We start from the raw sequence: 115,343 nt of genomic DNA, 5'->3' as shown, positions 1-115,343 counted from the left end.
GACTCGAGCAGGCTGCCGCATGAGTCGGCCGTCGGGCCGCTGATCGTGCCCGAACCCATCAGATCGCCAACCCGCGTATTGCAGCCCGATACCGTGTGATGCGCGAGCTGTTGCGCCATCGTCCAGTACATGTACTTGAAGTTGGTCCGCGAGATCGTGGTTGCCTGCTTTGCCGTCTTCGGCCGCAGCGTCACTTCCAGCGAGATGTCGAACGCGTGCTTACCGTCGTGGCGCAAGTAGGCCAGCGGTTGCGGCTCCTGCGTCGGCTGCTCGACGCGGAACGGTTCAAGCGCGTCGAGCGTCACGATCCACGGCGAGATCGTCGTCGAGAATGTCTTCGCATTGAACGGGCCGAGCGGCACGTATTCCCATTGCTGAATATCGCGCGCGCTCCAGTCGTTGAGCAGCACCATGCCGAAGATGTGCGCTTCGGCATCGGCACAGGCAATCGGCTCGCCCAGTGCATTGCCGCCGCCGATCACGAAACCCGTCTCCAGTTCGATATCGAGCTTGCGGCATGCGCCGAACACCGGACGTTCCTGATCCGGCAGTTTCAACTGGCCGTTGGGCCGCCGCACCGGCGTCCCGCTCACCACCACCGACGATGCGCGCCCGTTGTAGCCGATCGGCATCTCCGACCAGTTCGGCAACAGCGCATTCTTCGGATCGCGAAACATCGAGCCGACATTCGTCGCATGCTCCTTCGACGAGTAGAAATCGGTGTAGCCTGGAATCTGCACGGGCAGATGCAGTTGCGCGCCGGCCTGACGCACGAGTGCTTTCGAACGCAAGGCGGCGTCGTCGCGCAAGGTCGCGGTGTCGCGCGCCAGCAGATTGCTCAACTGGATGCGCACGCTGCGCCATGCATCGCGGCCAAGCGAGATGAAATCATTGAGGGTGTCCTGCTCGAACGCCTGGTCCTTCGTCGCGATCAATTGATCGGCCGAGGTGATCGGGAGCTTGAGCAGGCCGGCGGACTTGAGGACAGACAGATCGACGATCTCGTCGCCAATCGCCACGCCCACGCGGCGCGCCGCGTTGGTCTTGTCGCTGAAGATGCCGAATGGCAGGTTCTGGATCGAAAAATCGTTGGTCGAGTCGTTAGCCGACTCGACCCAGCTCTTGCGCGACGGATCGAGCGTCGCCTGAAGATCGCTCAATGCGCTCATCGTTGCTCCGGGTTGAAGTGTTTCTTGAGACCTTGCCAGCACTCGTAGTAATCCGCCTGCAGTTGCGCCGTTTCGAGTGCGAAGCGGGTCGGTTTGATCAGCGTGCGCGTTTCGAACATGAAGGCCATCGTGTCGCCGACTTTCTTCGGCGTGGACGTATCGCTATGCGATGCTTTCTCGAAGGTGTCCGCGTCCGGCCCATGACCGGACATGCAGTTGTGCAGACTCGCGCCGCCCGGCACGAAGCCCTCGGCCTTCGCGTCGTACACGCCGTGCACGAGGCCCATGAATTCGCTCGCGACGTTGCGATGGAACCAGGGCGGACGGAACGTATCTTCCGCCGCGAGCCAGCGCGGCGGGAAAATCACGAAATCGATCGTATCGACACCCGGCGTGTCGCTCTGCGATTGCAGCACCAGAAAGATCGACGGGTCCGGATGGTCGAAGCTGATCGAGCCGATCGCATTGAAGCGGCGCAGATCGTATTTGTACGGCGCGTAGTTGCCGTGCCACGCCACCACGTCGAGCGGTGAATGGCGGATATCCGCGCGCCACAGGTTGCCGTTCATCTTGGCGACGAGTTCGAAGTCGCCTTCGCGGTCTTCGTAAGCAGCATGCGGCGTGAGGAAATCGCGCGGATTGGCGAGCCCGTTCGAGCCGATCGGGCCGAGATCCGGCAGACGCAGCAGCGCGCCGAAGTTCTCGCAGATATAGCCGCGCGCGGCGCCGTCCGGCAGGCTCACCGCGAAGCGCACGCCGCGCGGGATCACCGCGATCTCGAACGGTTCGACGTCGAGTTGGCCCATTTCGGTGGCGATATGCAGGCGGCCTTCCTGCGGCACGATCAGCAATTCGCCGTCGGCGCTGTAGAAGAAGCGATCCTTCATCGAGCGATTCGCTGCGTACAGGTGGATCGCGCAGCCGTTCATCGCTTCGGCTGATCCGTTGCCGGCCATCGTCACCCAGCCATCGACGAAATCAGTCGGCTCAGTGGGCATCGGCAATGCGTCCCAGCGCAACTGGTTGGGCGGCGTAGGTGGCACCTCGGCGAAGTTGGCGACGAGCCGGTCCGACGGTAGCTGCGTGAACGGCTTGTGGACCGCCGCCGGGCGAATCCGGTACAGCCACGAACGGCGGTTGTGTCCACGCGGCGCAGTGAATGCGGTGCCCGACAATTGCTCGGCGTACAAGCCATAGGCCGCGCGTTGCGGCGAATTGCGGCCTTCGGGCAGCGCGCCCGGCAAGGCCTCCGTGGCGAATTCGTTCGCGAAGCCCGACTGATAACCCGGCTCGATTTCGAGCCGCGAGCCAGCGGTATTCGGTGTGCGGGTTTGGGTATCCATGCAAGGTTCTCCGTTAATACTTGATCTGGCGGCGTGCGCTGTCTGCCTCAGGCCGCCCGCGGCCCGGATGGGCCGCCGTGTCGCCGTGTCGCCGCGGCCAGCGCGATCGCCAGCAAGGCGGCGCACAGAATCGGCACCACAGTCGCGCTGCAATTTACGTATAGTAAAATGAATTACGAATAGTGAAATTAACGTATACCCTGGAAGCTAGCGGCGAAAACCCCGGCAGCCCGCTGTGACAAGCGTTCGGCCGATAACGTTATGAGCATTTTGTTCAAGTGCGCGCGACGCGGACTGCTACCATCAGTGCATGCGGCGACCGAGTCGCGTTGCCGAGCGCCGAGTTCGCACCTATCGCCATCCATTCGCCTACATGATTCCGCCGACCATCCCCAGCCTGATTGCCCGCGCCGCCGATCACCCGTTTCTTGGCGAACACCTGGTAATGGGAACAGGTGTGCATAGCGAGGTCGCGCTGGCGCAGTGCGACGGCTTCGAACTCGCCAGTGCCTATGAGCCGATCTTCGACATCAGCGTGCATGCGTTGGCGCAGTCGTTGTCGTCGGGCGCCGAAGGCGTGGATCGTTTCGGCGATGAACTCGGGTTTCAGGCGGTCACGCGGCGTCTCGACGGCGAGCCCTTTGATGTCTTCGATCCCTTCGACCGTATCGCCGACGATCAGGAACTGGTCGCGCTAGACCGCATGTCACGCGCACTGCACGCAATCAATTTCTTCGGCGCGCAGCGTCACGGGCTGCTGTTTCTGCGGGTGCACGAACGCCTGCTCAAGAGCGTCAAGTACGATCACGGACGGCATTTCTCGAGCGTGCTGTTGTCGTTCGGACTGAACCCGTCGCGCGTGGTCATCGAGTTGCCGGCGGCTGCGGTCGCGCATAAGACATTCCTCGGCTATCTGACCAAGAGTTATCAGCGCTACGGCTTCAAGGTGGCGGGGAATCTTTCGAACGCGGGGCAGATTCTGTCGGTGTCGGAAACGGCGCGGCTCGACTTCATCAAGATGGATGCGGCGATCGCGTTGCGCGATGCGATGGTAAAGCCGCTAGTCGGCTATGCGAGCCGGCTGCGGATTCCGCTGATCTTCAATCGGGTGGTGGATGAGCCGCAATTCCTCGCGCTGCAGCAGTACGATGTGCGCTTCGTGCAAGGGCCTTTGTTCACCGCGCATTATCATGATCGGGCGGCGTGATTGAATTAGCCTGGGGTTAGCTGCCAACGCTTCAGCCGGTATCCCCCAAACGGCGCGCTAGCGCCTTCAGGCGCGGCGCCACGTTTTCCCGAAACACCTCCTCCCCCATCGACGACGCCGGCCCGCTGCAACTCAGCACCAGCCAGCGGCCCTCGCGCGGCTCGCGAAACGGCACCGCGACCGCGTTCACGTCGTCGTGCCACGCGCGGAACGAATAGCAGCAGCGTTCCTGCGCGAAGGCTTCGATTTCCTTTTCGGCATCCGCCAGCAAGGCAGCGCCCTCTTTGCCGGCGGCCTTCTTAAGCTCGACCAGCAACGCGGCGCGCACGTCCAATGGCTGCACCGCCAGATACGCGCGCCCCATCGAACTCGTCAGCATCGACAGTTTTGAACCGGAGGCGAGTCCGAGCGTCAGCGCGGTTTCGCTGCGGATCGTCTCCAGATAGATCATGTCGAGGCCGTCGCGGCACCCGAGCGACACCGCCGCGCCCACCTCGCGAGCGAAGGCGCGCATATGTGGACGCGCGAGTTCGAGCGTGTCGGTGCCCGAGAGCAGCGCGAAACCTAGCGACAGCACGCCGGCGTCGAGCGCATATTTACCCAGAGTTTCGTCGAGCCGCAGATAGCCGAGCACGGTCAGCGTGTAGGCCAAACGGTTGACGGTCGCCTTCGGCAAACCCGTGCGTTCGACGAAATCGCGATTGCCGAGCATCGTTTCGCCCGGCTTGAACGCGCGCAGCAAGTCCAGCCCACGTGCGAGGGCGACGACGAATTTGCGCTCGTCGAGCGGGTCGGAGAGAGTAGATGTAGGCGTCATGGGGTGGTACACTCGGACGTGGTTTGCAAAACATTGTTCCGCATAGCGGAACTTAAGTCAAGCTCAAATCCGTTTTAGCCAAGCTAAGGAATCAGGAGATACGTCATGGCAGAGGCCGCGCAGTTTCACTGGGAAGACCCGCTGCTGCTGGATCAGCAGCTCACCGAAGACGAACGCATGGTGCGCGACGCCGCCGCCGCTTACTCGCAGGACAAGCTGCAGCCGCGCGTGCTCGAAGCGTTCCGTCACGAGAAGACCGACATCGAGATCTTCCGCGAAATGGGCGAACTGGGCCTGCTCGGCCCGACGATTCCCGAGCAGTACGGCGGCCCCGGTCTGAACTACGTGGCATACGGTCTGATCGCGCGGGAAGTGGAGCGCGTCGATTCCGGCTACCGGTCGATGATGTCGGTGCAGTCGTCGCTCGTGATGGTGCCTATCTACGAATTCGGCTCGGAAGCGCAAAAGCAGAAGTACCTGCCGAAGCTCGTTACCGGCGAATGGATCGGCTGCTTCGGCCTGACCGAGCCGAACCACGGCTCCGATCCGGGCAGCATGATCACGCGGGCGAAAAAGGTTGACGGCGGCTATTTGCTGTCGGGCTCGAAGATGTGGATCACCAATTCGCCGATCGCCGACGTGTTCGTCGTGTGGGCGAAGCTCGAGGAAGACGGCAAGGATTCGATCCGCGGCTTCATTCTCGAGAAGGGCTGGAAGGGACTGTCGGCGCCGACCATCCATAGCAAGGTGGGTTTGCGCGCTTCGATCACCGGCGAAATCGTGCTCGACGACGTGTTCGTGCCGGAAGAGAACCGCTTCCCCGAAGTCAGCGGCTTGCGCGGTCCCTTCACGTGCCTGAACTCGGCGCGTTACGGTATTGCGTGGGGCGCGCTCGGCGCGGCTGAAGCATGCTGGCATACCGCGCGTCAATATGTGCTGGATCGCAAGCAGTTCGGCCGGCCGCTCGCCGCAAACCAGTTGATCCAGAAAAAGCTCGCCGACATGCAAACCGAAATCACGCTCGGCCTGCAAGGCGTGCTGCGCCTCGGCCGCATGAAAGACGAAGGCACTGCCGCCGTCGAAATTACGTCGATCATGAAACGCAATTCGTGCGGCAAGGCATTGGACATTGCACGGCTCGCGCGCGACATGCTCGGCGGCAACGGTATCTCCGACGAATTCGGCATTGCACGGCATCTGGTCAATCTGGAAGTCGTGAACACGTACGAAGGGACGCACGACATTCACGCGCTGATCCTCGGGCGCGCGCAAACGGGGATTCAGGCGTTTTTCTGATGCGCTGATTGCCTTGATCGCGGCGTTTCGTTCTGGCCGCTGAATGGAAAATCGGAAAGTAGATAACGTAGAAATGAAAAAAGGCCGGTTCTTTTGAACTGGCCTTTTTTCGTTGCGGCGCCGCGCTGAAGCTAACGGCGCGCTTCGTCACGCATCAGCCGCTTGCTTGTTGGGCTGCGGCGTCATGCGCAGGTACGGGCGCAGCGCCTTGTAGCCCTTCGGGAATTTCTGCCTGATGACTTCCTCATCCTTCAACGACGGCACGATCACGACGTCGTCGCCCTGCTTCCAGTTGCCGGGCGTGGCGACTGAGTGGTTATCGGTGAGTTGCAGCGAGTCGATCACGCGCAGCACTTCATCGAAGTTGCGCCCGGTGCTGGCCGGGTATGTAATGATCAAACGCACCTTCTTCTTCGGATCGATCACGAACAGCGACCTGACCGTGAGGGTTTCATTGGCGTTCGGGTGGATCATGTCGTACAGCTCGGAGACCTTGCGATCGCCGTCAGCGAGAATCGGGAAGCCGACATTGGCGGCCTGCGTCTCGTTGATGTCCTTGATCCATTCCTTGTGCGACTCGGTGCTGTCGACCGACAACGCAATCGTCTTCACATGGCGCTTCTCGAATTCGCCGGCCAGCTTCGCCGTCAAGCCCAGCTCGGTCGTGCAGACCGGCGTGAAATCAGCGGGGTGCGAGAACAGCACGCCCCAACTATCACCCAGCCATTCGTGGAACCTGATGCGGCCGACACTCGACTCCTGTTCGAAATCCGGTGCGATATCGCCAAGACGTAGACTCATAAGGCAGCTCCTTGTTTGTATTCGGACATTCCGCGCGAGCATTCGCCCGCGACGCCGCGCTAAAGCGCGCCAGGCAAAAGTACAGCATACGGGAGTGAAGGTACACAACGAACCAACATCGCATCACTACTTTATGCGTTTTTGTAATTTTCACCGATTTAGTGGAAACTTTGCGGGACAGATCAACTCCATCTTAGGCAAACTTTGCTGCACGGTGCCGCAAAGGTGGACTTTTTAAGGCTTTGCTTCAACCGGGAACGGTTCATGCGTTCGTTTTCGTGAATCTGGCGCCACGCTCGCCAGCGGTCGTTTCTTTGGTTACGATTCACGCGTGGCGTGAGACGAAAGGGAGCTGTCAATGTCGGAAGTCAACAAGGAGAGATTGATGTCGGATATCAAAACCGTCCTCGCGGACGCTGAAGATTTGCTGAAACAGGCCGCGAGCGCCACCGGCGAGCGCGCTTCGGAACTGCGTGAAACGGCGCTTACGCGCCTGAAGCAGGCTAAGGAAAAGGCGGCTGACGTGCAGGTCGTGGTGGTCGAGAAAGGTAAGAAGGCCGCACGCGCCACCGACGATTACGTGCATGAGCATCCGTGGGCATCCATCGGCATCGCCGCGGGTGCCGGCGTACTGCTGGGGCTGTTGATCAACCGCAAGTAACACTGCCGACACTGCTGACACTGGTGAGGCTGCCGGGGCGAATCGCCTCCGGCGCACCAGCGAATCAAGTTGACCGGCGCACGCCTGGCCGGTCCGCTTTTCTTGGCGCGCTCGTTTTCACGCGCCCGTTAGGCCACCACGCGCAACGCCCATAGCCATGACGATCGAAACACCATCGCAGCACGGCGAACATAGTCCGTTGCGCCGTATCATCGGATCCGTGTTTGCCATTTTGCAAACGCGGCTTGAACTGGTCGGCATCGAACTCGCCGAAGAAAAAGATCGTCTGATCGGCGTGCTGTTCCTCGGCCTCGCCGCCATGATGCTCGCGACAATGGCCTTGATCGCATTGACGGCCCTGATCGCCATCGCGTTCTGGGACACCTACCGGTGGCAGGCGCTCGCCAGCATCACGGCGGTTTATGCCATTGCGGGAATAGCCTGTGCACTGAAAGCGCGCAGCGGTTTGCGCAATGCCCCGATGGTGTTCGAAGCCACCCTTGCCGAGTTCGAAAAAGACCGCGACGTGTTCCGCAAACCGTGATATGGCAGGCGTAATGGGCTCATGGGCATACCTCAAACGCCCTGCGCCTTTGGAGACACTTCGCAAACACATCGAGCGATTTGCAGCACTGTTTGACCGCTCCACTTCCACTGCCGCCGACACGCCATGAGCCAAAGCCATTCCGATACCGCATTTCGCAACAAACGCTACCAGGCCAAAGATCTGAGTGCGCCGCATCTGCGAGCGCTGCGCAAGGAATTGCTGCTGGTGCGCGCGGATGTCGAGCGCATGGAACTCGTGCAGGCGACCATCGAATTGCGGAAGGCTGTCACCCACTTCAGCTGGCTCAAATTCATTTTGCCGGGCTTCGGTGGCATGCGCGTGGGTCGCGGATCGAATACGAGCTTCCTCAACGCAGCGAGCATCGGCGCACTCCTCAAACAGTATCCGCTCATCAGTTCGATCGCTTCGCTGCTGTTGGCCAAGCCATTACGCGCGACTATTACAGCGGGTGCAAAACCCGCGCTCAAATGGGGCAGCCTTGCGCTTGCCGGCTGGGAAGCGTATCGAATCTGGAAGCAGATGAAGAGCGAATCCGCCACGTCGACCGACGACAAGAAAGAGGCTGCTGATAGCGGGTACTGAAACGCGGCCCAAGAACGGTCTATTGGCGTGCCATTGCGTTTTGATTCCCTGGTCGGCTCGTTTCCCGGTAGTGCTCCCTAGCGCGCATTCCAGCACTCACCGCTTGCCGGCGCTGTACCGTTTGCAGCGCTTCTATTGCCCCGCAACCCTGTCGCATCCAGAGTGAAGGTGCCGCACGCATCGTCGCGCATTGGGCCGATTTCGGCCGGCGCTGCCTCGACCGAGTAGCCACCGTTTGCGTCATCCGCCGGCAGCACGTGCAACCGGTAGATTGGCGTGCCGAATTGCGGCGCCTGGTCCAGACCCGGCGGCAATGTCGCGGTGCCATCGCCTGCCGCTCCCTCGACAAACTGTGCTGCCCGATAAAGGGCGGACGCCGCGTCGATCCTGTGTGTTCGCGCGACATGGCTCCGGTACGAGGGCACGGCAAACACGACGAGTGTGGCAGCAATCGCCAGCGCGACCATCAGTTCCAGTAGCGTAAATGCGGATGCCTGCGGCCTTGTCATGAACTTCCCGTCAAAATGGGCGCGCGGCGACGCGGCGCCAATGGTGCTCGATTTGTTCACCTGCGATCACGAGCTCCATTTGCAACCACACCTGCGACTCTTTGGTCCGGCCGAAGCCACGCGAAGTCAGTAAATAGGCTCGGGCATCGGCGCGAGTGCCGAGACGCCACGCTTCGATCAAGCATTGCGGCGCACGCAGCGATCCGGGCCATTGCGCGACAGGCGCGACGGCGCCGGCTTCAAAGGCGGCTTCGTGCTTCCATTGCGTCGGCTCGCCGGGTGAGAGTGGCACCGCGGGCCGCGGCTCGAAAGCTGCCGCGGCCACCACGCTCCGGGCGCAGAGGGTCAGCGCCGAATCCGCGGCATGAAATGCCTGCAAATAGTCGCGCACGTTGCTCGAGCCGCGTGCCGCCGCAAGCGTTGTTTCGAACCAGGCCGCGGAGGTGGTCAACATCATCGCGGAAATCAGCAGGACGATCGGCAGCACGGTACCGCGATTGCAAACGCGTGATCTGCGACCGGTACAGATAAGACATGCCAAATATTTCGACGACGCACGGTGCATTGAATCGCGCAGTCCTCGTGTCACAGTGGATCCTCCGCGTGATTGCGTATCGCCACCCGCCGCCAGAAAGCCTGCCGTGCCCGCATGTCGGCGCCAAGAGCGCTCGCGCCGTCGCAATCGACATAGCGCACACGCCGTCCTTGTGGCGCTCCGCGGACGAGCACGCAGAGATCGACGGCGACGATCTTTGCCCATTGACCGGCCGTCACCCCCGACGCGTCTATTGCAGTCAGGCCGCCGGCCAGCCAGTACTTGAGCCGCACTCGCTCGACGCCTTCAACCAGCGGCTGCGCGGACCCTGCCTTGCCATTGCCTTCGCAGTAAAGTTCCGGCTCGCCCGTCGACCCGCTGACCCTGGCGAAGTATCGGTTGACCACCAGCACGCCCTGCCCCTCGAGTGCCGCATGGTTGTTCGTTACAGCCTGGCCGAGGCAGTCGGTCGATTGGCCGGTCGTTGACGGCCACGTCGAAACGTTGTCCCCGACATAGCGAATCGCGATGCCGTCCGAGCGGCTCGGCAACGCCTCGCAGGCAACGCTGTCGTCCGCGCCGGTCGGGCGCCCTTCCGAACAGCCGAATAAGGGTGAGGGACTATTGAACCTCATGACATCCGCGGGCACGAAACCGGCCATTTGAAGTTGCTGGCCCATCAGCGTAAGCGCGGTCAGGCCAGCATCGCGGATCCGCATCGCATCGCCCGCGCGTTCGAACACGTTACGCTGGGTTGTATAGAGCGAGACCGTGCCGGCGGTTACCACCAGTCCGAGCGCAATTGCGATCACAAACTCGACGAGCGTATGACCACGCGCGATATCTATACGCTGCGTCATTTCGCGAACGCCAGCGCAACGCATGAGGAGCCTCCGGGAACATCTGCGCCGCCGCACGACTCGGGCTTGTCGATGACAGCGTCGGCGCGCGGCGTGTCACGCAGGGCCGTCCACGTGACACGTGCGGCAGACACGCCGCTGCTTTCCCCGACCGACGCTTCGCCATGCGGCAACCGGGCCGCTGCACGGGCGCTCCATTGCCTGATCGCAGAATCGCCTGCCGAGGCCTCGCGCATCGCTTCGGCGACGGAATCGGCTATCCATGCCGCGTGCTCGCGCATTGCCATCGCACGGGCTTCGCGCGCGGTCCACAATTGACCGGCGATCAACCCGAGCGCCGTCACTGCCATCAGGGCAACGGCCAGCATCACTTCGATCAGCGAACTGCCTCTATGCCTTGTTGAGCACCTTGCTGGGCAGCTGCGCGACCATGGGTTCGACAGATATCGGCTCACGATGCCGCTCCACACGCGCCCTCGACGATTCGCGCGCGCCCGCCCGCCGCGATGCGGATGCAGCGCCGCCATTTGTTGCCCTGAGTCGCTTTCGACGGTACGCGCGGCGCAATATCAAAGCTGCGAAAAGTGCCGATCAACTGCCCAGCCGGTGGTGTAAACGTGAGGTTTGTCTGCGTCCCGGTAATGCTGACCGCTGCGAGCAAAGGATGCGCGCGCAGTAGCGAGAGCGTGCCACCGCGCTCGGCCAATACGGCCCAGCCGCACGACCAGTCCGTGACGCCGTTGCCACAAGTTTGCCCTGCGGCAAGACAATGCCGCGCCGCGTCGATTCGGCACACCGTGACACGAGTACCGCGGCGCAACGCTTCGCTGCGCGCATAGGCGAGCGTTGCGGCCAGCGCTTTCGCGCGTGCGTCGACCTGGTCCCGCAGGTGCCATGCAACGAACGACGGCGTCGCCATCACCGCGAATACCGCCAGCAGCGCGACAACAGCCAGTGTTTCGACAAGCGTAAAGCCGCGGTGCGGCCTCAAACAGACTGCATGCCATTTCATCTGCATCCCTGATCGTTTCAAAGAATGCCGCCAATGTAGCGACTCGCAAACGGGTCAACAATCGGCCGAATGGCCAGCTGGCACTCAGACGCTATCCCGCGCAAAAATGCACGCGTGACGAACCATAACGGGAGCGGAGATGCAGATGCGCAAACCTACGCAGCGGAAAACGGAACCTGGCGCGCCACTTCAGGCGCGACAGCAATCAGCGCTTGCGGGACGGCTTGGGAGGAGAAGAGGCGCGGCGAAATTCTTCGATCACGTCCTCGAATTCGGAAACGTCTTCGAAGCGCCGGTAGACAGAGGCGAAACGAACATAGGCAATCGTATCGAGCGCACGCAGCTCGTTCATCACGAGTTCGCCGAGGCGCTCGCTGCGCACCTCACGCTCGCCGCTGCCGAGCAGTTGATACTCGATGCGGGCGACTGCCGCGTCGATCGCGTCCGCTGCCACCGGGCGCTTGCGCAGCGCCAGCTGCATGCTTGCGACGATCTTGCGGCGATCGAATTCCGTGCGGCTGCCATCCTTCTTGACGACCGACGGCAACGCCAGCTCGACCCGCTCATACGTCGTGAAACGTTTGTCGCAGGCCGGGCAGCGGCGGCGCCGGCGAATCGTCGCGCCGTCTTCGGATACGCGGGAATCCACAACCTGCGTATCGGCGTGACGGCAGAAGGGGCAGTGCATGGCGGCTTAGCGGTAAACCGGGAAGCGCTGGGTCAGCTCGGCGACTTGCGCGCGCACACGTTCAATCGTGGCAGTGTCTTCCGGGTTGTCCAGCACGTCGGCGATCAGGTTACCTACCTGCTCCGCTTCCTTGACCCCAAAGCCACGCGTGGTCATGGCCGGCGAGCCGAGACGCACACCGCTCGTGACGAACGGTTTTTCCGGGTCGTTCGGAATCGCGTTCTTGTTGACCGTGATGTGCGCCGCGCCGAGCGCAGCTTCCGCTGCCTTGCCGGTGATTTTCTTCGCGCGAAGGTCGACCAGCATCACGTGGCTTTCGGTGCGGCCCGAGACGATGCGCAGACCACGCTTGACCAGCGTTTCAGCCAGCACGCGCGCGTTCTCGACGACTTGCTGCTGATACGTCTTGAACTCCGGCGACAGGGCTTCCTTGAACGCGACGGCCTTGCCGGCGATCACGTGCATCAGCGGACCACCCTGAATGCCCGGGAATATTGCCGAATTGATCTGCTTTTCGAACTCGGCTTTCATCAGGATCACGCCGCCGCGCGGGCCGCGCAGGCTCTTGTGCGTGGTGGTGGTGACGAAGTCGGCATGCGGCACCGGGTTCGGATAGACGCCCGCGGCGATCAGACCCGCGTAGTGCGCCATGTCGACCATGAAGTACGCGCCAACCGACTTGGCGATCTTCGACATGCGTTCGAAATCGATACGCAGCGCGAATGCGGAGGCGCCAGCCACGATCAGCTTCGGCTTGTGCTCTTGTGCGAGCTTTTCAGCCGCGTCGTAGTCGATGTCTTCGGCTTCGTTCAGGCCGTAGCTCACCACGTTGAACCACTTGCCCGACATGTTGACCGGCGAACCGTGCGTCAGGTGGCCGCCGTGCGCGAGGCTCATGCCCATGATCGTGTCGCCCGGCTTGAGCATGGCGAAGAACACGCCCTGGTTCGCCTGCGAGCCGGAGTTCGGCTGCACGTTGGCGGCTTCGGCGCCGAACAGTTGCTTGACGCGGTCGATCGCCAGCTGCTCGGCGACGTCGACGTATTCGCAGCCGCCGTAGTAGCGCTTGCCCGGATACCCTTCGGCGTACTTGTTGGTGAGTTGCGAGCCTTGCGCAGCCATCACGGCCGGGCTCGTGTAGTTTTCCGACGCGATCAGTTCGATGTGCTCTTCCTGACGGCGGTTTTCCTGCTCGATGACCTTCCAGAGTTCAGGATCGACGTTGGCGATGGTGCTTTGGGCTCTGTCAAACATACGGATTCCGTTGAATGTGTTCAGGTTGACCGGATCGTGCGCCGAATCTTGCGTAGAGGGTACGCAGCGCTGCTGGCGGCTGGGCCAGCCCTGACGTGGCGGATGGAGAGTCGCCGCACACGCGAGGCAGGACAGCCACCGACAGCGCAGATCAATGCGCGCGGATCACGGCTGCCCAGGCGAACGGCAAAACGGCACCCTGCGCTTCACGGTGGGTTGTTCCACCTTGAACCCGATTGCTTGAACCGGTTCTATCGCCAGTCACGCAGGGATGAGCGCGTTAGTTTATTGGAAGCGGATCGAATAGGCAACCGGCTTCCTGCCGGCACGGCGGGCGCTCGCGCAGGCGGTTGTGACGCCGCCGCAACCGGCGCACAAACATCCGATGAAAGCGCGCCTGGAATCCGCTCTGCGCCCCTGCCACAGCCGCTTGTACGGCTGGTTCATCCTTGCCGCAGCGCCGCATTGGAAGTAGGCTTGGGACCTTTCTCTTTTACCAACCAGGGAACTGCAATGATCGTGTTCGTTACCGGAGCGTCCGCGGGATTCGGCGCCGCTATCGCTCGTGCTTTCGTCAAGGGCGGCCATCGTGTCGTCGCTACCGCGCGCCGTAAGGACCGCCTGCAGGCACTCGCCGACGAACTCGGCGACGCCCTTCTGCCATATGAGCTCGACGTGCGCGACCGCGCCGCTGTCGAAGCCGTGCCGGCCTCGCTGCCCGCCGATTTCGCCGCGCTCGATGTGCTCGTCAACAACGCCGGCTTGGCGCTCGGCGTCGAGCCGGCGCAAAAGGCAAGCCTGGATGAATGGAGCACCATGATCGACACCAACTGCACGGGCCTCGTGCAGGTCACGCACGCGCTCCTGCCCGGCATGGTGGAACGTAACCGCGGCCACATTTTCAATCTGGGTTCGGTGGCCGGCCGCTGGCCGTACGCGGGTGGCAATGTCTATGGCGCCACCAAGGCGTTCGTGCGTCAGTTCAGCCTGAACCTGCGCGCCGATCTGGCCGGCACCGCACTGCGCGTGACCGACATCGAGCCGGGCCTGTGCGGCGGCACGGAGTTCTCGAACGTGCGTTTCCGCGGGGACGACGAAAAAGCGGCCAACGTCTATCAGAATGTGCAACCGCTGACGGCGGAAGATATCGCCGACTCGATTTACTGGATTGCCACGCGTCCGGCGCACGTCAATATCAACACGATCGAGCTGATGCCGGTGGCCCAATCTTTCGGCGGCTTGACCATCCAGCGCGGTTAAGCGCGGCCGAAATCGCCGCCGAGGCCCGCCGGGCGGGGCGCACATCTTGAAACAGACCTCCGGGCGTGCGTTCCGGTAAAATGCGCCGCATGAATATGTCGACCAGCCAGCCCGGCACGGAAATCGGCTTCACGTGGCCGATCCGCGTGTACTACGAAGATACCGACGCCGGCGGCATCGTGTTTTACGCGAATTACCTTAAATTTTTCGAGCGGGCGCGCACCGAATGGCTGCGCGCGTGCGGCGTCGATCAGAACAGGCTCGCAGGCGAAACGGGCGCAATCTTCATCGTGCGCAGCACCGCAATCGACTATCGAGCGCCGGCCCGGCTCGACGATGTCGTCAATGTGGTAAGCCGAATCGAGCGTCTTGGCCGCGCATCCGTCGATTTTGCGCAGGAAGCGTGGCGTGACGGCACGCTGCTTGCCGCCGGGTCCATCCGGGTCGGCTGCGTCGAGCGCATCGCGCTGCGGCCAGCCGCGATTCCTCCGCCGGTGCTCGCTGCTTTGCGGCGCGGGCCGGGCGTGAACGGCGGCGGGATGTCAACGAACAACGACTGAACCCCGTTGTTACGGGGCCAATGAACTCATATCGATCAAGCAACACAAAGCATGGTTCGGCTTGCAATCTCGCCGATGCTTCCGTTTTGCTCACGGCAAGCTTCGAGTGACCTTGCAGCCGGACGCCCCCTTCCGGGACGTTAAAACGAACCTTTATGAACACTACACAAGATCTTTCGATCGTTTCTCTCGTACTCAATGCGAGCCTGCTGGCGCAGGCCGTCATGGCGCTGCTGCTTCTGCTGTCGCTGTTGTCGTGGACCTTCATTTTCCGCAAGTGGTTTGCGATCCGCCGGGCACGCGCGCAAACTGAACGCTTCGAACGCGATTTCTGGTCGGGCGGCGACCTGCAGGCGCTCTATCAGAGCGCCGCCAACAACCGTCACACGATCGGCGCACTGGAACGGATTTTCGAGTCCGGCATGCGCGAATTCCTGAAGGGCAAGGAAAAGCGCCTGAACGATTCAGGTGCGATTCTCGACGGCGCACGCCGTGCCATGCGCGCCGCGTTCCAGCGTGAAATGGACGTGCTCGAGGCCAATCTGGCGTTTCTCGCGTCGGTTGGCTCGGTCAGCCCGTATATCGGTCTGTTCGGCACGGTGTGGGGGATCATGAATGCATTCCGCGGCCTCGCCAACGTGCAGCAGGCTACGCTTGCGAACGTCGCGCCGGGCATTGCCGAAGCGCTGACCGCCACCGCAATCGGCCTGTTCGCGGCAATTCCGGCCGTGGTCGCCTACAACCGCTACGCGCACGACATCGACCGTCTGGCGATCCGCTTCGAGACCTTCATCGAAGAGTTCTCGAACATTTTGCAGCGTCAGGCACAGTAAGGAGTCCACGATGGCAGGCTCTTCCTCCAGCATGCGCGGCTCCCGTCAGCGCCGCGCGATGGCCGACATCAACGTCGTGCCGTACATCGACGTGATGCTCGTGTTGCTCGTGATCTTCATGGTGACCGCGCCGCTCGTCGCCCCGTCGATCGTCAATCTGCCGACCGTCGGCGGCGCCGCGCCGCAGCAGCAAACCCCGCCGGTGATCGTCAATATTCGCGCGGACGGCAATATGAGCGTCAAATACAAGGACGACGCGGGCGCGCAGCAGCAGGAAAGCATGACCAAGGCCGATCTGCAGGGCTTTATCGCCGAGCGCGCGCAATCGCACCCTGACCAGCCTGTCGTGATCGCGGCCGACAAGACCGTGAAGTACGAAGTCGTGATGAACGTGATGTCCGAGTTGAAAGCTCAGGGCGTCAAGCGCGTTGGATTGCTCGTCAAATCGCAATGATCCGCAAGAATTCCGAATACCCGCTCCAGCCACCGCGTGAACGCGGCACCGGGCGAGCCTTTGCGTTCGCGCTGGTGATGCATGCGCTGCTCGGATTCTTCCTGTACCACGGCATTCAATGGCAGAACAGCACGCCGGCCGGCGCGGAAGCCGAACTGTGGACCGAGGTGCCCGATACGGCCATCCCGCGCCAACCTCCGCCGCCGCCCGTGCCGGTAGCCCCTGCCCCGCCACTGCCGAACGAGCAAGCCGACATCGCGCTGCAGGAAAAGAAACGCCAGCAACAGGAAGCGGCCCGCCAGGCGCAACTGGCCGAGCAGCAGCGTCAACAGAAGCTGCAAGCCCAGCAGGAAGCCGAGGCGAAGCGTCAGCAGCAACTGGCGGCCGACCAGGCAGCGCAACTCGCCGCCCAAAAGGCAGCGGCAGCCAAGCAGAAACAGTTGCAACAACAGCAGCAGGCTGAGAAACAGAAGCAGCAGCAATTGGCCGAGCAGCAAAAGCAGCAGCAGTTGAAAGAACAGCAGCAGGAGCAGCAGAAACAGGCCGAAGCCGACGCGCAGAAGAAGGCTGATGCGCAGAAAGCGGCGAAGGCCAAGGCTCAGGCCGATGCTGCAGCGCAAACCAAAAAGCTGGACGCGGAACGTCGTGCACGGCTTGCCCAGATGCAAGGTTCAGCGGGCGGTGAAGGCTCGACCGGCAATGGGCTTGCGAAGAGCGGCACGGGTAGCGGCTCGGGTGGCACGGCGACATCGCCGGGTTACGCGGACAAGGTGCGCCGTGTGGTGCGCCCGAACATCTCGTGGGGTGGCGAAACGGAAGGTCTGGAGACTGTCATCTCCGTACGCTGCTCGCCGACAGGCACGCTGCTGGACGCGCAGATCGCGCGCAGCAGCGGCAACTCGGCTTGGGACGATGCGGCACTGCGGGCCGTCCAGCGCTCCAATCCGATGCCTCAGGACATCGACGGGAAGACGCCGACCAGCTTCAAGATTACGTTGCGCCCGGCAGGTTGATTGCAACAGGTTGACAGTCAGTTGACAGCAGATGCAGTGCCCCGCCCAGCGGGGCGCGCCCGGGAACGAATTAAATGTTTGCGGGTCTGTCTTGCTGCCATGAAGTGTTAGTAAAACCGTTTTTGGGGAAACCATTCAGCATGAGTTTGATGACCAAGCTAGGCCTGCGGACACTTGTAGCGTCGTGCCTGATCGCCGTTGGGGGCGCCGCCAACGCACAACTCAACGTTCTCGTGACGGGCGTCGGGTCCACCCAGTTTCCAATCGCAACGGCGAATTTCGCCAATGAAGCGAACTCGCCGCAGCAGGTCAGCACAATCGTGCGTCAGGATCTGCAACGCAGCGGGAAATTCACGAATATCGACGCGGGCAGCACGCCGGTCGCGGAAACCGATTCCGTCGACCTCGGCAGCTGGAAGGCCAAGGGCGCCAACGCGTTCGTATCGGGCAGCGTGAACCGCCTGCCGAACGGCCAGTACGAAGTGCGCTTCAAGCTGTACGACACCGTCAAGGGCGAAAGCCTCGGCGGCCTCGTGCTGGTGAGCCCGGAAAGCGGCTTGCGCATGAGCGCACACAAGGTCGCGGATTACATTTACGCGAAGCTGATGGGTGGCCGCGGCGTGTTCGCCACGCGCCTGTCGTACGTCATCAAGACCGGCGGCCGTTATCAATTGCAGATTTCCGATTCGGACGGCCAGGACGCGCACATCGCGCTGTCGAGCCCCGAGCCGATCATCTCGCCGGCATGGTCGCCTGACGGCACCAAGGTCGCTTACGTTTCGTTCGAAAAGAAGAAGCCGATCGTCTATATCCACGATCTGCCTACGGGCCGTCGCGTGGTCGTGTCGGACCAGAAGGGTAATAACAGTGCGCCGGCGTGGTCGCCGGATGGCCGCACGCTGGCCGTCGCGCTCTCGCGCACCGGCAACACCCAGATTTTCGCCGTCAATGCGGACGGCAGCGGCCTGCGGCGCCTGACGCAAGGCGGTTCGATCGACACTGAACCGTGCTTCTCTCCTGACGGCCAGTCGATCTATTTCACCAGCGACCGTGGCGGCCAACCGCAGATCTACAAGATGTCGGCCCAAGGCGAGAACGCCGGCGCCGCGCAACGCGTGACCTTCACGGGCAGCTACAACACCAGCCCGCGCGTAAGCCCGGACGGCAAGCAGCTCGCCTATATCTCGCGCGTCGGCGGCGGATTCAAGCTCTATATCCAGGACCTGCAAGGCAATACGGCCACAGGCCTGACGGACACCACACATGACGAATCGCCGAGCTTCGCGGCGAACGGTCAGTACATTCTTTACGCCACAGAGGTGAACGGCCGTGGCGTGTTGGCCGCAGTATCGACCGACGGTCGCACTCGGCAGGTCCTGTCCGTTCAGGGTGGCAGCGTACGCGAGCCATCCTGGGGCCCGTTTATGCAGTAATGTTGATGCAATAACACAAGGAGAGTAACAAAATGATGTCAAAACTTCGTTTCGCATTTGCCGTATTGATGGTCGGTGCGCTGGCCGCATGTCACTCGGGCGTCAAGCTCGACGAAAACGCTAACAAGGGTGGTGCAGTTTCGACGCAACCGAATCCGACCGATGTCGCTCAGGTCAACGTCGATCCGCTGAACGACCCGAACAGCCCGCTCGCCAAGCGCAGCATCTACTTCGACTTCGACAGCTACTCGGTCAAGGACGACTATCAATCGCTGCTGCAACAACATGCGCAATACCTGAAGAGCCATCCGCAGCGTCACGTCCTGATCCAGGGCAACACCGACGAACGCGGCACCAGCGAGTACAACCTGGCACTCGGCCAGAAGCGTGCTGAAGCTGTGCGCCGCTCGCTGTCGCTGATGGGTGTGACGGACTCGCAAATGGAAGCCGTGAGCCTGGGCAAGGAAAAGCCGCAAGCGACCGGTCATGACGAATCGTCGTGGGCACAAAACCGCCGCGCCGACCTCGTGTACCAACAGTAAGTAACGGGTGATGAGCCGAATGACGCATCGTTTCTCCTGGCTGCGGTTTGCCGCAGCGGCCTGCGTCGCGGGCACGGCCTTCGCGGCTGTGCCCGCGCATGCGGGCATGTTCGACGACGATCAGGCCCGTCAGGCCATTCTCGATCTGCGTTCGAAGACCGATAGCCTGTCGAGCCAACTGTCGGCCGCGCAGCGCACGATCCTCGATCAGTCCAACCGTCTCGATCAGCTGAATCAGCAGGTCGCGACGTTGCGTGGGCAGAACGAAGATATGGGCAACCAACTCACCACGCTGCAAAAACAGCAGAAGGACTACTACACCGATCTGGACACGCGGCTGAAGAAATTCGAGCCACAGCAACAGACGGTGGACGGGGTCCCGGGCGAGGTGCAGCCGGGTGAAACGGATTCGTTCAATGCGGCTTCACAGCAGTTCCGCAACGGCGACTTCAAGAATGCGGCGGCGTCGTTCCGCAGCTTCATCTCCAAGTATCCGAACAGCCCTTACCAGCCGACCGCGCAGTACTGGCTCGGCAACGCGTTGTATGCACTGCGTGACTACAAGGGCTCGACGGCGACGTGGCAAGGTGTGGTGAAGAACTACCCGCAACATCCGCGCGCACCGGAAGCGCTGCTCGCGATTGCGAACAATCAGCTAGAGCAAGGCCAGAAGGCTGCGGCTAAAAAGACGCTGGAGCAGATCGTCGCGCAGTACAGCGGCTCGGACGTCGCGCAATCGGCTCAGAGCAAGCTGTCGCAGATCAAGTAGTCGTATACGGTTTAGCAGTTGCCGTAACGCGCAGTGGCTGCGCAGCTTCCAAATCAACGGCCGCGCGCGGCCTCTCGCTGAAAAGCCCGAGTAGTGTGAACTCGGGCTTTTTCACTATTCGAAGTGCGGACAACTCGACGAACCGCCATGGGTTGACAGCCCATAGAGCCTATCGCTATAATTTCGCTTCTCTTTTGGGTCGTTAGCTCAGCTGGTAGAGCAGCGGACTTTTAATCCGTTGGTCACAGGTTCGAATCCCGTACGGCCTACCAAAAGATTCAAGGGCTTGCACGCGTCAGCGTCGCAAGCCCTTTCCTTTTTGTGTAATTCCTGTGGAAGCGTGACAGCAAAACAGTCGCCTACGCGCGCTTCATTCGTTGTTCAAGCCGGTCCGATCACCGCCTGTATGTGTTCGCCGTTCTGATGCGAATACCGTTCGACCATCGATTGTGTTTTGTGCCCGCTGATGCGCTTGACGGTAGGCAGGTTCCCCGGCCTGTACCAAATGCGTTACCGCCGTGTGGCGCATCGTGTGCCAAACCACTAGCGTAGGGTCAAGGCCTTCGACAACGCACCGACGCTGCACGATCAGCTCATGAAGAGTGTCGTTTGCAACTGCCGCGCTGCCTCGCAAACGTTTTCCATAGAACAACTTCCCGCGTCGAGAATCGACCGCCCGGCTTTCTCCAAGGATCCCTCCGAGTAATGCCGACGGCTCTTGTCGCTCGCTCCCACGCGGGGCACCTGCGATATCGTGCCGGGTCCTGACCACCTGTTGCAATAGATCCCATGACGGTCAGGTCAGGACGAGTACTGCTGATCAGTGTGTAGCCAGTTCCGCGGGTACTCAGCGTCGCCCCTCATTTCCGTTGCACCGGCGTCAAGGTTTTCTGCTTGGGACGACTCCTTTACTAGCGGTGTCGACCATGCATACCAGTCTTCGAAAAGACGACGCCAAATTTTTTCGAAATAGTTTTTCGCCAAAAGCGATTTACCAGTTACATTTCGACGCACCTTTAGTTACATTCAGCCACACCTTGATCCACACACACCCTCTTTACATCTTCCCGTAAAGGACCGCCCGCATGAGCCTCGGCGCGAACCCAACTCAAGTCCATTCGCCGCTCAAGCCCGGCATTGCCCATAGTCACTTCGATGTGCAAACGGAACCGCCTCAGCGGCGGCTGCTAGCCTGGCGGGATCGGGTCGGCCATGTGATCGATGTACTGCCCTCTCTATCGGAGCTCGACAAGCCGTTCCAGGCTTCGATTGATCGCTATCAGGTTGGCCAACTGGTGTTCACCGATTGCCGCTCCGACACGATGGTGCTCGAACGCTCCCAGGCCCGGATTTCGACTGACAAGGTGCGCGACGTCGCCTTTCACGTGTTTCTGGAGGGCGGCGTCGAGAACATCACGCTGCGCGCCACGCCCCGCAAAAGCGCGCCTGCGGCGGCAACCATGCTTGCGCTCGATTTGAACCAACCAATCAGGATGCAGCGCAACGCATGCAGGGTGCTCACGCTTTTCGTGCCGGGCGAGATGGTGCAGGCAGAATTTCCTGATGCGGAGGCCATCCACGGCCGCACGATCCACGGGACGACACCGCTCACGCGGTTAATCGTCAACCATTTGACCGCGCTCAGTCAGAACATCACGCAAATGAGCCCCGACGCAGCGGACGAAGCCATCCGCTCGGGTGCGCAGATGCTGATCGCACTGTTTGGCAAACAGGCGCTCCTGAGCGGGAATGCGCGCGCAGCCGGCCGCGCGGCCATGTTCGGTCAAGCGAGGCGCTATATACAGGCCAACCGGCGCAACGCGGCACTTTCTCCCGAAAGCGTGGTGAACGCGTTGAGGCTTCCGCGCCTGACCCTGTATCGCCTGTTTCAGCATGAGGGCGGTGTGGGCACCTACATCCGCCACCTCAGGCTACGTCATGCAGCCGATGACCTGGCCCGCGAGCCACACACGGCGGTGGCAAGCATTGCCTACGAACTCGGCTTTAAAAGCCCCACCGATTTCACGCGCGCCTTCCGCCGGGCCTATGGGATGACGCCGCTGGATTTCCGCAGGCTCACCGCGCAAGACGGGCGAGGCGCGGTCAAGCCGTTTCACCGGACGTAAAGTCGGACCGGTTCGAGCGAGCACCGCGACGGGCGTGTCGCTGCGCCCGCTTGACGCGGACTAGCGCTCGCCCATCGATTCGGTCACGGTCTTGGTGATCGGCTTGGTCAGGTATTTCAGCACGGTGTTCGAGCCGGTCTTGATTTCCACGGTGGCCGTCATACCCGGCTGCACGTCGATCCGATGCCCGCCCGCGCGCACAAAATCATTCTCGTTTGTCTTCACCTGCACGCGATAGGAGGGCTGCTCATTGGCGGGATGAGTGTCGTCGTTGAGCGTATCCGCGCTGATGTACGTTACGGTGCCCGACAGCGTGCCGTAAATCGTGTAGTCGTAGGCATCCAGCTTGATCTTCGCCGGCAGCCCCGGCTTGATGAAGGCGATGTCCTTCGGCTTGACCTTAGCCTCGATGATTAACTGGTCGTCGACCGGCACGATCTGCATGATTTCATCGCCCGCGCGCGCCACGCCACCGGGCGTGGTGATGCGGACGTTGCGCACAATGCCGTCGACCGGCGAAACGATCACCGTATGGTCGAGCTGGTCCTTGCGCTGCGCGACGACCTGGTCAACGCCCGCGAGATCCTCGAGCGCCTTGGACAGATCGGTCTGCGAATCCTGCAAGTACTTGTTGCGCCGGTTGGTAATCTGCCCCTGAAGGTCGGCCACCTGCCGCTCGAGCTTGAGCACGTCGGCCTTGCTGACATCGCCCGAAGCCAGCAGCGGAAGGTTGATGTTGAGTTCGTCCTGCACGTATTGCAGCGACTTGCGCATCGCCGCTACCTCGTCGTCGACCGCCGCTTGCCGTTTGCGGAACAGCAGCTCCTCGTTCGAGCGGATCTCAGGATAGGCGTCGAGTGACTTGGGAAACTGCGGCGTGCCGCCGTAAACTTCCGCGTGCAGACGTGCCACCTCCGCCTCGAGCGACATCGCCTTGCTCTGCGATTCGAGATAGGCTGCCTCGGTGCGAGTGCGCTCGAAGCGCACCAGCGGCTCCCCGCGCTTGACGTTCGCGCCTTCCTTGACCAGAACGGCGTCGATGGTCATCAGCTCCTGGGACTGGATGATCTGGTCACGCGAACTGGCGATCACCTGCCCTTGTGCTCGCGTAATCTGATCGAGCGAAGCCCAGCTCGCCCACGCGACGAAACCGACAATCGCCAGCCCGCAGCATGCGGTCAGCGCCCACCGTGCACGCGGAATTTCTTGTGTAATGTCCGACATAAAGCGAATCAAACCTCAGAGGTAGAAGCAGCCGGCGACGTGCCGAACAGTTTGTCGATGACCTGATCGCGCGGGCCGTCCATCACAATGCGCCCTTCGCGCATCACCAGCAGCCGCCGGGTAACCGGCAGCAGCGCCGTCTTGTGGGTGGCGACCAGCACGGTTGTGCCGCGGGCGGCGATCGCGTCGATCACGGCGACGATACGTTTTTCGGTGACCGCGTCCATCGACGCGGTCGGCTCGTCGAGCACCAGCACTTTGGGCCGGGTCAGCAACAGCCGCGTGAGCCCGATCAACTGCCGCTGTCCGCCGGAAATGCCGCGCCCGCCTTCGGTGATCGGCAGTGCGAGTCCCTTCGGATGCCGGGTAATCAGGTCCATCAGTCCGGTCAGCCTGGCGACTTCGAGCAGACGTTCGTCGCCGGGATCGGGCAGGCCCTGGACCAGGTTGCCGCGCAAGGTGCCGCTGATCAGGCGGATCTCCTGCGGCAGATAGGCGATCTTTTCATGCAGGACCTCAGGCAGAATCAGCGCCATGTCGATGCCATTGATCGAGATCCGGCCAGCGGCGGGCCGGAACAGGCCCGACATCAGTTTCAGCAGCGTGCTCTTGCCTGAGCCGATCGTGCCGATGATGCCGATCCGCTCGCCGGTCTTGATGTCGAGCTGCGCGATGTCGACGGCCGCGTCGCCGCCGTGGCCATAACCGAACTTGACACCGTCGATGCGCATCGCGCCGTCGACGATTTCCGGGACCAGCGCATGGCCGCGCTCGTCGTTGTCGTTCGGCAGGGAGATCAGCTTGTCGAGACCGTTCGCCGCGGCGCGCGCATTGGACCACTGCACCAGCGTCGAAGGCAATTGCGCGATCGGCGACATGGCCCGCCCGCTGATAATGGTGCAGGCAATCAGCGCGCCCATGGTCAACTTGTTATCGGCGACCAGATACGCGCCGAACGCAACCAGCCCGACATAGCCGAGCTGCTGCAGCGACACGGTCATGTGCTGCGACAGCGAGGAATAGTTCTTCACCTTGTAGTCAGACGCGCCGGCATCGTCGACGAGTCCCGACCAGCGGCGCTGCAGCGACCAGTCGGCGCCGTTGGCCTTGAACGATTCCGCACCGTCGATCGACTCCACCAGCAAGCCGGCCTTGCGGTGGCTCTGCCCCTGGTTCTGCCGCGAATGGTGGGCGATCTGTTTCTGGAACATCAAACCCGCGCCGAGCGAGATCGGGAACATCAGCAGCGGCACCACCACGAGCCGGCCGCCGATCATCGCGATGACCAGGATGAACAGCAGTGCGAACGGGATATCGACCAGCACGAACAGCGAAGTCGAGCTCAGGATCGCGCGCACCGACTCGAAGCCCTTGACCTGTGAGGCAAGCGAGCCGATCGACGAAGGCCGGTGCTCAAGCCGTATGTTGATCAGGCGGTTGTAAAACCATACCGACAGGCTCTCGTCGATGCGCTTGGCGGTACGCTCGATCGACAGGCCGCGCACATGTTTGAGCAGCAACTCGAGCAGGATCGCCGCGCTGACGCCGACCGACAGCACCACGAGCGTGGCGAAGCCGCGGTTCGGGATCACGCGGTCATACACCTGCATGCTGAAGAGCGAGGTCGTGATCGCGAGGATATTGGTCAGCACCGTCGCCAGAATCGCTTCGATGTAGTGCGACTTGTTGCGCCACAACGCGTCCAGCACGAGACGGCTGGCGCTCGTCCGGCCGCCGGCGGGGTCGGAAGGGTCGGACGCGCCGAACGCCTCGTCGCGCTCGACGGGCAGGCCGATGCAGATGGCGCCCTCGATGCCCTCAAACCGCGCAACATGGCCGTCCGCCGCCCGGGCGGTCCAGCTGCCGTCGGCGTTGCGGGCCAGCACGACCCACCATTCTCCCGACGCGGCGCGCGCGAGAAACGGACCTTGCCCGGCGCCCGGCGCGGCGAGTTCGTAGACCTCGCCGGTGAGACTGCCCGCCTGCCAGGCCGCCCTGACCCGCTCGAGCACCGGCGCGTCGGCGCCCACGTCGAGCACAGCCTGGACATCTTGCAGCAGCGCTTGCGGGATGGTTTGGCCGACTGCCTTGGCAGCCAGCGTGATTGCGGAGAGGAGCGGGTTCATGGGGTCGAATTGTTTTGAGCGGAGGGGACGTTGCTGGCTTCGTCGAGGAACTGCGTGTCGCCGGTCCTGACTTCGAGCCGCAACGCCGCGGCGGTCATCTGCGCCTTGGCGTCCGCCGTCGTCATCTCGGACTGGGACGCTTCCCGCACGGTATTCATTACGTCGAGCCACGACTTCTTGCCGATCGTGTACTGGCGCACATACGATTCGTACACCGCCTTAGAGCTGGCGGTGGACAGGGTCGCGCTCTGGAAGCGCTCGTGGGCGCCCATATACTCGTCCCAGTCGGTCGACACCTCCAGGCGCAGGTCGCGCAGCGCGGCGGTGCGTGCTTCGATTGCGGCGTTCTTTGCGGCGACCGCTGCGCCGACGCCTGCTGCGGCCGACAGGCCCGCGCCCGGTTCCGCCTGGATGACCAGCATGACGCGGCTGCCACGCGTCGTGTTTTGCGGCGTGATCAGATCCTGCCCGTAGAATTTGTCGAAGCGCACCGAAACCTGCGGCAGGTAGGCCGCCTTTTTCACGGTGATATCGGCTTCGGCGGCCTTTTCCTGATAATCGTACCGCCTGAGGGTCGGCGACACGCCGGTGGCCTGGTCGACCGCGGTATCGACGGAATCGGGCATCGGCTGGTTGATGCTGTAGTCATCGACGGCCGGCACGCGCTGCCCGACGAGCTGCGAGAGCTGCGAGAGCGCCGTGGCAAGCGCCTGCTTTGCCGCCGACAAATCGTTGTCCGCCTGGTACAGACGGGACTGCGCCAGATCCCGGTCCACTCTGGCGCTCGCCTGGGCGTCTACGCGCCGGCTGATCATGTCGAACAGTTGCTGATGCTGCTCCACTTCCTTTTCGGCGATCGTCTTGCGCGCCTGCTGCCGCATTGCCTCGACGTAAGCCGTCGCCACGCGCAGCAGGATATCCTCGCGCGCCTCGTCGACGCTCGCCGAGGCCGCGTCCTTTTGCGCCTCGGCGGACGCGATACCCCCCGTGATGCGGCCGCCTGCCCAGATCGGCTGCGTCAGGCTGACGTCGGTAAAGCGTGGGTTGCCGTCGTTGGCCTTGCCGCCTTCGACGGCCAGGGTCGGAAAGCGTTGCCACGACGCGGCCTTCACATTCGATTCCGCAGCGTTGAGCGAATATTGCTTGCCGACAATTTCCGGATGCGTTGCCAGCGCCTGCCGCGCCATCTGGCCTAGCGACCAGTCGGCGGCCGAGGCCCCGAGGCTCGCCGTAACAAGCGCGGTGGCTACCGCGCCTGCCATGTAATTCTTCAAGAACATTTTGTACGCCAACTTCTGGTTTTCTTACGGCCGTTCGACCCCCGTGATCTGTCGAACGTTTTTCTAGCTCGATCGAGAAACGGCCCCATCGGACATCGATGGGGCCATTCGGTATTAGTCAGGTTTTACCGGCACTGCTTTGACACGACTTGTCGAAGCGCACCGAAACCTGCGACAGATAGACCGCCTTCTTCACTGTGATATCGGCTTGCGCGGCCTTTTCTTGATAGTCGTAGCGCCTGAGCGTCGGCGACACGCCGGTAGCCATGTCCACCGCGGTATCGATGGAATCGGGCATTGGCTGATTGATGCTGTATTCGTCGACGGCCGGCACGCGCTCCCCGATGAGCTGGGAGAGCTGCGAGAGCTTGAGAAACGGCCCCATCGGACTTCGATGGGGCCGTTTGGTGTTACTCAGGTTTTACTGGAGATGCTTCGCTGCGGTCAGATCACCGTGAACGTGTGCGTGTTACTCGGCTCCAGCGTTACGCTCGTCACGTTGGCCAGCACGACCGAATGAACATGCGAGTTCGAGTCGTCCCAAGTCAGCGTCTTCGCGTTGCTGTCGAAGAAGTACTCGCCGGCCTGGTTGACTGCCTGCGCACTCCCCACCGCCGACGTCAGGTTGCTGGTGCCAACATTCAGCGTGTCGTTGTGCTGCAGGCCCGCGATGGTCACCGTCGCGTTCGTCCCTACCTCGTCGTTCAGGTTGAGGTTGAGGGTCGTATTCGAGTGCGTAACCAGCGAAAGCGTGTCGCCGTTGTTCAGCGCATGCGTATCGAGTTCCGTCACCGAGCCTCCGCCCAGCGTATCGGTCACGAAGTTGATCTGGCCGAGTTGCGTATCGGTCAAGGTCACCGAGTTGCCGTTCAGATCGAGTCCGTGCACGAGGATGTTGAGTGAGCTCGACGTCAGGTTGCCGCCAGTAGTGAACTGCTCCACCACCGACCCGGTGTGGCCCGAGGACGAATCCATGAGACCGTGGGCCAGCCCGGTGGCCAGTTCCGCGTCTGTCAGCTTGACCGTGTAGCCGGCGAGATCGATCTCCTGAACGTGGCTGTTGAGGCCGGTCGTCAGGTTGGTCGAACCCTGCAACTGCTCGATCACGTAGCCGCCGCCAACCGAATCGCTCAACGACAGCGTGCTCAACTCAGCGGCGGTCAACGTAACCATATGGCCGGCCATGTCGACGTTGGACACGTGGCTGTTCACACCGTCGGTCAGGTTGGTATCGGCAACCAGCTTCTCGGTGACCGTACCGCCACCAACCGAGTCGGCCAGCGTCAGAGTGGAAATCTCGGACGCCGTGAGCTTCACGGTATGGCCGGCCAGATCCAGGGAGTGCACGTAGGAACCCACGCCAGCCGACAGGTCGAGGTTAGACGTCGCCACCTCCTTCACCGAGGCGCCCCCGGCGGGGTCGATAATGTTCAGGCTCAGCTCACTGTTGGTGAGCGTGGCCGCCTGACCATTCAGGTCGATGGTACCGACACCGTTATCGAGCGTTACCAAGGTCAGATCGCGGTGCGAGCTGTCCAGGTAAGCGGTGACCGTGGCCGCTGCCAGCAGCAGAGCGTAATGCGCGTTGCTGGTGGACAGGTTGGCTACCGAATCGTAGATGCTGTAGGCCACCGCCCCAGTGGTGTAGCCGGTAATCGTCGAGACCTGCGCCACCGTAGCGTTTCCAGTTACCGTGTAAGCCGCATTGCCCGAGATACTGATGTTAGACGTGCCGTGTGCGGTAATGATCGCGCTCGCGCTACCGGTTACCGTGGTCGCCGCAGCATGCACCGTGCCAACCGTGTGCCCGGCGATCGCGGAGAGGTCCAACGCTGCCACCGAGGCGTCAGATACCGTGATGCTTTCGGTACCGGAGGTGACAATCTTGGAGGAGGTCAGCGCGGCGTTGAGCGCCGCAGCCGAACCGGTAATCGTCGTAGCCGCGCTGGCAGTCACCGTACCGCTGGTGCGCGCCGCGATCGTGTTCAGATCGGCCGCCGCCTGCGACGCATCCGACGTGGTCACCGCTTCGGTGCCCGAAAGCGTGATGTCGGCTGCGATCACCGCCGCCGCCACCGCCGCTGCAGTGCCCGTCACCAGAGTAGCCGCCGTTGCATTCACCGTTCCGGTGGTTTCGCTGGCGAGTGTGCTCAACACGGACACCGCTACCGAGGTGTCGCTCAGCGTCAGATTTTCGCTGCCGGAGAGGGTAATTCTGCTCGACGCCAGCAGTGTCTCGATGGCCGCCACCGAACCCGCGATCGTGCCGACACCCGATGCGTCCACCGTGCCGCTGGTGTGCCCCGCGATCGTGTTCAGATCGGTCGCCGCTGCCGTGGTGCCGCTGATCGTCACGCTCTCGGTACCGCTCAGCGTGATGTCGTTGGCGGTCACCGCAGCCACCACATCCGAGGCCAAACCGCTCAGCGTGGTCACCGACGTTGCTGCCACCTGACCGATGGTGCGCGTAGCGATTGCGTTCAAATCAGCCGCCACCACTGTGGTGTCGCTGATCACGATGATTTCGGAACCGCTCAGCTCAATGTCGAATGTGCTCAGCGCTGCCGATACATCGGCAGCCGAACCGGAAATCGTCGTGGCCGCCGTTGCGTTCACCATCCCGCTGGTATCGCCAGCGAGGCTGATCAGATCGGACGCCGCCACCGAGCTGTCGCTCAGCGTCAGATTTTCGGTGCCCGACAGTGTGATGCTGTTCGCGCCCACCACCGCCGCCACATCGGCGAGCGAACCGGTAATTGTCGTGGCCGCCGACGCATCGATCCTGCCGCTGGTCTGTCCGGCGATCGTGCCCAGATCGGACGCCGCCACCGTGGTATCCAGTACCGTGAGCGCTTCGTTGCCGGACAGCGTGATGTTGCTCGACGTCAAGACCGATCCGAGGTCTGCCAGCGACCCCGTGATCGTTCCCACCACCGTCGTATCCACCGTGCCGCTGGTGTGCCCGGCGATCGTGATCAGATCGGCAGCCGCTGCCGTCCCGCTGGAGATCGTCACGTACTCGGTACCGCTCAACGCGATGTGGTTCGAGGTCACCACAGCCAGTACATCGGCAACCAGACCGTTCAGCGCGATCACCGACGTTGCTGTTACCTGACCGGTGGTGTGCGTAGCGATCGCGTTCAGATCAGCCGCCCCTGCCACGGCATCGCTGATCGCTACGGTCTCGGAGCCGCTCAGCATGATGTCACTCGCGGTCAGCGCTGCCGATACATCGGCAGCCAAACCGTTAATCGTCGTAGCCGCGACGGCGATCAACGTACCGCTAGTGTGCCCGGCGATCGCATTCAGATCGACCGCCGCCACCGAGGTGTCCAGAACCGTGAACGATTCGGCGCCGCTGAACGTGATGGAGCTCAACGTCAAGGCCGTCTCGATGTCCCCCACCGTCCCTGTGACCGAGATCGCCGCGCTTGCATCGACCGAGCCGCCGGTATGCCCGGCGAGCGAATTCAGATCGCTCGCCGCCACCACGGAGTCCAGAGCCACGAGCGTTTCGGTGCCCGAGAATGTGATGCTGCTCGACGCCAAGGCCGTCTCGAGGTCTGTTACAAACCCCGTAACCGAGGTCAGCGAATTCGCATCGACTATGCCGCTGGTCTGCCCGGTGATCGCATTCAGATCGGTCGCTGCCGCGGTGACACCGCCGATCGTCACGCTCTCGTTACCGCTTAGCGTGATGTCGGTCGCGATCACCGCTGCCGCCACCTCCGCGGCCGAACCGGTAATCGTCGTGGCCGCCGTTGCATCGATCGCGCCGGTGGTGTTCGCCGCGATCGTGTTCAGATCAGACGCCGCTTGCGATGCATCCGTCGTGGTCACCGCCTCGCTGCCCAACAGCGCAATGGTGCTCGTGGTCAACGCTGCCGCCACTGCCGCTGCATCGCCCGTGATCGTCGTAGCCGCCGTTGCGTTCACCGTACCGGTGGTGTGCAAAGCGATCGTGTTCAGATCGGACGCCGCTTGCGACGCATCCGACGTGCTCACCGCTTCGTTGCCCGACAGCGTAATGTCCGTCGCCGTCACCACGGCGGCCACGTCCGCCGCCGTGCCGGTCACCGAAGTGGCCGCGCCGGCGTTCACCGTACCGCTGGTGTGCGCAGAGATCGCGTTCAGATCGGCCGCCGTCACTGCGGCATCCGATACCGTGATCGCTTCGTTGCCCGAGAAGGCGGTGTGATTCGACGCCAAGGCTGTCTCGAGCTCTGCCACCGACCCCGTGATCGTGGTCGCCGCCGTCGCGTCCACCGTGCCGCTGGTGTTCAGGGCGATCGTGTTCAGATCGACCGCGGCCACCGAGGTGTCGCTGATCGTCACGTTCTCGCCACCGCTCAGCGTGATGCCGGTGGTGGTGACCGCTGCCGTTACATCGGCGGCCGAGCCGCTCAGCGTGATTACCGACGTTGCCGACACCGGACCGGTGTGATCAATGATCGTGTTCAGCGCACTTGCCGAAGCCGTAGTACCCGTAATGGTTACCGCTTCGCTGCCTGACAGCGAGATGTCGCCCGCCATGACTGCGGTCAACACATCCACGTCCGAACCGGTAATCGTCGTTGCCGCCGTCGCGTCGACCGTGCCCCTGGTGTGTCCGGCGAGCGTATTCAGATCAGCCGCCGCCAACGTGCTATCCAGTACCGTGAGCGCTTCGTTGCCGGAGAGCGTGATGCTGCTCGTCGTCAACGCCGTCTCGAGGGCCGTGATGAACCCCGTGATCGTGCTCGCCGCGATCGCGTCCACCGCGCCGCTGGTGTGCGCTGCGATCGTGTTCAGAGCGCCCGCCGCTTGCGAGGCGTCCGACGTGGTTACCGCCTCATTGCCCGACAGCGTGATGTCGGTCGTGGTCAACGCTGCTGCTACCGCCGCCGCCGTGCCGGTAATCGTCGCAGCCGCCGTTGCGTCCACCGCGCCGTTGGTGTTCGCCGCGATCGTGTTCAGATCAGCCGCCGCTTGCGAAGCACCCGACGTGGTTACCGCTTCATTGCCTGACAGCGTAATGTCGCTCGTGGTCAGCGCCGCTGCCACCGCCGCTGCATCGCCGGTAATCGTCGTTGCCGCCGTTGCGTTCACTGGACCATTGGTGTGCAGAGCGATCGTGTTCAGATCGGCCGCCGATTGCGAAGCATCCAACGTGGTTACCGCTTCGTTGCCTGACAAAGTAATGTCGCTCGTGGTCAGCGCTGCCACCACCGCCGCTGCATCGCCCGTGATCGTCGTAGCCGCCGTTGCATTCACCGTACCCGTGGTGTGCAGAGCGATCGTGTTCAGATCGGCCGCCGCTTGCGAAGCATCCAACGTGGTTACCGCTTCGTTGCCCGACAGCGTGATATCGGTCGCCGTCACCGCAGCTGCCACATCCGCGGCCAAACCGGTAATCGTCGTGGCCGCCGTTGCGTTCACCGTACCGCTGGTGTGCGCAGCGATCGTGGTCAGATCGGACGCCGCAACTGAGGTATTCGATACCGTGATCGCTTCGTTGCCCGAGAAGGTGACGTGGTTCGACGTCAACACCGCCTCGAGATCGGTCACCGACCCCGTGACCGTATTCGCCGCTGCCGCGTCCACCGTGCCGCTTGTGTTGGTGGCGATGATGTACAGATCGAGCGCCGCTATCGACAGATCCGACGTGATCACCGCTTCGCTGCCCGACAGCGTGACAGCGCCCATCGACAACGCGGTTGCCACCGCTACGGCCGAACCGGTAATCGTCGTTGCCGCCGTTGCATCGATCGTGCCGCTGGTATGCATAGAGATCGTGTTCAGATCGGTCGCTGCTTGCGACGCATCCGAAGTGATCACCGCTTCGTTGCCCGACAGCGTGATGTGCGCCGTCGTCAACGCTGCCGCCACTGCCGCTGCATCGCCAGTGATCGTCGCAGCCGCCATTGCGTTCACCGTACCGGTGGTGTGCAGAGCGATCGTGTTCAGATCAGCCGCCGCTTGCGACGCATCCGTCGTGATCACCGCTTCGTTGCCCGACAGCGTGATGTCGGTTGCCGTCACCGCTGCTGCCACCGCCGCTGCATTGCCGGTGATCGTCGTAGCCGCCGTTGCATCGACCGTGCCGCTGGTGTGCGTTGCGATCGTGTTCAGATCAGCCGCCGCTTGCGACGCATCCGTCGTGGTCACCGCTTCGCTGTCCGACAGCGTGATATCGGTTGCCGTCACCGCTGCTGCTACCGCCGCTGCATCGCCCGTGATCGTCGTGGCCGCCGTTGCATCGACCGTACCGCTGGTGTGCGCTGCGATCGTGTTCAGATCAGCCGCCGCTTGCCACACATCCGTCGTGATCACCGCTTCGTTGCCCGACAGCGTGATGTCGGTTGCGCTCACCGCTGCTGCCACCGCCGCTGCATCGCCCGTGATCGTCGTGGCCGCCGTTGCATCGACCGTACCGCTGGTGTGCGCTGCGATCGTGTTCAGATCAGCTGCCGCTTGCGACGCATCCGTCGTGATCACCGCTTCGGTGCCCGACAGCGTGATATCGGTTGCCGTCACCGCTGCTGCCACCGCCGCTGCATCGCCCGTGATCGTCGTAGCCGCCGTCGCATTGATCGTGCCGATGGTGTGTGCTGCGATCGTGTTCAGATCAGTTGCCGCCTGCTGCGCATCCGTCGTGATCACCGCTTCGCTGCCCGACAGCGTGATGTCGGACGCAGTTACCGCTGCCGCCACCGCCGCCGCCGTGCCGGCCAACGTCGTAGCCAGGGTTGCGTTCACCATCCCGGTCGTTTCGCCCGTCAGGGTGTCCAGATCGCCCACCGCCAGCCAGCCATTCAGCACCGTGAGTGCTTCGCTGCCGGAGAAAGTGATGCTGCTCGACGCCAACGCCGTCTCGAGGTCTATCGTCGACCCCACCACCGTGCTCGCCGCCGTCGCATCCACCGCGCCGCTGGTGTTCAGGGCGATCGTGTTCAGATCAGCCGCCGCTTGCGACGCGTCCAGCGTGATCACCGCTTCGTTGCCCGACAGCGTGATGTCGGTCGTGGTCAGCGCTGCTGCCACCGCCGCTGCATCGCCCATGATCGTCGTAGCTGCCGTTGCATCGATCGTACCGCTGGTGTGCGCTGCGATCGTGTTCAGATCAGCCGCCGCCTGCGACACATCCGACGTGATCACCGCTTCGCTGCCCGACAGCGTGATGTCGGTTGCGCTCACCGCTGCTGCCACCGCCGCTGCATCGCCCGTGATCGTCGTGGCCGCCGTTGCATCGACCGTACCGCTGGTGTGCAGAGCGATCGTGTTCAGATCAGCTGCCGCTTGCGACGCATCCGTCGTGATCACCGCTTCGTTGCCCGACAGCGTGATGTCGGTTGCCGTCACCGCTGCTGCCACCGCCGCTGCATCGCCCGTAATCGTCGTGGCCGCCGTAGCATCGACCGTGCCGCTGGTGTGCGTTGCGATCGTGTTCAGGTCAGCTGCCGCTTGCGACGCATCCGTCGTGGTCACCGCTTCGCTGCCCGACAATGTGATGTCGGTCGTGGTCAGTGCTGCCGCCACTGCCGCTGCATCGCCCGTGATCGTCGTAGCCGCCGTTGCATCGATCGCGCCGCTGGTGTGCGCTGCGATCGTGTTCAGATCAGCCGCTGCCTGCGACACATCCGACGTGATCACCGCTTCGCTGCCCGACAGCGTGATGTCGGTTGCGCTCACCGCTGCTGCCACCGCCGCTGCATCGCCCGTGATCGTCGTGGTCGCCGTTGCATCGACCGTACCGCTGGTGTGCGCTGCGATCGTGTTCAGATCAGCTGCCGCTTGCGACGCATCCAGCGTGATCACCGCTTCGCTGCCCGACAGCGTGATATCGGTTGCCGTCACCGCTGCTGCCACCGCCGCTGCGTTGCCGGTGATCGTCGTGGCCGCCGTTGCATCGATCGTACCGCTGGTGTGCGTTGCGATCGTGTTCAGATCAGCCGCCGCCTGCGACACATCCGACGTGATCACCGCTTCGCTGCCCGACAGCGTGATGTCGGTTGCGCTCACCGCTGCTGCCACCGCCGCTGCATCGCCCGTGATCGTCGTGGCCGCCGTTGCATCGACCGTACCGCTGGTGTGCGCTGCGATCGTGTTCAGGTCAGCCGCTGCCTGCGACGCATCCGACGTAATCACCGCTTCGGTGCCCGACAGCGTGATGTCGGTTGCCGTCAGCGCTGCTGCCACCGCCGCTGCATCGCCCGTAATCGTCGTGGCCCCCGTTGCATCGATCGCGCCGCTGGTGTGCGCTGCGATCGTGTTCAGATCAGCCGCCGCTTGCGACACATCCGTCGTGATCACCGCTTCGCTGCCCGACAATGTGATATCGGTTGCCGTCACCGCTGCTGCCACCGCCGCTGCATCGCCCGTGATCGTCGTGGCCGCCGTTGCGTCGATCACGCCGCTGGTGTGCGCTGCGATCGTGTTCAGATCAGCCGCCGCCTGCGACTCATCCAGCGTGGTTACCGCTTCGCTGCCCGACAGCGTGATGTCGGTTGCCGTCACCGCTGCTGCCACCGCCGCTGCATCGCCCGTGATCGTCGTAGCCGCCGTTGCATCGACCGTACCGCTGGTGTGTGCTGCGATCGTGTTCAGATCAGTTGCCGCCTGCTGCGCATCCGTCGTGATCACCGCTTCGCTGCCCGACAGCGTGATGTCGGACGCAGTTACCGCTGCCGCCACCGCCGCCGCCGTGCCGGCCAACGTCGTAGCCAGGGTTGCGTTCACCATCCCGGTCGTTTCGCCCGTCAGGGTGTCCAGATCGCCCACCGCCAGCCAGCCATTCAGCACCGTGAGTGCTTCGCTGCCGGAGAAAGTGATGCTGCTCGACGCCAACGCCGTCTCGAGGTCTATCGTCGACCCCACCACCGTGCTCGCCGCCGTCGCATCCACCGCGCCGCTGGTGTTCAGGGCGATCGTGTTCAGATCAGCCGCCGCTTGCGACGCGTCCAGCGTGATCACCGCTTCGTTGCCCGACAGCGTGATGTCGCTTGCCGTCACCGCTGCTGCCACCGCCGCTGCGTTGCCGGTGATCGTCGTGGCCGCCGTTGCATCGATCGTACCGCTGGTGTGCGCTGCGATCGTGTTCAGATCAGCCGCCGCCTGCGACACATCCGACGTGATCACCGCTTCGCTGCCCGACAGCGTGATGTCGGTTGCGCTCACCGCTGCTGCCACCGCCGCTGCATCGCCCGTGATCGTCGTGGCCGCCGTTGCATCGACCGTACCGCTGGTGTGCGCTGCGATCGTGTTCAGGTCAGCCGCTGCCTGCGACGCATCCGACGTAATCACCGCTTCGGTGCCCGACAGCGTGATGTCGGTTGCCGTCAGCGCTGCTGCCACCGCCGCTGCATCGCCCGTAATCGTCGTGGCCCCCGTTGCATCGATCGCGCCGCTGGTGTGCGCTGCGATCGTGTTCAGATCAGCCGCCGCTTGCGACACATCCGTCGTGATCACCGCTTCGCTGCCCGACAATGTGATATCGGTTGCCGTCACCGCTGCTGCCACCGCCGCTGCATCGCCCGTGATCGTCGTGGCCGCCGTTGCGTCGATCACGCCGCTGGTGTGCGCTGCGATCGTGTTCAGATCAGCCGCCGCCTGCGACTCATCCAGCGTGGTTACCGCTTCGCTGCCCGACAGCGTGATGTCGGTTGCCGTCACCGCTGCTGCCACTGCCGCTGCATCGCCCGTAATCGTCGTGGCCGCCGTCGCATTGATCGTGCCGATGGTGTGTGCTGCGATCGTGTTCAGATCAGTTGCCGCCTGCTGCGCATCCGTCGTGATCACCGCTTCGCTGCCCGACAGCGTGATGTCGGACGCAGTTACCGCTGCCGCCACCGCCGCCGCCGTGCCGGCCAACGTCGTAGCCAGGGTTGCGTTCACCATCCCGGTCGTTTCGCCCGTCAGGGTGTCCAGATCGCCCACCGCCAGCCAGCCATTCAGCACCGTGAGTGCTTCGCTGCCGGAGAAAGTGATGCTGCTCGACGCCAACGCCGTCTCGAGGTCTATCGTCGACCCCACCACCGTGCTCGCCGCCGTCGCATCCACCGCGCCGCTGGTGTTCAGGGCGATCGTGTTCAGATCAGCCGCCGCTTGCGACGCGTCCAGCGTGATCACCGCTTCGTTGCCCGACAGCGTGATGTCGGTCGTGGTCAGCGCTGCTGCCACCGCCGCTGCATCGCCCATGATCGTCGTAGCTGCCGTTGCATCGATCGTACCGCTGGTGTGCGCTGCGATCGTGTTCAGATCAGCCGCCGCCTGCGACACATCCGACGTGATCACCGCTTCGCTGCCCGACAGCGTGATGTCGGTTGCGCTCACCGCTGCTGCCACCGCCGCTGCATCGCCCGTGATCGTCGTGGCCGCCGTTGCATCGACCGTACCGCTGGTGTGCAGAGCGATCGTGTTCAGATCAGCTGCCGCTTGCGACGCATCCGTCGTGATCACCGCTTCGTTGCCCGACAGCGTGATGTCGGTTGCCGTCACCGCTGCTGCCACCGCCGCTGCATCGCCCGTAATCGTCGTGGCCGCCGTAGCATCGACCGTGCCGCTGGTGTGCGTTGCGATCGTGTTCAGGTCAGCTGCCGCTTGCGACGCATCCGTCGTGGTCACCGCTTCGCTGCCCGACAATGTGATGTCGGTCGTGGTCAGTGCTGCCGCCACTGCCGCTGCATCGCCCGTGATCGTCGTAGCCGCCGTTGCATCGATCGCGCCGCTGGTGTGCGCTGCGATCGTGTTCAGATCAGCCGCTGCCTGCGACACATCCGACGTGATCACCGCTTCGCTGCCCGACAGCGTGATGTCGGTTGCGCTCACCGCTGCTGCCACCGCCGCTGCATCGCCCGTGATCGTCGTGGTCGCCGTTGCATCGACCGTACCGCTGGTGTGCGCTGCGATCGTGTTCAGATCAGCTGCCGCTTGCGACGCATCCGTCGTGATCACCGCTTCGCTGCCCGACAGCGTGATATCGGTTGCCGTCACCGCTGCTGCCACCGCCGCTGCATCGCCCATGATCGTCGTAGCTGCCGTTGCATCGATCGTACCGCTGGTGTGCGTTGCGATCGTGTTCAGATCAGCCGCCGCCTGCGACACATCCGACGTGATCACCGCTTCGGTGCCCGACAGCGTGATATCGGTCGCGGTCACCGCTGCCACCACATCCGCCGCCGTGCCGGTAATCGTCGTGGCCGCCGTTGCGTCGATCATGCCGATGGTGTGCGCTGCGATCGTGCCCAGATCGGCCGCCGCCACCGTGGCGTCCAGTACCGTGAACGCTTCGCTACCCGAGAACGTGATGCTGCTCGACGCCAACGCCGTCTCAAGGTCCGCCACCAGCCCCGTGACCGTGCTCGCCGCCGTCGCGTCCACCGTGCCGCTGGTGTGCGCTGCGATCGTGTTCAGATCAGTTGCCGCTTGCGACTCATCCGTCGTGATCACCGCTTCGTTGCCCGACAGCGTGATGTCGCTTGCCGTCACCGCTGCTGCCACCGCCGCTGCGTTGCCGGTGATCGTCGTGGCCGCCGTTGCATCGATCGTGCCGCTGGTGTGCGTTGCGATCGTGTTCAGATCAGCCGCTGCTTGCGACACATCCGTCGTGATCACCGCTTCGCTGCCCGACAGCGTGATGTCGGTTGCCGTCACCGCTGCTGCCACCGCCGCTGCATCGCCCGTGATCGTCGTAGCCGCCGTTGCATCGACCGTACCGCTGGTGTGCGCTGCGATCGTGTTCAGATCAGCCGCCGCTTGCGACACATCCGTCGTGATCACCGCTTCGTTGCCCGACAGCGTGATGTCGGTTGCCGTCACCGCTGCTGCCACTGCCGCTGCATCGCCCGTGATCGTCGTGGCCGCCGTTGCATCGATCGCGCCGATGGTGTGCGCTGCAATCGTGCTCAGGTCAGCCGCTGCCTGCGACACATCCGTCGTGATCACCGCTTCGTTGCCCGACAGCGTGATGTCGGTTGCCGTCAGCGCTGCTGCCACCGCCGCTGCATCGCCCGTGATCGTCATAGCCGCCGTTGCATCGATCGTGCCGCTGGTGTGCGCTGCGATCGTGTTCAGATCAGCCGCCGCTTGCGACACATCCGTCGTGATCACCGCTTCGTTGCCCGACAGCGTGATATCGGTTGCGCTCACCGCTGCTGCTACCGCCGCTGCATCACCCGTGATCGTCGTAGCCGCCGTTGCATCGATCGCGCCATTGGTGCGCGCTGCGATCGTGTTCAGATCAGTTGCCGCTTGCGACGCATCCGTCGTGATCACCGCTTCCGTGCCCGACAGCGTGATATCGGTCGCGGTCACCACTGCCACCACATCCGCCGTCGTGCCGGTAATCGTCGTGGCCGCCGTTGCATCGATCGCGCCATTGGTGCGCGCTGCGATCGTGTTCAGATCAGCCGCCGCCTGCGACTCATCTAGCGTGGTTACCGCTTCGGTGCCCGACAGCGTGATGTCGGTTGCCGTCAGCGCTGCTGCCACCGCCGCTGCATCGCCGGTAATCGTCGTGGCCGCCGTTGCATCGATCATGCCGCTGGTGTGCGCTGCGATCGTGCCCAGATCAGCCGCCGCCACGGTGGTGTCCAGTACCGTGAACGCTTCGCTACCCGAGAACGTGATGCTGCTCGACGCCAACGCCGTCTCAAGGTCTGCCACCAGCCCCGTGACCGTGCTCGCCGCCGTCGCGTCCACCGTGCCGCTGGTGTGCGCTGCGATCGTGTTCAGATCAGTTGCCGCTTGCGACGCATCCGTCGTGATCACCGCTTCGCTGCCCGACAATGTGATGTCGGTCGTGGTCAGTGCTGCCGCCACTGCCGCTGCATCGCCCGTGATCGTCGTAGCCGCCGTTGCATCGATCGCGCCGCTGGTGTGCGCTGCGATCGTGTTCAGATCAGCCGCTGCCTGCGACACATCCGACGTGATCACCGCTTCGCTGCCCGACAGCGTGATGTCGGTTGCGCTCACCGCTGCTGCCACCGCCGCTGCATCGCCCGTGATCGTCGTAGCCACCGTTGCATCGATCGTGCCGCTGGTGTGCGCTGCGATCGTGTTCAGATCAGCCGCCGCTTGCGACACATCCGTCGTGATCACCGCTTCGGTGCCCGACAGCGTGATGTCGGTTGCGCTCACCGCTGCTGCCACCGCCGCTGCATCGCCCGTAATCGTCGTGGCGGCCGTTGCATCGACCGTGCCGCTGGTGTGCGCTGCAATCGTGCTCAGGTCAGCCGCTGCCTGCGACGCATCCGACGTAATCACCGCTTCGGTGCCTGACAGCGTGATGTCGGTTGCGCTCACCGCTGCTGCCACCGCCGCTGCATTGCCGGTAATCGTCGTAGCCACCGTTGCATCGATCGTACCGCTGGCGTGAGCTGCGATCGTGTTCAGATCGGTGGCCGCCACGGAGGCATCGGTGGTCGACACGTTACCCGTAAATTCGGAGTTGGTCGTCGATACGTCGGAGCTGGTGAATGCCCTCGCCAGGACTGCCGCCGTATCCGACAGACTGTAGCCGTTGCTGATATGCACGCCGTGGTTCAACAGCAAATCGGCATCGGCCACGCTCAGCGTGACGGCCGTTGCATTGGTGGTGCTCGCCGTGCCGTTGAACTGCGAGTTGGTCACCGATTGATCGGGATCGAGCGCCGCCAGCAGATTGGCCGCCGTGTCGGCCAAGCCGTAGCCATTCGTGATCCTCACATGATGGGTCAGCAGCGTATCGGCATTGGCCACGCTCAGCGTGACCGCCGTCGCATCCGTCGTCGCCAGACTAGTCACACCCGTCAAGCCAGCATCAGCGTGCCCGATCGCCGCGAGCAGCGCCGCAGCCGTATCATGCACCGCCCCAATCACCGTCGCCGCATTCAACGCATGCAGCGCATCCGCATTAGCCACCGACACAAAGCTGTCAGTCACCGTCACCGCCGACGCCGAAGCAACCGCACTATGATTGGCCGAAAGCAGCAAATTAGCCGCCGTATCGTGAATCGCCGTGATCGTCGTGTGCACGTTCAGTGCATACAAGGCCGTCGCGCTACCCGCCGATACGAAAGCATCGGTCGTGACGACCGAGCCCGCCGCCGTAACCGCCGCGCCACCCGCCAGGATATGCGCCGCAGTATCGCTAATCGTATAGGCCTGCGTGCCGCTATTGGCGAACGCATGAATCGCCGTGGCTTGCGCCACCGTCGCCGCTGTCGTCGCGGCGACATTGACCACATTGCCGGCCAGGCCCGCCGGCGCCCCTGCCAGGTTGGCCGCCGTGTCCGACAGATTGTATTTCGCAGTCGGGTCTTTCGCGACCAGCGCCTGCGCGCCCGCCACCGTTTCCGTCAACGTCGTCAGCGTGGCGCTCTGCGCCCCCGCAACCGAGTGCGCCGAATTCGGGTTCAGCGTCGTTGCCTGCCCGATCGCCGTGTTGCTGGTCGTCGTAGTGGTCAGTTCAGCCGTATTCAGCGGATTGCCGGCGTTGCTATTGATCGTGCTCAGTACCGTGCCGCTGGCCAGGTCGATCGGGGTCTGCCCCGCGTTCGCGACCGCGTTGGTAAGCGCAGTCACCATTGAAGCCTGCACCGTCGGCGAAGTACTGCCCGCCGCGGAGTTCACCGTGACGGTCAGGAGCGTGGCAATCTGCGCCGCGATTTTCTGTACCGCCAGCGCGGTCGGATCGTTGGCGGCCGCCGTCAACGGGTCGTAGGTCGTCAGCGAGACACCGGCCGGAATGCCGAGCCCTTTCGCGATCACCGCCTCGGCTTGTGCGACCGACACGCTGTGCTGAGCCGCATACGCCTGAACCAGCGTCGTCAGCGGATTGACGACCGTCGATCCTTGCGGGGCCGTCAGCGTGATCGTGTTCGGCAGACCCGTATCGATGTTGACACCGCCCACCGCGATGATCGCGCCCTTCAGGGTGGTGGTCAGACTGAAATTGCCGTTCGCATCCGTCACCACACCGGTATCGCCGGCGGCGACCGGAATACCGTCGCCGTTCACGTCGATATAGATGTGCGCGCCCTTGATCAGACCATCCGCCACCTCACCGGCAACCTTGGTGCCAGGCGTGGCGGCGGGAGAGCTGCTGCCGCTACTGCTACCGCCGCCACCGCCACCGCCAGCAGCGGCGGCCGCCACGCCGCCGACCAGCGCAGCACCGAGCAAGCCCAACCACACGCTGGTCGGCACGCCACTCGAAGCAGCCGGCGCCGTTGCCGCGCCCGCCTCCGAACTGCCGTCCGTTGTGCCGCCGACATCCGTGCTCCCGCTCACGTCGCCGGCCGAACTGCTGGCATCGCTCACGCCACCCGTCGAGGTGTCAGTCGTCGCGGTGCCGGTGTTGGCCGCTTGAACCGAGCCACCATCCGTGTCGTGCGACGTCACCCCTTCGCCCTTGTGGGCACTCGCGTCGTGTTCGACTTTGTCGCCCGTCTCGTGGCCCCGCGCCTTATTCGCATGCTTATGCTGCGGGTCCAGCGGATTCAAATGGTTAGCAATGACAGCGTCATTCGATGCAACTGCAACAGTATGATTCGCGTCAGTTTTCTTTACGCCCTGATTGCCACCAAGCTTCTTGACCGGCTGTACCGTTGAATTCTTAATGCTCACTGTCTTGCTCTCCGAAGAAATCGTAATAGCTCATGCCGCTACAGGCCGGATATTCGCTTCCGGTGCGGCCTACCACATTGAAGTTGATATGGGTTCAGGTATCGCGTCGATGACAACCCGAGGGGGGTGAACGACCGTACCAGTGGGTCCGCCAATGAAACTCGCAACGCTTTAGGAGATGTCCCTGCGGCAAGACAACACCTGATATCCGGCTTTGTTTCGACAGCCATTGACGCCACGATTTCAGGCGCGCAAACGTTGCCGAACAGTCCACTTTGCATGAGTTGGTGCCGGAGATCGGGAATGAACACAGGGCACTCATTGCGCGCGCATCTCTCAGAGCAATCCTGCGAGCGGTCCCGACATGCAGGCGCGAAAGTATGTTCTGGTGCGGCGACGCGGCGAGCCCGAGCAGGCCAGCCCCGATATGAAATGAATCAGTTCCACCATCTTCACGATGGGAACCTCCCCGTATTTTTGATTGGCATGTTTTTTTTCGCGCTTAGGTTTTAGGTCCGCGCTGACAGGTCGAGAGGATACCAGAGCTTTTCTCATAAAACTTTACCGTGCGTATCAGTTTTTCTAAGAACGATGAACTTCACAAAACAGCCTGACGTACCCCGCGAAGTTGATTTTGGTCCTATTTCACTCACACCATGACACCGAATCTAATCTGTCGAGAATGGCCTCCATGCGGGGAAATTTTCTCTACTCTTTTATTGGCAAACGTTTGCTATTCGAAATAACGACACACCTACTCTTTTATTAGCAAACGTTTGCCGTTCGAAATAACGGCGCACCTACTCTTTCATTGGAAAACGTTTGCTATTCGCCGTGAGTGCCCATTCAATCGGGGCACGTCTCAACAGCGTACGGGACACAACTTCTGCGTCATTCCGAGAAGAACATCAAAGGTCCCGCACACTGCGCCGATAGCCCCGTACGTCATGCAACGCAAACCGTTCGGTTGGCTTCATGCGAGCTGGCGTGAGCGGTCGAGGCTCGAAGTTCGTCACAAATTCGATCGTGGTAGCAGCGCCGTTGTGCAGACGCAACGGCTCGTCAGCGTCGTCTCAGTCTTTCACAAGAGCACAAAACATTCTGACAGCGCAACTCGTAATACCTCACTCAACCATGAGGTCCCTCTTACATCACGCCTCTTCGCTAATGAACAGATACAACGGACTCCGAACATTGATATTTATTGAGACGGAAAGACGTGCAATGATCGCCGCCGGTTCTGCGAATCACGCTGCAACGTTGCGTGAGCAGACGCTTTGGCAACACTGCAGATTCCCGCACTTTCATCCCGTCAACATGACCAATTTTCTGTTCGGCCTCGTCTCGAACCTTGCTTTGCTGGCTATCGTGCTGATCGTGTGTCATCTGTGCAACCGGCTTGCACCCGGCGCGGCGCTCAACGGTGCGCACATTTTCGTCGCGCTGGCTTTAGCCGCCTTGCTGTTCGATGCCGCGCTGACCTTTCTCGTGTTCGCCGATGCGCAGACCCGCTATGGCACATTCAGCACACCGACCGCGTTCTTCGAACGCGCCAGCGCGTATGTGCTGGCCGCCATTGCCGCGTTGGCGTGGCAGTACGTGGCAGGTCGCGCACGCGCCACCAAAACGAACAAGAACACATTGGTCATTCGCACGTCCCCGTATTCCGAGTCACGTCTGCCGATGTAGCCCCACGCGGCCCAGGCACGAGATTTCGCCTGCGACAAATGCACGACACGAGCAGCATGTGCTACCAGGCGCCTACGCCCCTGGTATAAGGCACATTACGGCCCTCCTGAGCGCCGCAGCACACCATCCGTTTTCTCCCGTCACGCAATCCGCATCAACAGGAACGGACCTTGCGTATGCGCGTGCCGTCGCGTATAACTTCCGAAGATTGAGGGTTATCGCTTACGCCCGTCGTCGGGCATTTGCCGCTGTATTGCACTCCCGCCGTTCAATCAGTCGAAGGCAGCTTAACCAGCGAGGAATATCTTGGATCTCGAAACCGTCCGCGTGTTCATCATGACCCGAGGCATCGACCTCGGCACCAAGGTACTCGGCGCAATCGTATTGTGGGTCGTCGGCCGCTGGGTCATTGGCCTGATCACCGGCCTGCTTCGCAAACTGCTGGCGAAAAACGGCCGAGTCGATCCAACACTCGCTCACTACCTCGGTTCGATTCTCGGCGCGCTGCTGAACCTGCTGCTGATCCTCGCGATCTTGCAAGTGTTCGGCGTTCAGACTACCTCATTCGCCGCGTTGCTCGCCGGCCTCGGTCTTGCAATCGGCACTGCATGGGGCGGCTTGCTAGCCCACTTCGCGGCGGGCATCTTCATGCAGGTGCTGCGGCCGTTCAAGGTGGGCGATTTTGTCATGGCGGGCGGCGTCACGGGCACGGTCTCGGAACTGGGGCTGTTCGGCACAACCATCGTGACGCCCGACAATGTGACGACCATCGTCGGTAACAACAAGATCTTTTCGGACACAATCTCGAACTACAGCGCTTTGCCCGTGCGGCGCGTCGAGTTGACCGCGAAGATTGCGAACGGCGTCGATCCTACGGATGCGATGAACCGGTTGAAGGCGGCCGTTACGCAGATTCCGAACGTGGTCGAGAGTCCCTCACCGGATATCGAAGTGCTGAGCTTCACGCCCGAAGGACCGTTGCTGTGCGTGCGGCCCTACACGCACACCGACCATTATTGGCAGGTCTACTTCGACACCAACCGCGCAATCATCCAGACCTTCAAGGACGCAGGCTATCCAACACCGGAAACACCGCTTGCGCCGCGTATAGTCAGCAGTTGATCAAGAGCATGGCTTAGCAGGTCTGAACTGAGGCTGACGCTTGGCAAGATAAAGCGTCTTTGCGCTGCGCCAGCGGTACAAGCTACCCGTAACCAAGCCGCACCAAACGAAAACGGCGTCGCGAGATTCGCGACGCCGTTTGTTCATCCAGCTTCGTACTACGTGAAGCGTTAGCGGCTACCCTACTTTGCCGCAGCGTTCTTACGCATCACTTTCCACAGCGCGCCAAGCACCACCGGCACCACGGCCGCGCCGATACCCACCAGCACGATCACATTCAGATATTGACGGATGAACGGAATGTTGCCGAAGAAGTAGCCGAGCAATACCAGCAGCAACACCCAAAACAGCGCACCGAGGATGTTAAACAACTGGAACCGGCTCACCGTCATCTCCGAGGCACCGGCAACGAACGGCGCGAAGGTGCGCACCACCGGAATGAAACGCGCCAGCACGATTGTCTTGCCGCCATGCTTTTCATAGAAGTTATGAGTCTTCTGCAACGCGGCGCGATCGAGGAAGCGCTCAAGGAAAGGAATGTGCGAATTGAACACCCGTGGCCCGATGGCCCGTCCAATCATATAGTTAACCGTATTGCCGGCGACCGCCGCAACAAGCAGCAGCACGATCAGCAGGCCGAGATTCATTTCGCCGCTCGCGCAGAAGGCACCGCCGATGAACAGCAGGGAATCGCCCGGCAGAAAGGGCAGAACGACCAGCCCGGTTTCGCAGAACACGATAAGAAACAGCACCGCGTAGACCCAGGTGCCATACACGTGAATGAAGTCGCCCAGAAACTTGTCGATATGCAAGACAAGGTTGACGAAGTGTAGCAACGTGTCCAAAAAGCGTCCTTTATTAAGCGAATGTGAACGTAGCGGGAACGGCCGCGTCAGCGGCCTTGCAAGCGATGCGTAGCGAGCGCGTGCTCGCCGCCGGAAATTGACCGCGTCATGATACCGAAAGTGCCCCGTTACGATTAAAAATCTGCTCGCGCCGAATCGCTATAATTTCGCCATGTCAGAATTCTCCGAAACGCCTGCCGGCACCGCCGACGCGGCCGCAATTTCCGCCGCCGCGCCCGTCCTACGCCCGTTACGGGCGATCCAGCCCCTTCCCGATCAGCTGATCAGCCAGATTGCCGCCGGCGAAGTGGTCGAGCGGCCGGCCTCAGTGGTCAAGGAATTGCTGGAAAATGCGCTCGACGCCGGCGCGCAGACGCTGCGCATCCTGCTCGACGAAGGCGGCGTCAAACGCATCTCGATCACCGACGACGGCTGCGGCATCCCCGAAAACGAACTCGCGCTCGCGCTGATGCGTCACGCGACCAGCAAGATCCGCTCGCTCGCCGAACTGGAAGCGGTCGCCACGCTAGGGTTTCGCGGCGAGGCGCTGGCGTCGATTGCGTCGGTTGCGCAGATGGCCATCACGAGCCGCACCGCTGACGCGCCGCATGCCGTTCGCGTCGACGCGCATACCGGCGTATTGAGTCCCGCCGCCGGCACCCAAGGCACCACGATCGAAGTCCGCGAGCTGTACTTCAACACACCCGCGCGCCGCAAATTCCTGAAAAGCGAGCAGACCGAACTCGGCCACTGCCTCGAGCAAATTCGCCGCGCTGCGCTGGCGCGGCCGGATGTCGCGATTTCGGTCCTGCACAACGGTAAGGCGGTCGAACACTGGAACGCCAGCGAGCCGCCCGCGCGGGTCGCGAAGATTCTTGGCGAGACCTTTGCGACTGCACATTTGCCGCTCGACGAATCCGCCGGACCGCTTGCCGTCTACGGCTGCGCCGGTCTGCCGACCGCGAGCCGCGGACGCGCGGATCAGCAGTATTTCTTCGTCAATGGCCGGTTCGTGCGCGACAAGCTGCTCACGCACGCCGTGCGCGCCGCCTACGAAGACGTGCTGCACGGCGACCGCTATCCGTCCTACGTGCTGTTTCTCGACCTGCCGCCGGAAGCGGTCGACGTGAACGTGCATCCGTCCAAAATCGAAGTACGGTTTCGCGATTCCCGCTCGATTCACCAGTTCGTGTTTCATGCCGTGCAGCGCGCGTTGGCGCGGCACGCGGGCGCGTCGCCGGAAACGACCGCTGGTGGGCATGCCGCGCATCTGGAAGCGTCGCCGCCGGGCGGCCCCGCTTCACTCGGCGCTACGCAGCTGGGCGGTGCGGGCGCTGGAAGCGGTGGTGGCTTCGGGAGTGGCGCAGGCGGCCTCGGTGGTGGAATAGGAAGCGGAATGGGCAGCGGATTCGGCTCCTCGCAGCCCGGCAATACCTGGATGCGTCAGGCCCGCATGACGCAGGGCACGCTGCCGGTTGCGCAACCGCTGGCGTTCTACGACGCGCTGTTCGGCCGTAGAGACACGACCACCGGCACAACGGAAGGCGCGACGTTGTTCGAAGCGCGCGACTCGGCGGCAGAAGCGCCGCCCCCGTACAACACTTCAGGGCCCTACGCAGCGCCTGGGTTCAATGCCTCAGACGAGCAACCGCTCGGCTTCGCGCTCGGCCAGATCCATGGCATCTATGTGCTTGCGCAGAACGCGCACGGACTCGTGATCGTCGACATGCACGCCGCGCACGAGCGCATCCTGTACGAGCAGTTCAAGAATGCTCTCGCCGATCGCACGATTGCGGTGCAGCCGCTGCTGATCCCGCAAACGATGCAGGCCGATCCGATCGAAATCGGCACGGTCGAAGAAGAGCGCGACACACTGGACGCGCTCGGTTTCGATCTTGCTGTGCTGTCGCCGACTACGCTCGCGATCCGCGCCGTGCCCGCGTTGCTGAAAGACGCCGATCTGCAGGCGCTGGCACGCGCGGTCCTCTCCGACCTGCATGCGTTCGGCGGTTCTCGCGTGTTGACTGAGCGTCAGCACGAGCTGCTCGGCACGCTCGCATGCCATCACGCGGTGCGCGCGAACCGGCGTTTGACGCTCGATGAAATGAACGCGCTGCTGCGTCAGATGGAGGCGACCGAACGCGCCGACCAATGCAACCACGGGCGCCCGACGTGGTACCAATTGACGCTGTCCGATCTCGATCGGCTGTTCATGCGTGGGCAATGACGGTGCGCCTGAATAAGCTTTTTCGGCGCGCGGCGTCTTGCCTATGACCTCAAGCACTTCAAGCATTCCCGCGCCGATCCCTTGCCTGCTCGGCCCGACCGCATCGGGCAAAACCGCTGCCGCGCTGGCGCTGGCCGCACGGCGGCCGGTGGAAATCATCAGTGTCGATTCAGCGCTGGTCTATCGCGAGATGGATATTGGCACCGCCAAGCCGACGGAGGAGGAACGCGCGGTGGCGCCGCACCATCTGATCGATATCGTCGATCCGGCCAACGCGTATTCGGCGGCGGAATTTCGTAGCGACGCGTTGCGCCTGATCGGCGAGATCAGCGCGCGCGGGCGGCTGCCGTTATTGGTCGGCGGGACCATGCTGTACTACAAGGCGCTCACGCAGGGGCTAAACGACCTGCCCGCCGCCGATGCCGACGTGCGTGCGACGCTCGATGCCGACGCCGCACGTGACGGCTGGCCGGCGCTGCATGCGCGGCTTGTCGCCGTCGATCCCGTGACGGCCGCGCGCCTCGCGCCGAACGATTCGCAGCGAATTCAGCGGGCGCTCGAAGTTTTCATGCTGACGGGGCAAGCAATGTCCACTTTACTGGCCGCGCCCGCTCGAACGGATGACGCCGCTTTGGCGTGGCGCTTCGTGCCTATCGCGCTGGAGCCATCCGAGCGGAGCGTGCTGCATGCGCGCATCGAAAAGCGCTTCGACGCCATGCTGGCCAACGGCTTTATCGACGAAGTCGTGAAATTGCGCGAACGCGGCGATTTGCTGCCGGAGATGCCGTCCATGCGCTGCGTGGGATACCGGCAAGTCTGGGAATATCTCGACGGGGCGGTCGATTATTCGACCATGCGGGACAAGGGAGTCTTTGCGACCCGGCAATTGTGCAAGCGGCAGCTCACGTGGCTGCGCAGCATGACGGAGCGGGTTGTTGTTGATTGCTGCGATCCCAGCGCGACTGCGCAGGTCGTCAGCTTGATTGAAGAAATGATTTGAGGTTTTTACCCGCGCGGCGCTTTCTTTCCGTGCGCCGCGCGCAGGCAAACCAGCCCTAGGTCAAGCTGGTTAGAGGACCACCGTCTGAGCTTCACCGGCCGCGCTCTCGCGAATCACGCCGATCTTCCAGACCTGCTCGCCAGCCGCCGACAAAGATGCGATCGCAGCGTCGGCATCAGCAGCAGAAACAACCACCGCCATCCCGATGCCACAGTTGAACACGCGGTGCATTTCCGCATCCGCCACGCCGCCGTGCTTCTGCAGCCACGAGAACAGCGGCGGCATCGGCCAGCCGCGATGATCCAGCTCAGCCGTCAGACCTTCACGCAGAACGCGCGGAATATTCTCGACCAGCCCACCGCCGGTGATGTGCGCCATACCCTTGACAGCGATCTGCTGCATCAAGGCCAGCAAAGGCTTCACATAAATATGCGTAGGCGCCATCAGCGCGTCGGCCAACGAACGGCCGTCAAAATCCGCGTTCAGGTCAGGCTGCGCACGCTCGATGATCTTGCGCACCAGCGAAAAACCGTTCGAATGGATGCCGCTGGAAGCCAAACCCAGCACCACGTCACCTGGGGCGATCGTGCTGCCGTCGATAATCTTGCTCTTTTCCACCGCACCGACTGCAAAACCGGCCAGATCGTATTCGCCGTCCGGATACATACCAGGCATTTCAGCCGTCTCGCCGCCGATCAGCGCGCAGCCGGACAGTTCGCAGCCATGCGCGATACCCTTCACGACCGTCGCCGCGGTACCGACGTCCAGCTTGCCGCAAGCGAAATAATCGAGAAAGAACAGCGGCTCGGCGCCCTGAACCAGAATGTCGTTGACGCTCATCGCTACCAGATCCTGGCCGACGGTGTCGTGTTTGTTCAGTTGAAACGCGAGGCGCAGCTTGGTGCCGACACCGTCCGTGCCCGAAACCAGCACCGGTTCCTTGTACTTCTTCGGCACTTCGAACAGCGCACCAAACCCGCCGATGCCGCCCAGCACGCCGTCGCGCATCGTCTTTTTGGCAAAGGGCTTGATCGCGTCGACAAGGGCGTCGCCCGCGTCGATGTCCACGCCGGCGTCACGATACGACAAACCTTGGGCCGAATCGGTTGAATGCTGGGCGGATTTCGGTTGATTCATGGGGAAGAGCTCGAAGGTCGGTAAAATGCGATTTTACCCGATGCCGACCAGAGTTGGCGCTTCAGCGCTTACTCTGGTCCCATACAGAGTTGCCGGCCGGCTGGCTGGAATTTGAATCATCCTGAATCTTCCGGTCGCGACGACACCTGGGAACAATTTTGCAAGAGAACTCCTCGATCCTGACGCCTGTACAGCGCCGCGCCTTCATCTGGCTGGCGATTGCGTTGGTTGTCGGCATTCTGCTCTGGCTCCTGAGTCCGGTCCTCACGCCGTTCCTGCTCGGCGCCATTCTCGCGTACATTCTGCAACCGGGCGTCGCGTGGATGGTGCGCCGGCGTGTGCCGCGCGGACTCGCCGCCTTGCTGATGATGCTGCTGTTTTCGTTGCTGATGACGATGCTCGTGCTGCTGGTGCTGGCCGTCATCCAGAAAGAAGTTCCGCAGTTGAAGCAACAGGTACCCGTGCTGTTCGCGCACGTGAGCGCCTGGCTGCAACCCAAGCTTGCGATGCTGGGCCTCGCCGACTCGCTCGATTTCGCCAGTATCCGCGATCTGGTGATGGGGCAGCTCGAAGGCAGCGCGCAGCAGGTCGCGCTTTATGCATGGACCTCGATCCGCACCAGCGGCAATGTGATGATGACGGTGGTCGGCAACCTCGTGATGGTGCCGCTCGTGCTGTTTTATCTGTTGTACGACTGGAATCGCATGCTCGCTCGCATGCAGATCGTGGTGCCGCGGCGCTGGCTCGAGAAGACGCTGCAACTCGCGCGCGACATGGACCAGATGCTGTCGCAATACCTGCGCGGCCAGTTGCTCGTGATGGCGGTGCTCGCGATCTACTACGCGATTGCGCTGACCGTCGCGCGCTTCGAAATCGCGCTGCCGGTCGGTATTTTCACGGGCCTCGCTGTGTTCATCCCGTACATCGGTTTTGCAACCGGGCTCGCACTGGCGCTGCTCGCGGCACTGCTGCAGTTCGGCGACTGGTACGGCTTCGGCGCGGTCGCATTGATTTACGGTGTCGGCCAGATCGTGGAGAGCTTTTATCTCACGCCGCGCCTGGTTGGCGAACGGATCGGCCTGCACCCACTCGCGGTCATCTTCGCGTTGCTCGCGTTCGGCCAGTTGTTCGGCTTTTTCGGCGTGTTGCTGGCGCTGCCGGTCAGCGCCATTCTGTCGGTGGCGATGCGCGAGTTGCGGCAAAGCTATCTGGCGAGCACGCTTTACAACAACTGAGTCACTGACTGCTCATTGACTGTTTATTGATGTTTTAGGGCCCGCGGTTCGGGCCATTTGCGGCCTAAGCCCCATTTTCGGCATTAACCTACTGTGCTTCGTCAACTGACGCTCGATCTCGGCACACCGCCGCCATCGACATTCGACAATTTCTTCGCCGGCGCCAACGCCGAGCTGGTCACGCGGCTGCGCGAGCTCGACAACGCGCTCGCGGCCGGGCCAGTGGCCGATCGCACCTTCTACATCTGGGGCGAAGCCGGCAGCGGCCGCACGCATCTGCTGCAGGCGCTCGTCCACGAAGCGCCGCCGGGCCATGCGCGCTTTGCCGGTCCGCAGAGCAGCCTCGCCGCCTTCACGTTCGACCCGCGCGTCGCGCTGTATGCGATCGACGATTGCGACGGCCTGTCCGCGGCGCAGCAGATTGCCGTGTTCAATCTGTTCAACGAAGTGCGCGCGCACCCCACCAGCGCGCTTGTCGCCGCGGGCAATGCGCCGCCGATCGGCATGACGGTGCGCGAAGATCTGCGCACGCGCCTCGGCTGGGGCCTCGTGTTTCACCTCGCGCCGCTGCCGGACGAAGGCAAGGCCGCGGTTCTCAAACACGCGGCGCGCGAGCGCGGCATCATGCTTGCCGACGACGTGCCCGCCTACCTGCTTACGCATTTTCGCCGCGACATGCCGAGCCTGATGGCGTTGCTCGACGCGCTCGACCGCTTCTCGCTCGAACAGAAACGCGCGGTCACGCTACCGCTTCTACGCACCATGCTGGCCTCGCCCGAAGCCGATGACCGGCGCACAGCGCCCGCCTCATCTGCGTCACCCGCTGCGTCTCCCGCCGCTTCAAGTAAAATAGGCCCCCATGGCTAACCTCGCACTCTTCGACCTCGACCACACCCTCATTCCCACCGACAGCGACCATGAATGGGGCCGCTTCATGGTGAAACAAGGCATGGTCGACGCTGAAAACTTCGCCCGTGAAAACGACCGCTTTTTCGCCGACTACAAAGCCGGCAAGCTCGACATCCACGCTTATCTGATCGCCATGCTCACGCCGCTCGCGAAATATACGCGCGCTCAGCTTGCCGACCTTCACGCGCAGTACATGCGTGAAGTGATCAAGCCGGCGATCTTCCCGGTCGCGCTGGAGCTGGTCAGGGAGCACCGTGAAGCCGGCGATCTCTGCTGCGTGGTCACCGCGACCAACGAATTCATCACCCGCCCGATCGCTCAGGCGTTCGGCGTCGATGCACTGATCGCCTGCGAAGCGGAAACCGTCGACGGCCAGCCGCATTCGCCGTACACCGGCCGCCCCACCGGCACGCCGAGCTACAAGGAAGGCAAGATCGTCCGTACCGAGGCGTGGCTGGCTTCGCTCGGCAAAACCTGGAGCGACTTCGAGCACAGCTATTTCTATAGCGACTCGCACAACGACATCCCGCTGCTCGACAAGGTCACCGATCCGATCGCGACCAATCCCGACGACACATTGCGCGCCCATGCGCAGGCCAAAGGCTGGCGCATCCTCGAACTCTTTCAACCCTCGTGATCAAAAAACTTATCCGCAAGCTATTCGGCCAGGACCCGGCGCCCGCTGACGACACCCCGCCCGCCGAAGCCGAAACAGACGAAGCCGGCGAGGCACCGGCACGCAACGCGTCCGGCGCCAGCAAAGCGCGTCGCAAACCGGCACGCCCAGCCGCCAAAGCCGTGCGGGACCCCGACGTGCCGGTCATCATTCCGCACGACGTGCATGGCATCGATCAGTCGCTGATCTCGAGGAACGCGATTCGCGTCACCGAGGGTCTGCAGGAAGCGGGACATCGCGCGTTTATCGTCGGCGGTGCGGTGCGCGATCTGCTGCTCGGCATCAAGCCGAAAGACTTCGACGTCGCGACCGACGCCACGCCCGAACAGGTGCAGAAGCTGTTCCGCCGCGCCCGCATCATCGGCCGCCGGTTTCAGATCGTGCACGTGCAGTTCGGCCAGGAAATCATCGAAACCTCGACGTTCCGCGCGCTGGTCGATCCACCCGCGGTCGACGCAGCGCCGCCGCGCCGCCTGAAGCGCGACGAGCTCGACCGCCGCACCCATGCGGTGGACGCCAGCGGCCGCGTGCTGCGCGACAACGTCTGGGGCGAGCAGCACGAAGACGCCACGCGCCGCGACTTCACGATCAACGCGATGTACTACGATCCGGCCACGCAAACCGTGCTGGACTACCACAACGGCATGGCCGACATGCGCGCGCGTCTGTTGCGCATGATCGGCGACCCGGCCACGCGCTATCGCGAGGATCCGGTGCGCATGCTGCGCGTGGTGCGTTTTGCCGCCAAACTCGAGTTCGAGATCGAAGACCAGACCCGTGCACCGATCGCCAAAATGGCCGATCTGATCAACAACGTGCCTGCCGCGCGTCTGTTCGACGAGATGCTCAAGCTGATGCTGTCGGGCCACGCGCTCGCCTGTTTGAAACGTCTGCGCCAGGAAGGCCTGCATCACGGTCTGCTGCCGTTGCTCGACGTGGTGCTGGAGCAGCCAATCGGCGAGAAATTCATCACGCTTGCGCTGACCAACACGGACGCCCGCGTACGCGCCGGCAAGCCGGTTTCGCCGGGCTTCCTGTTCGCCACGCTGCTGTGGCACGACGTCCAGACGCGCTGGCAACAATTTGAAGCGAATGGCGAATATCCGGTGCCGGCCCTGCATCGCGCGATGGACGAAGTCCTCGACATGCAAACCGAGAAGCTCGCGATCCACAAGCGCTTTTCGTCGGATATGCGCGAGATCTGGGGCCTGCAGTTGCGCCTCGAGAAACGCTCGGGCAGAAGCGCGCTGAAGCTGCTGGAACACCAAAGATTTAGAGCGGGGTATGATTTCCTCCTGTTGCGCTGCGAATCGGGCGAACTCGATGAGTCGGTCGGTGCGTGGTGGACGGAGTTCATTGAAGGAGACGTCGCTGCACGTGAGACTTTGCTCACGCAAGGCGGGAAGGACCGGAGCCCCAGAAAACGACGGCGGCGCAGCAGTGGCGCCAGAACCCGCAAAGCGGGCGAGGGAATGGAGGGCGGTTCGCCAGAACGCGCAGCCAACGACGCGGGCCACGACGGCTCGCACGATGACTGACACAGCGTCGGCGGTTGCCGTCGAACGATAGTCGCAGGAAGTTATGCCATGACGGTTGCTTATCTCGGCCTCGGCGCGAATCTCGGGGACGCGCGCCAGACCCTGAAAGACGCGGTGGTGTGCCTGGCCCAACAGCACACCATCACCGTGCTCGCCAAGTCGAGCCTGTATCGCACCGCCCCGATCGACGCGGGCGGCGACGATTATTTCAACTGCGTCGTGAAGGTCGATACGACGCTCCCCGTGCGTCATCTGCTCGCGCTGTGCCACAAGATCGAGCATCAGTTCGGCCGCGAGCGGCCGTTTCGCAACGCCCCGCGCACCCTCGATCTGGACATACTGCTGTTCGGCGATCAATCGATCGACGAAACCGATCTGATCGTGCCGCATCCACGTTTGATCGAACGCGCCTTTGTACTCGTGCCGCTCGTCGAGATCGACGCAGCGCTGATCATCCCGCGGCACGGCCGCGCCGAGGCGCTGCTTGACGGCGTGAGCAATCAACGCATCGAAAGGGTAAAGGGGGCCTGCCAGTGTTCAATGCTTAATGCATTGACTGCGGACGAGTCTGATTTGGACAAGGGCCGTTGCGAATGAATTCGCCGCCGCTCACCGTCACCGCGCCGCAACTACGGCCGCCCTTCGGCTATCTCGCGATCGAAGGGCCGATCGGCGTCGGCAAGACCTCGCTCGCGCGGCGGCTCGCACAGCGCTGGTCGATGCAGGAGCTGTTCGAGCGGCCACAAGACAATCCCTTTCTCGAACGTTTTTATCGCGACACCGCGCGTTATGCGCTGCCCGCGCAATTGCACTTCGCCTTGCAGCGCGCGCAGCAGGCCCAGAACGTGGTGGCCGCGCATGGGGCGGGCACACCGCTTATCGCCGATTTCATGACGCAGAAGAACGACATCTTCGCGCGTCTGACCCTGCAGGAAGACGAGTGGCAGCTTTATCGCGCCCTCGCCGCGCGACTCGACGTGAGCGCGCCGGCACCGGATTTCGTGGTCTATCTGCAAGCCAGTCCTGAAGTGCTGTTCGCGCGCATCCAGAAACGGGCCGTGCCAATGGAACTGCAGATTTCCGATGCCTATCTGCACGCGCTCTGCGACGCCTACAACGAGTTTTTTTATCACTACGACCAGACGCCCGTGCTGACGGTCAACGCTGAACATCTGAATCCGCTCGACTCGGACGCGGACCTTGCGCTACTCGCCGAACGCATCGAAACCATGCGTGGCCGCAAGGAATTCTTTGTCAAAGGCACGTCGCTTTAAGCGGCGCGCGCCTCTCTTTTTTCCAACGGATTTCCCCATGACCTATTTGCAGGAAGCGAGCCGGAACGCTATCACCGTGCCGAAACTGCAGGCGATGCGCGATGCAGGCGAAAGGATCGCCATGCTCACCTGTTACGACGCGAGCTTCGCCGCGCTGCTGGATCGCGCGGGCGTCGACGTTCTGTTGATCGGCGACTCGCTCGGCAATGTGCTGCAAGGCCAGACGACCACGCTGCCGGTCACGCTCAGCGAAATCGCGTATCACACGGCGAGCGTCGCGCGGGCGCGGCCCTCGGCGCTGGTGGTAGCCGACCTCCCGTTCGGCACATACGGCACGCCGGAGGACGCCTTCAGGAGTTCGGTGGAACTCATGCGCGCCGGCGCGCAGATGGTGAAGCTCGAGGGTGGTGAGTGGCTCGCGGACACGGTGCGCTTTCTGGTCGAACGGTCGATTCCGGTGTGCGCGCACGTCGGCCTCACGCCGCAATCGGTACATGCGTTCGGCGGCTTCAAGGTGCAGGGCAAGACCGACGCCGCCGCAAGCCAGGTACTGCGCGACTCGCTCGCCGTGCAGAACGCGGGTGCCCAGCTAATCGTGCTAGAAGCGATCCCGACGCTGCTCGGTAGTGAAGTCACGAAGCAATTGCGGATTCCGACGATCGGCATTGGCGCGGGCCTGGACTGTTCGGGTCAGGTGCTGGTACTACACGACATGCTGGGAATTTTCCCCGGCAAGCGGCCGCGCTTTGTGAAAGATTTCATGCAGGGGCAGCCGAACATCCAGGCTGCCGTAGAGGCGTATGTGCGTGCCGTGAAGGATGGCTCGTTCCCGGGGCCTGAGCACACGTTCTGAACACGCAGTCTGATATCGGATCGCGCCGTGCGGGCGCGGTCAGGCGTGTTTGTCCTGTTTTGCCCTCTTTTGCGTCCTATTTGGGACCCGTCTGATATCGCCCGAAAAACGGGGCATCTATCTTCGTCTACCTTGCTGACGCGGCTCTGCCGCTTGCCGAAGAGAGATGACCATGAGCCCCTTTTGCCTGATCGACGTAGCGGGAATCCGCAACCACGCCTCCGCACCGCATGACGTGCGGGAATCCACATGGCTCGCAAGCCTGTCAGGATGGATGACCCGCGTGCTGCACGTTCGCCACAGTTAAGCCGGCGGGTGGCTCGCGGCGCTCAAAGCCGGCAGCGCGGATGCCTTGGCTTTTAAGCCCTTCAACTGCCTAGCCCCTTATCCTTCTTAGCCTAGGACGTACGCCTGAACCGCGCCTCGCAGCGCGTTGCACACGAGAAGCGCTTCGGCATTCTGCACATCGACTCGAGTCAGCACGCGTTCAGCCGCGTGAAGGTTGATATCCTCCAGCAGCACGCCCCGCATGATCCCGGGCAGTAGGCCCGACGTTAATGGCGGCGTCCACCACCGGCCCCCCAGCTTCACAAACACATTCGACCGGCCGCCTTCGGTCAATTCGCCGCGCTCGTTAAAGAACAGCGTGTCGAAAGCACCCTTTGCTTCCGCTTCGCGCCAAGCGCGATCATAGTCCGCGCGACGTGTGGTTTTGTGCTGCAGCAGCGGATCATTGGCATCCGTCGCGGGGAACGCGTGGTCCGGCCCGAGCAGCACGCCGACGGTCGAGCCGGCCAGCGGCGTCAGCACCATCGCCGTTATTTGCACCGCGCCGTTTTTGCTCAACGCGAGGCGGATACGGTGCGGCGTTTGCGCTGGCAACGCCGCACATTTCTCCGCGATTTGCGCGCGAATATCGTTTTCATCGTCGAATTTGAAGCCTAGCGTCGCAGCACTCGCCGAGAGTCGTGCAAGATGGCGCGACAGATGGCGCACGCCCTCTTCCCGCGTCGCATACATCGTCTCGAAGAGCTCGAAACCCGGCTCCGCGCCGGTCAGAAAGCTGGCCTTCAATTGGCACTCCGCATATTCGTCGGCGGCGACGCTATCGAGCACGATACCGGCGCCAACGCCCATCTTGCCTTGCAGCTCACCCGGCTGCCCGGTCGGGGTTAAGATCAATGTGCGAATCGCGACGGACAGGCAGAAGTCGCCGCAGGCGGTGTCGCTTAGGGCCGTTGAAGGTGCATCGAGCCAGCCGATCGCACCAGTGTAAAGACCGCGCGGCGTGCTTTCGAGCTCGTCGATCAATTGCATCGTGCGATGCTTCGGCGCACCGGTGATCGAGCCGCATGGAAACAGCGCGCGCATGATCTCGGCGAAAGACGTGCCGGCGTGCAACGTCGAATGCACCGTCGACGTCATCTGCCAGACCGACGCATACGGCTCGACCGAAAACAGCGCCGGCACATTGACCGAGCCCGTCTGCGCCACGCGTGACAGATCGTTGCGCAACAGATCGACAATCATCACGTTCTCGGCGCGATTCTTCGGGTCGTTTGCAAGGAACTCGGCGGCACGACGATCGGCTACGGGGTCGGCTGATCGCGGCGCCGTGCCTTTCATTGGCCGGGCGCGCAACATGGCGCCTTCCTTCTCGATGAACAATTCCGGCGAGCACGATAGCACCCACTTGTCGCCCGGCAACGCGATCAGCGCGCCGTACGGCACCGGCTGACGAGCCCGCAGCCGCCGATAAAGCGCGGTCGGCGAGCCGAATACGTCGAAACCAAGCCGATACGTGTAGTTGACCTGGTAAGAATCGCCTGCGCGCAGGGCGGCATGGATCGCGTCGATCGCTTCGTTGAATTGCTGTGGATCGACGCTCGCGCGCACGTTCGCCGTGCCCGCCACAGACGCCTCGGCTGCGCCGCCGTCGCGTTCCGCGAGCCACGCATCTACGTCGTCACGCGACAGTTTCTCGCAATGTTCAAACAATAAAAAACGCAGCGTGGCATCGCCACGCTGCGTTTCTTTCACTGCCCGGTGAGTTTGGCTGCCGTCGAGAAGGTGCCGGCCAAACTCGTAGTCGGCGAGCACGACGGCATGCAAACCACGCCGGGTGTCCGCGGCCACGGTCTTGCACACGGCTTCGAGTTGCGCGGCGTCCGCGCAACTCCGTTCATGCACAAAACCCGTGTACAGACGACTCGAACGGCGCGCCGCCGTCGCGCCGCAATCGTCGAGCAACGCGAAAACTGCGTCGCGCTCATCTGCCGTCATGCTTACCGCCAAATCAAACCGCTATTAATCGAAGAAGCTCTTCACCCGATCGAACCAGCTCTTGCTCTGCGGGCTATGTCGCGCGCCGCCTTCCACGAGCGCCTTTTCGAATTGCTGAAGCAATTCGCGCTGCGGCTCGGTGAGCTTGACCGGCGTTTCGACTTGCACGTGCACGTACAGATCGCCGGCAATGCTCGAACGCAGCCCCTTGATACCCTTGCCACGCAGACGGAAGGTCTTGCCCGACTGCGTGCCTTCCGGCACCGTGAAGCTCGCGCGGCCCGCCAGGGTCGGCACTTCGATTTCGCCGCCGAGCGCCGCCGTGGTGAACGGAATCGGCATCTGGCAGTGCAGGTCGTCGCCGTCGCGTTCGAACACCGAGTGTTGCTTGATGTGAATCTCGACGTACAGATCGCCCGACGGACCGCCGTTGATACCCGGCTCACCGTTGCCGGCCGAGCGGATGCGCATGCCGTCGTCGATACCTGCCGGGATCTTCACTTCCAGCGTCTTGGTTTCCTTCACCTTGCCCGCGCCGTGGCAGTGGCCGCACGGGTCAGGGATATGGGTGCCCGAGCCGTGGCACTTCGGGCAGGTCTGCTGGATGCTGAAAAAGCCTTGCGACATCCGCACCGAACCCGAACCGCTACAGGTCGGGCAGGTTTCCGGCTTGGTGCCGGGCTTGGCGCCCGAACCGTGACAGATTTCGCACGACACCCAGCTCGGCACGCGAATTTGCGTGTCGTAGCCGTGCGCGGCCTGTTCCAGCGTGATTTCCATGCTGTAGCGCAAATCGGCGCCGCGATACACCTGCGGGCCCGCACGGCCGCCGCCGCCGCGGGCGGCACCGCCGGCCGCCTGACCGAAGATGTCGCCGAAGATATCGCCGAACGCATCGGCAAAACCGCCGAAGCCTTGCGCACCGGCTCCGCCCATGTTCGGATCGACGCCCGCGTGGCCGTACTGATCGTACGCGGCACGCTTTTGCGAGTCCGACAGCATTTCATAGGCTTCCTTCACCTCTTTGAAATGCTCTTCCGCATCCTTGTTGCCGGGATTGCGGTCGGGGTGGTGCTTCATCGCAAGCTTGCGATAAGCCTTCTTGATTTCGTCGTCGCTCGCGTTCTTTGCGACGCCCAGAACCTCGTAGTAATCCCGTTTCGCCATATCGGTTCAACGCCACTCGCGCAATGCGACGCGGTGGCTCCTCTTGAATGCTGGAGTCTTGCGACTCGTCCGGCCGCTGTTTCCCGCCGCTTTCACGCGACTCAAAACAACGCCCTCCATAAAACAAATGTGCCCGGAGAGCCCAAAAAGGCTCACCAGGCGCGATAACCGCTTTGCAGGTTCATGCACCCGGACGGGAGCAAACCGTTTTGCAGCCAGGCCGCACACATCGCTGTGTGCGGCTTTACGGTCAAATTGCGACCTGGCTTTAGTCTTTCTTCACTTCCTTGAACTCGGCGTCGACCACGTCGTCCTGCTGCTGGCTCGCGCCACCAGTCGAAGCACCCGCGTCTGCCGCGCCCGCAGCCGCTGCTTCCGCACCTTGCGCAGCCTGCATGTCGGCGTACATCTTCTCGCCCATCTTCTGCGAGGCCGTGGCCACCACTTCGATCTTGGCTTCGATGGCAGCCTTGTCGCTCGAACCGCTCTTCAGCGTTTCTTCGAGGTCCTTCAGCGCGGTTTCGATCGCTTCCTTCTCGCCCGCTTCCAGCTTGTCGCCGTATTCGGTGAGCGCCTTCTTCGTGCTGTGGACCAGCGCGTCGCCCTGGTTGCGGGCATCGGCCAACTCACGCAGCTTGTGATCTTCTTCCGCGTTCGCTTCGGCGTCCTTCACCATCTTCTCGATTTCGGCTTCGGACAGACCCGAGTTCGCCTTGATCGTGATGCGGTTTTCCTTGCCGGTCGCCTTGTCTTTCGCGCCGACGTGCAGAATGCCGTTCGCGTCGATGTCGAAGCTCACTTCGATCTGCGGCGTGCCGCGCGGTGCCGGCGGAATGCCTTCGAGGTTGAACTCGCCCAGCAGCTTGTTGCCCGCTGCCATTTCGCGTTCGCCCTGGAACACCTTGATCGTCACGGCGCCCTGATTGTCATCAGCCGTCGAGTAGACCTGTGCGTGCTTGGTCGGGATCGTGGTGTTCTTGTTGATCATCTTCGTCATCACGCCGCCGAGCGTTTCGATGCCGAGCGACAACGGGGTCACGTCGAGCAGCAGAACGTCCGTGCGGTCACCCGACAGAACCTGGCCTTGAATCGCGGCGCCAACGGCCACGGCTTCGTCCGGGTTCACGTCACGGCGCGGATCCTTGCCGAAGAACTCCTTAACCTTTTCCTGCACCTTCGGCATACGGGTCATACCGCCGACCAGAATCACGTCGTCGATTTCGCCGACCTTCACGCCCGCGTCCTTGATCGCCGTGCGGCACGGTTCGATGGTGCGCTCGATCAGTTCTTCAACCAGCGCTTCCAGCTTCGCACGCGTGATTTTCAGGTTCAAGTGCTTCGGACCCGACGCGTCGGCCGTGATGTACGGCAGGTTGATTTCGGTTTGCTGGCTCGACGACAGCTCGATCTTCGCCTTTTCAGCCGATTCCTTCAGGCGTTGCAGCGCGAGCACGTCTTTCGACAGGTCGACGCCTTGTTCCTTCTTGAACTCGCCGATGATGTAATCGATGATGCGTTGGTCGAAGTCTTCACCGCCAAGGAACGTATCGCCGTTCGTGGACAGCACTTCGAACTGCATTTCACCGTCGACGTCAGCGATTTCGATGATCGACACGTCGAACGTACCGCCGCCCAGGTCATACACCGCAATCTTGCGGTCGCCCTTTTCGGCCTTGTCCAGACCGAATGCCAGAGCAGCTGCGGTCGGTTCGTTGATGATCCGCTTCACTTCCAGACCGGCGATGCGGCCTGCGTCTTTGGTCGCCTGGCGCTGGCTGTCGTTGAAGTACGCGGGAACCGTAATCACCGCTTCGGTGACCGGCTCGCCGAGGTAGTCTTCAGCGGTCTTCTTCATCTTGCGCAGCACTTCCGCCGAGATTTGCGGCGGGGCCAGCTTGTCGTCGCGCACCTGAACCCATGCGTCGCCGTTGTCGGCCTTCATGATCTTGTACGGCATCAGACCGATGTCTTTCTGCACTTCTTTTTCTTCGAAGCGGCGGCCGATCAGGCGCTTGACAGCGTACAGCGTGTTCTTCGGGTTCGTGACCGACTGACGCTTAGCCGGCGCGCCGACGAGAATTTCGCCGTCTTCCATGTAAGCGATGATCGACGGCGTGGTGCGCGCACCTTCCGAGTTCTCGATCACTTTGACCGAATTGCCTTCCATGATCGCCACGCACGAGTTGGTCGTGCCGAGGTCGATACCGATGATTTTGCCCATTTTTACTAATCTCCTGACTTTGATCGCTGCGGGAATCGCCGTTTTTGCCCATCTGGCGGTACGGCGATCCGCTCTCAATTCCTACCTGCACTCAACATAAGTGCGTCCGCATCGTTTTCAAGACCTCTTTTACGATGCGGTCTTTAATTTTTTTCAATCAGCCGAACTTTTGCCGCTTTTTTTACCATTTGCCGCGCTGCCGACCGCGTTGACCGCGTTGACCGCGTTGACCGCGTTGACCGCGTTGACCGCGTTGACCGCCCGGATCTTTTCCCGCGCGGCCGCGGCCGCGACCGCCGCCTCGAACTGTCCAAGGCCCTGCCAGCCGGTTGCCCGGCCGAGGCGCTTGCCTCGGTAAAATAAGAACCGGGTGGGCACGCCGTGAGGCATGAAACGCCGGCCGGGTTCGCGATGCTCGTTGACGTTGCTGTGAAACCATCTGAAACCGAGCGCACGAATCGCGTCCGGCTGCGCCGACGTTGCCTTCTTGACGATCTCGCAGTTGAAGCAGTCCAGCCCCCGGAAAAACACCACGGCCAACCATCACCGGCCTGCGCCAGCCCGGCGTCGAATGACTCGGCGCCGAACTCCCGCATGCAGAAGACGGCGAACGCAGTAGCGTCGACAGGAATGCTGGCCATGACAGTGCCTGTCAGGCGGAACGGCTGATAATCGGCCTGCGACGCGGCCTTTGATGCTTACTTCGGCGCCGCGACGGTCACGAGGGCCGGGCGCAGCACGCGGTCGGCGATCACAAAACCCTTTTGCAGCACAGCAACGACGGTGTTCGGTTCCTGATCGGCCGGCACCATCGAAATAGCCTGGTGACGGTGCGGGTCGAACTTCTCGCCAACCGGGTTCAGGGCGACGACGCGGCCCTTCTCCAGCGCGCCGGAGAGCTGGCGCAGCGTAAGTTCGACGCCCTCACGGACCTTTTGCAGGTCGTCGGACGAGTGGGCAACCGCGGCTTCGAGGCTGTCGACCACCGGCAGCAAATGCTCCGCGAAGCTTTCGATCGCGAACTTGTGGGCCTTGGCGACATCTTCCTGGGCGCGGCGGCGCACGTTCTCAGTCTCAGCCTTCGCTCGCAGGAAGCTTTCCTGCAGCTCGACGATCTTCGCTTCCGCTTCGGCCAATGCGGCTTGCGCGCCGGTTGCTGGCGCTTCAGGAGCAGCGTTTGCAGCCGCGTCCTGCTGGGGTGCTGCGGCCTCGGCGGCCTGGCGCGCGGTTTCGTCGGCGGGCGTGGGATTCTGGCTCGTCGGGTTCTCTTGCGTGTTTTCCATGTCGCTGAAAGTCGTTAAAAAGTTAAAGCTAACGGTGGCGGCAACGCGTCAAAGTCAGCGCAATTTGTGCGTTGCATAATTGCGACAGACAACTTGGTGCACCACTTGGCGCACTAACGCGCATCGAAACGGCAGATGGGGCCGGAAAGACCCATTTCAAGCGCCTCTCCCGGAACTTTTCGCACCGTGGACGTGCGGCGGAAATGCCCGGTTACAACCATTATTGCGTCGCAATCAGATTGAGATTGAGTGCGCCCGACAAGTGGCCTATGCTCCAATAAAGCGTCGGAAAAGACACGTTAACCCTAATCTAACGTAAGCCTTACCGGCATTTTTTAATTCCACCTGATTCGCCTGTTTCCGTCCTGAATCTTCCCAAGGGGAGTACCGTGAAACTGACCTTTGCAATATCGGTGGTCGCATTGGTACTGATCGCGGGCACCACGACCATCTGCATGTCCGGGGCCGTCAACGATCACACCACCGAGTACGGCGGCGTGCATGCGACGATGGAACAGTTGTTCAATCCCCACCTGAAAGTTTGTCGATAGTGCGCCGGTCGCGCTTGGTCGGCCTGCCGTGCAACGCCGCGGCCGGTTCGCGGTACGTCTTGCGCCGCTCCTGCTCGACCTGCCGCTTCACCTTGCTTTCTTCGGTTTCCGCATAAAGCGTCTGCGCGACGCTGGCTGGGCCACGTACGTCGCACACGCCCAGCACTTCCACCTGCCACACAATCCGCTCGATCTCGACCTCGACCAGGTCGCCGACGCGTACATCCTTGGCCGGCTTGATGCTGGCGCCGCCGATCCGCACATGCCCTTTGTCGACGGCATCTGTCGCGAGCGAGCGGGTCTTGAAGAAGCGCGCCGCCCAAAGCCATTTGTCGATGCGCAGCTTCGCGCCCGGTTCAGTTGAAATCCTGTAATTCATAAGCCTGCTTAAGCCCCGGTCGTGTGCGGCACCGGCACCGCTTGCACGGGCCAGCCCTGCAGATTCTGCGCGACGATTTCGCCTAGCGCGGCGATCCACGGCTGCGAGGCGTTCACACAGGGAATCCGATGAAACTCCTTGCCGCCCGCCTGCAGGAACTCGTCGCGCACCTCCATGCCGATTTCTTCAATCGTTTCAAGGCAATCGGCGATGAAGCCCGGACAGAAAACGTCGGCGCGCCGCACGCCCGCTGAGCCCAATTCCTTCAGCGTGGGGGCGGTGTACGGCTGCAGCCATTCGGCCTTGCCGAAGCGAGACTGAAACGTGATGCGGCATTCCACCTGCGTCAATCCGAGCGCCTGCGTCAACAACGCACCGGTCTGCTGGCATTGCTCGTGGTACGGATCGCCGAGATCCATCGTGCGCTTGGGCACGCCGTGAAAACTCAGCACCAGCTTGTCGCCCGCCGCGAAATCCGGCCGGCCATGCTGATGCCAATAGTGATGCACTTGAGCAGCGAGCGCGGCGATATACGCCGGATGATCGGCGTACTGGCGCACCGTGCGGACTTCCGGCTGATTGCGCATGCGTTTGAGGGCCGAAAAGGCGTCGTCGAAGGCCGTGGCCGTGGTTGACGACGAGTACTGCGGATACATTGGCATCAGCAGCACGCGCTCGGCGCCCGCCAGCTTCAGCTGGTTCAGCATGGCCGGAATGCCGGGCGTGCCGTAGCGCATGGCGTAGTCGACCAGCACCGTGTAGTCGTTCAATTGCAGCAGATGGCGCAAACCCTCTACCTGCTTCTCCGTGAAGACACGCAGCGGCGAGCCTTCCGGCATCCACACGGCCGCGTACTTCTTCGCTGACGCACGGCTGCGGGACGGCAAAATCAACACCCGCAGGATCACCTGCCAGAGCAGCGCCGGAATTTCGACCACCCGAGGATCGGACAGGAACTGCGCAAGATAGCGACGGACCGCACGCGGCGTCGGCGCGTCGGGCGTGCCGAGATTGATCAGCAGCACGGCGACACGGTGTGACGTGGCGTTCTGTGAAGGCCGCTCGAGGTCGAAGCGCATAGGCAACAGAGATAACCGCTTTAGGCGGCACGTCGGTTCAGGTGGAATTCATTATAGCGGCGCGGTCCATTGCCAGGTCCGCCATGGACCCCTGGCCATTCGGCCAATTGGCAAGCCGCGCGCCGTCGCGCATCATTTGCAGCATGAGGTGCTACAGTCGGCAGTGGCCGGTAGTTACTGCCGGTTACTGCTGACTAAGCGTGAGGGAAAGCAGCCGCGCGGTGATGTCGACAATCGGAATCACGCGGTTGTAGGCCATGCGGGTTGGCCCGATCACGCCGAGCGTGCCGACAATCTTGCCGTTCACCTCATAAGGCGCGGTCACCACGCTCATTTCCTCGATTGGCACGAGATTCGACTCGCCGCCAATGAAAATCTGCACGCCCGCGGCGTGACTCGACACGTCGAGCAACTGAAGGAGACTGGTCTTTTGGTCGAACACATCGAACAGCTTGCGCAAGCGCGCCATGTCCGACGACAGGTCGGCGACTTCGAGCAGGTTGCGCTCGCCGGAAATCAGCACGTGTTCACCGGTGTCGGATTCATCCGTGCTGGCCGTGACCGCGGCATGCATCAGCGTGGTCATATCGCCGCGCAATTCGTCGATTTCTTCGCGCAGACGGCGGCGCACGTCGTCGAACGAGAGGCCCGCGAAGTGCGCGTTGATGTAATTGGAGGCCTCCACCAGCTGCGACGGCGAAAAGTCCCGCTGGGTCGCCATGATGCGGTTCTGCACGTCGCCCTCAGGCGTCACGATAATCAGCAGGATGCGCTTGTCCGACAGGCGCATGAATTCGATCTGCTTGAAAACGTGGCTGCGGCGCGGCGTGAGCACCACACCGGCGAACTGCGAGAGGTTGGACAGCACGCTGGCCGCCGCGGCGACGATTTTCTGCGGTTCACCCGCCTGCAGCGTAGTTTTGACGGTGCGCATCACCGCTTCTTCGTCCGCGGCGGATTCCACCGTCAGCATGGTATCGACGAACAGCCGGTAGCCACGCGGCGTCGGAATGCGGCCCGCCGAAGTATGCGGACTGATCACGAGCCCCAGGTCCTCGAGATCGGACATCACGTTGCGGATCGTCGCCGGACTCAGTTCGAGGCCGGAATAGCGCGACAACGTGCGCGAGCCGACCGGCTGACCTTCGGCGATGTAGCGCTCGATCAGCGTTTTGAGGAGGGTTTGTGCGCGGGGATCTAACATGACGGAAAATTTTAGCTCAATGACGCGTCTACAGCGAGCGCTAACGGCGGCAACCCCTGACTATCGCGCCACCGATTGGCGGGGCGGCGCATGTCATCAAGATTTCACCATTCTAACGATAATCGCCCAATGCGCTGGCAGCCCGCTTGCGCAGGCCTGCTACCGGGTCTGTCTGCGGTTTTTTTCAGGCCCTACCTATGGTGTAATGCCGGCATGCAAGTGACCAGCCAGTTCAAGACCGTCGCGCTCGTCGGGCGCAACAATACGCCGGGTATCGGCGAGCCACTGACCGAACTCGCCTCGTGCATCGCGAGGCGCGGCTTCGAGGTCGTGTTCGAAGCCGACACCGCCGCCGAAATCGGCATCACCGAGTATCCGGCGCTGCGTCCCGCCGAGATCGGCGCGCGTGCCGACGTAGCCGTGGTGCTGGGCGGCGACGGCACGATGCTGGGCATCGGCCGCCAGCTTGCGCCCTACCGCACGCCGTTGATCGGCATCAACCACGGGCGGCTCGGCTTCATTACCGACATCCCGATCTCCGACATGCGCGAGATCGTGCCGCAAATGCTCTCCGGAAACTTCGAGCGCGAAGAGCGCATGCTGCTTGAAGCGCGGATCATGCGCGGTGGCAATCCGATCTATCACGCGCTTGCCTTCAACGACGTGGTGGTCAACCGTAGCGGCTTCTCGGGGATGGCGGAACTGCATGTCTCGGTGGACGGCCGTTTCATGTACAACCAGCGCTCGGACGGCCTGATCGTCGCCACGCCTACGGGCTCGACCGCCTACGCGCTGTCCTCGCAGGGGCCGATCCTGCACCCGCAGTTACAAGGCATCGTGCTGGTGCCGATCGCGCCGCATGCGCTGTCGAACCGGCCCATCGTGCTGCCGGACGACTCGAAGGTGAGCATCCAGATCGTCTCGGGCCGCGAAGTGAACGTCAATTTCGACATGCAGTCGTTCACCTCGCTGGAACTGGGCGACACGATCGAAGTCCGCCGCTCGCGCCATACGGTGCCGATGCTGCACCCGGTCGGCTACAGTCACTACACCACGCTGCGCAAGAAGCTGCACTGGAACGAATACCCGTCGCACGAAGAAGATACCAAGCCCTGAGCGGCCGGAACGCCGGAACACTGGAACGCCGGAAGGCCGCTCCCCCCGAACGCGAACGCCGCCACTGCCGAACCCTGAATATCAAGCTCATCAGACGACCTCCATGCTTCGCCACCTCTCGATACGCGACTTCGTCATCGTCGCCGCGCTCGATCTCGAATTCGACAGCGGCTTTACCGTTTTTTCAGGCGAAACCGGCGCCGGCAAGTCGATCCTGATCGACGCGCTGGCCCTCGCGCTCGGCGCCCGCGCCGATGCAAGCGTGGTGCGCACCGGCGAGAGCCGCGCCGACATCACTGCGGAGTTCGAGACGCATGCGCAAGTCGAGCAATGGCTCGACGAGCAGGCGCTCGGCACGCCCGCCGACGACGGCCATCATGGCGGCACCGTGATGCTGCGTCGCGTGGTGGATGCGAACGGCCGCTCGCGGGCATTCATCAACGGCACGGCGGCGACGCTCGCGCAGTTGCGCGAAGTCGGCGAGATGTTAGTGGACATTCACGGGCAGCATGCGCACCAGTTGCTGATGCGCCCGGAGGCGCAACGCGAGCTGTTCGACACCCATGCCGGCCTCACGGAAGCCGCAGCAACCGTCACGCGTGCATGGCGGTCGTGGCGCGAAAAGGTTCAGGCCGTCGAGCATGCCCAAACGCGCGACCGCGAACTGCAACTGGAGCGCGAGCGGCTCGCCTGGCAGCTCGCCGAACTGGACAAACTTTCGCCGCAAGCGGGCGAATGGGAAGAGGTCAACACCGAGCACCGGCGCCTGTCGCATTCAGCCAATCTGATCGACGGCGTTCAAGGTGTGCTCGGCGCGCTGTCCGAATCAGACGAGGCGATGATCACGCATCTCGCCTCGATCGTCTCGAAGGTGCGCGACCTGGCTGAGATCGACCCGGCGCTGAACGACGTGCTGGCGGCGCTGGAGCCGGCCGAGATCCAGCTGCAGGAAGCGGCCTATTCGCTCAGCCACTACGCGCAGAAGCTCGAACTGGATCCCGACCGGCTCGCCCAGGTCGAAAAGCGTCTCGACGCGCTGCACTCGGCCGCACGCAAGTTCCGCTTGCAGCCGGAGACACTGCCGGTAGAACACGAAGCGCGTCGCGCGCAACTTGCTGCCCTCGACGCCGCAGCCGATCTCGACAGCCTGCACGCCGCGGAAGCCAAAGCCAAAGAAGCCTTCCTGACCGAAGCGAAAAAACTGTCGAAGGCGCGCGCCAAGGCCGGCAAGGCCTTGGGCGCCGCAGTGACCACCGGCATGCAGGAACTGTCAATGAAAGGCGGCAGCTTCGAAGTGGCGCTGGTGCAGTTGCCGGAAGGCGGCGCACACGGGCTCGAGCAGATCGAATTCCGCGTCGCCGGCCATGCCGGCGTGCCGCTGCGGCCGCTCGCGAAGGTTGCTTCAGGTGGCGAACTGGCGCGGATCAGTCTTGCATTGGCTGTCATTGCGAGCGCCGCGAGCCCGACACCGACCCTGATCTTCGACGAAGTGGATACGGGGATCGGCGGCGGCGTCGCTGAAGTGGTTGGACGGCTGCTGCATCAACTGGGGCAAGCACGTCAGGTGCTGTGCGTCACGCACTTGCCGCAGGTCGCCGCGCGCGGCGACCATCATTTCCAGGTGGCGAAGTCAGGCAACGGCAAAGGCGGCACGGTCAGCAGCGTGACCTCGCTCGACCGCGCGAGCCGCGTCGAAGAAGTCGCGCGGATGCTCGGCGGGCTGGAGATCACCGCCACCACCCGCAAGCACGCGAAGGAAATGCTGGCGGCCTAGGAACTCGGGCTGGGAATCATCTCGGCTATCTGCGAATGCAACGCAAGATCGGCGGCCAGCGCGACTTGCGCAACGTCTCCCGCCTCTGACACCTGACACCTGACACCTGACACCTGACACCTGGCGCCTTCAGCCGCAGCCAAACACCCGCTCCCAAAGCCCCAACACCGCCTCACACTCAGTCACCACCAGCGCCGGATCGACCCGCGCCTTTTCCATCCCATCCAGCCGCAGCTGGTGCTGCAACTTCCGGTAAACCCGATAAGCCGCACCGACCGTCTCCGCTTCCTCCTCACTCATCAAGCCAAACCGTGACACCTCACGCAGCAATGCGATGTTGCCGGTATTGCGGATCAGTTCAGGATCGCTCGCCGCATGCAGGAGCACCCAGTACTGCACGGTGAATTCGATATCGACCATGCCGCCGCGGTCGTGCTTCAGGTCGAACAGCGCCGTATGGTTCGGATGCCCTGCCTCGACGCGCTCGCGCATCTCGATGATTTCCTTCGCGAGCGGCGCGGCTTCGCGCGGCGTGGTCAGCACCTGTTCGCGGATCTGCTCGAATTTCGCGCCAATTTCGGCATCGCCCGCGCAATAGCGCGCGCGGCTCAAGGCCTGATGCTCCCACACCCACGCCGTATTGGCGGCATCGCCTTCGCGCAGTTGATAACGGCGGAACGCGTCCAGATCGGTGACGAGCAGGCCCGACTCGCCGTTCGGCCGCAGCCGCAGATCGACATCGAACAAGGTGCCCGCGCCGGTCGCCGTCGTCAGCCAGGTGATGAGGCGGCGGGTGTAGGTGGCGTAGACGTCGGCGGCGGCATCGTCCGGATCGTCGTAGAGGAAAATGACGTCGAGGTCGGACGCGTAACCGAGCTCCTTGCCGCCCAGCTTGCCGTACGCGATCACCGCAAACTTCGGCACCTCGCGGTGGCGTTTGGCCAATTGGTTCCAGACGGCTTCGAGCGTGACGTCGAGCACGGCGTCGGCGAGTTCGGACAGACGGTCGCTCACATGCTCGACACTCAGCCTGCCGGCGAGATCGATCAGCAGGATACGGAACACCTCGGCCTGGTGCGCGTGGCGCAGCAAATCCATCTGTTGCTCGACGCCGTCCGCTGCGGCCAGACGCAAACGCAGGGTGCGCTTGAATTCCGGCCAGTCGAACGGACTGTCCATCGCCTCGTCATCGAGGAGCTCGTCGAGCAATTGCGGGTGACGAATCAGATAGCCGGCGGCCCAGCGCGAACCGCCCAGCACCGACAGCACCCGATGCAGCGCCTGCGGGTATTCCGTCAGCAGCGCAAGGTACGCGCCGCGCCGGCTCACGGCTTCGAGCAGGTCGAAGAAACGCGCGACCGTATCGCCGCGCCGTTCGGGCGGCTCCAACGTACGCGCGGCTTCCAGCGCCCGCTGCGCGACGATGTCGAAGCGTTGCCGGCTACGCTCGGCGAGCCCCGCGTAACGCGACGACTGCCATATCCCGCGCAAGCGCGCCAGCAGCTCGCCCGGCTCGGGCACGCCCAGTTCGATCAGGCGCGCGCCAAGCGCTTCGTCAGCGCTGTCGTCGGCCAGCGCGCTGCTCCAGACCCACGCCGCCGCGCCGTCTTCCGGTGCGCCGCAGCCGTCGCGGCCACTCACCTTGTCGGCGAAAATCTGGTCGAACTGCTGTTCGACGAACTCGCGGTGCGCGTCGAGCTTGAGCATCAGCGCGGCATAGTCGTCGCAACCCATGGCGCGCGCGAGCGCCGCACGCTCCTCGGGATCGACCGGCATCGCATGGGTTTGCGCGTCGTTGCGGTATTGCAGGCGGTGTTCGAGTTCGCGCAGGAAGCGGTAAGCCTGTGAAAGCTTCACGCAGACCGAGGTATCGAGCAGCCCGTGCGTGGCCGCATGCCGCAACACGGCGAGCGTCGGACGCACCCGGAAACCGGCATCCTGGCCGCCCCGGATCAGCTGAAATACCTGCGCGCTGAATTCGATTTCGCGAATGCCGCCGCGGCCCAGCTTGATGTCGTCAGCCTTGTCGGGCCGCATCGAGGCGCGCCGCTGCGCTTCCTGGCGAATCTGCAAATGCAGCGCACGAATCGCGCTGATCACGCCGAAGTCGAGATAACGTCGATAGACGAACGGCGTGACGATCGCGTCGAGCTGCTTCTGCAGCCGCTCTGCCGCCTCGCTCGCGCCTTCGGACACGAGCCGCCCCTTGATCCACGCATAGCGCTCCCACTCGCGGCCCTGCACGTAGAAATACTCTTCGAGCATGCCGAGACTGCACACGAGCGGCCCCGAATCGCCGTTCGGCCGCAAACGCATATCGACCCGGAATACGTAACCATCGGCGGTCACCTCGGCCAGCGCGCCGATCAGGCGCTTTCCCAGACGCGTAAAAAAGTCTTGCGTCGCGATTGGCGAACGCTGACCGCCCGCAGTCTCGCCGTCTTCTTCATAGACGAAGATCAGGTCGATATCCGACGACACGTTCAACTCGCGCCCGCCCAGCTTGCCCATCCCGACCACGCCGAGCGCGAGCCGCTCGCCCAGCGGTCCCCGTGGTTCGCCGTAAAGCGTTTCGAGTTCGGCGGACACGACCGCCAAGGCACGCTGGATCGACGTCTCCGCCAGATCGGTCATCGCGCCGGTGACCTCGGCGACATCCGCCTCGCCTGCCAGATCGCGCTCCATCACGGCGCAAAATACCTCCGTGCGCAACTGGCGCAAGGCCCGTTTGAGTGCATCCTCACTCAACGGGCCGCCTCGCGCGCCGGCTGCCTCGGCGCACAGCGCGTCGAAGCGCGCGTCGATCCGTTCGCGTGTGAGGGGCGCGGACGCGAGCGCCGCCACCTGCGCCACGATTTGCGGACGGGCCGCTGCGGCACGCGCCGCGTAGTGTGAATAGCTGGAACTCAGGAGAGTGGCATCAGTCATCAAGGGTCTGGCTCGCTCGTTGCTTGATCAGCGTGGTTCAGTTTGCTGCAACACACGGTTCCAGGCGGGCCCAAGCGCGGCCCGGCGGCCTCGCGCAAGTCGCGAGACGGCATGCAGAAAGGGTTTGCCGGAGGCCCGCCGACGCTTTCTCGTGTGTTACATTTCGTCGTTAATTCGCAAAACTACCATACGCCCACCCGCTGCAGCATGTCCGAGCGAAACGAATCCGCCGACCCGCACAAAACCAGGCAGGTCCGGCCCGCGAGCGGAAGCGCCCATGTGGTGCTGCATCGGACATCCCATGTGGTGATGGCGCTCGCACTCGCCTTCTATTTCATCGCGGCGGGTCTTTTTCTCGGTTTGCGTTACGTCCTGTTGCCGCACATCGACTCGTTCCGGCCGCGCATTGAAGCCGCCGTCTCCGAGAATCTGCACACCCAGTTCACCATCGGCAAGCTGGCGCCGCATTGGAGCGGCTTTCAGCCGGGCCTCGACGTCACCGATATCGTCATTCGCGACCCTGAAGGCAAAGCGGCGCTGACCATTCCGCACGCCACCGCCGCGCTCTCGTGGAAGTCGCTCTGGCAGTTCCATCCCGCGCTTTCCAGCCTGATCGTCGATCAACCCGACGTGCTAGTGTCGCGCAGCAGCGACGGCGTGATCTCGGTGGCGGGCGTGCCGGTGCCGACCCGGCACAGCGGCAACGACACCCTGTCCACGTGGCTACTGCGCCAGCAGGCGATCGTGGTGCGCGGCGGCGTGCTGCGCTGGCGCGATGCCCAGCATGACGCGCCGGAGCTCGCCCTGCACGACATCCGGATCGCGATTCTCAACGAGGGCTACGATCACCGGCTCGCATTGCAAGCGCCCGCCGACGGCCATGTCCTGCACGGGCCGATCGACTTCCGCACGCATTTCAAACACGCCCGGCTCTCCGCGATCGGCAAGCCGGTCAACTGGGCCGGAGGGGTCTATATATCGACCGGTCCGGTCGATCTGCCGACCCTTGCGCGCTACATCAATTTTCCGATCGAGATGTTCGCCGGCCGCATCGACAATGCGATCTGGGCCGACTTCGCCGATGGCCATATGAAGTCGGCGAGCGGGAAACTGGCCGGCACGGATGTCGCGATGCGGGTCCGCCCGACCCAGCCCAAGCTGGTCGTGCCGATCGCCAATTTCTCGTGGCGTCTCGAGGCCGACCAGGGCGACTACACACTGCAACTGATCGACTTGCACGCCGAACTCGGCCAGCCGCCGCTCGACGACGGTACGCCGCTCACCCGCACTCTCGCGCTCTCCACGCTGGACGGCCGCTACCGGACCGCCTCGCTGCAGCACGGGCAACTCGTCAGCGTCAGCGGCGACCGCGTCGACCTGGGCATCCTCGCGGAATTCAGCCGGGCGCTGCCGTTGCCGGGCCCCTTGCTGAACAGTCTGGTGCGCTTCAATCCGCGCGGCATGGTGTCGAACTATGTGATCGAAGTCGAACGCGGCAAACCCGAATCCGGCGAAGCGGGCAGCGACCACCGGCCAAGCGGCGCCGAGCCGATCGAGCGCTATCGTTTCAAGGGCGACCTGCAAGGCATCAGCTTCGCCGCGCAGGAACCGCCGCCGGGGCTCACCCCGCTGAATCACCCGCGCGCGGGCATTCCCGGTATCGAAAACCTGTGGGGCAGGGTCGACGCCGACGAAAACCACGGCACCGCGACGCTCGACACCTCCAACGTCGCGATTACGCTGCCGGGCGTGTTCGACGACCCGCGCCTGACACTCGACCGTCTGCACGGCCGGGCAGACTGGACCATCACACCGAAGGCGCCGGGCGAAAATCACCGTGCCTTCACCGTCAAGCTGGCCGACTTCGGCATCTCGAACGCGGACGCTGACGCCACCGCCACTGCCGACTACAGCAACCCAGGCCATGGGCGCGGCACGCTCGACCTGAAGGCCGACTTCCAGCGCGCGCAGGTTACGCGCATCGTCCGCTATCTGCCGACCAGCATCGGCGAAAAGCTGCGCATTTACCTGGGCCATGGGCTGCAAGCCGGCATATCGCGCGGCGCGACAATCGAAATACACGGCGATCTGACCAAATTCCCTTACTCCCGCGCCCCGGAGGCCGGGATCTTCCATATCGTCGCGCCGTTCAAGGGCGGCAAGTTCGACCCTTCGCCGTACCCGCCGCGCAAGATGAAGAACGGCACACCGAACGTGTGGCCGCCGCTGGATGGCATCGACGGCGTGTTCGAACTCAAAGAGAACGTGCTGCGCTTCGATATCGACCGCGCCCATTACAAGCGGGTCGCTTTAAACAAGGTGAACGGCAGGATCGACGACCTCGGCACCAAGGCGTCGGACCTCGTCATCACGGGCAACGGCCGCGGACCGCTTGCTGACATGCTCGACTACGTCGATGAAAGCTCGCTTGGCCCCATGTCCAAACATGCGGCCGAGAAAGTGCGCGCCGAAGGGCCCGCCGCGCTGGCGCTCAAACTGACCGTGCCGCGCACGCCGAAGCCGCATATCGGCGTGGAAGGCGCGGTGGGCTTCCAGAGCAATCGCCTGACGGTCGATAACGTGCCACCGCTGTCGCAACTGAACGGCAAGGTGCGCTTTACCGAGCATACGGCGCAGCTCGACCGGCTCTCGGGCCAGTTCCTCGGCGGCGACGTGCATGCGAATGGCGGCCTGAAGCAGGACGGCACGTATGCACTCGAGCTTGGCGGCCACATCGCCGTCGATGCCGCGCGCGACCTGAATCTGCATGGCCCGGCCGCCCAGGTGCTGACGCGCATGAGCGGCAGCGCGCCCTACGCGCTCAACGTGCGCGGCGCCAAGGGGCGCTTGCCGGAGGTCACGGCGAACTCCGATCTGACCGGGCTTGCGCTCGACTTCCCCGCGCCGTTCGACAAACCGGTCGGCACGCCGATGCCGTTGCACTTCGCGGTCGGCCCGTCCACCGACGCGAGCGAAGCGGGTCTGGAACGCGCCGACCTCACCTTCGGCCCGATCACCGCCGCCTACCTGCTGCGCTACCAGCCGAAAACGCCGCCGACGGTCGTGAGCGGCGCAATCGGCGTCAACAAGCCCGCCGACTTGCCGTCCGACGGCGTGATCGCCGCCGTCGACGTCGAAAGCTTCGACGCCGACGCCTGGCGCGCGCTCGTCACGCAGATGCGCAACAAGGAAGCGCCAACTGCCGCGTCCGCCGCCGCCATTGCGCCGGCTGCGCCGAATCCGACCCTCGCGCAATTCCTGCCGAGCCGCTTCGCGGTGCACGTCGGCACGCTGACGCTGCTCAAGCGGCACTGGGACAGCGTGATCGTCGGCGCGTCGCATGCGGACCGCAAATGGCAGGCCAACATTGCGTCGAACCAGGTGTCCGGCCACGTTTCCTGGCTGCCGGGCGCCAATAAGGAATCGCCGGGCACGCTGCAGGCGCGCTTTGCCCGTGTGGTGATTCCGTCTGCCACGGATAAGGATCTGCTCGGCCAGGCCATGTTGGCGCCGGCGCAGAACATGCCGTCCATCGATCTGGTGGTCGACGAGTTGATCTTTCGCGATCGCAACATAGGCCGGCTCGAAGTCGACGCGCACAACTTCGAAGAAGACGGCGTGCCAGTCTGGCAACTCGACAAGTTCGACATCGCCAACCCCGCAGCCACGCTGACCGCCACCGCGAACTGGCGCACCTCGACGGGCCTCGGCAACACCGCCGACGAAACGACGCCGCGCCGCACCGTGTTCGATTTCAAACTCGACATCAAGGACGCCGGCGCGCTGCTGGAGCGCTTTGGCCAGCCGCACACGATCAAGGCCGGCAACGGCACGCTGTCGGGCAAGGTCGTCTGGCGCGGCGGTCCGGCCGCCATCGACTACCCGACGCTCAACGGCAATCTGGCCGTCGATCTGCGCCATGGACAGATTCTCAAGGTCGACCCGGGCGTCGCGAAACTGCTCGGCGTGCTCAGCCTGCAAAGCCTCGCGCGCTTCGCCACGCTCAATTTCCGCGACGTGATCGGCGAGGGGCTGCCGTTCGAACGCGTCACCGGCACGGGCCAGATCCACAATGGCATTGGCCGCACCGAGAACTTCGAGATGGTGACGGCGCCGGCCCGCGCTGAAATGAAGGGCTCGGTGGATCTGGCGCAGGAAACCCAGGATCTGCACGTGCAGATCGTGCCGACCGTCAGCGCCGGCGCCGCGGTGATCGCCGCGACCGTGGTCAATCCGCTCCTCGGACTCGGCGCACTGGTGGCCGATCTGGCGTTCAGCAAATCGGTCTCCTCGGCGTTTGCGCGCGAGTACGCGATCACCGGTTCGTGGTCGAAACCGCACATCGAGCGGGTGAAGAGCGATCGCGGTAAGATGGACGCTCCGGCTTCGACCGTGGAAGCGCACTGAGCCCGATCCGATCCTCTGTTTGATCAGAAGAGCGCCGTGCCGCGCCACAGGCCCCAGCCAGCCTTAAACGACGTATGCGGCGCCAGCGGTTCGCGCCGCCGCCTTGCCGGGAGTTTTTCGAAACGCTCATGAGCGAAACACACGTCTCTCCATCTTCGTCCACCGCCTCGCCCATTGCGACGTCCAGCGGGTCTTCCGACAGCGCCTTCCGCGTGGCCGCGCTGCAAATGGTGAGCACGCCGGATCGCGAACGCAATCTGGCCGAAGCGGAACGCCTGATCGCCGAAGCCGCCGCCGACGGCGCGCAACTCGTCCAGCTGCCTGAGTACTTCTGTTTCATGGGCTTCAAGGACACGGACAAGCTCGCCGTGCGCGAGCCCTACCAGGACGGCCCGATCCAGCGCTTTCTCGCCGATGCCGCGCGCCGCCACAAGGTGTGGGTGATCGGCGGTACCTTGCCGTTGATGTCGCAGGAACCGGCCCGCGTGCTGAACACCACGCTGGTGTTCGACCCGCAAGGCAACGAGGCCGCGCGCTACGACAAGATCCATCTGTTCAACTTCGAAAAGGGCGAAGATTCGTTCGACGAGGCGCGCACCATCTGCCCCGGGGGCGAAGTCCGCACCTTCGAGGCGCCGTTCGGCCGGGTCGGCCTGTCGGTCTGCTACGATCTGCGCTTTCCGGAGCTGTACCGGCGCATGGGCGACTGCGCGCTGATCGTGGTGCCGTCGGCGTTCACTTACACCACCGGCCGCGCGCATTGGGAGATGCTGCTACGCGCCCGGGCGGTCGAAAACCAGTGTTACGTACTGGCTGCCGCGCAAGGCGGCAAACATGAAAACGGCCGCCGGACATGGGGTCACAGCATGCTGATCGACCCGTGGGGCGAAATCGTCGCGGTGCGCGACGAAGGCGCCGGCGTGGTGGCCGGCAATCTCGAGCGTGCGCGCATCGACGAAGTGCGGCAGAGCCTGCCCGCCTGGCGTCACCGCGTACTGAGTTGCTGATGCGTTCCCTGACATTGAAAGTGCGGCGCCTGTCACTCATATAGTGACGCAGGCGCTAACCGAATCCTTCGTATCGAGCAGAACATACTTCGCATGAACATCATCGAACCCGGTATCCGTAATCTCGCCACCGCCAAGGACATCCTCCTGACGCCCTACGGTCTCGACGAATCCCTGCTCACCCGCACGCTCGCCGAAATCTTCACGCACAAGATCGACTACGCCGACCTGTATTTCCAGGCCACGCGCAGCGAAGCGTGGAGCCTCGAAGAAGGCATCGTGAAGTCGGGCAGCTTCAGCATCGATCAGGGCGTCGGCGTGCGCGCCGTGTCGGGCGACCGCACGGCTTTCGCGTATTCGGACGACCTGTCGCCCGAAGCGATCCGCCAGGCGGCCATCGCCACGCGGGCAATCGCCAAGGCAGGCGGCGGCAAGCAGAAGATCAAGGTGGCCTCGTCGCTGACCGGCATCGCCGGGCGCGATCTGTACCTGCCGTCCGATCCGCTGCATTCGCTCGACGCAACCGCCAAGGTCAAGCTGCTCGAGCGCATCGAACAGATGGCGCGCGGCCGCGACCCGCGCATTCAGCAAGTGATGGCAGGCCTCGCCGGTGAATACGACGTGGTGCTGGTCGCGCGCAGCGACGGCGGCTTTGCGGCCGATATCCGTCCGCTCGTGCGCGTGTCGGTCACGGTGATCGCCGAGCAGAATGGCCGCCGCGAAATCGGCAGCGGCGGCGGCGGCGGCCGCTTCGACTACGGCTATTTCACTGATGAAGTGCTGTCGCGTTACGTCGACGACGCCGTGCATGCGGCGCTGGTGAACCTCGACGCCCGTCCGGCCCCGGCCGGCGCGATGACCGTGGTCCTCGGACCGGGCTGGCCCGGCGTGCTGCTGCACGAAGCGATCGGCCACGGCCTCGAAGGCGACTTCAACCGCAAGGGATCGTCGGCGTTCGCGGGCCGGATCGGCGAGCGGGTTGCGGCGAAGGGCGTGACGGTGGTGGACGACGGCACGCTGCCGAACCGCCGCGGCTCGCTGAATATCGACGACGAGGGCAATCCGACCCAGTGCACGACGCTGATCGAAGACGGCATCCTGAAAGGCTACATCCAGGACACGCTGAACGCGCGCCTGATGAAAATGCCGGTCACGGGTAACGCGCGCCGCGAATCGTATGCCGCGCTGCCAATGCCGCGCATGACCAATACGTACATGCTCAACGGCGACAAGGACCCGCAGGAGATCATCGCGTCCGTGAAGAACGGTTTGTACGCGGTGAACTTTGGCGGCGGCCAGGTCGACATCACGAACGGCAAGTTCGTGTTCTCGGCCTCCGAGGCGTACATGATCGAAAACGGCAAGGTTACCTACCCGGTCAAGGGCGCGACGCTGATCGGCAGCGGCCCGGAATCGCTCAAATACGTCAGCATGATCGGCAACGACATGAAGCTCGATTCGGGCGTCGGCGTGTGCGGCAAGGAAGGCCAGAGCGTGCCGGTGGGCGTCGGTCAGCCGACGCTGCGTATCGACAAGATGACGGTCGGCGGCACAGCCTGATTTTGATGTAGACGCATACTTCGTGCACATAATGCTCGAAGTATGCGGATTTACCGCATTTTTGCGCCCTGCGGCTTGCCAGCCAAGCTTGCACGGGTTATAAAGTCACTCACCCTTTTTGACCAGCGACCTATTTCGCCATGTCCGCCAAGTTTTACTTTTACTTTTTTTGGCATCTCAGACCGCTGGCGGATCGAGAGGGGTGTTAGTGCACGCAAGACACCCAGAATTCACGAAAACCGCCAGCTAGCCTGGCGGTTTTTTTTCGCCTCACGCCTTTGAAACTTTTGCCGTTGAAATCTTTTTGATTGTTGTTCGCCGTGGCATCGCTGCCTGATCGCCGTCTGATCGCAGCCTTCATTGCCCGCGCGAACACGCTACGACCCGATTCAGGAGAACCAGCATGCCCCCGCACAACACCGACGATGTCCGCATCCGCGAATTGAAAGAACTCACGCCGCCCGCTCACCTGATCCGCGAATTCGCTTGCGACGAAACGGTGTCCGATGTGATCTACAACTCGCGCAACGCGATGCATCGCATCCTGCACGGCATGGAAGACCGTCTGATCGTCATCATCGGACCGTGCTCGATTCACGATACGAAGGCGGCGATGGAATACGCCGGGCGTCTCGTCGAACAGCGCAAGCGCTTCGCCGGCGAACTCGAAATCGTGATGCGGGTGTACTTCGAAAAGCCGCGTACGACGGTGGGCTGGAAAGGCCTCATCAACGACCCGCACATGGACAACAGCTTCAAGATCAACGACGGCCTGCGCACCGCCCGCGAACTGCTGCTGCGTATCAACGAGCTCGGCCTGCCGGCCGGCACCGAATACCTCGACATGATCAGCCCGCAATACATCGCCGATCTGATCTCGTGGGGCGCGATCGGCGCACGCACGACCGAATCGCAAGTGCACCGCGAACTGGCTTCCGGACTGTCCTGCCCGGTCGGCTTCAAGAACGGCACGGACGGCAACGTCAAGATCGCCGTCGACGCCATCAAGGCCGCGTCGCAACCGCACCATTTCCTGTCCGTCACCAAGGGCGGCCACTCGGCGATCGTCTCGACCGCCGGCAATGAGGACTGCCACATCATCCTGCGCGGCGGCAAGACGCCGAACTACGATGCGGACAGCGTCAATGCGGCATGCGCCGATATCGGCCGTGCGGGTCTCGCGGCGCGCCTGATGATCGACGCGAGCCACGCCAACAGTTCGAAGAAGCACGAGAACCAGATTCCGGTGTGCGCGGACATCGGCCGCCAGATTGCTTCGGGTGACGAACGGATTGTCGGCGTGATGGTGGAATCGCATCTGATCGCGGGCCGCCAGGATCTGCAGGAAGGCTGCGCGCTGACATACGGCCAGAGCATCACCGATGCGTGCATCGGCTGGGATGACAGCATCGCTGTGCTGGAAGGTCTCGCCGAAGCGGTCAAGCAACGACGTGTGGCGCGCGGCAGCGGCAATTAAAAAATCGCTACGCGCCTCAGCGCGATGGCTGTAGTTTGCTCAACGAAAACCCGGCTCATGCAGCCGGGTTTTTTGTTAGCCGAATGGACGAATGGTGCGCCATGCGCCGCCTCTGTACCGTAACAACTCGTTTGCCAGGTCGGATACGACTTGACCTGGTTGGGTGTTGCGTATAATATTTTGTACATCAAAGGCGGCTATGGGGCATGAAAAAGAAATTCGCTGGATGGGCTCCAGCTATCACGATTTACTCGCTTTTCCCGAAGAGCCACGTCGCCGGGCCGGATTTCAGCTTGGCAAGATTCAGGCAGGACTTGACCCCGACGACTGGAAGCCGTTTGATTCGATCGGCGCTGGAACACGCGAAATTCGCATCAGAGAGGCTGACGGCATTTACCGCGTGATGTATGTCACCAAGTTTGTGGAAGCGCTGTACGTTCTGCATTGCTTTCAGAAGAAAACGCAGAAGTTGGCGCCGCAGGATAGAAAGATTGCCGAGATGCGGTACCGCGCCATCATCAATGATAGGAAAACTTAACAAATGACGATCGACACGAAAATCCGTCACGTAACAAAACCCGGTGCAAACCTGTTTCTCGAACTCGGCTTCTCCGCCGAAGAAGCGAAGCGCTTGCACGCCGCTTCGCAAAAACAGATCAACGACACGCGGCTGCTCAAGGAGCAGTTGATGACCGAACTGTCCAGCTGGATCGAACAGCATCATCTGAAGCAGGCCGAGGCGGCGGAGATTCTGATGGTGTCGCGGCCGCGCGTGTCAGACGTGGTCAACAAGAAGACCACCAAGTTCACCATTGATACCCTGGTCGAAATGATGAGCCGGATCGGCAAGCCGGTCACCCTGGCGGTTGGGTAAGGCGCACGGCAGACTCCCGCGTGCTTTCACACCCGGCTTGCCATGCGCCCCCGCTTCACTGCACTACGCCTGAACCAAACACTTCGGTGTGAATCCGTGCCGCATCCACACCGAGCGAGGCCAACGCCTCGCATTGCGCGCGCATGAAAGGCACCGGCCCGCAGATGTAGTAATCCGCATCGGGAACGATCACCTTGCCGGCGATTTTCGCGATGTTGAGGCGACCTTCGAAATCGTAGCCGATGCCGGCACGATCGCACGCGTCAACGGCTTCGTAGAACACCGCGCGCGTAACGTTCGGATGCGCTGCCACCTTATCGTTAAGCCACTGCCGGAACGCATGCACGCGGCCATTGCGGCAGGCATGCGCGAAAGTCACGCTGCGCTCACTCTGGTCGGCGAGCAACGTGGACAGCATTGAGGTCATTGGGGTTACACCTACACCGCCGCTCATCAGCACCACGGGCGTCGTTTTCTTGCGGTCCAGCGTGAAATCGCCCATCGGCGCGCTGACATGTACCACCGCGCCCACTTCCACACCGTCGTGCAGAAGATTCGATACGTGGCCGGGCGCCGTTTCTTCGCGGCCGGCCTCGCGTTTCACCGAAATACGCAGCCAGTTACCGTTCGGCGCATCCGACAAGCTCGGTGAGCGCGGTCATAACTACTTCTCCTTAAAGATGCATTTATCATACCTTTTTAAGAGGAAATTCTCACCCGGACAGATTGTCACAGGACTTAAAGGGACTAAAACGCGGTGTTAGCCAGCGCTACGATCGTGCTGCCATAACACGTCGCAGCCGCCGTCCGCGCGATTGAGCACGCGCGCGAGCACGAACAGCAGGTCGGACAGCCGGTTCACATACTGCCGCGGCGCCTCATTGATCGCCTCGCCTTCACCCAGGGCGACGATCGACCGTTCGGCGCGCCGGCACACCGTACGGCACACGTGCGCAAGCGCAGCCGCACGCGAACCGCCGGGCAGAATGAATTCCTTCAACGGCGGCAGGGTCGCGTTGTAGTCGGCCAGCCAATCGTCGAGTTGGCCGAGCTGCTTGTCGGTAATCATCGTGTGACCGGGAATGCAAAGCTCACCGCCGAGATCGAACAGGTCGTGCTGAATCGCGACCAGCGCCGCCCGCACGTTGTCGGGCAGCGTTTCGCACAGCAGCACGCCGAGATTCGAGTTGAGTTCATCGACGTCGCCGATTGCGGCAATGCGCACGCTGTCTTTGCGCACGCGGCGGCCGTCACCGAGACCGGTGGTGCCGTCGTCGCCCGTACGGGTGGCGATCTTGCTCAAGCGGTTGCCCATGATGTCTCCCATGCATTCATTCAGTGACGATGCGTCAGCGCAGGGCCGGCGGATCCATCCCGCGAATCCGGCAAATGAGCCACCAGGTTAGCCACCGCGTTTATCCATATTGCGCGCATCGCGAGATCGCCGCCATTATAGGTGCGGCAACCGCCCCCGACGCCGGCGTGGACGATCGGCGTAAAATGAAGCACAAGCTGTAGAACAACTCCGCCCCGATATCAGGAGATATGCGTGAATCATCCCGTGCCGCCGGCCCCGCTGCGCCGGCCGTTTCCCGCCGAGTTGCTGACCGCCCTCGAAACCGTCTTCGGCGAACGCGTGTCCACGGCAGAAGCCGTGCGCGCCCACCATGGCCGCGACGAATCACCGTTCGATCCCCAACTGCCCGACGCCGTCGTATTTGCGCACAATACGGAAGACGTGCAAACCGCCGTCAAGCTGTGCGGCCAATACAACGTGCCGATCATTCCCTACGGTAACGGTTCGTCGCTCGAAGGGCATCTGCTGGCGGTGCAAGGTGGCGTGTCGATCGATCTGTCGGAAATGAACCGCGTGTTGTCGATCAATGCCGAGGACCTCACCGTCACCGTGGAGCCCGGCATCTCGCGCAAGCAGCTGAACGAAGCGCTGCGCGACACCGGCCTGTTTTTCCCGATCGACCCGGGTGCGGACGCAAGCATCGGCGGCATGTCGGCTACGCGCGCCTCAGGCACGAATGCCGTGCGCTACGGCACGATGCGCGAAAACGTACTCGGGCTGACGGTGGTTCTCGCCGACGGCCGCGTGATCAAAACCGGCACGCGCGCGCGCAAGTCGTCGGCGGGTTACGACCTCACACGTCTGTTTGTCGGCTCGGAAGGCACGCTCGGCGTGATTACCGAAATCACCGTTCGGCTGTATCCGCAACCGGAGGCGGTCTCGGCGGCCGTCTGCACGTTCCCGTCGATGGGCGATGCGGTGCGCGCGGTCATCGAAACGATTCAGATGGGCGTGCCGATTGCACGCGTCGAGTTCGTCGACTCGCTCGCGATCCGCTCGATCAATCGCCATTCGAATCTCACGTTGCGTGAGGCGCCCACGCTCTTCTTCGAATTCCACGGCACCGAAGCCGGCGTGAAAGAGCAAGCCGAACTGGTGCAGGAGATCGCCGCGCAGAATGCCGGCGAAGGTTTTGAATGGGCGACCCGCCCGGAAGACCGCAGCCGCCTGTGGAACGCGCGCCACAACGCCTATTTCGCGATGCTGCAACTGAAGCCCGGTTGCCGCGCCGTCACGACCGATGTCTGCGTGCCGATCTCGCGCCTCGCGGAATGCGTGGTGGAAACCGAGCAGGATCTGAACGCGTCGCCACTGCCCTGCCCGATCGTCGGCCATGTCGGCGACGGCAACTTCCACGTCGCGATCCTGATCGATCCGAACAAGCCGGAAGAGCTCGTCGAAGCTGAGCGCCTGAACCAGCGCATCGTGCAGCGCGCGCTGCGCATGGACGGCACTTGCACGGGCGAGCATGGTGTCGGTCTGCACAAGATGAACTTCATGCTCGAAGAACACGGTGAAGTCGCCGTCGATACGATGCGCTCCATCAAGCACGCGCTCGACCCGCGTAATCTGATGAACCCGGGCAAAATCTTTTCCTGGGTAGCTTGAGGCGTCGTTGACACCCGGTTGCGGCAGCGGCAACGCCTGCTGCCGCACAACCAGGCCAGACCGGACACGCAGGGTGAAGGACACCAGGAGACAAGTCATATGAACGCACCCGTCGAACTGACGGCCGAAGTTCTCGCCCAGCGCCAGCGCGAAGTCGTGCAGGCGCTGATGGCCGTGCTGCCGACCCACTGTCTGTTGTATCGCGAAGAAGACACCGTCGCCTACGATTGCGACGGCCTCGCCGCTTATCGGCGTCTGCCGCTCGCGGTCGCATTGCCGGAGACGGAATCGCAGGTCCAGCGCATCGTGCAAATCTGTCACCGGCTCGACGTGCCGATCGTGCCGCGCGGCGCGGGCACCGGTCTATCCGGCGGAGCGATGCCGATTCGTCACGGCGTGGTGGTGTCGCTCGCGCGCTTCAGGAAGATCGTCGAAGTCGACCCGTATGCCCGAACCGCCACGGTGCAACCGGGTGTGCGCAATCTGTCGATTTCCGACGCCGCCGCGCCCTACGGCCTTTACTACGCGCCCGATCCGTCGTCGCAGATCGCCTGCACGATCGGCGGCAACGTCTCCGAGAATTCGGGCGGCGTGCACTGCCTCAAATACGGCCTCACCGTGCACAACGTGCTGCGTGTGCGCGCTGTGACGATGGAAGGCGAAATCGTCGAATTCGGTTCGCTCGCGCCCGACGCGCCAGGGCTCGATCTGCTCGCGGTGCTGATCGGCAGCGAAGGCATGTTCGCAATCGTCACCGAAGTCACCGTCAAGCTGATCCCGAAACCGCAAACGGCGCAGGTCATCATGGCCAGCTTCGACGATGTCGTGAAAGGCGGCGACGCGGTCGCCAGCATCATTGCAGCGGGCATCATTCCGGCTGGTTTGGAGATGATGGACAAACCGGCTACGCGCGCCGTCGAAGAGTTCGTCAACGCGGGCTACGACCTCGACGCGGCGGCAATCCTGCTGTGCGAATCGGACGGCACGCCGGAAGAAGTGGCCGACGAAATCGTGCGCATGACTGCGGTGCTGCGTGAACAAGGCGCCACCCGCATCCAGATTTCACGCTCGGAAAATGAGCGGCTGCGGTTCTGGTCCGGGCGCAAGAACGCGTTTCCGGCGGCTGGCCGTATTTCGCCCGACTACTACTGCATGGACGGCACCGTGCCGCGCCGCAGTATCGGGCCGCTGCTGGCGCGCATCGAAGTGATGGAGAAGAAATACGGCCTGCGCTGCATCAACGTATTCCATGCCGGCGACGGCAACATGCATCCGCTGATCCTGTTCAACGGCAACGATCAGGACGAGTGGCATCGGGCTGAGGCGTTCGGTTGTGACATTCTCGAAACGTGCGTCGAACTGGGCGGCACGGTGACCGGCGAGCACGGCGTGGGTATCGAGAAAATCAATTCGATGTGTGTGCAGTTTTCGCCCGAAGAGCGCGATGCATTCCACGCGGTCAAACGCGCCTTTGACGCGCCCGGCTTGCTCAATCCCGACAAGGGCATTCCCACCCGCGCCCGCTGCGCCGAGTACGGCAAGATGCACGTGCGCGGCGGCTTGCTGCCGCATCCGGACCTGCCGCGGTTTTAAGGCGCCTGGTGACGCTGCCGGCCCAAGGCGGGCATCAGCGTCACCGGGCGCGGCCGCCGCGCGGCGCCACTTGTCCACATAGAGGGGCGCCCACACACCACCAGGCCGCTTCCTGACCCGCCTTCCGGCACGATTCCTCCCGCCTACGCGTCCCACATATCGCGCGCCCGCGGCGCTTTCCACCCCCCACCCTGATTACCCGATGCGGGTCCGCTCCGGCTTGCCAGCCAGCCGCCGCCCGGTACAATCGATCGAAACACAACTAAGCAGGGCACCATGGAAGAGGATGACATCGTCGCCGTTTGGTCCGAACGCGTGCGTTCAGCCAGCGCCGAAGGGCGCACATTGCGCATCCGTGGCGGCGGCACCAAAGACTGGTACGGTCAGACGCTGAAAGGTGAGATCCTCGACACGCGCGCTTATCGCGGCATCATCGCTTACGATCCGGCCGAACTGGTTATCACGGCGCGCGCGGGCACGCCCCTGCTGGAGATCGAGGCCGCGCTCGCCGAACGCGATCAGATGCTCGCCTTCGAACCGCCGCACTTCGGGCTGCAGGCCACCTTCGGCGGCTGTATCGCGGCGGGCATTGCCGGTCCACGCCGCCCTGCCGCGGGTGCGGCGCGCGACTTCGTGCTCGGCGCCGTCATCATGAACGGCCAGGGCCAGAAGTTGCATTTCGGCGGCCAGGTGGTGAAGAACGTCGCCGGTTATGACGTCTCCCGTTTGATGGCAGGCTCGCTCGGCACTCTTGGGCTGATCCTCGAGTTGTCAGTCAAGGTGCTGCCAATACCGCAGGCCGAAGCGACCCTCAAATTCGACATGAACGGCACCGACGCGGTCCGCAAGCTCAACGAATGGGGCGGCCGCCCGCTGCCGATTACGGCGAGCGCATGGCGTCACGGCACGCTGGCCGTGCGGATGGCCGGCGCGGAAGCCGCGGTCAAGGCCGCCCGCACGGCGCTTGGCGGCGAAGTGGTCGATGCCGTCGAAGCGGAGCGCTTCTGGGCCGGCCTGCGTGAACAGACAGACTCGTTCTTTGCGGCCATCCCGCCGAAGGCCGCGCTGTGGCGGCTCGCGCTGCCGTCGATCACCGAGCCGCTGCAATTACCCGGTGCGCAACTGATGGAATGGGGCGGCAGCCAGCGCTGGTGGATCACCGACACCGACGCGCAAACCGTGCGTATCAGCGCCAAACAGGCCGGCGGCCACGCCACCATCTTCCGGACCGGCCCCGGCTACGACCGCAGCGCAGGGGTGTTTACGCCGCTGCCCGCACCGCTGATGAAAATCCATCGCGGCCTGAAAGCCGCCTTCGACCCAGCCCGCATTTTCAATCGCGGCCGTCTCTACCCCGACTTCTGAGCGACGCGATGCAAACCAACCTCGCGGACTTCATTCGCAATACGCCCGATGGCGACGAAGCCGACGCCATCCTGCGCAATTGCGTGCATTGCGGTTTCTGTACGGCGACCTGCCCGACCTATCAGATCCTCGGCGACGAACTCGACGGCCCACGCGGACGCATCTATCTGATCAAGCAGATGGTGGAAGGCGCGGCGGTCACGCGCAGCACCCAGGTCCATCTGGACCGCTGCCTCACCTGCCGCAACTGCGAGACCACTTGCCCATCCGGCGTGCAATACGGCAGGCTGGTCGAGATCGGCCGCAAGATCACCGAGGAAAAAGTCACGCGTCCGTTCAGTCAGCGAATGGTGCGCCGGCTGCTCGCGAGCTTCGTGCCGAACAGCGCGCTGTTCACGCCGGCCATGCGCATCGGTCAGCATATCCGTCCGCTGCTGCCCAAAAAACTGCGCGACAAGGTGCCCGCGCGGCAGCGTCCGCTCGAATGGCCGACCGCGAAACATCCGCGCAAGATGCTGATGCTCGCGGGCTGCGTGCAACCGTCGATGATGCCGAACGTCAACGTCGCCACCGCGCGGGTGCTCGACGCGCTCGGCGTCGAAACGTTGATCGCCGCCGAAGCGGGCTGTTGTGGTGCGATCCGTCTGCATCTGGGCTACAACGACGAAGCGCTCGACGATCTGCGCGCCAACATCGACGCGTGGTGGCCGTATATCGAACAAGGCGTGGAAGCAATCGTGATGAACGCGTCCGGCTGCGGTGCGACGGTGAAGGAATACGCGCATCTGCTGCGCAACGATCCCGCTTATGCGGAAAAGGCGCGCCGCGTGACCGAGCTGACGCGCGACATCGCGGAGGTCCTGCCGGAGTTCGAAGAGGCGCTCGTCGCCGTGACGCGCCGCCGCGCGATCCATACGGTAGCGTTCCATCCGCCATGCACGTTGCAGCATGGTCAGCAGGTGCGCGGCAAGGTCGAACATCTGCTGGCAGCGCTCGGCGTGGAAGTGCGCCTGCCTGCCGACAATCATCTCTGCTGCGGCTCGGCCGGCACTTATTCGCTGACGCAGCCCAAGCTCTCGTATGCGCTGCGCGATCAGAAGCTCGAGCGGCTGCAGGCGCAGGAGCCGCAAGTGATCGTGTCGGCGAACGTCGGCTGCATTGCGCATCTGCAAAGCGGCACGTCCACGCCGGTCGCACATTGGATCGAACTGGTGGAGCATATGCTGTCCACCTGAGGCGATCTATTTGCCGCAAGTGCGGCACGTGGCTTGCGATACGTCACCGCAAGCGCCTTCGCCTGTCCGGCGGCGGCATGAGGCGGCGGCGTCCGTATAATTCGACCATTGCTTTTCGCTGGACTTCCAGTTCCGTTCCATGCCCGATCTGATTCACAACCTCGAAGCGGTGCAGCAGCGCATCGCCCTCGCCGCCCAGGTGGCTGGACGCGATGCGCGTTCGATCACCCTGCTCGCGGTCTCGAAGACGTTTCCCGCCGAAGACGTGCGCGCCGCCTACGCCGCCGGTCAACGCGCGTTCGGTGAGAACTATGTGCAGGAAGCCATCACCAAAATCGAAGCGCTGGCCGATCTGCGGGCAGCGCTCGAATGGCATTTCATCGGACCATTGCAATCGAACAAAACGCGGCCGGTTGCCGAGCATTTCGACTGGGTGCATTCGGTCGACCGCCTGAAGATCGCGCAGCGGCTATCGGAGCAGCGCCCGGATAACCTGCCGCCGTTGAACGTCTGCCTGCAGATCAACATCAGCGGCGAAGCGTCGAAAAGCGGTGTGAGCATTCCCGAGGCCGTGGAAGTCGCGCAGACAATCGCCGCGCTGCCGAAACTGAATCTGCGCGGTCTGATGGCGATTCCGGAACCGGCCGGCAGCATCGAAGAGCAGCGCGTGCCGCATCGGCAATTACGCGAGCTGTTCGAACGCCTGCGCAATGACGGCCTCGAACTCGATACGCTCTCGATGGGCATGTCGAGCGACCTCGAAGCCGCCGTGCGGGAAGGCGCGACGATCGTGCGCGTCGGCACCGCGATTTTCGGCGCGCGCGATTACTCTCACTGACCCTTTCGCGCCTTTCCTTTCTTGACGCCTCACGAGACATCTTTCGGAACATCATGAAAATTGCTTTTATCGGTGGCGGCAACATGGCCGCTGCGTTGATCGGCGGTCTCATCAAGCGCGGCGTCGCACCCGCTGACCTGTACGCAATCGACCCCAACGAAGACGCGCGCAAGCGCAATGAGCAGCAATTCGGCATCAAGACCGGCGCCGCCGCGGATGCCGCGCTCGCGTCCTACGATGCCGTCGTGCTGGCGGTGAAACCACAGATCCTGAAGAGCGTCGCCGAGGCGCTGGCGCCGCATCTGCAGGCCTCGCAACTGGCAATCAGCATCGTCGCGGGCATTCGCATGGATGACATGTCGCGCTGGCTCAACCGCCACGCGCGCATCGTGCGCGTGATGCCGAATACGCCGGCGCTGATCGGCATGGGCGTGACGGGCCTCGTCGCGACCGGCAGCGTCGACGCAACCGGCCGCGCGCTCGCGTCGCAGGTGCTGGGCGCGGTTGGCGAGACCGTCTGGTTCGACGACGAAGCGAAGATCGACGCCGTCACCGCGATCTCGGGCAGCGGTCCCGCTTACGTGTTTTATTTCATCGAGGCTTTGCAGGAAGCCGCGCGCCGACTCGGCATGGATGAAGCACAAGGCCGCGCGCTGGCGGTCGCAACCTTCACCGGCGCGGCGCAATTGGCCGCGAACTCGGACGAGCCGCCGAGCCTGTTGCGCGAACGTGTGACGTCGAAGGGCGGTACTACGGCGGCCGCGCTGGCGTCGTTCGACGCCAGCGGGATCAAGGACGCGATCGTGCGTGGCGTGCTCGCCGCCGATGCGCGCGCCAGAGAAATGGGCGACGAGTTCGGCAAGCTGTAAGCGCGGTCTGGGGTTGGCCGGCGCGGAAGAATTAGAAAGAAGCCACCGCGTAATGCGCGGCAATGCCGACAAACAACGCGCCGCCCAACCAGTTGTTGTGACGGAACGCCGCGAAGCACGCCATCCGCTCGCGATTGCGGATCAGCGTGTAGTGATAGATCGCGCAGCCCACCGCCGCCGCCCATCCGAGCCAGTACAACACGCCGAAGCCGAGCATCACGCCGATGCCGACGTAAATTCCCAGCGTCACCGCATAGCAAAGCATGATCGCCGCCACGTCGAAGCGGCCGAAGGTCAGCGCCGAAGTGCGGATGCCGATCTTGATGTCGTCGTCGCGATCGACCATCGCGTATTCCGTGTCGTACGCAACCGACCAGAACACGTTGGCCAGCAGCATGACCCAGGCGAGCATCGGCACGTGGTCCTGAATCGCGGCAAACGCCATCGGAATGCCGAAGCCGAACGCAATACCAAGGTACGCCTGCGGAATCGCAAAGAAGCGCTTGGTGAACGGATACGAACCGGCGACGAACAGCGCCGCCACCGATAACTCCTTGGTAAGCGTATTCAGCGGCAGGATCAGCAGAAACGCCAGCAGCGACAAACCGGCCGCCAGCGCCACCGCCTCCCATGCCTTGATCTTGCCCGACGTGATCGGACGGTTTTCCGTGCGTTTCACGTAGCGATCGAAGTCGCGATCCGCGTAGTCGTTGATCGCGCAGCCTGCCGAGCGCATCAGCACCGTACCCACTGTGAAGATCACCAGCAGCGGCCACGAAGGATGGCCCTCGGACGCAATCCACAGCGCATTGAGCGTCGGCCACAGCAGCAGCAGGCTGCCGATCGGCTTGTCCATGCGCACGAGGCGCAGATACAGAGGAAGTCGGGCGAACATGGGCGGATTCGGTGAAGTGCGGGCGGTGCCGCTATTTTACGGGATGTGGGCGGCAGGCAGCCTTCAGGCCGGCGAGGCTGAAATGCTGGGCGCCGAAACCGAGGTCGCAACGGCAACCGGGGCCTGAACCAAAGCTGGGGCTAAATCCGGTACCGCAAATCGGGAGAGTTACAAATGATAGTTGGAAATAGGTATTTCGGCGAAAACCTGATTCATATCAGAACGCTTTGCGGATGGTCATGCATGGCCTTCGTTGAGGTTTTGAGCGTGAACACGGATTCAAAAGGGCATCGAAATATCCGTAGGCATGTTCAAAATGCGGAAGATCGGGATCAGTGCCGTTCGATTCTCGCAAAGCCACTGTTGACGGCTTTCGGCATTCCGATTCGAAAGCTGACGACCGAATATCTGACAGCAGACACGCTGGGAAGCCTGCGCGAACGTTTCGGATTCACCCCGTCCGAAGTGTGCAAGCGTGGGGCGGATTTCAGGCCCTAAACACTGGGAGCCTAACCGGCCGCGCATTTGTCGCGTGGCCGGCCACAGACGCAGCACGTTGATCGTCATCGCCGATCCCGAGTTCGCTGCGCTCAATGACCAGTTGCATCGAGTTCGACGACGGCCCTTGCTTCGATTTGCGAATCGTTGATTGTCGCGGTCAACGATGACGTGTACCGGGTGTTCCCATTCGCTGTAAATCGTACTTCCCATGGTTTGCACCTCCGCAGGATGCCCCGCATGGCGGGCGTTGTTGGCGCGCAGATTAGCGCCGCTCCTGCCTTGAAGCTGTCAATTTCAGCCGGTCTGTGAAGATGTGTTCGCGCGACGGCCTTTTTCCGAATTGTCCTATTTTGGCTCCCAACTCCCCGATGCAGTGTCGCCTTATTACGCATTTCTAACGACACATTACAAAATGGAGATGTGTGAGAATAAACAAACCGTCCTGCGGGTCAGCAGGCAACCTGGCCCGTCTATTGGCCGCATTCATGCTGCTACTGGTGGCATTCGGTGCGAACGCCGACAGCGGCGACGACATCTGTTTTCCCCTGTATGCGAGAGCAGGTGCCATTCCCGGCAATAAAGACTGCCCGTTGATTGCTGCGAGCCGGACATCAACCGGCATGGGTACGTATTTCTGCACTGCAAATGCGCAGGAAATGATCGCCCGGTACTGCAAGGGACCCGATCCTGTCCTGCCTGACGACTCCTGCCCGGTGGCGGACCCGGTGTACCCGTCTAGCGGCGCTGTGACATTGACAGAAAACGATTTCGTCAGTGGCGATGAACTGCCGGTCACGTTCACACGCACATACCGATCTACCGTGTTCCTGAAAAGTGCGAGCGCTGTCGGGCCAATGTGGTTTCACAATTGGCAACGGCAGTTGAATGTCATCGGGGCCGCAGGCAGTTCTGGCAACGTCATCGCATATCGTGCAAACGGAGAGCCGCTAACGTTCATCTTGACGAACGGAACATGGCTAACGAAGAGCTTTAGCGGTCTCACGCTCACGCAGAACGGCGTGGGCTGGACGCTCACCGACCTGGTAACAGAAAACACCGAAACGTACTCTTCGCAAGGCGTTCTGCTATCGGAGGCAACCAAGACCGGGTTTGTCAGAACGTTGAGCCATGACGGATCGGGACGGCTTGTTGCGATCACGCAGCATGGTCCCGACACCAGGACAGTCTATGACCTCACCCTCCGCCTCGAATATGACGATAAAGGCCGTATCGCGCGACTAGTCGACCCCGCGGGCCACTTCACGCAGTACCAGTACGACGCGAACAGCAATCTCGCTTCTGTCACCTGGCCCGATGGAAACGTACGGCAGTACGCGTACGGCGACTCTCGTTTCAAGGGCGCGCTGACCGGCGTTATTGACGAGACCGGCTCGCGAATCGCAACGTGGACATACGACGCACAAGGCCGAGCGACTGCTGTCAGCCATCCCGACACGACACAGAACGTACAGTTTTCCTATGGATCGGGGACGACCACTGTCACGGATAGCAATGGTGCAAGAACGCTTTCCTTCTCGACCATAGGTGACAAGGTTCGCCCAACCGGCAGCAGCGGTTCCCTATTCGGCGGAATGACGTGGGACGCATCGGGCAGTCTCCTGACGACGACTGCGCCGGGACGCAATGCCGTCTACAGCTACGACGAAACTGGTCGTCCGGTGAAAGCGACCGTGCGGACCTCTTTCGCCATCTCGGTCACTTCGGTGCAGTACGCCGACGCAACGAGTCTTCATCCTGCGTCCGTCGCCATGCCGGGAAAGTTGATGTCATTCGTCTATGACGCCAATGGCAACGTCACGGGGTATAGCGAACGCATCACCAATGACCTGACAGGTGAAGCCGGTTTCGATGCTACCTGGGACGGGCAGCAGCAGCGAACTGTTGGTGCCCGATACGACAAGTTCAACCGGTTGACCGAGGCGATCACTTACATCAACAACGTTAAGGCTTTGAATTGGTTCTACTTCTACGACGAAACCGGCAATCTCAACACTGCGCAGAATATCGTTTCGAAGTGGCTCTTGGGTAATCAGGGTCGCGATGCGGCGCACCGTGTGACCTGGCAAACCGGCAACTATCGCGAGGCCCGTATCGCATACGACCTCAGAGGGCGAGTTACCCGGTTCACATACGATGAGCAGCCAATAGCTCAAATCGGCCGGGTTCGTCGTCTACTGACCGTAGATTACGGCTACTCACCAGACGGTCGCGTGGTATCCCGCAACGGTACGGTAGCAACCAGTGGTGGGGCTGCGGTAGCAATCAGCAGTGACGACACCGACAAATGGCTCGATAACTATCAGGCCGGTCTTGATCCCGTAGGTCCCCCGGCCACCCGCCTTGGCTGGTTGCGGTCGAACACGTCCGACGCACCGCCAGTTACAAGCGCTGTGTGCGTGGATTGCGGGTTCATTCAGGCGCGTCTTGCATGGTCGCTGTTCCTTCGCGACCTTTATTTCAGCGCGCAGACGGGCGAACCCATTGAGGACAATCCGGTGGAAATTCAGGTTGCCGCACAGAATCAGTTACCGTTTCCGGTGTTGGTTCCGAACCTGTCCCAACGGAGTGCGCTCTATGCAAAAGTTTTCCCGAGCGCTGCAGCACAAACGTCCGGCTTCGTGAAATGCAAGGACACTTCGGATTGTGGGGCAGTTAGAACAGCCTGCCGGAAAAAGTGCTCATTTTCGGCATTGCCGACCGGCGATTTCGGAGTCACGTTCTGGAACTGCGTTAACGACTGCGCTGAGCTTTCGGACTGTCCACGAATATAACGCGCACAATCAGTGCCAGCGTAGCACCAGGACACGCAATGTCCCGGCAGCGAATTTCGGGTTCCACAAATTAATTTGGAGTAGATGCATGATTAAAGATAAGGCATTGGCCCTGGAAGTGTGCAACCGTATGTTGAAGATAAACGGATCACTCGACGAAGCGATTGTCTTTGTTCAGGCGCATTGCTCCGCCGAAGAACTTGATATCTTCAAACAGGCCATGGGAGAGGTCATGTACATGGTGTTCGAGCAAGCGCTTATCCCTATCTACAAACAACACCCGGACCTCGTTCCGGAGGGGCAGCGTGTAAGCGGAATCACGGACTAAATCAGGCTTGAACAAAAAGGGGGCGAGCAATCGCGCCTTCTTCATGTGCGCCCATGCTGGGCGCACCCAAAAAAAGCCTCCCGAAAAGGGAGGCCTTGTTTGCAATCAGTTCAACGCCAACACCGAAGCACTGCGCTGAAATCCAGACTAAACGCCCGGAACGCTCAAGCTATTCAAGCCAGCATCGAGCGCAGCATCCAAGCAGTCTTTTCATGCGTTTGCATGCGTTGCGTCAGCAAGTCGGCGGTCGGCTCGTCGTTGGCGGCTTCCGTCGACGGGAAAATCGCGCGGGCGGTACGCACCACCGCTTCCTGGCCTTCCACCAACTGGCGGATCATTTCTTCCGCAGCCGGCACACCGTCCGCTTCCGGAATCGACGACAGCTTCGCAAATTCCTTGTAGCTGCCCGGCGCATGTACACCCAGCGCGCGGATACGTTCAGCGATCGAATCGACCGCGAGCGACAACTCGTTGTACTGCGTTTCGAACATCAGATGCAGCGTGTTGAACATCGGACCCGTCACGTTCCAGTGGAAGTTGTGGGTCTTCAGGTACAGCGTGTAGGTGTCGGCGAGCAGTCGCGACAGACCTTCTGCAATCTTCTTCCGATCCTTGTCGCTGATCCCGATATTGACGTGCTGTACGGCGTCTTTCTTGGCCATGATGACTCCCTTGAAGAGTGATACGAACCGGTCGGCAGAGTGGCGGCGCGCCGATAGCAAACCCGGCACTTCGAACGCCCGCCAGTTTATATTAGAAAGCAGCTGCGTTCGTGTGACGCGTGGTCGCTTGCCGCACCACGGCCTCGCGCTCAATCACGCGCCCAGCGCGTGTTGCACGGCTTGCACAACGATCACCGCCAAGCCGCTCGCGACGATCGCGAATCCCACTAACTTGCGCAGCAAAAATGCTCGCTGCTGTTGCGCACCGCGTACGGCCGACGAGCCGCCAATGGTGGACATCATCAGCTGGATCATGATCGTGCTCCCTCGATTCGTATCGTTACCGGCGGGGCGCCGATGCGCCCCGTCCTCCTGCATCAATTCACTTCAACTGCCTACTGCTTACTGCCTACTGCCTACTACTTACTGCCTACTACTTATTGCTTACTTCGTGCCGGCTTCGGCGAGTTCGGCCATCGCGGCGATCACGCCTTCCGCATAGGCCGGATCGGCCCGACGGAAATGCTCGATCTGACGCGCGACGATCTCTTGCGGCACACCGTTGATATGGCGTGCAATGTTGCCAAACAGACGTTGGCGTTGCGCCGCATCGAAAAGCGCAAACAACATGCCCGGCTGCGTGTAGTAGTCCTCGTCCTCGCGATGATCGTAACGATCGACCGTACCCGCCGCGAGCGGCGGCTCCGCCGCACTGGTGTCCTGCCCGAAGTCACCGAAGCGACTCGGCTCGTAGTTCACATTGCCGCCGAGGTTGCCGTCCGTGCGCATCGCGCCGTCGCGATGAAACGAATGATGGACCGGGCAGCGCGGTGCATTCACCGGAATCTGATGGTGATTGGTGCCGAGGCGGTAGCGCTGCGTGTCGCCATACGAGAACAAACGGCCTTGCAACAGACGGTCCGGCGAGAAGCCGATACCCGGCACCACGTTGGCCGGCGTGAACGCTGCCTGCTCCACGTCCGCGAAGTAGTTCGCCGCGTTGCGGTTCAACTCGATCGTGCCGACGTCGATCAAGGGGTAATCCTTCTGCGACCACACTTTCGTGATGTCGAACGGATTGAAGCGATAGTTCGCGGCTTCCGCTTCCGGCATCACCTGAATGGCAAAACGCCATTTCGGGAAGTTGCCAGCTTCAATGCTCGTGAGCAGATCGTGTTGCGCGCTTTCACGGTTCTGTGCCACCACTTGCGCCGCTTCGGCATCGGTAAAGTTCTCAATGCCTTGCATCGACTTGAAGTGGAACTTCACCCAGAAACGCTCGTTGTCCGCGTTGATGAACGAGTACGTGTGCGAGCCGAAGCCGTGCATCTGGCGGTAGTTTTGCGGAATGCCGCGATCGCTCATCAGGATGGTGACCTGATGCAGCGACTCCGGATGACGCGACCAGAAATCCCATGCCGCGATATTGCTGCGCATGTTGGTGTAAGGATCGCGCTTTTGCGTATGAATGAAGTCCGGGAACTTCAGCGGATCGCGGATGAAGAACACCGGCGTGTTGTTGCCGACTACGTCCCAGTTACCTTCTTCCGTATAGAACTTGATCGAGAAGCCGCGCACGTCGCGTTCCGCATCGGCTGCGCCACGCTCGCCTGCCACCGTCGAAAAGCGCATGAAGAGCGGCGTGTCCTTGCCGAGCTGGGCGAACACTTTCGCCTTCGTGAAACGCGAGACGTCATGCGTGACCTTCAGCGTGCCGAATGCGCCCGAACCCTTGGCGTGAACGCGGCGCTCCGGAATCACTTCGCGATCGAAGTGAGCGAGTTTTTCGAGCAGCCAGACGTCTTGCAGGACGACCGGACCACGCGCGCCGGCGGTCATCGAATTCTGGTTGTCGGCAATGGGCGCGCCGGCTGCATTGGTGAGCTTACGTTCGGACATGCGTGACTCCTGAGTGGCTTTTAGCGGAAACAGAATGTGGGCAGAGGTACAGCGCGCTGATGCCTACGGCTCATGCGGACAAGGCCCGATCGACCAGCAAGGACAGCGCGACCGTGCGCATGCTGAGCGCCGAGGCGGCAAAGGTGCGGGTTGTCACGCCGGCGGATTGAGTGGCGACGGTTTGGACTGGCTGCAAGTTCGATTGCGTCATGATTTCCTCCGGGTCTTATGGGATCGGGCGATCCATGGAGGAAACTATAACAACACTATTGAATTATCGTGTTTGATTAATTTTATCTATTCAATAGGGGTTGCGGCCTTCGGCACCCAAGTGCGGTTGGCCGACCGGCCACCGGGGCGCGCGACGGCCGGCCTGGGTGAAACGCGCCGCCTAGCTGACGGCGACAGGCAGATCGAGCTTTTTGACGCCCTGCAGATCGCATGCGTTGATGGCGTCGCAGATGGCGTCGATCGCGGGCGTCCGCGTGAAGCTCTTGCGCCAGGCGAGCACGACGCGGCGATCCGGCACCGGTTCGTCGAAGGCGACGTAGCTGAGCAGGCCCGCGTCGATACCGCCGGCGTGCGGCTTGACCTCTTGCACCGACATGCGCGGCAGCACGGTAATGCCGACACCGCTCGCCACCATATGACGGATCGTTTCCAGCGACGACCCTTCGAAGGTCTTCTGGATGCCATCCGCGTTCTGCGAGAAACGCATCAGTTCAGGGCACACGCCCAGCACGTGGTCGCGGAAGCAGTGGCCGCTGCCGAGCAGCAGCATGGTTTCCTGCTTGAGATCCTCGGCATCGATCTTCGTGCGGTTTTCCCACGCGTGACCGGACGGCAGTGCGACGACAAACGGTTCGTCATAGAGCGCGCGTTGCATCAGGCCCGTTTCCGGGAATGGCAGCGCCATGATGGCGACGTCGATTTCGCCCTGCTTGAGCAGTTCGATCAGCTTGACCGTGTAATTTTCCTGCAGCATCAGCGGCATCTGCGGAACGCGCTTGATCATCTGCTTGACGAGCGTAGGCAGCAGATACGGCCCGATCGTATAGATGACGCCAAGGCGCAACGGCCCGACCAGCGGATCTTTGCCCTGTTTCGCGATCTCTTTGATGGCCAGCGTTTGTTCGAGGACGCGCTGGGCCTGCGTGACGATCTGCTCGCCGATCGGCGTGACACTGACTTCGCTCGTGCCGCGCTCGAAAATCTGCACGTTGAGCTCGTCTTCGAGCTTTTTGATTGCCACCGACAAGGTCGGCTGGCTGACGAAACACGCTTCGGCGGCCCGGCCGAAGTGCCGCTCGCGGGCAACCGCGACGATGTATTTCAATTCGGTGAGCGTCATTGGGGGACCAATCAGTGCGATGAGTTCGATAGGTTCTAGTTATACACCTATAGGGTCGGTTCGCCAACCTTTTGGTCTTTTGCCCGCTGGGCAGACGGGCGCCTCCGTCGTCAAAGGCAAATCCTCAAGCCTTCAGATATTGCTCCCGCGCCCCGAGCCAGCGGGCCAGATGCTGGATCACCACCTCGGGATACTTCTCGAGCAAAGCCGCGGCGGCCTCTCTGGCCGGCTCGATGAGCCACTGATCATTCTGGAGATCGGCAAACCTCAACATGGCCGCACCCGACTGCCGGGCGCCGAGAAACTCCCCTGGACCACGAATCTCAAGGTCGCGCCGGGCGATTTCGAATCCGTCAGTCGTCTCGCGCATGGTCTGCAAGCGCGCCCGCGCCGTCAGCGACAGCGGCCCGGTGTACAGCAACACGCACACCGAAGCCGCGCTTCCGCGCCCCACTCGCCCGCGCAGCTGGTGCAACTGCGCGAGACCGAACCGCTCGGCATGTTCGATCACCATCAGCGACGCATTCGGCACGTCGACACCGACTTCGATCACCGTCGTCGCCACCAGCAACTGCACCTCATTACGCGTGAACGCATCCATTACAGCAGCCTTCTCCGCTGGCGCGAGGCGTCCGTGCACCAGACCGACCTTCAATTCGGGCAACGCGGCAACCAGCGTCTCGTAGGTCTCCACCGCAGTCTGCAACTGCAAGGTCTCGCTTTCCTCGATCAGCGGACACACCCAGTACACCTGCCGCCCCGTTAGCGCGGCCTCACGCACACGGCCGATCACCTCTTCGCGCCGCGCGTCGGAGACCAGCTTGGTCAGAATCGGCGTGCGGCCAGGCGGCAGTTCGTCAATGGTCGAAACGTCGAGGTCGGCGTAATAGGTCATCGCCAGCGTGCGCGGAATCGGCGTCGCCGACATCATCAATTGATGCGGCTGGAAATCGCGCGCGCCGTCGGCGGCGCTCCGCCCCGGAGGAAGTCCTCCTGGGGGATGCGCCTTGGCGCGCAAGGCGAGACGCTGCGCCACGCCGAAGCGATGCTGCTCATCGACGATCACCAAGCCCAGCCGCGCAAACTCAACGGCGTCCTGGATGATCGCGTGCGTACCGATCACGAGCTGCGCCGTACCAAGCGCCGCCGCTTCGATCGCGGCGCGCTTTTCCTTGGTCTTCAGACTGCCGGCGAGCCACGCGACGCTCACGCCCAGCGGTTCCAGCCAGCCGCGCAATTTGCGCGCGTGCTGTTCGGCGAGGATTTCGGTCGGCGCCATCAGCGCGGCCTGATAGCCGGCGTCGATCGCCTGTGCCGCAGCCAGCGCGGCCACGATCGTCTTGCCACTGCCGACATCGCCTTGCAGCAGCCGCTGCATCGGATGAGGCTGCGTCAGATCGAGCGCGATCTCGCCGCCCACGCGCTCCTGCGCCGCCGTCAGCGAAAACGGCAACGCCTTCAGCAAACGCGCGACTAGCGCCGATTCGTCGCCCAGCTTGCGGCGCGGCATGGCCGGCGCGGCACGCGTGCGGCGCTCCTCATGTGCGCGCTTCAACGACATCTGCTGCGCGAGCAATTCTTCGAACTTGATACGCACCCACGCGGGATGCGTGCCGTCGATCAACGCGGTCTCATCAGATTGCACGCCCGGATGATGCAGCGTGCGCACTGCGTCCATCAACGTCGGCACGCCGAGCGGCTGCATATAGGTTTGCGCGATCGGCCCGGGCAGCAGCTCCGGCAACGACGTGCGCGACAGCGCGTTGTCGATCGATTTGCGCAGATACGCCTGCGTCACGCCCGCGGTGCTCGGATATACCGGCGTCAACGCCTGCGGCAGCGGCGTGTCTTCGTCGACCACGCGCACCGCCGGGTGCACCATCTCCATGCCGAAGAAACCGCCGCGCACGTCACCACGCACGCGCAGCCGCGCGCCGATCGCCATCTGCTTGACCTGCGAGCCGTAGAAATTCAGAAAGCGGAGCACGAGTTCGTCGCCGGCGTCGTCGCGCAGTTTCACCAGCAACTGGCGGCGCGGGCGATAGGCAATTTCGTTGTCGAACACCACGCCTTCCGTTTGCGCGATGCCGCCCGGCAGCAGATGCCCGATCGGTGTCAGCGAGGTCTCGTCTTCGTAGCGCATCGGCAGATGCAGGACCAGATCGATGTCGCGCGTGAGGCCGAGTTTGGCGAGCTTGTCGGCGGGTTTAGCCGCGGGCTTGGCGCCGGCTTCGGCAGCAGGCTTCCTGGTGGCTTTGCCCGCGGGTTTGCCGGCAGGCTTGTCACCGAATGGGTCAACCATTTCACCCTCACGCGCGGCCTTGTCGCGCTCCGGCGCGACACCCGCGCCGAGGTCGTTCAAGTCCGGCGCCGCTGCTTTGTCCCGCGCGACGCGGCGCTTGGGCTTGGCGCTCACTTCATCGGTAGCGGAGGGCAATCGGCGTTCGGACAAAGGCATGGGTTGCTTCGCAAGTACAATATCGGCTGTCAAAGGTGTCGGCGCCAACCAGCGCGCGGGCTCGCGGGCCGCTCCGGCGTCCCGCAATCATAGCCGCCCGGCCCCGGCTTCGGCTCAATTCAGTCCCAATTCGCTTCCAGTCGTCCGCATGTTTACGCTTTCCGATTTCGATTTCGATCTGCCACCCGAGCTGATCGCGCAAGTCGCGCTGCCCGAGCGCAGCGCCAGCCGTCTGCTCGAAGTGGCCAACACAGCCGCGGCGACCGATGCCGCGCGCCTGATCGACCGCCGCTTTGCCGAGTTGCCCGAGTGCATCGTGCCCGGCGATCTGCTGGTCTTCAACGATACCAAAGTCCTGAAGGCGCGCTTCCTCGGCCAGAAGGCCAGTGGCGGCAAGATCGAAGTGCTGGTAGAGCGCCTGACCGGCGAACGCACCGCGCTCGCGCAGATCCGCGCGAGCAAGAGCCCGCAGCCGGGCACCACGATCCGTCTCGCCGACGCGTTCGACGTGACGGTCGGCGAACGCGTCGAGCCGTTCTACACGCTGCATTTCCCCGACGACTGTCTGACGCTGATCGAGCAATTCGGCCGCCTGCCGCTGCCGCCGTACATCGAGCACGACCCCGACGCAACCGACGAAACCCGCTACCAGACGGTGTTCGCGCAGAATCCCGGCGCGGTGGCAGCGCCCACCGCCGGCCTGCATTTCGACGACGCGCTGCTCGCGCGGCTCGACGCCCGCGGGGTGGAGCGCGCGACGCTGACGCTGCACGTCGGCGCCGGTACTTTCCAGCCGGTGCGGGTCGAAAACCTCGCCGAGCACAAGATGCACAGCGAGTGGTATCACCTGCCACAATCGCTCGCCGACAAGATCGCGGCGACGCGTGCGCGCGGCAACCGCGTGATCGCGGTGGGCACGACGTCGATGCGCGCGCTCGAAGCCGCCGCGCGCGATGCGGATGCGGCCGGACGCCCGCTCGGCGCGGCCAGCACGGAAACCGACATCTTCATCACGCCGGGCTATAAATTCCGCGTGGTCGACCGGCTAGTGACCAATTTCCATTTGCCGAAGTCGACCTTGCTGATGCTGGTGTCGGCGTTCGCGGGCGTCGAGACGATTCGCGAAGCGTATCGCCACGCGATCGAACAGCGTTACCGCTTCTTCAGCTACGGCGACGCCATGCTGCTGACGCGCCGCGACGTTTGAACCGTTTCGTGTCGCACAGCGATATCCCGTGCGATAGCGTTGCGCGCCGGCTGCGCACGCGGTAGTCTGCCGCTCCTTGCCGCGTTGATGTAAAGGCAGTCGCTGCTGCAGTCTTGCACCCGCGTGCAGCGGCAGATCTGTGCTGCATCTTGAGTTTTCTTCACCCAGCCGCCGTGGCTTACCCGGCGGCGTTCATCATTTGCGCCGGACTTGTCGATCCGGAGTTAGCGCTTCAGCGCTTATTCCGGTCCCATGCAAAGCTGTTCTCCGGTGGCACAGGAGTCCCCATGACCGACGGTCTTACCCACGATACAAGCGGCACCTGCGGTACCTGCGCGAGCGCCGCGTCGCGCCCTGACAACGGCCTCAAATTCGAACTGCTCGGCACCGACGGCCAGGCCCGCCGCGGCCGCGTCACGCTGAATCACGGCGTGGTCGAAACGCCGATCTTCATGCCGGTCGGCACCTACGGCACGGTGAAGGCGGTCCAGCCGCGCGAGCTCGAAGAAATGCACGCGCAGATCATCCTCGGCAACACGTTCCATCTGTGGCTGCGCCCGGGCCTGGAAACGATCGAGGCGCACGGCGGCCTGCATGGCTTCATGGGCTGGAAGAAACCAATCCTGACGGACTCCGGTGGCTTTCAGGTGTTTTCGCTTGGCGATCTGCGCAAGATCACCGAAGATGGCGTCACGTTCGCATCACCAATCAACGGCGACAAACTCTTCCTGTCGCCGGAAGTGTCGATGCAGATCCAGAAGGTGCTGAACTCGGACATCGTCATGCAGTTCGACGAGTGCACGCCGTATGCGACCAACAACGTGCCGACGTCACATCAGGAAGCCGCGGATTCGATGCGCATGTCGATGCGCTGGGCCCAGCGCTCCATCGACGAATTCAAGCGTCTCGGCAATCCGAATGCCCTCTTCGGCATCGTCCAGGGCGGCATGTTCGAAGACCTGCGCGACGAGTCGCTGGCAGGTCTCGCGGAGATGGATTTCCACGGTCTCGCAATCGGTGGCCTGTCGGTCGGCGAGCCAAAAGAAGACATGATGCGCGTGCTGAACCATATCGGCCCGAAGCTGCCGGCCGACAAGCCGCACTACCTGATGGGCGTCGGCACGCCGGAAGACCTGGTGGCGGGGGTGGCCGCCGGCGTCGACATGTTCGACTGCGTGATGCCGACCCGCAACGCGCGCAACGGCTGGCTCTTCACCCGTTTCGGCGACATCAAGATCCGCAACGCCGCGCACAAGAACTCGCTGCGCCCGCTCGACGAGCAATGCGGTTGCTATACCTGCCGAAATTTCACCCGCGGCTACCTGCACCATCTGCATCGTGTAGGGGAAATCCTCGGTGCGCAATTGAACACGATTCACAACCTGCACTACTACCTCGAGTTGATGCAGGAAATGCGCGACGCGATCGACGCAAAGCTGTTCGAGCCCTTCCGCAAGCGCTTCCACGAGAACCGCGCGCGCGGCATCGATTAGCGGGCAAGCGGGAATCAGCTGACGAATTTGCCTGAGGAATCGGCCGGCCTCGCACGGCAGACATTACAATTTACTTCCGTGCGCAGCAAAAAAGGCTTTAAACGGTTGATCGGAAAGCCGATTCGCCGTGCCGACCCCAGTCAGGCCAGTGGTAGAATAACCGGCTGATTTTTTTGATCGTTTTGATTTATAACGGAGAGACCAACGTGTCGTTCATTTCCAATGCCTTCGCCCAAGGCACAGCAGCAGGTGGCATTGAATCGAACCTGATGAGCTTCCTGCCGCTGATCCTGATGTTCGGCGTGCTGTACTTCATCATGATTCGCCCGCAAATGAAGCGCCAGAAGGACCATCGCAACATGCTCGCCGCGATGGCCAAGGGCGATGAAGTGGTGACGAATGGCGGCATCGTCGGCAAGGTGACCAAAGTAGGTGAAGCTTACGTCGGCGTCGAAATCTCGGAAGGCACGGAAATCACCGTGCAAAAAGCGTCGGTCACGACGATTCTCCCGAAGGGCACGATCAAGTCGCTGTAAGGCCTGCTCTCTCGCGTCCGGCGCGGCCTCGCCGGCGGTTCTCGCAGAACAACGCTGAACGGCCCGCGCTCATCGCCGGACGCATCGCTTCCAAGCCAACCTTCCCGTTGGACCGCTCATGAATCGTTACCCTCTCTGGAAATATGCCGTGATGCTGGTGGCTCTGGTCATCGGCCTCGTGTACACGCTGCCCAATCTGTTCGGCGAAGCGCCGGCGGTGCAGGTGTCGAGCGGCAAGGCGACGGTCAAGCTCGACTCGACCACGCTGTCGGCAGTCGAAACGGCGCTGGCCGCCAATCAGATCAAGCCTGACGAAGTCACGTTCGACAATTCGTCGACCAACGCGAACATCCGCGTGCGTCTGCTGGATACCGACACGCAACTGCGCGTGAAGGACCTGCTGCAAAAATCGCTGAACAGCGACCCGACCGATCCGCAGTTCGTCGTGGCGCTGAACCTGCAAAGCGCGTCGCCGCGCTGGCTAAGCGCCTTGCATGCACTGCCGATGTACCTCGGTCTCGATCTGCGCGGCGGCGTGCACTTCCTGCTGCAGGTCGACATGGCCGGCGCGTTGAACAAGAAGCTCGACTCCGACGCCTCGGATGCGCGCACCATGCTGCGTGACAACAACATCCGCGACGGCGGCGTGAACCGCGTCAACCAGACGGTGGTGATCAATTTCGCCGACCAGGCCACGGCAGACGCGGCATCCAAGCAACTGGGCCGCGGCATCAGCGAACTCCAGTGGGCCTCGCAAGCGAACCCGGACGGCGGTGTGCAACTGGTCGGCACGTTCACGCCGGCGGTGCAGAAAGCCGTGCAGGACGCCGCGCTCAAGCAGAACATCACCACGCTGCATAACCGCGTGAACGAACTCGGCGTGGCCGAGCCGGTGATCCAGCAGCAAGGCTCGGACCGTATCGTCGTCGAACTGCCGGGTGTGCAGGACACGGCGAAGGCAAAGGACATCATCGGCCGTACGGCAACGCTCGAAGCGCGCCTCGCCGACCCGGTCAATACGCATCCGAATCCGTCCGATCCGGTGCCGCCGGGCGACGAGCTGTTCACCCAAGGCAACCAGACGCCGGTGCTGCTGCGCAAGCAGATCATCTTCACGGGTGACCGCATTATCGACGCGTCGGCAGGCTTCGACGAACATCAGCGTCCGTCGGTGAACATTCGCCTCGACTCGGCCGGTGGCCGCGCGGTGCGCAGCGTCTCGCGCGACAACATCGGCAAGCCGATGGCCATGGTGCTGTTCGAAAAGGGCAAGGGCGAAGTGCTGACGGTGGCGACCATCCAGTCGGAACTGGGCGACCGCTTCCAGATCACCGGCCAGGCCACGCCGCAAGGCGCTGCCGACCTCGCGCTGCTGTTGCGCGCCGGTTCGCTCGCCGCGCCGATGGACATCATCGAAGAACGCACGATCGGCCCGAGCCTCGGCGCGGACAACATCAAGAAGGGCTTCCACTCGGTGGTGTGGGGCTTCGTGGCAATCGCCGTCTTCATGATCGCGTACTACATGCTGTTCGGCGTGATCTCGATGATCGGCTTGTCGGTCAACCTGCTGCTGCTGATCGCCGTGCTGTCCATGTTGCAGGCCACGCTCACCTTGCCGGGTATCGCCGCTATCGCGCTCGCGCTCGGTATGGCGATCGACGCGAACGTGCTGATCAATGAGCGCGTGCGCGAAGAACTGCGCCACGGCGCGCCGCCACAACTGGCGATCCAGAACGGCTACGCGCATGCATGGGCGACGATTCTCGACTCGAACGTCACCACGCTGATCGCTGGCCTCGCGCTGCTCGCCTTCGGCTCCGGCCCGGTGCGCGGCTTCGCGATGGTCCACTGTATCGGCATCATGACGTCGATGTTCTCGGCTGTGTTCTTCTCGCGCGGCGTGGTGAACTTCTGGTACGGCGGCAAGAAGAAGCTCAAGTCGCTGGCCATCGGTCAGGTGTGGCGTCCGCAACCGGAAGGCATCGACGGCGCCGCCGCTTACCTCGGCAACGAAGATGCTGCGACCGACACTGCACGAGCCGTCGCCGCTGCAAGCGCCAAGCCCAAGGCCAAAGCCGCGGCCCAGGCGCGTGCCAAGCCGACCGTGCGCCGCCGCGACGCGTCCAATACGCCGCAGAAACCGGGTTCATCCCGCTGAGTCCCGGAGAACAAGACCATGGAATTTTTCCGTTTTCGCAAAGACATTCCGTTCATGCAGCGTGCGTTGATCTTCAACGCAATCTCGCTGCTGACGTTCCTTGCCGCTGTGTTCTTCCTGGTGCATCGCGGGCTGCATCTGTCGGTGGAATTCACCGGCGGTACCGTCATCGAAGTGCAGTATCCTGGCGCCGCGCCGCTCGAACCGGTGCGCGGCACGCTCAACAAGCTCGGCTATCCCGACGCGCAAGTGCAGAACTTCGGCACCTCGCGCGACGTGCTGATCCGTCTGCCGCTCAAGCACGGCTACACGTCGGCGCAACAGAGCGACCAGGTGATGGGCGCGCTGAAGGGCCAGGACCCGCAGGTGCAGTTGCAACGCGTCGAGTTCGTCGGCCCGCAGGTCGGCAAGGAACTCGCTACCGACGGCCTGCTCGCGCTGGCCTGTGTGGTGGTCGGCATCGTGATCTATCTGTCGTTCCGCTTCGAATGGAAGTACGCGGTGGCCGGCGTGATCGCGAACTTGCACGACGTGATCATCATTCTCGGCTTCTTCGCGTTCTTCCAGTGGGAGTTCTCGCTGTCGGTGCTGGCAGCAGTGCTCGCAGTGCTCGGCTACTCGGTGAACGAATCCGTCGTTATCTTCGACCGGATTCGTGAAACCTTCCGCCGCGAACGCAAGATGACCGTGATCGAGGTGATCAACCACGCGATCACCAGCACGATGTCGCGCACGATCATCACCCACGGCTGTACCCAGATGATGGTGCTGTCGATGTTCCTGTTCGGCGGCCCCACGCTGCACTACTTCGCTCTCGCGCTGACGGTCGGTATTCTGTTCGGCATCTACTCGTCGGTGTTCGTCGCCGCGGCGCTTGCCATGTGGTTCGGCGTGAAGCGCGAAGATCTGGTGAAGGACAAGAAGGAACGCGTCGATCCGGACGATCCAAACGCCGGCGCACAAGTCTGATTCTGCTGCAGGCAGACATCTGGCCCGATCGTGAAAAAAGGAAGGCCGGTTCTCGCGAACCGGCCTTTTACGTTTACCGCCTTTACCGCCTTTGCGGCCTTTGCGGCCTTTGTGGCCTTTGTGGCCCTGCTGCTCCGTCCCGCCGTCCTCGCACCCTGCACGCTCGCTCGCCAAGCTCTGTCGCGCAGCAGGACAACGCGGCAACGTGTTAGCGGAACCCAAGCTTGCGTCTCGCCGCCATCAGCGCCACCAGGCTGACGGCCGCGGCAAAAATCATGTAGTAGCTCGGCGCGGCCTTCGACCCCGTGAAGCTGATCAGCCACGCGATGATGAAAGGCCCGAAGCCACCGAAGATCGTCACGGCGATGTTATAGGCCAGCGACATGCCGGTGGTACGCGTCTGCACCGGGAACATCTCGGAAAGCAAACCCGGCAGCGCCGCGAAGTAGCCTGTCATCAGAAAGCCGAACACAATTTGCAGCACGATCAGCGTGCCGAAGCTCGGATGCGCGACCAGATAGGTGAAGGCCGGATTGATCAGGATGAGAAGCAGCAGCGCCGAAATCAGCATGATCGTGGTGCGGCCATGGCGGTCCGAGAGATGGCCAACCAGCGGCGAGAACACCATCTGGATCACGCCGGTCAGCGCGATCGCCGCGAACGCGACCGACGGCGCCAGCCCCAACTGCTTCACGCCGTAGGTCGGCATGAACAGCACCAGATAGCTCGACACCGTACCGAGCACCACCACGCCGATCGCAATCACGAGGCGCAGCTTCTGGCTGGCGAAGGTGTCGCGCAGCGGCGTCGTGGTGGCTTCCGCCGCGAGGAACTCAGGCGTTTCGTCGAGTTTGGTGCGGATATACCACGCGACCGGCCCGATCATAAGACCAAAGAAGAATGGCACGCGCCACCCCCACGAGGCCATCTGCTCCGGCGACAACTTGCCGGTCAGCAGCACGCCGAAGCCGGCCGCGAGCAGCGTGGTGAGCCCCTGGCTCGCGACCTGCCAGCTCGCGAAAAAGCCGCGCCGCCCCGGTACGTGTTCCGCGAGAAAAGCCGTGGCGCTGCCGAACTCGCCGCCCGCCGAAAAGCCTTGCATCAGGCGCGCCACTACGAGAATCACGGGCGCGGCAATGCCAATGCTCTGATACGTCGGCAGAACCGCGATGATCAGCGTGCCGCACATCATCAGCAGGATCGACAGCGTAAGCGCCGCCTTGCGTCCGGCGCGGTCGGCGTAAGCACCGATCACGATCGCGCCGAGCGGCCGCATGAAGAACGACACGCCGAAAGTGCCAAGCGTCAGGAGCAGCGAGACCGTGTCGTTACCCGCCGGGAAAAACAGCTTCGCGATGATGACCGCGAAAAAACCGTACACGACCAGATCGAACCATTCCAGCGCGTTGCCGATCGAGGCGGCGGCCACCGCGCGCCACGAATTCCGCCGGCTCCCCGCCAGGCTTGCCGCTGCCGTTGCATTCATGCAGATCTCCAATGCGCGCGAAATATTGTTGACGTAGGTTCTACGCTTGATATCGCCGAACTGGATGCGCGCACAACCAATCCGGAACCAGCGCTCTATGTACCTGAAAAATTAAGGCGGCGCGAGCGGCAAATGACCCATGACTGCTGCACAAGGCTCCCCGCGTTTCAAGCGGGCAATAAAAAGCCGCTTCATCGCACATGCGAACGAAGCGGCTTTTTTGTTGCGATGCAACGGCCGCGCCATGAGCGGCATTCAATACGAATAGGCAAAAGGCTCGTTAAAGCGCTTATTGCTTGATGCCTTCCGACTGAATATGCAGCTTGGTATCCATGCTAAAGCCATACTTGGCACCGGAATCCATGCCGTATTCGCTGCGGTTGAAATGAGCGCTCGCTTCCACGCCGCACACTTCACGCTTGAGCACCGGGTGCTGCATGCACTTGAACGATTCGATCTTCAGATTCAGCGGCTTGGTCACGCCGCGGATCGTCAGGTTGCCGACCACTTCGACCGGCTTGTCGCCGTCGAACTTGATATCGGTCCCTTTGTAAGTCACCGCAGGGTACTTGGTAACGTCGAAGAATTCGTCCGATTTCAGATGCTCGTCGAGTTTGCCGTTGCCGGTCTCGACCGAAGCCGGGTCAACCGTCACGTCCACCGTGCCGGTTTTCGCCGCACGGTCGAGCGTGACCGTGCCGGAACTCTTGACGAACTTGCCGCGCCACACGGAGAGGCCGCCGAAATGATCCGCCTCGAAGCTCGGATACGTGTGAGTCGGGTCGAGCTGATAAGTGTCGGCGGCAGCAAACGCGCCGAGCGAGAAGGAAGAGGCCAATGCACCGACGGCGATCAACAGAGATGTTTTCAATTCAGGCTCCTTATGTTTCTGGAAGTCTTGAAGGATAGCGGCCGCACCCAAAGAGCGCGGCGAACGTCAATTGCGTGCAGCGACGATATGAAATTTGATCACCACGTCATCAGCAACCACCGAGGTGTCTTTCCATTCGCCGGTGCCGATGTCGAATTGCGAGCGCTTGATCGGCAGCGAGCCGTCGAAAGTTTGCGTCGCGCCCTGCAGGGTGACCGTGACCGGCACCACGACGGTCTGCGCTTTACCCTTGATGGTCAACTTTCCGGTGACCTTGAACTGATTGCCGCCGGCCGGGGCGATCGCGCTCGATATGAAAGTTGCAGCCGGGTAGGTCTTCGCGTCGAACCAGTCCTTGCCGCGCACCTGATCGTTATAGCTTTCGTCACCGAGGTCATAACTGCCGACGTCGATGCTCAACTGCGCGCTGCCGTCGGCCGGTTTTGCCGGATCGAACTTCACTTGCGCGGTGAATTTGCCGAATTTGCCTTCCACCGGCACGTTCATCTGCTTCGACGTTGCCGTCACCGAACTTTTGGCGACGTCGACCTGCGCGAGCGCACTGCCGGCCGCGGTCAGAGAGGCCGCTGCGAACGTGGCGAGCATGTAACGATAAAACGAAACTTTCATGGTTATCCTTATTTGATGAAAGGGAGCATGCGCGACAGCAGGCCGTCGCGGTCGAGCCATTGATGCTTGAGCGCCGCCGCGACATGCAGCGCGACCAGCACGAGCAAGGTGTAATTCAGCGCGATATGCACGTTCTTCAGCAGCTCCTTGAGATGCGGGTCTGGTGCGATCAGGCGCGGCAGCGGAATCAGGCCGAGGTACACCACTGGCACGTTGGCCGCCGAGCTATACAGATAGCCGGAGACGGGAATCACGATCATCAGCACGTAGAGCAGAAAATGTGTGAGATGCGCGGCGCCGCGCTGCCAGGCCGGCATGCGGCGCGGCATCGACGGGCCCGCGTGGGTGGCGCGCCACAGAATGCGCAGCACGGCGAGCGCGAACACCGTCACGCCGATCCACTTGTGGTACGAAAAGTAGCGCAGCTTGGTGGGCGTGAAGCCGGGGATATCGGTCATCACCCAACCGAGCGCGAAGCTGCACACGATCAGCAGCGCGATCAGCCAGTGAAAGGCGATGGCAGTCCGCGTGTATGACTCCCGGCCACCAAAAGAAGGATTGAGTGCCATGACAGGTCAACGCAAGTTAAGAGAGGTTAACGGCGCAGCCGGCCCGGCTATTCCACGCATGCCAATGCATGTTGCATCGTGCGGCTCGATAGAAAGCATGGCGGCTGCGGCACACGCCAAGGCCGCCATGCTACCGCAAGCGGAAAAAGCTGGGCCGATCAGAGTAAGCGCTATAGCTGTCGATCAGAGTTAGCGCTTTAGCTGTCGATCAGAGTTAGCGCTTTAGCGCTTACTCTGATCCCATGCAAAGCTCTTACTCTGATCCCATGCAAAGCTGTCGACCCGGAATGCCGCCCGGCCAAAAGTCTTCCACGTGCGGAACAGTATTGAACAATTGGGGACTGAGACTGTCAAAATCTGTCGCTTTCACGTAAGACCAGTCCAGATGCTTCCGCTGCCCGACTCACCCCGCACCGGGTGCAATGGCCGTCCCGGCCGCGAAGCGCGTTTGGTACTATTGCTCCACGCTTTCTTCTGCCCGGCCCTAAAACTGGCACTGCACGCCTCCCTTCATGTCGTTAGCTCTTCTGCCGTATGGAACATGACAACCTGATCGCGTGCCATGAGTGCGATACGCTGTTCTACAAGCGCCGGCTTATCGGGCGGGAGGTCGCGCGTTGTTCGCGCTGCGGCGCGACGCTCTATCAAGGCGTCTCCCGCAAGCTCGACAGTATCTGTGCGATGACGCTGGCCGCGCTGATTACCTTCGTGATCGCCCAGGCCTTCCCGATCGTCGAACTCGAAACCAACGGCATCACCTCGCAGACCACGCTGTTTGGCGCGCTCATCGCACTGTGGGGCGAGGACATGCAGATCGTCGCGGTCATGGTGTTCTGCTCGACCATCCTGTTCCCGCTGACCGAGCTGGTCGCGCTGCTCTATGTGCTGGTCCCGCTGAATGCCGGCTACGTGCCGCCCGCCTTCAACCGCGTGTTGCGCGCCATTCAATTCGTGCGGCCATGGGGCATGATCGAAGTGTTCATGCTTGGCGTGCTGATCACCATCGTGAAGATGGTGAGTCTCGCACGCGTGATTCCCGAAGCGGCGCTATTCGCGTTCGGCGTGCTGACGCTGATGATCGCGGTGGTGCTCACGTTCGATCCGCGCGAGCTGTGGGACCGCGCCGACGAAATGGCTAACCGCAGCCAGAGACCGCGGCCGCGCACCGCCGCGGACAGCGCGGCGGCTGCCGTCAGTTCGCTTGACGGGCCGCCCCCGCCGCCTGAGGTGCAAGGCACGGCCCAATCCGCATTGCCGCCGGCGCCGCCGGTGCCGCCGGCGCCGCATCAAGGATGAACGCACGATGAAATACGTGACCGCGAAGCGCGCGGGCCTGGTCGCCTGCCACGCGTGCGGACGCGTCGAGCCGCGTATCCGCTCCGTCACGCCGCAACACTGCGGACGCTGCGGCGCGGTGATGCACCGGCGCAACCCCGACAGCCTGATGCGCACCTGGGCGCTGCTGATCGCCGCGGCCTTGCTGTATATTCCGGCGAATCTGTTACCTGTGATGCACACGTCGTCGCTGCTCGGTTCGGAAGACGACACCATCATGAGCGGCGTCGTGTACTTCTGGACCTCGGGCGACTGGCCGTTGGCCGTGATCGTGTTCATCGCCAGCATCATGGTGCCGATGCTCAAGCTCAGTGTGCTCGTGTTGCTCACCACCACCGCGCAGCGCCGCTCGCGCTGGCGGCCGGAGCAACGCGCCACGCTCTACCGGATGGTCGAACGGATCGGGCGCTGGTCGATGCTCGACGTGTTCGTCGTCACGCTGACCGTCGCGCTGGTCCGTTTCAAGTCGCTTGCTGTGATCACGGCTGGACCGGGCGCAATCGCCTTCGGCTCGGTGGTGATTCTGACGATGATGGCATCCATGCAATTCGATCCACGGCTCATCTGGGACAACGTGGAAGGCAGTACTCAAAAACCTCAGGACCTCGACCATGACTAGCCCGCAAGGACCGACGCCCGCCTCCGATGCGCCGCGCAACGATTCGAACGGACCGAAGCTGCCGCCCCAACTGCCTGACCCTGACATCGAGCCGCGCAGCCGCTGGCTGCCCTCGCTCGTCTGGGTGATTCCGCTGATCGCCGCGCTAATCGGCCTTGCGCTCGTGATCAAGTCGGTGACCGAAAAAGGCCCAACCATCACGATCACGTTCGTCAGCGCCGAAGGCCTCGAGCCCGGCAAGACCAAGGTCAAATACAAGGATGTCGATGTCGGCTCGGTGAAGACCATTACGCTCTCGAAGGATCTGTCGCACGTGCTGGTTCAGGTGCAACTCACCAAGGAAGGCGAAAACTTCGCGGTCAAGGATTCGCGCTTCTGGGTGGTGCGCCCTCGCGTCGGCGCGAGCGGCGTGTCCGGACTGACCACGCTGCTCTCCGGTGCGTACATCGGTGCGGACGCCGGCCATTCACCGGACACCGAACAAGACTTTGTCGGCCTCGAAACACCGCCGCCGATTACGGGCGACCAGAAAGGCCACCAGTTCATTCTGCATGGCGACTCGCTCGGCTCGATCGACATCGGTTCGCCGATTTTCTACCGGCGCGTGCAGGTCGGCCAGGTGGTCGGCTTCTCGCTCGACAAGGACGGCACCGGCGTGACGATGCGGGTCTTCGTGTCGGCGCCGTTCGACCAGTACGTCGGCACCAATTCGCGCTGGTGGCATGCGAGCGGCGTCGATTTGCGGCTCGACTCGAGCGGCTTCAAGCTGAATACGCAGTCGCTTGCCACGGTGATCGTCGGCGGCTTGTCGTTCCAGTCGCCGCCGGGTCAGGGCGTGGGTGCGCAGGCGCCGAACAACATGACGTTCCGCCTAGGTTCGGATGAACAGGACGCGATGCGCGAACCGGATGGCGTGCCATTGCGTGTGGTGATGAACTTCAATCAGTCGCTGCGCGGGCTGTCGGTCGGCGCGACGGTCGACTTCCGCGGCATCGTGCTGGGCCAGGTGACCAACATCGGCATCGACTACGATCCGAAGACGCGCAGCTTCACGATGCCGGTAACGATGAACCTGTACCCGGACCGCCTCGGCAAGCGCTTCCGCGAAACCGCGCCGACACCGGGCAGCCTCGCGGGTCAAACCTTGCTGCAACAGCTCGTCAAGCATGGGCTGCGCGGCCAGTTGCGTACCGGCAATCTGATTACGAGCCAGTTGTACGTAGCGCTCGATATCTTCCCGAAAGCGCCGCCGGCCACGGTTGACGTAACGGGCGATCCGCTCGAGTTGCCGACCATTCCGAACTCGCTCGACGAACTGCAGGTGCAGGTTGCCGACATTGCGAAGAAGCTCGACAAGGTGCCGTTCGACCAGATCGGTTCGAACCTGAACAGCGCGT

90 protein-coding genes, 1 tRNA gene, 2 pseudogenes and 1 riboswitch (2 of these 94 running past the window's edge) are annotated in these 115,343 nt (G+C 62.7%); of the genes and pseudogenes, 52 read left to right on the top strand and 41 right to left on the bottom strand.

The features are described 5' to 3' along the window. Positions 1-1,169, bottom strand: the 5' portion of a protein-coding gene (gene fahA, locus AYM40_RS02695) for a fumarylacetoacetase (protein ID WP_063494867.1). It extends 160 nt beyond the left edge of the window; 1,169 of the gene's 1,329 nt are visible here — the first part of the coding sequence; its start codon is at positions 1,167-1,169; the stop codon falls past the left edge of the window. Next, positions 1,166-2,512 carry a homogentisate 1,2-dioxygenase gene (gene hmgA / locus AYM40_RS02690; protein ID WP_063494866.1) on the bottom strand — a complete coding sequence of 449 codons (1,347 nt, stop codon included), beginning with the start codon at positions 2,510-2,512 and terminating at the stop codon, positions 1,166-1,168. The genes fahA and hmgA overlap by 4 nt, the downstream gene beginning before the upstream one ends. Positions 2,513-2,885: 373 nt before the next feature. Here hmgA and AYM40_RS02685 point away from each other — a divergent pair, with 373 nt between their 5' ends. Then, positions 2,886-3,719 carry an EAL domain-containing protein gene (locus tag AYM40_RS02685; protein WP_063494865.1) on the top strand — a complete coding sequence of 278 codons (834 nt, stop codon included), beginning with the start codon at positions 2,886-2,888 and terminating at the stop codon, positions 3,717-3,719. Positions 3,720-3,750: 31 nt separating this feature from the next. On the opposite strand, the gene AYM40_RS02680 is transcribed toward AYM40_RS02685, so the two are convergent. Beyond that, the gene (locus AYM40_RS02680; protein WP_063494864.1) at positions 3,751-4,536 is read right to left on the bottom strand and encodes an IclR family transcriptional regulator; all 786 of its coding nucleotides are present in this window, start codon (positions 4,534-4,536) and stop codon (positions 3,751-3,753) included. Between the two features lie 105 nt (positions 4,537-4,641). Here AYM40_RS02680 and AYM40_RS02675 point away from each other — a divergent pair, with 105 nt between their 5' ends. Further along, the gene (locus tag AYM40_RS02675) at positions 4,642-5,832 is read left to right on the top strand and encodes an acyl-CoA dehydrogenase (RefSeq protein ID WP_063494863.1); all 1,191 of its coding nucleotides are present in this window, start codon (positions 4,642-4,644) and stop codon (positions 5,830-5,832) included. Between the two features lie 147 nt (positions 5,833-5,979). Here AYM40_RS02675 and AYM40_RS02670 read toward each other — a convergent pair whose 3' ends face one another. Beyond that, the gene (locus AYM40_RS02670) at positions 5,980-6,633 is read right to left on the bottom strand and encodes a peroxiredoxin (protein ID WP_063494862.1); all 654 of its coding nucleotides are present in this window, start codon (positions 6,631-6,633) and stop codon (positions 5,980-5,982) included. 358 nt (positions 6,634-6,991) lie between these two features. Between AYM40_RS02670 and AYM40_RS02665 the strand changes: the two genes are divergently transcribed. The 3 genes from AYM40_RS02665 (at position 6,992) to AYM40_RS02655 (ending at position 8,444) form a co-directional block, all read left to right on the top strand. After that, a complete protein-coding gene (locus AYM40_RS02665) occupies positions 6,992-7,294 on the top strand; it encodes a DUF883 family protein (RefSeq protein WP_028198798.1) in 303 nt (100 codons plus the stop codon). Between the two features lie 157 nt (positions 7,295-7,451). Continuing rightward, positions 7,452-7,838, top strand: coding sequence for a phage holin family protein (locus tag AYM40_RS02660; protein ID WP_063494861.1), 387 nt, complete (start codon positions 7,452-7,454; stop codon positions 7,836-7,838). 126 nt (positions 7,839-7,964) lie between these two features. Further along, positions 7,965-8,444, top strand: coding sequence for a DUF3318 domain-containing protein (locus tag AYM40_RS02655; protein WP_063494860.1), 480 nt, complete (start codon positions 7,965-7,967; stop codon positions 8,442-8,444). Positions 8,445-8,521: 77 nt separating this feature from the next. On the opposite strand, the gene AYM40_RS02650 is transcribed toward AYM40_RS02655, so the two are convergent. The 7 genes from AYM40_RS02650 to glyA all read right to left on the bottom strand — a co-directional run bounded on the left by AYM40_RS02650 (position 8,522) and on the right by glyA (position 13,302). Then, entirely contained in the window at positions 8,522-8,953 is a 432-nt protein-coding gene (locus AYM40_RS02650) for a type IV pilin protein (protein WP_063497807.1), read from the bottom strand. Positions 8,954-8,963: 10 nt separating this feature from the next. Next, on the bottom strand, positions 8,964-9,518 hold the full coding sequence (locus AYM40_RS02645) for a pilus assembly PilX family protein (RefSeq protein ID WP_420488470.1): 555 nt from the start codon (positions 9,516-9,518) through the stop codon (positions 8,964-8,966). Positions 9,519-9,538: 20 nt separating this feature from the next. Then, positions 9,539-10,348 (bottom strand): PilW family protein, encoded by an 810-nt coding sequence (locus tag AYM40_RS02640; RefSeq protein ID WP_063494858.1) that lies wholly within the window; start codon positions 10,346-10,348, stop codon positions 9,539-9,541. Continuing rightward, a complete protein-coding gene (locus AYM40_RS02635) occupies positions 10,345-10,716 on the bottom strand; it encodes a hypothetical protein (protein WP_236720883.1) in 372 nt (123 codons plus the stop codon). The genes AYM40_RS02640 and AYM40_RS02635 overlap by 4 nt, the downstream gene beginning before the upstream one ends. A gap of 83 nt (positions 10,717-10,799) precedes the next feature. Further along, the gene (locus AYM40_RS02630; RefSeq protein ID WP_420488456.1) at positions 10,800-11,360 is read right to left on the bottom strand and encodes a GspH/FimT family pseudopilin; all 561 of its coding nucleotides are present in this window, start codon (positions 11,358-11,360) and stop codon (positions 10,800-10,802) included. Between the two features lie 205 nt (positions 11,361-11,565). After that, on the bottom strand, positions 11,566-12,048 hold the full coding sequence (gene nrdR, locus AYM40_RS02625) for a transcriptional regulator NrdR (RefSeq protein WP_027799387.1): 483 nt from the start codon (positions 12,046-12,048) through the stop codon (positions 11,566-11,568). Positions 12,049-12,054: 6 nt separating this feature from the next. Further along, positions 12,055-13,302 (bottom strand): serine hydroxymethyltransferase, encoded by a 1,248-nt coding sequence (gene glyA, locus AYM40_RS02620; protein WP_063494856.1) that lies wholly within the window; start codon positions 13,300-13,302, stop codon positions 12,055-12,057. A gap of 166 nt (positions 13,303-13,468) precedes the next feature. Then, positions 13,469-13,577, bottom strand: a riboswitch (ZMP/ZTP riboswitch). Between the two features lie 238 nt (positions 13,578-13,815). On the opposite strand from glyA, the gene ydfG reads away from it, so the two are divergent. The 10 genes from ydfG (at position 13,816) to AYM40_RS02570 (ending at position 22,292) form a co-directional block, all read left to right on the top strand. Next, the gene (gene ydfG / locus AYM40_RS02615; protein WP_063494855.1) at positions 13,816-14,562 is read left to right on the top strand and encodes a bifunctional NADP-dependent 3-hydroxy acid dehydrogenase/3-hydroxypropionate dehydrogenase YdfG; all 747 of its coding nucleotides are present in this window, start codon (positions 13,816-13,818) and stop codon (positions 14,560-14,562) included. Positions 14,563-14,642: 80 nt separating this feature from the next. Then, complete coding sequence (ybgC, locus tag AYM40_RS02610; protein ID WP_063494854.1) at positions 14,643-15,122, top strand: tol-pal system-associated acyl-CoA thioesterase; 480 nt, start codon at positions 14,643-14,645, stop codon at positions 15,120-15,122. A gap of 155 nt (positions 15,123-15,277) precedes the next feature. After that, entirely contained in the window at positions 15,278-15,955 is a 678-nt protein-coding gene (gene tolQ / locus AYM40_RS02605) for a protein TolQ (RefSeq protein WP_012431821.1), read from the top strand. A 10-nt stretch (positions 15,956-15,965) separates the two neighbouring features. Beyond that, positions 15,966-16,409, top strand: a complete 444-nt coding sequence (gene tolR, locus AYM40_RS02600; protein WP_063494853.1) for a protein TolR — start codon at positions 15,966-15,968, stop codon at positions 16,407-16,409. Continuing rightward, on the top strand, positions 16,406-17,422 hold the full coding sequence (gene tolA, locus AYM40_RS02595) for a cell envelope integrity protein TolA (RefSeq protein WP_063494852.1): 1,017 nt from the start codon (positions 16,406-16,408) through the stop codon (positions 17,420-17,422). The genes tolR and tolA overlap by 4 nt, the downstream gene beginning before the upstream one ends. 140 nt (positions 17,423-17,562) lie before the next feature. Then, positions 17,563-18,855 (top strand): Tol-Pal system beta propeller repeat protein TolB, encoded by a 1,293-nt coding sequence (tolB, locus tag AYM40_RS02590; RefSeq protein ID WP_063494851.1) that lies wholly within the window; start codon positions 17,563-17,565, stop codon positions 18,853-18,855. Between the two features lie 32 nt (positions 18,856-18,887). Continuing rightward, on the top strand, positions 18,888-19,397 hold the full coding sequence (gene pal, locus AYM40_RS02585; protein WP_035552920.1) for a peptidoglycan-associated lipoprotein Pal: 510 nt from the start codon (positions 18,888-18,890) through the stop codon (positions 19,395-19,397). A gap of 19 nt (positions 19,398-19,416) precedes the next feature. Next, the gene (gene ybgF, locus AYM40_RS02580; RefSeq protein ID WP_063494850.1) at positions 19,417-20,166 is read left to right on the top strand and encodes a tol-pal system protein YbgF; all 750 of its coding nucleotides are present in this window, start codon (positions 19,417-19,419) and stop codon (positions 20,164-20,166) included. A 196-nt stretch (positions 20,167-20,362) separates the two neighbouring features. Next, a tRNA-Lys gene (locus tag AYM40_RS02575) sits at positions 20,363-20,438 on the top strand. 813 nt (positions 20,439-21,251) lie between these two features. Continuing rightward, the gene (locus tag AYM40_RS02570) at positions 21,252-22,292 is read left to right on the top strand and encodes an AraC family transcriptional regulator (RefSeq protein ID WP_063494849.1); all 1,041 of its coding nucleotides are present in this window, start codon (positions 21,252-21,254) and stop codon (positions 22,290-22,292) included. A 60-nt stretch (positions 22,293-22,352) separates the two neighbouring features. On the opposite strand, the gene AYM40_RS02565 is transcribed toward AYM40_RS02570, so the two are convergent. The 5 genes from AYM40_RS02565 to AYM40_RS02545 form a co-directional block, all read right to left on the bottom strand. Further along, on the bottom strand, positions 22,353-23,516 hold the full coding sequence (locus tag AYM40_RS02565) for an HlyD family type I secretion periplasmic adaptor subunit (RefSeq protein WP_082854917.1): 1,164 nt from the start codon (positions 23,514-23,516) through the stop codon (positions 22,353-22,355). Positions 23,517-23,524: 8 nt separating this feature from the next. Further along, a complete protein-coding gene (locus AYM40_RS02560) occupies positions 23,525-25,642 on the bottom strand; it encodes an ATP-binding cassette domain-containing protein (protein ID WP_082854916.1) in 2,118 nt (705 codons plus the stop codon). After that, complete coding sequence (locus AYM40_RS02555; RefSeq protein ID WP_063494848.1) at positions 25,639-26,922, bottom strand: TolC family protein; 1,284 nt, start codon at positions 26,920-26,922, stop codon at positions 25,639-25,641. The genes AYM40_RS02560 and AYM40_RS02555 overlap by 4 nt, the downstream gene beginning before the upstream one ends. A 118-nt stretch (positions 26,923-27,040) precedes the next feature. After that, the gene (locus AYM40_RS02550; protein ID WP_063494847.1) at positions 27,041-27,307 is read right to left on the bottom strand and encodes a hypothetical protein; all 267 of its coding nucleotides are present in this window, start codon (positions 27,305-27,307) and stop codon (positions 27,041-27,043) included. Between the two features lie 59 nt (positions 27,308-27,366). Beyond that, positions 27,367-42,507, bottom strand: coding sequence for a beta strand repeat-containing protein (locus tag AYM40_RS02545; RefSeq protein WP_063494846.1), 15,141 nt, complete (start codon positions 42,505-42,507; stop codon positions 27,367-27,369). 1,317 nt (positions 42,508-43,824) lie between these two features. Here AYM40_RS02545 and AYM40_RS02540 point away from each other — a divergent pair. Both AYM40_RS02540 and AYM40_RS02535 read left to right on the top strand, forming a co-directional pair. Beyond that, positions 43,825-44,196, top strand: coding sequence for a hypothetical protein (locus tag AYM40_RS02540; RefSeq protein ID WP_063497803.1), 372 nt, complete (start codon positions 43,825-43,827; stop codon positions 44,194-44,196). Between the two features lie 306 nt (positions 44,197-44,502). Continuing rightward, a complete protein-coding gene (locus AYM40_RS02535; protein WP_063494845.1) occupies positions 44,503-45,318 on the top strand; it encodes a mechanosensitive ion channel family protein in 816 nt (271 codons plus the stop codon). A gap of 182 nt (positions 45,319-45,500) precedes the next feature. Here the strand turns inward: AYM40_RS02535 and AYM40_RS02530 are convergent, their stop codons facing one another. Further along, the gene (locus tag AYM40_RS02530; RefSeq protein WP_063494844.1) at positions 45,501-46,163 is read right to left on the bottom strand and encodes a VTT domain-containing protein; all 663 of its coding nucleotides are present in this window, start codon (positions 46,161-46,163) and stop codon (positions 45,501-45,503) included. Positions 46,164-46,335: 172 nt separating this feature from the next. Here AYM40_RS02530 and mutL point away from each other — a divergent pair, with 172 nt between their 5' ends. Then, a complete protein-coding gene (gene mutL / locus AYM40_RS02525; RefSeq protein WP_063494843.1) occupies positions 46,336-48,390 on the top strand; it encodes a DNA mismatch repair endonuclease MutL in 2,055 nt (684 codons plus the stop codon). Positions 48,391-48,433: 43 nt separating this feature from the next. Then, entirely contained in the window at positions 48,434-49,390 is a 957-nt protein-coding gene (gene miaA / locus AYM40_RS02520) for a tRNA (adenosine(37)-N6)-dimethylallyltransferase MiaA (protein ID WP_063494842.1), read from the top strand. Positions 49,391-49,459: 69 nt separating this feature from the next. Here miaA and purM read toward each other — a convergent pair whose 3' ends face one another. Then, positions 49,460-50,527, bottom strand: coding sequence for a phosphoribosylformylglycinamidine cyclo-ligase (gene purM, locus AYM40_RS02515; RefSeq protein WP_063494841.1), 1,068 nt, complete (start codon positions 50,525-50,527; stop codon positions 49,460-49,462). Positions 50,528-50,685: 158 nt separating this feature from the next. On the opposite strand from purM, the gene AYM40_RS02510 reads away from it, so the two are divergent. From AYM40_RS02510 to panB, 7 genes are all read left to right on the top strand, one after another. Then, positions 50,686-51,762, top strand: coding sequence for an AI-2E family transporter (locus AYM40_RS02510; protein ID WP_063494840.1), 1,077 nt, complete (start codon positions 50,686-50,688; stop codon positions 51,760-51,762). Positions 51,763-51,855: 93 nt separating this feature from the next. After that, positions 51,856-52,629 carry a DnaA regulatory inactivator Hda gene (gene hda, locus AYM40_RS02505; protein WP_063494839.1) on the top strand — a complete coding sequence of 258 codons (774 nt, stop codon included), beginning with the start codon at positions 51,856-51,858 and terminating at the stop codon, positions 52,627-52,629. Next, positions 52,622-53,308, top strand: a complete 687-nt coding sequence (locus tag AYM40_RS02500; protein WP_063494838.1) for an HAD family hydrolase — start codon at positions 52,622-52,624, stop codon at positions 53,306-53,308. Before hda ends, AYM40_RS02500 begins: the two co-directional genes overlap by 8 nt. Then, a complete protein-coding gene (pcnB, locus tag AYM40_RS02495; protein ID WP_063494837.1) occupies positions 53,305-54,885 on the top strand; it encodes a polynucleotide adenylyltransferase PcnB in 1,581 nt (526 codons plus the stop codon). Before AYM40_RS02500 ends, pcnB begins: the two co-directional genes overlap by 4 nt. A 48-nt stretch (positions 54,886-54,933) precedes the next feature. Next, entirely contained in the window at positions 54,934-55,482 is a 549-nt protein-coding gene (gene folK, locus AYM40_RS02490; protein ID WP_063494836.1) for a 2-amino-4-hydroxy-6-hydroxymethyldihydropteridine diphosphokinase, read from the top strand. Beyond that, on the top strand, positions 55,479-56,159 hold the full coding sequence (locus AYM40_RS02485; RefSeq protein ID WP_063494835.1) for a deoxynucleoside kinase: 681 nt from the start codon (positions 55,479-55,481) through the stop codon (positions 56,157-56,159). The genes folK and AYM40_RS02485 overlap by 4 nt, the downstream gene beginning before the upstream one ends. Positions 56,160-56,196: 37 nt before the next feature. Continuing rightward, positions 56,197-57,012 (top strand): 3-methyl-2-oxobutanoate hydroxymethyltransferase, encoded by an 816-nt coding sequence (gene panB, locus AYM40_RS02480; RefSeq protein ID WP_063494834.1) that lies wholly within the window; start codon positions 56,197-56,199, stop codon positions 57,010-57,012. Between the two features lie 393 nt (positions 57,013-57,405). Here panB and pabB read toward each other — a convergent pair whose 3' ends face one another. From pabB to grpE, 5 genes and pseudogenes are all read right to left on the bottom strand, one after another. Continuing rightward, on the bottom strand, positions 57,406-59,295 hold the full coding sequence (gene pabB, locus AYM40_RS02475) for an aminodeoxychorismate synthase component I (protein ID WP_063494833.1): 1,890 nt from the start codon (positions 59,293-59,295) through the stop codon (positions 57,406-57,408). 24 nt (positions 59,296-59,319) lie between these two features. Continuing rightward, entirely contained in the window at positions 59,320-60,462 is a 1,143-nt protein-coding gene (gene dnaJ, locus AYM40_RS02470; protein WP_063494832.1) for a molecular chaperone DnaJ, read from the bottom strand. Between the two features lie 268 nt (positions 60,463-60,730). Further along, on the bottom strand, positions 60,731-62,683 hold the full coding sequence (gene dnaK, locus AYM40_RS02465) for a molecular chaperone DnaK (RefSeq protein ID WP_063494831.1): 1,953 nt from the start codon (positions 62,681-62,683) through the stop codon (positions 60,731-60,733). Between the two features lie 153 nt (positions 62,684-62,836). After that, positions 62,837-63,324, bottom strand: a pseudogene (locus AYM40_RS02460) (thioredoxin). Positions 63,325-63,381: 57 nt separating this feature from the next. Then, positions 63,382-63,966 (bottom strand): nucleotide exchange factor GrpE, encoded by a 585-nt coding sequence (gene grpE / locus AYM40_RS02455; RefSeq protein ID WP_063494830.1) that lies wholly within the window; start codon positions 63,964-63,966, stop codon positions 63,382-63,384. 389 nt (positions 63,967-64,355) lie between these two features. Between grpE and AYM40_RS41805 the strand changes: the two genes are divergently transcribed. Further along, complete coding sequence (locus tag AYM40_RS41805) at positions 64,356-64,517, top strand: hypothetical protein (RefSeq protein ID WP_012431795.1); 162 nt, start codon at positions 64,356-64,358, stop codon at positions 64,515-64,517. Here the strand turns inward: AYM40_RS41805 and AYM40_RS02450 are convergent. The 3 genes from AYM40_RS02450 to hrcA form a co-directional block, all read right to left on the bottom strand. Next, positions 64,489-64,896, bottom strand: coding sequence for an RNA-binding S4 domain-containing protein (locus tag AYM40_RS02450; RefSeq protein ID WP_063494829.1), 408 nt, complete (start codon positions 64,894-64,896; stop codon positions 64,489-64,491). The two genes, AYM40_RS41805 and AYM40_RS02450, sit on opposite strands and share 29 nt — an antisense overlap. A gap of 8 nt (positions 64,897-64,904) precedes the next feature. Beyond that, a complete protein-coding gene (gene hemH / locus AYM40_RS02445; RefSeq protein WP_063494828.1) occupies positions 64,905-65,975 on the bottom strand; it encodes a ferrochelatase in 1,071 nt (356 codons plus the stop codon). A gap of 184 nt (positions 65,976-66,159) precedes the next feature. Further along, positions 66,160-67,179, bottom strand: coding sequence for a heat-inducible transcriptional repressor HrcA (hrcA, locus tag AYM40_RS02440; RefSeq protein ID WP_063494827.1), 1,020 nt, complete (start codon positions 67,177-67,179; stop codon positions 66,160-66,162). Between the two features lie 213 nt (positions 67,180-67,392). On the opposite strand from hrcA, the gene AYM40_RS02435 reads away from it, so the two are divergent. Together AYM40_RS02435 and recN are read left to right on the top strand one after the other, a co-directional pair. After that, complete coding sequence (locus tag AYM40_RS02435; RefSeq protein ID WP_063494826.1) at positions 67,393-68,295, top strand: NAD kinase; 903 nt, start codon at positions 67,393-67,395, stop codon at positions 68,293-68,295. 103 nt (positions 68,296-68,398) lie between these two features. After that, the gene (recN, locus tag AYM40_RS02430) at positions 68,399-70,069 is read left to right on the top strand and encodes a DNA repair protein RecN (protein WP_063494825.1); all 1,671 of its coding nucleotides are present in this window, start codon (positions 68,399-68,401) and stop codon (positions 70,067-70,069) included. A 129-nt stretch (positions 70,070-70,198) separates the two neighbouring features. On the opposite strand, the gene glnE is transcribed toward recN, so the two are convergent. Continuing rightward, the gene (gene glnE / locus AYM40_RS02425) at positions 70,199-72,997 is read right to left on the bottom strand and encodes a bifunctional [glutamate--ammonia ligase]-adenylyl-L-tyrosine phosphorylase/[glutamate--ammonia-ligase] adenylyltransferase (protein WP_063494824.1); all 2,799 of its coding nucleotides are present in this window, start codon (positions 72,995-72,997) and stop codon (positions 70,199-70,201) included. A gap of 207 nt (positions 72,998-73,204) precedes the next feature. Here glnE and AYM40_RS02420 point away from each other — a divergent pair, with 207 nt between their 5' ends. From AYM40_RS02420 to AYM40_RS02395, 6 genes are all read left to right on the top strand, one after another. Next, positions 73,205-77,404 (top strand): YhdP family protein, encoded by a 4,200-nt coding sequence (locus tag AYM40_RS02420; protein WP_063494823.1) that lies wholly within the window; start codon positions 73,205-73,207, stop codon positions 77,402-77,404. A gap of 128 nt (positions 77,405-77,532) precedes the next feature. Next, positions 77,533-78,411, top strand: a complete 879-nt coding sequence (locus tag AYM40_RS02415; protein WP_082855144.1) for a carbon-nitrogen hydrolase family protein — start codon at positions 77,533-77,535, stop codon at positions 78,409-78,411. Positions 78,412-78,504: 93 nt separating this feature from the next. Beyond that, the gene (tldD, locus tag AYM40_RS02410) at positions 78,505-79,971 is read left to right on the top strand and encodes a metalloprotease TldD (RefSeq protein ID WP_063494822.1); all 1,467 of its coding nucleotides are present in this window, start codon (positions 78,505-78,507) and stop codon (positions 79,969-79,971) included. Positions 79,972-80,374: 403 nt separating this feature from the next. Beyond that, positions 80,375-81,448 carry a 3-deoxy-7-phosphoheptulonate synthase AroG gene (aroG, locus tag AYM40_RS02405; RefSeq protein WP_063494821.1) on the top strand — a complete coding sequence of 358 codons (1,074 nt, stop codon included), beginning with the start codon at positions 80,375-80,377 and terminating at the stop codon, positions 81,446-81,448. 199 nt (positions 81,449-81,647) lie between these two features. Then, complete coding sequence (locus AYM40_RS02400; RefSeq protein WP_063494820.1) at positions 81,648-81,986, top strand: type II toxin-antitoxin system RelE/ParE family toxin; 339 nt, start codon at positions 81,648-81,650, stop codon at positions 81,984-81,986. A gap of 3 nt (positions 81,987-81,989) precedes the next feature. Beyond that, positions 81,990-82,322 carry a helix-turn-helix domain-containing protein gene (locus AYM40_RS02395; RefSeq protein ID WP_063494819.1) on the top strand — a complete coding sequence of 111 codons (333 nt, stop codon included), beginning with the start codon at positions 81,990-81,992 and terminating at the stop codon, positions 82,320-82,322. A gap of 55 nt (positions 82,323-82,377) precedes the next feature. Here the strand turns inward: AYM40_RS02395 and AYM40_RS02390 are convergent. Together AYM40_RS02390 and AYM40_RS02385 are read right to left on the bottom strand one after the other, a co-directional pair. Continuing rightward, positions 82,378-82,980 (bottom strand): annotated as a pseudogene (locus tag AYM40_RS02390) (nitric oxide dioxygenase); the annotation flags it as partial. A 102-nt stretch (positions 82,981-83,082) separates the two neighbouring features. Beyond that, a complete protein-coding gene (locus AYM40_RS02385; protein WP_063497801.1) occupies positions 83,083-83,637 on the bottom strand; it encodes a cob(I)yrinic acid a,c-diamide adenosyltransferase in 555 nt (184 codons plus the stop codon). A 234-nt stretch (positions 83,638-83,871) separates the two neighbouring features. Between AYM40_RS02385 and AYM40_RS02380 the strand changes: the two genes are divergently transcribed. From AYM40_RS02380 to proC, 6 genes are all read left to right on the top strand, one after another. Continuing rightward, positions 83,872-85,287, top strand: coding sequence for an FAD-linked oxidase C-terminal domain-containing protein (locus AYM40_RS02380; protein ID WP_063494818.1), 1,416 nt, complete (start codon positions 83,872-83,874; stop codon positions 85,285-85,287). 99 nt (positions 85,288-85,386) lie between these two features. Further along, positions 85,387-86,880 (top strand): FAD-linked oxidase C-terminal domain-containing protein, encoded by a 1,494-nt coding sequence (locus AYM40_RS02375; RefSeq protein ID WP_063494817.1) that lies wholly within the window; start codon positions 85,387-85,389, stop codon positions 86,878-86,880. A 276-nt stretch (positions 86,881-87,156) separates the two neighbouring features. Continuing rightward, a complete protein-coding gene (glcE, locus tag AYM40_RS02370; RefSeq protein WP_063494816.1) occupies positions 87,157-88,245 on the top strand; it encodes a glycolate oxidase subunit GlcE in 1,089 nt (362 codons plus the stop codon). Positions 88,246-88,253: 8 nt separating this feature from the next. Further along, positions 88,254-89,480 carry a glycolate oxidase subunit GlcF gene (gene glcF, locus AYM40_RS02365; RefSeq protein WP_063494815.1) on the top strand — a complete coding sequence of 409 codons (1,227 nt, stop codon included), beginning with the start codon at positions 88,254-88,256 and terminating at the stop codon, positions 89,478-89,480. A 139-nt stretch (positions 89,481-89,619) separates the two neighbouring features. After that, a complete protein-coding gene (locus tag AYM40_RS02360; RefSeq protein WP_063494814.1) occupies positions 89,620-90,318 on the top strand; it encodes a YggS family pyridoxal phosphate-dependent enzyme in 699 nt (232 codons plus the stop codon). A gap of 53 nt (positions 90,319-90,371) precedes the next feature. After that, positions 90,372-91,187 (top strand): pyrroline-5-carboxylate reductase, encoded by an 816-nt coding sequence (gene proC, locus AYM40_RS02355; RefSeq protein WP_063494813.1) that lies wholly within the window; start codon positions 90,372-90,374, stop codon positions 91,185-91,187. A 31-nt stretch (positions 91,188-91,218) separates the two neighbouring features. Here the strand turns inward: proC and ubiA are convergent, their stop codons facing one another. Then, a complete protein-coding gene (ubiA, locus tag AYM40_RS02350; RefSeq protein WP_063494812.1) occupies positions 91,219-92,082 on the bottom strand; it encodes a 4-hydroxybenzoate octaprenyltransferase in 864 nt (287 codons plus the stop codon). On the opposite strand from ubiA, the gene AYM40_RS43215 reads away from it, so the two are divergent. Beyond that, positions 92,081-92,209 (top strand): hypothetical protein, encoded by a 129-nt coding sequence (locus AYM40_RS43215; protein ID WP_256390472.1) that lies wholly within the window; start codon positions 92,081-92,083, stop codon positions 92,207-92,209. The genes ubiA and AYM40_RS43215 overlap by 2 nt on opposite strands. 152 nt (positions 92,210-92,361) lie before the next feature. Here the strand turns inward: AYM40_RS43215 and AYM40_RS39850 are convergent, their stop codons facing one another. Continuing rightward, positions 92,362-92,793, bottom strand: coding sequence for a hypothetical protein (locus tag AYM40_RS39850; RefSeq protein WP_148662080.1), 432 nt, complete (start codon positions 92,791-92,793; stop codon positions 92,362-92,364). 275 nt (positions 92,794-93,068) lie between these two features. On the opposite strand from AYM40_RS39850, the gene AYM40_RS02340 reads away from it, so the two are divergent. Next, the gene (locus AYM40_RS02340; protein WP_148662079.1) at positions 93,069-95,375 is read left to right on the top strand and encodes a DUF6531 domain-containing protein; all 2,307 of its coding nucleotides are present in this window, start codon (positions 93,069-93,071) and stop codon (positions 95,373-95,375) included. A gap of 88 nt (positions 95,376-95,463) precedes the next feature. Further along, entirely contained in the window at positions 95,464-95,703 is a 240-nt protein-coding gene (locus AYM40_RS02335; RefSeq protein ID WP_063494809.1) for a hypothetical protein, read from the top strand. A gap of 173 nt (positions 95,704-95,876) precedes the next feature. On the opposite strand, the gene AYM40_RS02330 is transcribed toward AYM40_RS02335, so the two are convergent. From AYM40_RS02330 to recG, 6 genes are all read right to left on the bottom strand, one after another. Next, positions 95,877-96,365, bottom strand: coding sequence for a Dps family protein (locus AYM40_RS02330; RefSeq protein WP_063494808.1), 489 nt, complete (start codon positions 96,363-96,365; stop codon positions 95,877-95,879). A 153-nt stretch (positions 96,366-96,518) separates the two neighbouring features. After that, positions 96,519-96,680, bottom strand: coding sequence for a hypothetical protein (locus tag AYM40_RS41800; protein WP_181448399.1), 162 nt, complete (start codon positions 96,678-96,680; stop codon positions 96,519-96,521). Positions 96,681-96,809: 129 nt separating this feature from the next. Further along, positions 96,810-98,264, bottom strand: a complete 1,455-nt coding sequence (locus tag AYM40_RS02325; protein ID WP_063494807.1) for a catalase — start codon at positions 98,262-98,264, stop codon at positions 96,810-96,812. Between the two features lie 70 nt (positions 98,265-98,334). Further along, positions 98,335-98,475 carry a hypothetical protein gene (locus AYM40_RS41795; RefSeq protein WP_181448398.1) on the bottom strand — a complete coding sequence of 47 codons (141 nt, stop codon included), beginning with the start codon at positions 98,473-98,475 and terminating at the stop codon, positions 98,335-98,337. A 180-nt stretch (positions 98,476-98,655) separates the two neighbouring features. Next, on the bottom strand, positions 98,656-99,615 hold the full coding sequence (locus AYM40_RS02320; RefSeq protein WP_063494806.1) for a hydrogen peroxide-inducible genes activator: 960 nt from the start codon (positions 99,613-99,615) through the stop codon (positions 98,656-98,658). 124 nt (positions 99,616-99,739) lie between these two features. Continuing rightward, complete coding sequence (gene recG / locus AYM40_RS02315) at positions 99,740-102,073, bottom strand: ATP-dependent DNA helicase RecG (protein ID WP_063494805.1); 2,334 nt, start codon at positions 102,071-102,073, stop codon at positions 99,740-99,742. 148 nt (positions 102,074-102,221) lie between these two features. On the opposite strand from recG, the gene queA reads away from it, so the two are divergent. The 5 genes from queA (at position 102,222) to secF (ending at position 108,436) form a co-directional block, all read left to right on the top strand. Further along, the gene (queA, locus tag AYM40_RS02310) at positions 102,222-103,280 is read left to right on the top strand and encodes a tRNA preQ1(34) S-adenosylmethionine ribosyltransferase-isomerase QueA (RefSeq protein ID WP_063497800.1); all 1,059 of its coding nucleotides are present in this window, start codon (positions 102,222-102,224) and stop codon (positions 103,278-103,280) included. Positions 103,281-103,567: 287 nt separating this feature from the next. After that, a complete protein-coding gene (tgt, locus tag AYM40_RS02305) occupies positions 103,568-104,773 on the top strand; it encodes a tRNA guanosine(34) transglycosylase Tgt (protein ID WP_063494804.1) in 1,206 nt (401 codons plus the stop codon). A 206-nt stretch (positions 104,774-104,979) separates the two neighbouring features. Continuing rightward, the gene (gene yajC / locus AYM40_RS02300) at positions 104,980-105,309 is read left to right on the top strand and encodes a preprotein translocase subunit YajC (RefSeq protein WP_063497799.1); all 330 of its coding nucleotides are present in this window, start codon (positions 104,980-104,982) and stop codon (positions 105,307-105,309) included. 118 nt (positions 105,310-105,427) lie between these two features. Next, positions 105,428-107,467, top strand: coding sequence for a protein translocase subunit SecD (gene secD, locus AYM40_RS02295; protein WP_063494803.1), 2,040 nt, complete (start codon positions 105,428-105,430; stop codon positions 107,465-107,467). Between the two features lie 18 nt (positions 107,468-107,485). Continuing rightward, positions 107,486-108,436: a protein translocase subunit SecF gene (gene secF, locus AYM40_RS02290; RefSeq protein WP_063494802.1), complete on the top strand. Its 951-nt coding sequence runs from the start codon at positions 107,486-107,488 to the stop codon at positions 108,434-108,436. A gap of 208 nt (positions 108,437-108,644) precedes the next feature. Here the strand turns inward: secF and AYM40_RS02285 are convergent, their stop codons facing one another. From AYM40_RS02285 to AYM40_RS02270, 4 genes are all read right to left on the bottom strand, one after another. Beyond that, a complete protein-coding gene (locus AYM40_RS02285) occupies positions 108,645-109,922 on the bottom strand; it encodes an MFS transporter (protein WP_063494801.1) in 1,278 nt (425 codons plus the stop codon). Between the two features lie 289 nt (positions 109,923-110,211). After that, on the bottom strand, positions 110,212-110,781 hold the full coding sequence (locus AYM40_RS02280) for a YceI family protein (protein WP_063497798.1): 570 nt from the start codon (positions 110,779-110,781) through the stop codon (positions 110,212-110,214). A 78-nt stretch (positions 110,782-110,859) separates the two neighbouring features. Further along, on the bottom strand, positions 110,860-111,423 hold the full coding sequence (locus AYM40_RS02275; RefSeq protein WP_063494800.1) for a YceI family protein: 564 nt from the start codon (positions 111,421-111,423) through the stop codon (positions 110,860-110,862). 8 nt (positions 111,424-111,431) lie between these two features. Then, positions 111,432-111,992, bottom strand: a complete 561-nt coding sequence (locus tag AYM40_RS02270; protein ID WP_063494799.1) for a cytochrome b — start codon at positions 111,990-111,992, stop codon at positions 111,432-111,434. A gap of 534 nt (positions 111,993-112,526) precedes the next feature. Here AYM40_RS02270 and AYM40_RS02265 point away from each other — a divergent pair. The 3 genes in view from AYM40_RS02265 to AYM40_RS02255 are tightly spaced (at most 7 nt apart) and all read left to right on the top strand, a layout consistent with a single transcriptional unit that may run on beyond the window. Further along, positions 112,527-113,288, top strand: a complete 762-nt coding sequence (locus tag AYM40_RS02265; protein WP_063494798.1) for a paraquat-inducible protein A — start codon at positions 112,527-112,529, stop codon at positions 113,286-113,288. Between the two features lie 7 nt (positions 113,289-113,295). After that, the gene (locus AYM40_RS02260) at positions 113,296-113,946 is read left to right on the top strand and encodes a paraquat-inducible protein A (RefSeq protein WP_063494797.1); all 651 of its coding nucleotides are present in this window, start codon (positions 113,296-113,298) and stop codon (positions 113,944-113,946) included. Then, positions 113,939-115,343, top strand: the 5' portion of a protein-coding gene (locus AYM40_RS02255; RefSeq protein WP_063494796.1) for an intermembrane transport protein PqiB. The gene runs 254 nt beyond the window's last position; 1,405 of the gene's 1,659 nt are visible here — the first part of the coding sequence; its start codon is at positions 113,939-113,941; the stop codon falls past the right edge of the window. The genes AYM40_RS02260 and AYM40_RS02255 overlap by 8 nt, the downstream gene beginning before the upstream one ends.

It is taken from the genome of Paraburkholderia phytofirmans OLGA172 (assembly GCF_001634365.1).
In the GTDB taxonomy this organism is placed as follows: domain Bacteria; phylum Pseudomonadota; class Gammaproteobacteria; order Burkholderiales; family Burkholderiaceae; genus Paraburkholderia.
Note: the sequence above shows the minus strand (reverse complement) of the source record. Positions and strands in the feature narration are given on the sequence as shown.

What these genes read in the sequence shown, in the direction of transcription:
- hmgA (WP_063494866.1), bottom strand. Translation starts at nt 2,512, where the DNA reads ATGGATACCCAAACCCGCACACCGAATACCGCTGGCTCGCGGCTCGAA.
- AYM40_RS02685 (WP_063494865.1), top strand. Translation starts at nt 2,886, where the DNA reads ATGATTCCGCCGACCATCCCCAGCCTGATTGCCCGCGCCGCCGATCAC.
- AYM40_RS02680 (WP_063494864.1), bottom strand. Translation starts at nt 4,536, where the DNA reads ATGACGCCTACATCTACTCTCTCCGACCCGCTCGACGAGCGCAAATTC.
- AYM40_RS02675 (WP_063494863.1), top strand. Translation starts at nt 4,642, where the DNA reads ATGGCAGAGGCCGCGCAGTTTCACTGGGAAGACCCGCTGCTGCTGGAT.
- AYM40_RS02670 (WP_063494862.1), bottom strand. Translation starts at nt 6,633, where the DNA reads ATGAGTCTACGTCTTGGCGATATCGCACCGGATTTCGAACAGGAGTCG.
- AYM40_RS02665 (WP_028198798.1), top strand. Translation starts at nt 6,992, where the DNA reads ATGTCGGAAGTCAACAAGGAGAGATTGATGTCGGATATCAAAACCGTC.
- AYM40_RS02660 (WP_063494861.1), top strand. Translation starts at nt 7,452, where the DNA reads ATGACGATCGAAACACCATCGCAGCACGGCGAACATAGTCCGTTGCGC.
- AYM40_RS02655 (WP_063494860.1), top strand. Translation starts at nt 7,965, where the DNA reads ATGAGCCAAAGCCATTCCGATACCGCATTTCGCAACAAACGCTACCAG.
- AYM40_RS02650 (WP_063497807.1), bottom strand. Translation starts at nt 8,953, where the DNA reads ATGACAAGGCCGCAGGCATCCGCATTTACGCTACTGGAACTGATGGTC.
- AYM40_RS02645 (WP_420488470.1), bottom strand. Translation starts at nt 9,518, where the DNA reads ATGCACCGTGCGTCGTCGAAATATTTGGCATGTCTTATCTGTACCGGT.
- AYM40_RS02640 (WP_063494858.1), bottom strand. Translation starts at nt 10,348, where the DNA reads ATGACGCAGCGTATAGATATCGCGCGTGGTCATACGCTCGTCGAGTTT.
- AYM40_RS02635 (WP_236720883.1), bottom strand. Translation starts at nt 10,716, where the DNA reads ATGCTGGCCGTTGCCCTGATGGCAGTGACGGCGCTCGGGTTGATCGCC.
- AYM40_RS02630 (WP_420488456.1), bottom strand. Translation starts at nt 11,360, where the DNA reads ATGAAATGGCATGCAGTCTGTTTGAGGCCGCACCGCGGCTTTACGCTT.
- nrdR (WP_027799387.1), bottom strand. Translation starts at nt 12,048, where the DNA reads ATGCACTGCCCCTTCTGCCGTCACGCCGATACGCAGGTTGTGGATTCC.
- glyA (WP_063494856.1), bottom strand. Translation starts at nt 13,302, where the DNA reads ATGTTTGACAGAGCCCAAAGCACCATCGCCAACGTCGATCCTGAACTC.
- ydfG (WP_063494855.1), top strand. Translation starts at nt 13,816, where the DNA reads ATGATCGTGTTCGTTACCGGAGCGTCCGCGGGATTCGGCGCCGCTATC.
- ybgC (WP_063494854.1), top strand. Translation starts at nt 14,643, where the DNA reads ATGCGCCGCATGAATATGTCGACCAGCCAGCCCGGCACGGAAATCGGC.
- tolQ (WP_012431821.1), top strand. Translation starts at nt 15,278, where the DNA reads ATGAACACTACACAAGATCTTTCGATCGTTTCTCTCGTACTCAATGCG.
- tolR (WP_063494853.1), top strand. Translation starts at nt 15,966, where the DNA reads ATGGCAGGCTCTTCCTCCAGCATGCGCGGCTCCCGTCAGCGCCGCGCG.
- tolA (WP_063494852.1), top strand. Translation starts at nt 16,406, where the DNA reads ATGATCCGCAAGAATTCCGAATACCCGCTCCAGCCACCGCGTGAACGC.
- tolB (WP_063494851.1), top strand. Translation starts at nt 17,563, where the DNA reads ATGAGTTTGATGACCAAGCTAGGCCTGCGGACACTTGTAGCGTCGTGC.
- pal (WP_035552920.1), top strand. Translation starts at nt 18,888, where the DNA reads ATGATGTCAAAACTTCGTTTCGCATTTGCCGTATTGATGGTCGGTGCG.
- ybgF (WP_063494850.1), top strand. Translation starts at nt 19,417, where the DNA reads ATGACGCATCGTTTCTCCTGGCTGCGGTTTGCCGCAGCGGCCTGCGTC.
- AYM40_RS02570 (WP_063494849.1), top strand. Translation starts at nt 21,252, where the DNA reads ATGAGCCTCGGCGCGAACCCAACTCAAGTCCATTCGCCGCTCAAGCCC.
- AYM40_RS02565 (WP_082854917.1), bottom strand. Translation starts at nt 23,516, where the DNA reads ATGTCGGACATTACACAAGAAATTCCGCGTGCACGGTGGGCGCTGACC.
- AYM40_RS02560 (WP_082854916.1), bottom strand. Translation starts at nt 25,642, where the DNA reads ATGAACCCGCTCCTCTCCGCAATCACGCTGGCTGCCAAGGCAGTCGGC.
- AYM40_RS02555 (WP_063494848.1), bottom strand. Translation starts at nt 26,922, where the DNA reads ATGTTCTTGAAGAATTACATGGCAGGCGCGGTAGCCACCGCGCTTGTT.
- AYM40_RS02550 (WP_063494847.1), bottom strand. Translation starts at nt 27,307, where the DNA reads ATGGGGCCGTTTCTCAAGCTCTCGCAGCTCTCCCAGCTCATCGGGGAG.
- AYM40_RS02540 (WP_063497803.1), top strand. Translation starts at nt 43,825, where the DNA reads ATGACCAATTTTCTGTTCGGCCTCGTCTCGAACCTTGCTTTGCTGGCT.
- mutL (WP_063494843.1), top strand. Translation starts at nt 46,336, where the DNA reads ATGTCAGAATTCTCCGAAACGCCTGCCGGCACCGCCGACGCGGCCGCA.
- miaA (WP_063494842.1), top strand. Translation starts at nt 48,434, where the DNA reads ATGACCTCAAGCACTTCAAGCATTCCCGCGCCGATCCCTTGCCTGCTC.
- purM (WP_063494841.1), bottom strand. Translation starts at nt 50,527, where the DNA reads ATGAATCAACCGAAATCCGCCCAGCATTCAACCGATTCGGCCCAAGGT.
- AYM40_RS02500 (WP_063494838.1), top strand. Translation starts at nt 52,622, where the DNA reads ATGGCTAACCTCGCACTCTTCGACCTCGACCACACCCTCATTCCCACC.
- folK (WP_063494836.1), top strand. Translation starts at nt 54,934, where the DNA reads ATGACGGTTGCTTATCTCGGCCTCGGCGCGAATCTCGGGGACGCGCGC.
- AYM40_RS02485 (WP_063494835.1), top strand. Translation starts at nt 55,479, where the DNA reads ATGAATTCGCCGCCGCTCACCGTCACCGCGCCGCAACTACGGCCGCCC.
- panB (WP_063494834.1), top strand. Translation starts at nt 56,197, where the DNA reads ATGACCTATTTGCAGGAAGCGAGCCGGAACGCTATCACCGTGCCGAAA.
- pabB (WP_063494833.1), bottom strand. Translation starts at nt 59,295, where the DNA reads ATGACGGCAGATGAGCGCGACGCAGTTTTCGCGTTGCTCGACGATTGC.
- dnaJ (WP_063494832.1), bottom strand. Translation starts at nt 60,462, where the DNA reads ATGGCGAAACGGGATTACTACGAGGTTCTGGGCGTCGCAAAGAACGCG.
- dnaK (WP_063494831.1), bottom strand. Translation starts at nt 62,683, where the DNA reads ATGGGCAAAATCATCGGTATCGACCTCGGCACGACCAACTCGTGCGTG.
- grpE (WP_063494830.1), bottom strand. Translation starts at nt 63,966, where the DNA reads ATGGAAAACACGCAAGAGAACCCGACGAGCCAGAATCCCACGCCCGCC.
- AYM40_RS02450 (WP_063494829.1), bottom strand. Translation starts at nt 64,896, where the DNA reads ATGAATTACAGGATTTCAACTGAACCGGGCGCGAAGCTGCGCATCGAC.
- hemH (WP_063494828.1), bottom strand. Translation starts at nt 65,975, where the DNA reads ATGCGCTTCGACCTCGAGCGGCCTTCACAGAACGCCACGTCACACCGT.
- hrcA (WP_063494827.1), bottom strand. Translation starts at nt 67,179, where the DNA reads ATGTTAGATCCCCGCGCACAAACCCTCCTCAAAACGCTGATCGAGCGC.
- AYM40_RS02435 (WP_063494826.1), top strand. Translation starts at nt 67,393, where the DNA reads ATGCAAGTGACCAGCCAGTTCAAGACCGTCGCGCTCGTCGGGCGCAAC.
- recN (WP_063494825.1), top strand. Translation starts at nt 68,399, where the DNA reads ATGCTTCGCCACCTCTCGATACGCGACTTCGTCATCGTCGCCGCGCTC.
- glnE (WP_063494824.1), bottom strand. Translation starts at nt 72,997, where the DNA reads ATGACTGATGCCACTCTCCTGAGTTCCAGCTATTCACACTACGCGGCG.
- AYM40_RS02420 (WP_063494823.1), top strand. Translation starts at nt 73,205, where the DNA reads ATGTCCGAGCGAAACGAATCCGCCGACCCGCACAAAACCAGGCAGGTC.
- AYM40_RS02415 (WP_082855144.1), top strand. Translation starts at nt 77,533, where the DNA reads ATGAGCGAAACACACGTCTCTCCATCTTCGTCCACCGCCTCGCCCATT.
- tldD (WP_063494822.1), top strand. Translation starts at nt 78,505, where the DNA reads ATGAACATCATCGAACCCGGTATCCGTAATCTCGCCACCGCCAAGGAC.
- aroG (WP_063494821.1), top strand. Translation starts at nt 80,375, where the DNA reads ATGCCCCCGCACAACACCGACGATGTCCGCATCCGCGAATTGAAAGAA.
- AYM40_RS02400 (WP_063494820.1), top strand. Translation starts at nt 81,648, where the DNA reads ATGGGGCATGAAAAAGAAATTCGCTGGATGGGCTCCAGCTATCACGAT.
- AYM40_RS02395 (WP_063494819.1), top strand. Translation starts at nt 81,990, where the DNA reads ATGACGATCGACACGAAAATCCGTCACGTAACAAAACCCGGTGCAAAC.
- AYM40_RS02385 (WP_063497801.1), bottom strand. Translation starts at nt 83,637, where the DNA reads ATGGGCAACCGCTTGAGCAAGATCGCCACCCGTACGGGCGACGACGGC.
- AYM40_RS02375 (WP_063494817.1), top strand. Translation starts at nt 85,387, where the DNA reads ATGAACGCACCCGTCGAACTGACGGCCGAAGTTCTCGCCCAGCGCCAG.
- glcE (WP_063494816.1), top strand. Translation starts at nt 87,157, where the DNA reads ATGGAAGAGGATGACATCGTCGCCGTTTGGTCCGAACGCGTGCGTTCA.
- glcF (WP_063494815.1), top strand. Translation starts at nt 88,254, where the DNA reads ATGCAAACCAACCTCGCGGACTTCATTCGCAATACGCCCGATGGCGAC.
- AYM40_RS02360 (WP_063494814.1), top strand. Translation starts at nt 89,620, where the DNA reads ATGCCCGATCTGATTCACAACCTCGAAGCGGTGCAGCAGCGCATCGCC.
- proC (WP_063494813.1), top strand. Translation starts at nt 90,372, where the DNA reads ATGAAAATTGCTTTTATCGGTGGCGGCAACATGGCCGCTGCGTTGATC.
- AYM40_RS43215 (WP_256390472.1), top strand. Translation starts at nt 92,081, where the DNA reads ATGGGCGGATTCGGTGAAGTGCGGGCGGTGCCGCTATTTTACGGGATG.
- ubiA (WP_063494812.1), bottom strand. Translation starts at nt 92,082, where the DNA reads ATGTTCGCCCGACTTCCTCTGTATCTGCGCCTCGTGCGCATGGACAAG.
- AYM40_RS39850 (WP_148662080.1), bottom strand. Translation starts at nt 92,793, where the DNA reads ATGGGAAGTACGATTTACAGCGAATGGGAACACCCGGTACACGTCATC.
- AYM40_RS02340 (WP_148662079.1), top strand. Translation starts at nt 93,069, where the DNA reads ATGCTGCTACTGGTGGCATTCGGTGCGAACGCCGACAGCGGCGACGAC.
- AYM40_RS02335 (WP_063494809.1), top strand. Translation starts at nt 95,464, where the DNA reads ATGATTAAAGATAAGGCATTGGCCCTGGAAGTGTGCAACCGTATGTTG.
- AYM40_RS02330 (WP_063494808.1), bottom strand. Translation starts at nt 96,365, where the DNA reads ATGGCCAAGAAAGACGCCGTACAGCACGTCAATATCGGGATCAGCGAC.
- AYM40_RS41800 (WP_181448399.1), bottom strand. Translation starts at nt 96,680, where the DNA reads ATGATCCAGCTGATGATGTCCACCATTGGCGGCTCGTCGGCCGTACGC.
- AYM40_RS02325 (WP_063494807.1), bottom strand. Translation starts at nt 98,264, where the DNA reads ATGTCCGAACGTAAGCTCACCAATGCAGCCGGCGCGCCCATTGCCGAC.
- AYM40_RS41795 (WP_181448398.1), bottom strand. Translation starts at nt 98,475, where the DNA reads ATGACGCAATCGAACTTGCAGCCAGTCCAAACCGTCGCCACTCAATCC.
- AYM40_RS02320 (WP_063494806.1), bottom strand. Translation starts at nt 99,615, where the DNA reads ATGACGCTCACCGAATTGAAATACATCGTCGCGGTTGCCCGCGAGCGG.
- recG (WP_063494805.1), bottom strand. Translation starts at nt 102,073, where the DNA reads ATGCCTTTGTCCGAACGCCGATTGCCCTCCGCTACCGATGAAGTGAGC.
- queA (WP_063497800.1), top strand. Translation starts at nt 102,222, where the DNA reads ATGTTTACGCTTTCCGATTTCGATTTCGATCTGCCACCCGAGCTGATC.
- tgt (WP_063494804.1), top strand. Translation starts at nt 103,568, where the DNA reads ATGACCGACGGTCTTACCCACGATACAAGCGGCACCTGCGGTACCTGC.
- secD (WP_063494803.1), top strand. Translation starts at nt 105,428, where the DNA reads ATGAATCGTTACCCTCTCTGGAAATATGCCGTGATGCTGGTGGCTCTG.
- secF (WP_063494802.1), top strand. Translation starts at nt 107,486, where the DNA reads ATGGAATTTTTCCGTTTTCGCAAAGACATTCCGTTCATGCAGCGTGCG.
- AYM40_RS02285 (WP_063494801.1), bottom strand. Translation starts at nt 109,922, where the DNA reads ATGAATGCAACGGCAGCGGCAAGCCTGGCGGGGAGCCGGCGGAATTCG.
- AYM40_RS02275 (WP_063494800.1), bottom strand. Translation starts at nt 111,423, where the DNA reads ATGAAAGTTTCGTTTTATCGTTACATGCTCGCCACGTTCGCAGCGGCC.
- AYM40_RS02270 (WP_063494799.1), bottom strand. Translation starts at nt 111,992, where the DNA reads ATGGCACTCAATCCTTCTTTTGGTGGCCGGGAGTCATACACGCGGACT.
- AYM40_RS02265 (WP_063494798.1), top strand. Translation starts at nt 112,527, where the DNA reads ATGGAACATGACAACCTGATCGCGTGCCATGAGTGCGATACGCTGTTC.
- AYM40_RS02260 (WP_063494797.1), top strand. Translation starts at nt 113,296, where the DNA reads ATGAAATACGTGACCGCGAAGCGCGCGGGCCTGGTCGCCTGCCACGCG.